This is a genomic window from Pseudarthrobacter arbutini, from assembly GCF_054510915.1.
In genome coordinates this window covers 284,425-399,767 of sequence record NZ_JBTNDQ010000002.1, presented here as the reverse complement: position 1 = coordinate 399,767, position 115,343 = coordinate 284,425, and the positions used below count along the sequence as shown (strand labels likewise).

Annotated in this window: 100 protein-coding genes and 6 pseudogenes (1 of these 106 running past the window's edge); 45 read left to right on the top strand and 61 right to left on the bottom strand. The window is 63.2% G+C overall.

Annotated features, from left to right (window positions below):
- The 3 genes in view from ACX80V_RS03925 to ACX80V_RS03915 are tightly spaced (at most 12 nt apart) and all read left to right on the top strand, a layout consistent with a single transcriptional unit that may run on beyond the window.
- Positions 1-1,389, top strand: partial view of a tetratricopeptide repeat protein gene (locus tag ACX80V_RS03925; protein WP_485842039.1) — the end only. 1,566 nt of this gene lie to the left of the window's left edge; the window shows 1,389 of its 2,955 coding nt (coding positions 1,567-2,955); its start codon lies beyond the left edge, outside the window; the stop codon is at positions 1,387-1,389.
- Between the two features lie 12 nt (positions 1,390-1,401).
- A complete protein-coding gene (locus ACX80V_RS03920) occupies positions 1,402-2,724 on the top strand; it encodes a hypothetical protein (protein ID WP_485842038.1) in 1,323 nt (440 codons plus the stop codon).
- A gap of 5 nt (positions 2,725-2,729) precedes the next feature.
- On the top strand, positions 2,730-4,622 hold the full coding sequence (locus ACX80V_RS03915) for a caspase family protein (RefSeq protein ID WP_485842037.1): 1,893 nt from the start codon (positions 2,730-2,732) through the stop codon (positions 4,620-4,622).
- Positions 4,623-6,097: 1,475 nt separating this feature from the next.
- On the opposite strand, the gene ACX80V_RS03910 is transcribed toward ACX80V_RS03915, so the two are convergent.
- Positions 6,098-6,475 (bottom strand): cytotoxic translational repressor of toxin-antitoxin stability system, encoded by a 378-nt coding sequence (locus tag ACX80V_RS03910; protein ID WP_485842036.1) that lies wholly within the window; start codon positions 6,473-6,475, stop codon positions 6,098-6,100.
- A 68-nt stretch (positions 6,476-6,543) separates the two neighbouring features.
- A complete protein-coding gene (locus ACX80V_RS03905) occupies positions 6,544-6,972 on the bottom strand; it encodes a RelB antitoxin-like protein (RefSeq protein ID WP_485842035.1) in 429 nt (142 codons plus the stop codon).
- 2,063 nt (positions 6,973-9,035) lie between these two features.
- Here ACX80V_RS03905 and ACX80V_RS03900 point away from each other — a divergent pair.
- From ACX80V_RS03900 to ACX80V_RS03890, 3 genes are all read left to right on the top strand, one after another.
- The gene (locus tag ACX80V_RS03900; RefSeq protein WP_485842034.1) at positions 9,036-11,453 is read left to right on the top strand and encodes a TOTE conflict system archaeo-eukaryotic primase domain-containing protein; all 2,418 of its coding nucleotides are present in this window, start codon (positions 9,036-9,038) and stop codon (positions 11,451-11,453) included.
- A 138-nt stretch (positions 11,454-11,591) separates the two neighbouring features.
- Complete coding sequence (locus ACX80V_RS03895; RefSeq protein ID WP_485842033.1) at positions 11,592-11,798, top strand: hypothetical protein; 207 nt, start codon at positions 11,592-11,594, stop codon at positions 11,796-11,798.
- 406 nt (positions 11,799-12,204) lie between these two features.
- Positions 12,205-12,510: a helix-turn-helix domain-containing protein gene (locus tag ACX80V_RS03890; RefSeq protein ID WP_485842032.1), complete on the top strand. Its 306-nt coding sequence runs from the start codon at positions 12,205-12,207 to the stop codon at positions 12,508-12,510.
- Between the two features lie 1,588 nt (positions 12,511-14,098).
- On the opposite strand, the gene ACX80V_RS03885 is transcribed toward ACX80V_RS03890, so the two are convergent.
- The 4 genes from ACX80V_RS03885 to catA form a co-directional block, all read right to left on the bottom strand.
- Complete coding sequence (locus tag ACX80V_RS03885) at positions 14,099-15,382, bottom strand: benzoate/H(+) symporter BenE family transporter (protein WP_485842031.1); 1,284 nt, start codon at positions 15,380-15,382, stop codon at positions 14,099-14,101.
- Between the two features lie 71 nt (positions 15,383-15,453).
- Positions 15,454-15,732, bottom strand: a complete 279-nt coding sequence (gene catC / locus ACX80V_RS03880; RefSeq protein WP_485842030.1) for a muconolactone Delta-isomerase — start codon at positions 15,730-15,732, stop codon at positions 15,454-15,456.
- Positions 15,733-15,755: 23 nt separating this feature from the next.
- Positions 15,756-16,856: an enolase C-terminal domain-like protein gene (locus tag ACX80V_RS03875; RefSeq protein WP_058932640.1), complete on the bottom strand. Its 1,101-nt coding sequence runs from the start codon at positions 16,854-16,856 to the stop codon at positions 15,756-15,758.
- 126 nt (positions 16,857-16,982) lie between these two features.
- Positions 16,983-17,867, bottom strand: coding sequence for a catechol 1,2-dioxygenase (gene catA / locus ACX80V_RS03870; RefSeq protein WP_485842029.1), 885 nt, complete (start codon positions 17,865-17,867; stop codon positions 16,983-16,985).
- Positions 17,868-18,206: 339 nt separating this feature from the next.
- On the opposite strand from catA, the gene benA reads away from it, so the two are divergent.
- The 5 genes from benA to ACX80V_RS03845 all read left to right on the top strand — a co-directional run bounded on the left by benA (position 18,207) and on the right by ACX80V_RS03845 (position 25,596).
- Positions 18,207-19,589, top strand: a complete 1,383-nt coding sequence (gene benA / locus ACX80V_RS03865) for a benzoate 1,2-dioxygenase large subunit (RefSeq protein ID WP_485842028.1) — start codon at positions 18,207-18,209, stop codon at positions 19,587-19,589.
- Between the two features lie 40 nt (positions 19,590-19,629).
- Positions 19,630-20,166, top strand: coding sequence for a benzoate 1,2-dioxygenase small subunit (benB, locus tag ACX80V_RS03860; protein WP_485842027.1), 537 nt, complete (start codon positions 19,630-19,632; stop codon positions 20,164-20,166).
- 135 nt (positions 20,167-20,301) lie between these two features.
- Positions 20,302-21,876, top strand: coding sequence for a benzoate 1,2-dioxygenase electron transfer component BenC (gene benC, locus ACX80V_RS03855; protein ID WP_485842026.1), 1,575 nt, complete (start codon positions 20,302-20,304; stop codon positions 21,874-21,876).
- Positions 21,877-21,878: 2 nt separating this feature from the next.
- On the top strand, positions 21,879-22,703 hold the full coding sequence (gene benD / locus ACX80V_RS03850; RefSeq protein ID WP_485842025.1) for a benzoate diol dehydrogenase BenD: 825 nt from the start codon (positions 21,879-21,881) through the stop codon (positions 22,701-22,703).
- The gene (locus ACX80V_RS03845) at positions 22,657-25,596 is read left to right on the top strand and encodes an AAA family ATPase (RefSeq protein WP_485842024.1); all 2,940 of its coding nucleotides are present in this window, start codon (positions 22,657-22,659) and stop codon (positions 25,594-25,596) included. The genes benD and ACX80V_RS03845 overlap by 47 nt, the downstream gene beginning before the upstream one ends.
- A gap of 39 nt (positions 25,597-25,635) precedes the next feature.
- On the opposite strand, the gene ACX80V_RS03840 is transcribed toward ACX80V_RS03845, so the two are convergent.
- Entirely contained in the window at positions 25,636-26,547 is a 912-nt protein-coding gene (locus ACX80V_RS03840) for a LysR substrate-binding domain-containing protein (RefSeq protein WP_485842023.1), read from the bottom strand.
- 220 nt (positions 26,548-26,767) lie between these two features.
- Entirely contained in the window at positions 26,768-28,162 is a 1,395-nt protein-coding gene (locus ACX80V_RS03835) for an MFS transporter (RefSeq protein ID WP_485842022.1), read from the bottom strand.
- 288 nt (positions 28,163-28,450) lie between these two features.
- On the opposite strand from ACX80V_RS03835, the gene ACX80V_RS03830 reads away from it, so the two are divergent.
- Positions 28,451-28,690, top strand: a complete 240-nt coding sequence (locus ACX80V_RS03830) for an aldehyde dehydrogenase family protein (RefSeq protein WP_485842021.1) — start codon at positions 28,451-28,453, stop codon at positions 28,688-28,690.
- Between the two features lie 173 nt (positions 28,691-28,863).
- A complete protein-coding gene (locus tag ACX80V_RS03825; RefSeq protein WP_485842020.1) occupies positions 28,864-29,562 on the top strand; it encodes a maleylpyruvate isomerase family mycothiol-dependent enzyme in 699 nt (232 codons plus the stop codon).
- A gap of 24 nt (positions 29,563-29,586) precedes the next feature.
- Here ACX80V_RS03825 and ACX80V_RS03820 read toward each other — a convergent pair whose 3' ends face one another.
- The 8 genes from ACX80V_RS03820 to ACX80V_RS03785 all read right to left on the bottom strand — a co-directional run bounded on the left by ACX80V_RS03820 (position 29,587) and on the right by ACX80V_RS03785 (position 39,080).
- A complete protein-coding gene (locus tag ACX80V_RS03820; protein ID WP_485842019.1) occupies positions 29,587-30,417 on the bottom strand; it encodes a ketopantoate reductase family protein in 831 nt (276 codons plus the stop codon).
- Positions 30,418-30,644: 227 nt separating this feature from the next.
- On the bottom strand, positions 30,645-32,000 hold the full coding sequence (locus ACX80V_RS03815; RefSeq protein ID WP_485842018.1) for an MFS transporter: 1,356 nt from the start codon (positions 31,998-32,000) through the stop codon (positions 30,645-30,647).
- Between the two features lie 118 nt (positions 32,001-32,118).
- Positions 32,119-32,976 carry a helix-turn-helix transcriptional regulator gene (locus ACX80V_RS03810; protein WP_485842017.1) on the bottom strand — a complete coding sequence of 286 codons (858 nt, stop codon included), beginning with the start codon at positions 32,974-32,976 and terminating at the stop codon, positions 32,119-32,121.
- A gap of 69 nt (positions 32,977-33,045) precedes the next feature.
- Positions 33,046-33,729, bottom strand: coding sequence for a TetR/AcrR family transcriptional regulator (locus ACX80V_RS03805; RefSeq protein ID WP_485842016.1), 684 nt, complete (start codon positions 33,727-33,729; stop codon positions 33,046-33,048).
- Entirely contained in the window at positions 33,713-34,912 is a 1,200-nt protein-coding gene (locus tag ACX80V_RS03800) for an acetyl-CoA C-acetyltransferase (protein ID WP_485842015.1), read from the bottom strand. The genes ACX80V_RS03805 and ACX80V_RS03800 overlap by 17 nt, the downstream gene beginning before the upstream one ends.
- The gene (locus ACX80V_RS03795) at positions 34,909-36,543 is read right to left on the bottom strand and encodes an AMP-binding protein (protein ID WP_485842014.1); all 1,635 of its coding nucleotides are present in this window, start codon (positions 36,541-36,543) and stop codon (positions 34,909-34,911) included. The genes ACX80V_RS03800 and ACX80V_RS03795 overlap by 4 nt, the downstream gene beginning before the upstream one ends.
- A 9-nt stretch (positions 36,544-36,552) precedes the next feature.
- Entirely contained in the window at positions 36,553-37,734 is a 1,182-nt protein-coding gene (locus ACX80V_RS03790) for an acyl-CoA dehydrogenase family protein (protein WP_485842013.1), read from the bottom strand.
- A gap of 83 nt (positions 37,735-37,817) precedes the next feature.
- Entirely contained in the window at positions 37,818-39,080 is a 1,263-nt protein-coding gene (locus ACX80V_RS03785) for a 3-hydroxyacyl-CoA dehydrogenase family protein (RefSeq protein ID WP_485842012.1), read from the bottom strand.
- A 277-nt stretch (positions 39,081-39,357) separates the two neighbouring features.
- On the opposite strand from ACX80V_RS03785, the gene ACX80V_RS03780 reads away from it, so the two are divergent.
- Positions 39,358-39,738: a DUF485 domain-containing protein gene (locus ACX80V_RS03780; protein WP_485842011.1), complete on the top strand. Its 381-nt coding sequence runs from the start codon at positions 39,358-39,360 to the stop codon at positions 39,736-39,738.
- 31 nt (positions 39,739-39,769) lie between these two features.
- On the opposite strand, the gene ACX80V_RS03775 is transcribed toward ACX80V_RS03780, so the two are convergent.
- The 14 genes and pseudogenes from ACX80V_RS03775 to ACX80V_RS03710 all read right to left on the bottom strand — a co-directional run bounded on the left by ACX80V_RS03775 (position 39,770) and on the right by ACX80V_RS03710 (position 56,802).
- A complete protein-coding gene (locus tag ACX80V_RS03775; RefSeq protein WP_485842010.1) occupies positions 39,770-40,282 on the bottom strand; it encodes a universal stress protein in 513 nt (170 codons plus the stop codon).
- A gap of 534 nt (positions 40,283-40,816) precedes the next feature.
- Positions 40,817-42,805 carry an acetate--CoA ligase gene (gene acs, locus ACX80V_RS03770; protein ID WP_485842009.1) on the bottom strand — a complete coding sequence of 663 codons (1,989 nt, stop codon included), beginning with the start codon at positions 42,803-42,805 and terminating at the stop codon, positions 40,817-40,819.
- 208 nt (positions 42,806-43,013) lie between these two features.
- On the bottom strand, positions 43,014-44,654 hold the full coding sequence (gene aceB / locus ACX80V_RS03765; protein ID WP_485842008.1) for a malate synthase A: 1,641 nt from the start codon (positions 44,652-44,654) through the stop codon (positions 43,014-43,016).
- A gap of 230 nt (positions 44,655-44,884) precedes the next feature.
- Positions 44,885-46,201, bottom strand: a complete 1,317-nt coding sequence (gene aceA / locus ACX80V_RS03760; protein WP_485842007.1) for an isocitrate lyase — start codon at positions 46,199-46,201, stop codon at positions 44,885-44,887.
- 197 nt (positions 46,202-46,398) lie between these two features.
- Positions 46,399-47,409, bottom strand: a complete 1,011-nt coding sequence (gene adhP, locus ACX80V_RS03755) for an alcohol dehydrogenase AdhP (protein WP_485842060.1) — start codon at positions 47,407-47,409, stop codon at positions 46,399-46,401.
- Positions 47,410-47,829: 420 nt separating this feature from the next.
- Positions 47,830-48,367 (bottom strand): annotated as a pseudogene (locus ACX80V_RS03750) (transcriptional regulator); the annotation flags it as partial.
- 688 nt (positions 48,368-49,055) lie between these two features.
- On the bottom strand, positions 49,056-49,238 hold the full coding sequence (locus ACX80V_RS03745; protein WP_485842006.1) for a hypothetical protein: 183 nt from the start codon (positions 49,236-49,238) through the stop codon (positions 49,056-49,058).
- A 69-nt stretch (positions 49,239-49,307) separates the two neighbouring features.
- Complete coding sequence (locus ACX80V_RS03740) at positions 49,308-50,546, bottom strand: cytochrome P450 family protein (protein WP_485842005.1); 1,239 nt, start codon at positions 50,544-50,546, stop codon at positions 49,308-49,310.
- Between the two features lie 74 nt (positions 50,547-50,620).
- Positions 50,621-51,298 (bottom strand): dethiobiotin synthase, encoded by a 678-nt coding sequence (gene bioD / locus ACX80V_RS03735; protein ID WP_485842004.1) that lies wholly within the window; start codon positions 51,296-51,298, stop codon positions 50,621-50,623.
- A complete protein-coding gene (locus ACX80V_RS03730; protein WP_485842059.1) occupies positions 51,295-52,452 on the bottom strand; it encodes an 8-amino-7-oxononanoate synthase in 1,158 nt (385 codons plus the stop codon). Before ACX80V_RS03730 ends, bioD begins: the two co-directional genes overlap by 4 nt.
- 8 nt (positions 52,453-52,460) lie before the next feature.
- On the bottom strand, positions 52,461-53,819 hold the full coding sequence (locus tag ACX80V_RS03725; RefSeq protein ID WP_485842003.1) for an adenosylmethionine--8-amino-7-oxononanoate transaminase: 1,359 nt from the start codon (positions 53,817-53,819) through the stop codon (positions 52,461-52,463).
- A complete protein-coding gene (bsaP, locus tag ACX80V_RS03720) occupies positions 53,816-54,121 on the bottom strand; it encodes a biotin synthase auxiliary protein BsaP (RefSeq protein WP_485842002.1) in 306 nt (101 codons plus the stop codon). Before bsaP ends, ACX80V_RS03725 begins: the two co-directional genes overlap by 4 nt.
- Positions 54,118-55,143 (bottom strand): biotin synthase BioB, encoded by a 1,026-nt coding sequence (gene bioB, locus ACX80V_RS03715; protein ID WP_485842001.1) that lies wholly within the window; start codon positions 55,141-55,143, stop codon positions 54,118-54,120. The genes bsaP and bioB overlap by 4 nt, the downstream gene beginning before the upstream one ends.
- Before the next feature lie 1,338 nt (positions 55,144-56,481).
- Positions 56,482-56,802 (bottom strand): thiolase family protein, encoded by a 321-nt coding sequence (locus ACX80V_RS03710; protein WP_485842000.1) that lies wholly within the window; start codon positions 56,800-56,802, stop codon positions 56,482-56,484.
- Here ACX80V_RS03710 and ACX80V_RS03705 point away from each other — a divergent pair.
- From ACX80V_RS03705 to ACX80V_RS03690, 4 genes and pseudogenes are all read left to right on the top strand, one after another.
- Positions 56,795-57,199: a substrate-binding domain-containing protein gene (locus ACX80V_RS03705; RefSeq protein WP_485841999.1), complete on the top strand. Its 405-nt coding sequence runs from the start codon at positions 56,795-56,797 to the stop codon at positions 57,197-57,199. The two genes, ACX80V_RS03710 and ACX80V_RS03705, sit on opposite strands and share 8 nt — an antisense overlap.
- A gap of 8 nt (positions 57,200-57,207) precedes the next feature.
- A complete protein-coding gene (locus ACX80V_RS03700) occupies positions 57,208-58,266 on the top strand; it encodes a phosphotransferase family protein (protein WP_485841998.1) in 1,059 nt (352 codons plus the stop codon).
- 14 nt (positions 58,267-58,280) lie between these two features.
- Entirely contained in the window at positions 58,281-59,048 is a 768-nt protein-coding gene (locus ACX80V_RS03695) for an acyl-CoA dehydrogenase family protein (protein WP_485841997.1), read from the top strand.
- Between the two features lie 33 nt (positions 59,049-59,081).
- Positions 59,082-59,201, top strand: a pseudogene (locus ACX80V_RS03690) (hypothetical protein); the annotation flags it as partial.
- Here ACX80V_RS03690 and ACX80V_RS03685 read toward each other — a convergent pair.
- A pseudogene (locus ACX80V_RS03685) lies at positions 59,179-59,346 on the bottom strand (glycogen debranching N-terminal domain-containing protein); the annotation flags it as partial. The pseudogenes ACX80V_RS03690 and ACX80V_RS03685 overlap by 23 nt on opposite strands.
- A 275-nt stretch (positions 59,347-59,621) precedes the next feature.
- Between ACX80V_RS03685 and ACX80V_RS03680 the strand changes: the two are divergent.
- Complete coding sequence (locus ACX80V_RS03680) at positions 59,622-59,861, top strand: hypothetical protein (protein ID WP_485841996.1); 240 nt, start codon at positions 59,622-59,624, stop codon at positions 59,859-59,861.
- A 122-nt stretch (positions 59,862-59,983) separates the two neighbouring features.
- Entirely contained in the window at positions 59,984-60,268 is a 285-nt protein-coding gene (locus ACX80V_RS03675) for a hypothetical protein (protein WP_485841995.1), read from the top strand.
- Positions 60,269-60,779: 511 nt separating this feature from the next.
- Here the strand turns inward: ACX80V_RS03675 and ACX80V_RS03670 are convergent.
- Together ACX80V_RS03670 and ACX80V_RS03665 are read right to left on the bottom strand one after the other, a co-directional pair.
- Positions 60,780-60,953, bottom strand: a complete 174-nt coding sequence (locus ACX80V_RS03670; protein ID WP_485841994.1) for a hypothetical protein — start codon at positions 60,951-60,953, stop codon at positions 60,780-60,782.
- A gap of 138 nt (positions 60,954-61,091) precedes the next feature.
- A complete protein-coding gene (locus tag ACX80V_RS03665) occupies positions 61,092-61,796 on the bottom strand; it encodes an SOS response-associated peptidase (RefSeq protein ID WP_485841993.1) in 705 nt (234 codons plus the stop codon).
- Between the two features lie 403 nt (positions 61,797-62,199).
- Here ACX80V_RS03665 and ACX80V_RS03660 point away from each other — a divergent pair, with 403 nt between their 5' ends.
- Positions 62,200-62,493 (top strand): hypothetical protein, encoded by a 294-nt coding sequence (locus tag ACX80V_RS03660; RefSeq protein ID WP_485841992.1) that lies wholly within the window; start codon positions 62,200-62,202, stop codon positions 62,491-62,493.
- 78 nt (positions 62,494-62,571) lie between these two features.
- Here ACX80V_RS03660 and ACX80V_RS03655 read toward each other — a convergent pair whose 3' ends face one another.
- Positions 62,572-62,745 carry a hypothetical protein gene (locus ACX80V_RS03655; RefSeq protein WP_485841991.1) on the bottom strand — a complete coding sequence of 58 codons (174 nt, stop codon included), beginning with the start codon at positions 62,743-62,745 and terminating at the stop codon, positions 62,572-62,574.
- 367 nt (positions 62,746-63,112) lie between these two features.
- Between ACX80V_RS03655 and ppk2 the strand changes: the two genes are divergently transcribed.
- Complete coding sequence (gene ppk2, locus ACX80V_RS03650) at positions 63,113-64,048, top strand: polyphosphate kinase 2 (protein WP_485841990.1); 936 nt, start codon at positions 63,113-63,115, stop codon at positions 64,046-64,048.
- Positions 64,049-65,105: 1,057 nt separating this feature from the next.
- On the opposite strand, the pseudogene ACX80V_RS03645 reads toward ppk2, so the two are convergent.
- Positions 65,106-65,201: pseudogene (locus ACX80V_RS03645) on the bottom strand (ATP-binding cassette domain-containing protein); the annotation flags it as partial.
- A gap of 88 nt (positions 65,202-65,289) precedes the next feature.
- On the opposite strand from ACX80V_RS03645, the gene ACX80V_RS21820 reads away from it, so the two are divergent.
- The gene (locus ACX80V_RS21820) at positions 65,290-65,457 is read left to right on the top strand and encodes a DUF8462 domain-containing protein (protein ID WP_498049669.1); all 168 of its coding nucleotides are present in this window, start codon (positions 65,290-65,292) and stop codon (positions 65,455-65,457) included.
- A 1,973-nt stretch (positions 65,458-67,430) separates the two neighbouring features.
- Entirely contained in the window at positions 67,431-67,772 is a 342-nt protein-coding gene (locus ACX80V_RS03640) for a hypothetical protein (RefSeq protein WP_485841989.1), read from the top strand.
- A gap of 471 nt (positions 67,773-68,243) precedes the next feature.
- Here ACX80V_RS03640 and ACX80V_RS03635 read toward each other — a convergent pair.
- From ACX80V_RS03635 to ACX80V_RS03625, 3 genes and pseudogenes are all read right to left on the bottom strand, one after another.
- Positions 68,244-68,384: pseudogene (locus ACX80V_RS03635) on the bottom strand (CsbD family protein); the annotation flags it as partial.
- 42 nt (positions 68,385-68,426) lie between these two features.
- The gene (locus tag ACX80V_RS03630) at positions 68,427-68,642 is read right to left on the bottom strand and encodes a hypothetical protein (protein ID WP_485841988.1); all 216 of its coding nucleotides are present in this window, start codon (positions 68,640-68,642) and stop codon (positions 68,427-68,429) included.
- Between the two features lie 233 nt (positions 68,643-68,875).
- Positions 68,876-69,049 carry a CsbD family protein gene (locus ACX80V_RS03625; protein WP_485841987.1) on the bottom strand — a complete coding sequence of 58 codons (174 nt, stop codon included), beginning with the start codon at positions 69,047-69,049 and terminating at the stop codon, positions 68,876-68,878.
- 112 nt (positions 69,050-69,161) lie between these two features.
- Here ACX80V_RS03625 and ACX80V_RS03620 point away from each other — a divergent pair, with 112 nt between their 5' ends.
- Positions 69,162-69,461 carry a MerR family transcriptional regulator gene (locus ACX80V_RS03620; RefSeq protein WP_485841986.1) on the top strand — a complete coding sequence of 100 codons (300 nt, stop codon included), beginning with the start codon at positions 69,162-69,164 and terminating at the stop codon, positions 69,459-69,461.
- A 777-nt stretch (positions 69,462-70,238) separates the two neighbouring features.
- Here the strand turns inward: ACX80V_RS03620 and ACX80V_RS03615 are convergent.
- From ACX80V_RS03615 to ACX80V_RS03575, 9 genes are all read right to left on the bottom strand, one after another.
- Positions 70,239-70,448 carry a hypothetical protein gene (locus ACX80V_RS03615; protein WP_485841985.1) on the bottom strand — a complete coding sequence of 70 codons (210 nt, stop codon included), beginning with the start codon at positions 70,446-70,448 and terminating at the stop codon, positions 70,239-70,241.
- 229 nt (positions 70,449-70,677) lie between these two features.
- Complete coding sequence (locus tag ACX80V_RS03610) at positions 70,678-71,298, bottom strand: helix-turn-helix domain-containing protein (RefSeq protein WP_485841984.1); 621 nt, start codon at positions 71,296-71,298, stop codon at positions 70,678-70,680.
- Positions 71,299-72,326: 1,028 nt separating this feature from the next.
- The gene (locus ACX80V_RS03605; protein ID WP_485842058.1) at positions 72,327-73,001 is read right to left on the bottom strand and encodes a GntR family transcriptional regulator; all 675 of its coding nucleotides are present in this window, start codon (positions 72,999-73,001) and stop codon (positions 72,327-72,329) included.
- Between the two features lie 57 nt (positions 73,002-73,058).
- The gene (locus tag ACX80V_RS03600; protein ID WP_485841983.1) at positions 73,059-74,513 is read right to left on the bottom strand and encodes an NAD-dependent succinate-semialdehyde dehydrogenase; all 1,455 of its coding nucleotides are present in this window, start codon (positions 74,511-74,513) and stop codon (positions 73,059-73,061) included.
- A 32-nt stretch (positions 74,514-74,545) separates the two neighbouring features.
- Positions 74,546-75,799: an aspartate aminotransferase family protein gene (locus ACX80V_RS03595; RefSeq protein WP_485841982.1), complete on the bottom strand. Its 1,254-nt coding sequence runs from the start codon at positions 75,797-75,799 to the stop codon at positions 74,546-74,548.
- Between the two features lie 78 nt (positions 75,800-75,877).
- The gene (locus ACX80V_RS03590; RefSeq protein WP_485841981.1) at positions 75,878-77,011 is read right to left on the bottom strand and encodes an FAD-dependent oxidoreductase; all 1,134 of its coding nucleotides are present in this window, start codon (positions 77,009-77,011) and stop codon (positions 75,878-75,880) included.
- A gap of 1 nt (position 77,012) precedes the next feature.
- A complete protein-coding gene (locus ACX80V_RS03585; protein ID WP_485841980.1) occupies positions 77,013-77,780 on the bottom strand; it encodes an amino acid ABC transporter ATP-binding protein in 768 nt (255 codons plus the stop codon).
- The gene (locus ACX80V_RS03580; protein WP_485841979.1) at positions 77,777-78,670 is read right to left on the bottom strand and encodes an amino acid ABC transporter permease; all 894 of its coding nucleotides are present in this window, start codon (positions 78,668-78,670) and stop codon (positions 77,777-77,779) included. Before ACX80V_RS03580 ends, ACX80V_RS03585 begins: the two co-directional genes overlap by 4 nt.
- A gap of 48 nt (positions 78,671-78,718) precedes the next feature.
- Positions 78,719-79,639, bottom strand: coding sequence for an ABC transporter substrate-binding protein (locus ACX80V_RS03575; RefSeq protein ID WP_485841978.1), 921 nt, complete (start codon positions 79,637-79,639; stop codon positions 78,719-78,721).
- Positions 79,640-80,066: 427 nt separating this feature from the next.
- On the opposite strand from ACX80V_RS03575, the gene ACX80V_RS03570 reads away from it, so the two are divergent.
- The 6 genes from ACX80V_RS03570 to ACX80V_RS03545 all read left to right on the top strand — a co-directional run bounded on the left by ACX80V_RS03570 (position 80,067) and on the right by ACX80V_RS03545 (position 87,234).
- Complete coding sequence (locus tag ACX80V_RS03570) at positions 80,067-80,741, top strand: haloacid dehalogenase type II (protein WP_485841977.1); 675 nt, start codon at positions 80,067-80,069, stop codon at positions 80,739-80,741.
- 27 nt (positions 80,742-80,768) lie between these two features.
- Positions 80,769-82,046, top strand: a complete 1,278-nt coding sequence (locus ACX80V_RS03565; protein WP_485841976.1) for an NAD(P)/FAD-dependent oxidoreductase — start codon at positions 80,769-80,771, stop codon at positions 82,044-82,046.
- Positions 82,047-82,189: 143 nt separating this feature from the next.
- A complete protein-coding gene (locus tag ACX80V_RS03560) occupies positions 82,190-83,614 on the top strand; it encodes an aldehyde dehydrogenase family protein (RefSeq protein WP_485841975.1) in 1,425 nt (474 codons plus the stop codon).
- Positions 83,611-84,720 (top strand): tartrate dehydrogenase, encoded by a 1,110-nt coding sequence (locus tag ACX80V_RS03555; protein ID WP_485841974.1) that lies wholly within the window; start codon positions 83,611-83,613, stop codon positions 84,718-84,720. Before ACX80V_RS03560 ends, ACX80V_RS03555 begins: the two co-directional genes overlap by 4 nt.
- Positions 84,717-85,697, top strand: coding sequence for a D-2-hydroxyacid dehydrogenase (locus ACX80V_RS03550; RefSeq protein WP_485841973.1), 981 nt, complete (start codon positions 84,717-84,719; stop codon positions 85,695-85,697). The genes ACX80V_RS03555 and ACX80V_RS03550 overlap by 4 nt, the downstream gene beginning before the upstream one ends.
- 31 nt (positions 85,698-85,728) lie before the next feature.
- Positions 85,729-87,234 (top strand): CoA-acylating methylmalonate-semialdehyde dehydrogenase, encoded by a 1,506-nt coding sequence (locus tag ACX80V_RS03545; RefSeq protein ID WP_485841972.1) that lies wholly within the window; start codon positions 85,729-85,731, stop codon positions 87,232-87,234.
- 44 nt (positions 87,235-87,278) lie between these two features.
- On the opposite strand, the gene ACX80V_RS03540 is transcribed toward ACX80V_RS03545, so the two are convergent.
- On the bottom strand, positions 87,279-89,438 hold the full coding sequence (locus ACX80V_RS03540; RefSeq protein ID WP_485841971.1) for an amylo-alpha-1,6-glucosidase: 2,160 nt from the start codon (positions 89,436-89,438) through the stop codon (positions 87,279-87,281).
- A 722-nt stretch (positions 89,439-90,160) separates the two neighbouring features.
- Here ACX80V_RS03540 and ACX80V_RS03535 point away from each other — a divergent pair.
- Positions 90,161-90,505 (top strand): cupin domain-containing protein, encoded by a 345-nt coding sequence (locus tag ACX80V_RS03535; RefSeq protein ID WP_485841970.1) that lies wholly within the window; start codon positions 90,161-90,163, stop codon positions 90,503-90,505.
- A gap of 394 nt (positions 90,506-90,899) precedes the next feature.
- Here ACX80V_RS03535 and ACX80V_RS03530 read toward each other — a convergent pair whose 3' ends face one another.
- From ACX80V_RS03530 to ACX80V_RS03515, 4 genes are read right to left on the bottom strand one after another with little or no spacing between them, the layout of a single operon-like run.
- Positions 90,900-92,564 (bottom strand): ATP-binding cassette domain-containing protein, encoded by a 1,665-nt coding sequence (locus ACX80V_RS03530; protein WP_485841969.1) that lies wholly within the window; start codon positions 92,562-92,564, stop codon positions 90,900-90,902.
- Positions 92,561-93,391 (bottom strand): ABC transporter permease, encoded by an 831-nt coding sequence (locus tag ACX80V_RS03525; protein WP_485841968.1) that lies wholly within the window; start codon positions 93,389-93,391, stop codon positions 92,561-92,563. Before ACX80V_RS03525 ends, ACX80V_RS03530 begins: the two co-directional genes overlap by 4 nt.
- Positions 93,384-94,325, bottom strand: a complete 942-nt coding sequence (locus tag ACX80V_RS03520) for an ABC transporter permease (RefSeq protein WP_485841967.1) — start codon at positions 94,323-94,325, stop codon at positions 93,384-93,386. The genes ACX80V_RS03525 and ACX80V_RS03520 overlap by 8 nt, the downstream gene beginning before the upstream one ends.
- Before the next feature lie 25 nt (positions 94,326-94,350).
- Positions 94,351-95,907, bottom strand: coding sequence for an ABC transporter substrate-binding protein (locus ACX80V_RS03515; RefSeq protein WP_485841966.1), 1,557 nt, complete (start codon positions 95,905-95,907; stop codon positions 94,351-94,353).
- Between the two features lie 266 nt (positions 95,908-96,173).
- Between ACX80V_RS03515 and ACX80V_RS03510 the strand changes: the two genes are divergently transcribed.
- Positions 96,174-96,476, top strand: coding sequence for a helix-turn-helix domain-containing protein (locus ACX80V_RS03510; RefSeq protein ID WP_485841965.1), 303 nt, complete (start codon positions 96,174-96,176; stop codon positions 96,474-96,476).
- A gap of 166 nt (positions 96,477-96,642) precedes the next feature.
- Here the strand turns inward: ACX80V_RS03510 and ACX80V_RS03505 are convergent, their stop codons facing one another.
- From ACX80V_RS03505 to ACX80V_RS03480, 6 genes are all read right to left on the bottom strand, one after another.
- Entirely contained in the window at positions 96,643-97,113 is a 471-nt protein-coding gene (locus tag ACX80V_RS03505; RefSeq protein ID WP_485841964.1) for a carboxymuconolactone decarboxylase family protein, read from the bottom strand.
- Positions 97,114-97,347: 234 nt separating this feature from the next.
- Positions 97,348-97,902 (bottom strand): TetR/AcrR family transcriptional regulator, encoded by a 555-nt coding sequence (locus tag ACX80V_RS03500; protein WP_485841963.1) that lies wholly within the window; start codon positions 97,900-97,902, stop codon positions 97,348-97,350.
- 144 nt (positions 97,903-98,046) lie between these two features.
- Positions 98,047-98,457: a DUF3040 domain-containing protein gene (locus tag ACX80V_RS03495; RefSeq protein WP_485841962.1), complete on the bottom strand. Its 411-nt coding sequence runs from the start codon at positions 98,455-98,457 to the stop codon at positions 98,047-98,049.
- Between the two features lie 229 nt (positions 98,458-98,686).
- The gene (locus ACX80V_RS03490) at positions 98,687-100,108 is read right to left on the bottom strand and encodes a dihydrolipoyl dehydrogenase family protein (protein ID WP_485842057.1); all 1,422 of its coding nucleotides are present in this window, start codon (positions 100,106-100,108) and stop codon (positions 98,687-98,689) included.
- An 8-nt stretch (positions 100,109-100,116) separates the two neighbouring features.
- Positions 100,117-100,560, bottom strand: coding sequence for a VOC family protein (locus ACX80V_RS03485; RefSeq protein WP_254748801.1), 444 nt, complete (start codon positions 100,558-100,560; stop codon positions 100,117-100,119).
- 73 nt (positions 100,561-100,633) lie between these two features.
- The gene (locus tag ACX80V_RS03480; protein ID WP_254748799.1) at positions 100,634-100,810 is read right to left on the bottom strand and encodes a hypothetical protein; all 177 of its coding nucleotides are present in this window, start codon (positions 100,808-100,810) and stop codon (positions 100,634-100,636) included.
- 259 nt (positions 100,811-101,069) lie between these two features.
- Here ACX80V_RS03480 and ACX80V_RS03475 point away from each other — a divergent pair, with 259 nt between their 5' ends.
- On the top strand, positions 101,070-101,567 hold the full coding sequence (locus ACX80V_RS03475; RefSeq protein ID WP_485841961.1) for a winged helix-turn-helix transcriptional regulator: 498 nt from the start codon (positions 101,070-101,072) through the stop codon (positions 101,565-101,567).
- Positions 101,568-101,662: 95 nt separating this feature from the next.
- The gene (locus ACX80V_RS03470; RefSeq protein WP_485841960.1) at positions 101,663-102,898 is read left to right on the top strand and encodes an MFS transporter; all 1,236 of its coding nucleotides are present in this window, start codon (positions 101,663-101,665) and stop codon (positions 102,896-102,898) included.
- A 90-nt stretch (positions 102,899-102,988) separates the two neighbouring features.
- Here the strand turns inward: ACX80V_RS03470 and ACX80V_RS03465 are convergent, their stop codons facing one another.
- A complete protein-coding gene (locus ACX80V_RS03465) occupies positions 102,989-103,552 on the bottom strand; it encodes a CGNR zinc finger domain-containing protein (RefSeq protein WP_485841959.1) in 564 nt (187 codons plus the stop codon).
- Positions 103,553-104,528: 976 nt separating this feature from the next.
- Here ACX80V_RS03465 and ACX80V_RS03460 point away from each other — a divergent pair.
- The 3 genes from ACX80V_RS03460 (at position 104,529) to ACX80V_RS03450 (ending at position 106,107) form a co-directional block, all read left to right on the top strand.
- Positions 104,529-104,732: a hypothetical protein gene (locus tag ACX80V_RS03460; protein ID WP_056343633.1), complete on the top strand. Its 204-nt coding sequence runs from the start codon at positions 104,529-104,531 to the stop codon at positions 104,730-104,732.
- A 312-nt stretch (positions 104,733-105,044) separates the two neighbouring features.
- Positions 105,045-105,509: a DUF8821 family protein gene (locus ACX80V_RS03455; protein ID WP_485841958.1), complete on the top strand. Its 465-nt coding sequence runs from the start codon at positions 105,045-105,047 to the stop codon at positions 105,507-105,509.
- Between the two features lie 229 nt (positions 105,510-105,738).
- On the top strand, positions 105,739-106,107 hold the full coding sequence (locus ACX80V_RS03450) for a type II toxin-antitoxin system death-on-curing family toxin (RefSeq protein WP_485841957.1): 369 nt from the start codon (positions 105,739-105,741) through the stop codon (positions 106,105-106,107).
- A gap of 864 nt (positions 106,108-106,971) precedes the next feature.
- Here ACX80V_RS03450 and ACX80V_RS03445 read toward each other — a convergent pair.
- Entirely contained in the window at positions 106,972-107,670 is a 699-nt protein-coding gene (locus ACX80V_RS03445; protein WP_485841956.1) for a TetR/AcrR family transcriptional regulator, read from the bottom strand.
- A gap of 134 nt (positions 107,671-107,804) precedes the next feature.
- Between ACX80V_RS03445 and ACX80V_RS03440 the strand changes: the two genes are divergently transcribed.
- Genes ACX80V_RS03440 through ACX80V_RS03415 form a run of 6 tightly spaced genes read left to right on the top strand, consistent with a single transcriptional unit; the run spans position 107,805 to position 114,207 of the window.
- On the top strand, positions 107,805-108,947 hold the full coding sequence (locus ACX80V_RS03440; RefSeq protein WP_485841955.1) for a VOC family protein: 1,143 nt from the start codon (positions 107,805-107,807) through the stop codon (positions 108,945-108,947).
- Positions 108,944-109,882, top strand: coding sequence for a fumarylacetoacetate hydrolase family protein (locus tag ACX80V_RS03435; protein ID WP_485841954.1), 939 nt, complete (start codon positions 108,944-108,946; stop codon positions 109,880-109,882). The genes ACX80V_RS03440 and ACX80V_RS03435 overlap by 4 nt, the downstream gene beginning before the upstream one ends.
- A 5-nt stretch (positions 109,883-109,887) precedes the next feature.
- Positions 109,888-111,777 carry an acyl-CoA synthetase gene (locus ACX80V_RS03430; RefSeq protein WP_485842056.1) on the top strand — a complete coding sequence of 630 codons (1,890 nt, stop codon included), beginning with the start codon at positions 109,888-109,890 and terminating at the stop codon, positions 111,775-111,777.
- On the top strand, positions 111,774-112,121 hold the full coding sequence (locus ACX80V_RS03425) for a DoxX family protein (RefSeq protein ID WP_485841953.1): 348 nt from the start codon (positions 111,774-111,776) through the stop codon (positions 112,119-112,121). The genes ACX80V_RS03430 and ACX80V_RS03425 overlap by 4 nt, the downstream gene beginning before the upstream one ends.
- The gene (mhpA, locus tag ACX80V_RS03420; RefSeq protein WP_485841952.1) at positions 112,118-113,665 is read left to right on the top strand and encodes a bifunctional 3-(3-hydroxy-phenyl)propionate/3-hydroxycinnamic acid hydroxylase MhpA; all 1,548 of its coding nucleotides are present in this window, start codon (positions 112,118-112,120) and stop codon (positions 113,663-113,665) included. Before ACX80V_RS03425 ends, mhpA begins: the two co-directional genes overlap by 4 nt.
- On the top strand, positions 113,662-114,207 hold the full coding sequence (locus ACX80V_RS03415; RefSeq protein ID WP_485841951.1) for a hypothetical protein: 546 nt from the start codon (positions 113,662-113,664) through the stop codon (positions 114,205-114,207). The genes mhpA and ACX80V_RS03415 overlap by 4 nt, the downstream gene beginning before the upstream one ends.
- A gap of 78 nt (positions 114,208-114,285) precedes the next feature.
- Here the strand turns inward: ACX80V_RS03415 and ACX80V_RS03410 are convergent.
- Positions 114,286-114,500, bottom strand: a pseudogene (locus tag ACX80V_RS03410) (AMP-binding protein); the annotation flags it as partial.
- Between the two features lie 513 nt (positions 114,501-115,013).
- On the opposite strand from ACX80V_RS03410, the gene ACX80V_RS03405 reads away from it, so the two are divergent.
- Positions 115,014-115,325, top strand: coding sequence for a hypothetical protein (locus ACX80V_RS03405; protein ID WP_485841950.1), 312 nt, complete (start codon positions 115,014-115,016; stop codon positions 115,323-115,325).
- Positions 115,326-115,343 lie beyond the last annotated feature (18 nt).

The window sequence follows — 115,343 nt, the reverse complement described above, 5'->3', positions numbered from 1 at the left end:
GCGTGGGCGATGGTGGCACGGGCCGCTGCCCTTCGGCAGGCAGGGGAGTTGGATGCAGCGCTGGCCGAGTTGCGCGGGGACTTGGAAGCCCATCCCGGCATTCCAGACCTACACTGGGAGCTCGCACGAACGCTGGCCGCGCAAGGGTCGGGGGAGGACGCGCTGGAAGCGTATAGCGCCGCGCTTCAACTCGACGGCGGCGCCATTGCACTCCGTAGGGAGCTGGCCGATCTTGAGTTCCGTCTCGGTCGTTACGATGAGGCCGCTCGTACGTTGGATTTCGCTGACATAGAACCCGTCGGGGCAGGGACCGTCGACGATCTCATCCGGCGCGGCGAGTCACTGCGACTGGCAGGCAATCCGACGGAGGCGCGGGACTGTCTGCTGCGCGCGCTCGAACTGGACACACGCGAGGTCCGAGCGATGACCGGCCTGCTGTACGTCTACCTTGATCTGGGCAAGCCAGCGCGAGCGAGAATTTATGCAGATCGTGTGCTTACGTCGGGGGAGCGCGAACCCGCTCTGCTGGCCGACGTCGCGCTAGTCGACGCCGCCGAGAAGAAATACGACGCAGCACTGGACCGGACGGCCCTGGCCATGGACCTGGCCCTCGACCTCGGGTTGGAGGACGGGTGGGTGCGGTTCGTCCGCGGCCAGACCCTCAACAAAGTCGGGCAGTGGGCCGACGCAGCGGAGGTCCTCCGACCGCTCCAGGACTCGAATCCGTCCGCCGACACGCTGTTCGAATTCGGCTGGGCACTGGAGAACGCCGTCCTCGTCGACATCGCCGAACGGATTCCGGGTGAGCCGCCCCGTCTCGACGAAAGTGCCCGGACGCGCCTCAGGGAGGCACAGAAAGCTTACGACGGGGCGTGGCGCCAGGAGCCGAAGAACGCGTGGCATCGGCGTGGTTTGGCGGATGCCCTCCGGCTCCAAGGCGAGGACCTATTAGCTCGCGAACATTTCGAAGCCATTATCAGGCAGTTGAGCTCCGAGTCGGTCTACGGTGCGGATGACCTTGGTCTTCTGGCGTGGTGTCACTACTCGCTGGGGAATCCTTCCGCCGCCGTCCCGCTCTACATTAACGCGGTCTCCACAGACACCGCCGATACCGAGTATCTGCACTTCGACCTCGGGTTGGCCCTGCTGGCTTCGAACCAGCCCGATCTGGCGGAGTCAACCTACCGGCGGGGCCTTGGCGCGTTGCACGGTTCCGAACGCCACCTGAGCCTGGCTGCGGTCCTTGTGGCCCGGAACGACCTCGCGGCTGCACAACTCCTCGAACAGATCGACGACGAGGTGAGCAGTACGGCGTTCAGGCATCTCAGCGACCGGATCCGCGAGCTTTCGAGCCCGGGTGTTCCACCAGGGTCCGCCACACGACGATGAGTAGGAGTGAAAATGCCGATCGTCTACGTTCACGGTGTCGCCACGCGCGATAACAGCTCCGGCTATCGGGAGTCCTGGGAAGCGATCGAGACGTTGCTTCGCGAATACATCGCGCCCGTCATCACCGATCGGCCGGATGACGTCGCGGTGGAGATCGCCTACTGGGGCGACCTCGCTGCATCCACGCCACTCGGCGGGCTTGCAAGACCGCGCGGACGGCTCTTCGGTTTGGGGGCGGGCGACGGTGATCGTGTCTCCGCAGCGTTGATGGCCGAGTTCGCCGGCTCCTTCGATCCACTCGGGCTTCCGTCGGGGCACCTCGCGCAACCGGACCGACTGGCACCCTCCGGGCCCGCGCAGGCCGTCGACGCTTCGACGTTGAGGGACCTCGGGTCTGATGAACTCAGCGATCTGCTCATCGCGGCAATGCCGGAGGATCCCGCTTCGTTCGCTGGAACGCAAGTCGGCGATGCCGATGCGAGTGCGGCTGCACAGAGGAGAATGGCGGCCTGGGCCATTGCCGCCGACGAGGTTGCGCGTGACCCCTCAACGCGCGCGGGCGTCGAGGAGTGCGAGGACCTCGACGCTGAAGTCGACTACTTCTTCGGGCTCGTCGAGGCCCGGTATCAGGGGCCAACCGATTCTCTGATCGGATTGGGGGCAGGTCAAGGCTGGCCATCGGCGTGGCGGCAACGCGTCTCAGAGTCCGTGAGCCGCCTCACACATGTGCCCGGCTTCGTGCTGTCACGCGCGATGGCCGAGGTCCGAGGGCCCTTGAACGATGCCGTCACCACCTTCCTCGGAGATGTGTTCGTGTACTTGGCCGGGCGCGGAACGCCGGGAGATCCCGGTCCCATCCCCGCTGCCGTGCTTGAGACGATGAGGCGTGCTGCATCCCATCGGCTGGTCCCCGACGAGCCAATGATCGTCGTCACGCACAGCATGGGTGGCCAGATCATCTACGACCTAGCCACCAGCTTCCTCGAGCGCGAGCCCGACGCAGCACAGCTTCGCATCGACTTCTGGTGCGCGGCCGCATCTCAGGTGGGACTCTTCCAGGAACTCGACCTGTTCGTGTCGCACCCACCACGCAATCAAGCAGCCCCGGCTCCGTCGCGCGATCGATTGGGCCATTGGTGGAACGTGTGGGATTACAACGACTTCCTCAGCTACAGCGCCGCTGGCATCGTGGAAGGCGTCAACGACGAGTCCTACTCCAGTGGTCTGTCCCTCTTGAGCGCCCACGGCGGCTACTTGAAGCGCCCGAGCTTCTATCGGCGTTTCGCCGAGAAGCTCCGCGCGGTGGATTGGCTCGACGGTGGTGGTCCAGAATGACGGGGATGACCGACGCGGCGGCAGAAAAGCATGGCGAAGGTCCTCAGACGCTCGCGCTGGTCATCGGCGCCAGCCGCTACTCGCACCTCGGGGGCAAGTCTGGGATTGGCCGGACGACGGACACGTATGGATTGTCCGAGCTCAGCGTTTCGGCACTGACTGCCTACCGTTTTGCGGAGTGGCTGAGGGAGGCGTACCGAGTGTCCGGCAAACCGCTCGCACGCTGCTGGCTCCTCGCGTCACCGACCGAGGACGAGCTGCGGGTGGAGCCAGGCCTCGCCGGAGTTTTGGAACCGACCTTCCGTAACATCGAGGATGCGATCTGGGAGTGGTACACCGCAGCCCGCGACCTTTCAGCCACGAATGCACAGCGCAGTCGACTGGTGTTCTTCTTCAGCGGTCACGGTTTGGAGCGGATGATGGATGAGCAGCTATTGCTACCGAGCGACTACCTCAAACGCGGCTTGGTGAACCGCGCGATCAATGTCAGAGATTTGCGTCAGGCTCTGGCTGCCTGCGGCGTCTCGCAGCAGCTCTACTTGATCGACGCCTGCCGGAACGATCATCCGGGTTTGCGCGACCTTGGTCTAAGCCTCACGGGGACGCAGGTGCTCAACCCACTGGACAACTCCCGCTCCAACCCGGATTTGGATGCGCCTGTGTTGTATGGAAGTTCCAGCGGGCAGCAGGCATTCGGACCACGCTCTGTCGATGACGGTCTCACCCTGTTTGGTCAAGCGCTGCTCTCAGGACTCACGGTTCCCCCCGCCGACTCGGTGGTGCATGACAGCGGTGACTGCGTCATGCTAATCGACCAGCTTCAGGAGTACATGACCGCCCGGATCGCCGAGTTAATGCGCACCTATGACAGCGCCGCAACGCAGCGGGTGATGAAGGGCGGTCAGTCGGCAGGGCGATTCGTGATGAGCGAGCTTGCTTGTGACGGGTTCGCTCCGACCAACCCGCCGAGCGTGCGCGAATCTGAGCGGCTGGGGCGAACAGCGACAGTCGAATTCGTGGACCCGACCTCTGGCCAGCTGATCGGAGCAAGCGAGGGGGAGGATCCGTTTGGTGACGCTGGCATGGCCGAGATCTGGTCCGGCAAGCGTCTCGCTCGTCTCGGTGCGCTAGACGAGGAGTCAGGTCCGGATCCTGAACTCACCCTTGTCCGGGTCGATCGTCGGGGAACGTCCTTATACGACATCGTGATCCGAGTGGACAGCGACCCAATTGCAACTGTGCTGACGCTCAGCGAGGGGCCTGACGGCACGGGTCGTCGATTCGACTGTCATCTTCCGTGGGTCGGTCATGGCGCGCTATTCGCCCTTCGTCTCGCCCGCAACGACAGCGGTCGGCTCGTCCACATCGAAACGGATCTCGACTTAGCGAACACGAGCTCCTTGGGTCGCACTGCGGAAGCGTGGCGAACCTACCACGAGCAGAGTGCGGTGGCGGCGTTGCCGATCCTCTCCGATGGCGAGCTGTCAGACGTCGTCACGGGAGCCTCGCCCTCTCCACTGCCTCTCGTCGTGGCGGGGCTCATTCGGTTGGCTGCTGGTCACCGCCTCGATCCGAAGATGGTGGTGGACGCAGCGGTCGTGTACTCAAGCTGGTCGGACCTTGAAATGTTTCTACTCGAGTCTCGGGGTCGCGAATATGCCACATCCGTCGATCCCACTCGGCTGTCCGCACTTGCGCTGCCTCGCACGGCGGACGCAATGGCTCTGGCCTGGCGGCAATTGCCCCATCTGCATAGCGCTACAGCCTCGGGCGACGGTGTGATCGAATTGAGAGAACGTCTGGCCGAAGTGTTGCCCAGGATGCAACCAGGAAGCCTCTTTCCGGTCATCCTGAGCACTATTGAGTCGGTCGACCTTCGTTCCGAGCAGCAACGTTGAGCGCCGCGGCCGGGTGAGCCTTAGGTCTTGACCGATATCGCAAAACTACGTCGGCCTGCGGCGTTTTTCTCGTTATCGGTCAGCACATACGTCCGGGAAAGTCCCACTCTTGCCAGCACAAAGAAGAACCGCGCTCCCTCACTGGGGAGCGCGGGTGGCCGTTCGGCGTGCTCAGTAGGACAAATTCGGGGGTGTGCACATTGTGCACACCTTGTGCACACCTTGTGCTTCGGATCGGGTCGTACTGGCTCCGGACTGGGCCGGATTGGCGATGTTTGCGGGGGAGTGGCGGATTTTCAGGGGCTGGAGTCCGGTTCGAGTCCCACCTCGTGCACGTTTTCCCACGTCAGAGGCGTTTTTTGCTTCTGATGTGTGTACATTTAGCCTCCGGCGGCCCTCTGAGGCCGGCTGCGGAGTGCACCTGGCGCCGCGCGCGCCTATGAAGTTTTGTGGGTGGCGGGCTCAGGACCCTGGCGAGTAGGCCCTCCGTTTGCTGGGATGTGGGGGCATCGTGTCTCCTTTCCGGTTGATGTGGCGGCCGTAGTTGGTCTGTCACCTATTCATGTACCGCGGTTGCGCTGATGACATGACCTGGATCAGATTTCTTGAGATCCTTTCGCTATTTTCGTTCCATCTTGGAGTTTGGGGGAGCGGGAATGTGGCCGTTTGTCCGGCCAAAGGTGTGTGGACAGTGTCCACACGGTGTCCGCGGGCGGTTGTTCGCCTTGCATTGCTGTCCGTTCCTGCAGGTTCTGCCGGCACCACTTCATGCATCCAGGCGTTCCATGCGACATGACCTGGAGGAAAAATCGGTGTCCCTCGCCTTGTGACGGTTTGATCGGCTGCCCAACTGGCGATCTCGTTAGTCCGTTCCGCTGCTCGTCCGGTTCTGATGACACGTATCCATGTTCTGCGTCGACGATTCTGATATGACCTGCGGGGGAGACGGGGCGTGGAAGCCTGTCGTGGCCGCGGCGAGGGGGCCGTCGAGGGCGGTAGCGCCGGCTGGAACGGGGCGCGTGCCATTGGCTGGGAGTTCGTAGCTGCCCTGCTCCTTTGGGATTGTGCTCTGCGACCTCGCGCTGTCACCTCTCCATGCCATCCGCCCGCGGTTCAGACATGACCCCGTGACGAGATGTTTGCGAATCTCTGCACTGAGCCCGCAGCCCCGCAGGGATTCCAGCGGAGTAACCGGCAAGGAGTGGTGGTGTGTGGGACGGCAGCCCGTCCACTGGTGCAGTGTTGTCGCAGCTCAGGGGCATTTCAGGCCCAGAGTGTGGACAAATTTCCGAAGGAGTGTGGACACGCGCACGCCGGTTCTTCAATTCGCGTCACAGCGTGAGCTGCAGCAGTAGTCTTTAGGCGGTGTCGATTCGATGCCAGTCCGGTGCGAATGGCCGGGGCGGGAGCACTAAGAGGATCCGTAAAAAACGGCGGAAGCCGCGGATTCCCGATCCGTGGCCTCCGCCTTGTGTCTAAGGTTGTTTCGGATCTGCGGTACTGGCAGTCCAGAAATCGTTCATGGCCTTCACAGCCTCCTCTTTCGTCATGGCGGCCACGGTTTCCTCCGGGATCTTTGCCGTTCTGGTCAGCAGGATGACCAGCTCCAACGGCAACGCATTCTGCGGCACCTCAGGTATGCCCCGGTCAGGCAGACTGCCATCGTTCACACATGCCCAGAATTCGTCCACGGTGACCTCTAGTTGGTCCTTGAGGATTGCACCCCAAAGAGAAGCACCATAGGTTGTCCTGTCCACGGGCCGTGAAATTCGTGTCCGCAGGATCCGCCCGTCATGCAACGCAAGTTCATAGGTGGCGTGGTGGCGGACTTTCTGGCCCAGCGCGTTTAGCACAGGCTGCCACTTTTCGATTTTGCAAAAGGACTCGTGGTCATCTCTGGTGGCGGGTGGGTACTTTTGGCTCACTGCTTGCTACCGGTTAGCCATTCCGCCAGCTGCTCATCAGTGGATGCATCGATGATCTGCACCAGCGCCCAGTTTCCGTCGTGGTTCGGTGCCGTGCGCAAATGATCTTCCCAGTCTTCGGCGTAGTCTCGGAGGGCATCGATCAGGTCATGGGTTGCCTCCTCGAGTGTGGTGCCCTCAGCTGCCAAGGGAAGGCCCGGGATAAACATTGCCCATGCCCCGTCCTCAGGCACGACGTGAACATTTGCCGGTGTAGTCCTCACCAGAAACGCACGGAGCCGGTCTGTGTTGACCACCGAAGCCGAACTTTCCCCACGCGTGACGACTGACAAGCCGCCGCGGTCGCTTGTATCAAGGATCGCCTTTAGGGACTTTCGGGCATCGGCAAAGCCAAAGGTGCGCCGCTCATGAGTTGGAGTTGTCATACATGCATCATGCATTACGTACATGATGTACGTCAAGCACAAGAAGTACATCAGCATGGGTCGACCGCGTCGACTGATTGACCTCCTTAGTGCTGCTTGAGTGACGGGAGTTTTCGCATCCACTTCCGCCCCCCGTTGGTTTGTCGCCGATATATGGCCTTGTGTCGTATGCAGCGGTTCGCCGCGAATGCGGTCCTTGACCCAAATTTTTCTGAGAGGTTCGGGTGCGGAGCCGGGCCGGGCTGCTCCGCAGCCGCAAAGTATGGTCATGCGGGCCTCTGTCCAATGGCTCATGAGATGTTTTAAGGGAGGCGCAGTCGCAGTGAATCTTCTAGTAGCCGGGTGTGGCTCCTGACCGTTGACAGCTCCGTCTCGGCAGCGGTATTGCCCAGAAACCTGGTCCCGGTGAACCTAAGCAAGCAGTTGTCCGACCGCTGTCACCACAAAGAAGAACCGCGTTCCCCATGCTGGGAACGCGGTTGTTTATGCGTGCGCAAAAGGCGAATTTTGGGGTGTGGACAATGTCCACACTTTGGGCTTCGGACTGGGATCGGGCCGGATTCCGGATGTTTCCGCGGGTGCCCAGTGTTTGCAGGGGTTGGAATGCAGTTCGAGTCCCACCTCGGGCACGTGTTTCCGCAGGTCAGAGGCCTTTTCCTGACTGCTGACAAAACTTGACCTTCATGCCGATCGGGTGAAATAAATTGCGCTGGTGCGCAGGCGGGCCTGATGCGGAACCCTGCCAAAGGCCTTTTCGCTGAGCTGCGACCAAATCATTCGGCAGCCGAGCCGTGTGATCGTGCGTGCGATAGCTGCGAGTCCTGTTTCAAAAGCCATCGAGATTGCTCTCTGAAGGGAATCTGTGCTGAGCCTGGAATCGTGGGTCAATTTTTTTCGCGCCGGACTCGGGCAAGGTCAGAGAGCCGTGAGCGGTCGTGAAGGTAATCGTCCCCACTTCGCGAAGCCTGTGAAGTAGGTCTGTGGTCTGATCCCTATCCCATTCCATTGCCTCGCGTATTTCAGACCAGAGCGGGCCCCGTCCCTGTCGAGACCATGAATAGCTGATGATGCGCCTCAACTCTTGTACCAAATCGTCAGTTATCCGAATTGGCTCGATTCGTGCCATACGCCTCGCTTGGTAGCGTACGCGGGCGGCCTTGCGAGCCTGGTGTCGTTCTCTGACTTTTTCGAGGGTAGGAGTTTGCCTGGCGCGAATGAGACCCTCGGCGATTTTGTGATACGCCGACCCAGGGACGTATTTGTCGACGTACCTGGCCGCCTCCATGGCGCGTTCGTCGGTCACAAGGTGTTGGGGAAGTAGGCGTTTGAGCCACATTTCTGCCTCTCCTTTGCGTCCTTCAAAACTCGCCGGGATTGTCCTGTTACGCCTGGATTGATCTCGGACTCTTTGAGCGCTGAGCCTGGCTTGAACAATGGCGTGCTTGGGACGGCGACCTTCCCGAACCAAAGCGTTGGCGGTCTTCTGCAAGTGTGAACCTGCCCTATACCTTCCGACGTGAGGAGCTAATTCGTTCGCTCTTTCGTCGGTCACGTCCAGTCCAAGATGCGTTAGCCAGTCCCGGGCCAGCTCGAGCCGTTCATCCCTATCGAGCGAATGGGCGGCTTTTGCAGACAGGATGTTGGGCATAGATTCATTCACTGGTGCCTCCAACGCATCGTAGGGAATCCGGATGCTGAGAACGCTGTGGTTATTGTCCGAAGCATCTGCATGATCTTGAGGCTAAGCGGAATCAATGAATTTGAAGTGAACCAATCGTTCGCCCCGCCCCGCCTCACTGCGCGGATGCGGGTGTCTTGCGAACGTAGGCGTATGTTTCATCGGATTCAGCGTGGAAGGCTGAGCGCGTGGATGCGTCAGGGCGAGAGACAGCCGTGATTTCGAGCCTGCAGTGGCTTGGTCGGCCTAAAACCGGGGAAACTGCTGTTGGCCGTGCACGCAGGGCTTCAGCCGCAGGGCACCTTCTGTAGGAGGGCGCGAAATCATGAGTCTCTCATTTAGGGCCGTTTTCGCGGGGAGTGTCCCTTCGACCACAATGGAATCTGTGACTGAAGCCATTTCTGACGTTGCTGGTCAAAGGGCGTTGCCGGGCCTCTGTAATCCTGCAGACAACGCACTGCGACGTGAGCTCCACGAACTGCGCCTCGATAATGCCAGGCTGCGTAAACTCTTGGAACTCACGGAATCTGAATCAATGGCACCATACCTGGCCCAGGCTGTAATTCCTGCGGTGTTGCACCACGGTCCGGTCACCATGGAGTCGTCTCCGGAAGCGAAAGTCCGTCTGTTCCAGGACCTGTTCAGGGCACGCAATGACGTGTACGCAGTCCGGTGGGAAAACTCGCGGGACGGTCGCTCGGGCTGGGTTCCTGCGGTCGCCGGTGGCTGGCGCAAGGGCGCGAACATTGCGGGTGCCAGTTTCTTGCCGCTTACTCCGTTAGTCGTTGCCGATCATTTGCGCGGGGCGCAGCATATTGGCCTCTATCCATTGACTGAACAGGACACGTGCTGGTGGGTCGCCGCGGACTTTGATGGGGGCGCCGCAATGCTCGATGCGCTTGCGTACGTCAAGGCGGCTCGCTTTCGGGGTATCCCCGCAGCGCTGGAAGTGTCCCAATCCGGACGTGGCGCCCATGTATGGATCTTCTTCAGCACAGCTCTGCCGGCATCCGCAGCACGCCAGCTTGGCACGGGTCTCATCCACGAAGCGATGGCATTGCGTGGCAGCATGAGCCTGGCCAGTTATGACAGGCTTTTCCCCGCCCAGGACTTTCACTCGGGCAAAGGTATGGGTAACCTGATCGCGGCGCCGCTAAACGGCAAGCGCCGCCAGCATGGCACAACGTTGTTCCTCGACACTACGACCCTCGAACCATACGCGGACCAATGGGCGTACCTTTCCAGCCTGGATCGGCTCTCGGACCGGGAGGTTCGTACGCATATCCGAAGGCTGCCTGCAGTTAGCCTGGGACAAGAGGTCCGCCGGCTAGAACTGCCGCAATCGTCGAAGATCGTTCCACGCCCGGCACTGATCGTCCATGCAACATTCTCATCGCGCCTGACTCTCAAGGCAGCAGATCTTGGACCAGCGATGATCTCGGCCGTCAAGCATGCGGCGTCCATGCCGAACCCTGAGTTCTATGAACGCCAACGCCAGAGGCGATCCACCTGGAATATTCCCCGGTACCTGCGCAACTACGACGAAACGCTTGAGGGCGACCTCATTTTGCCGCGTGGGTTGCTGCCCTTATTGCAGCAACTGGTCGAATCGAGTGGTAGCTCGTTGCGCATTGATGATCAACGGGTGGAAGGCGCGGCCCAAAGCTTCGAGTTCTCGGCCCGCCTGCGCGCGGAACAACAAGGCGCCGTCGACGCCGCCACTGCTGCCGAACACGGAGTCCTGGTGGCCCCGCCCGGCACAGGCAAGACCGTTATGGCGTGTGCTGCGATGGCACTGCGTGGCGTCTCAACGCTCATTCTGGTTGATCGCAAGGCCCTTGCGGAGCAATGGCGCAGCCGCATCCGTGAGTTCATGGACGAGCAATGCGGCCAAATCGGAGGTGGCCGCGCCAAGACGACGGGTCGGGTCGACGTCGCGCTTTTGCCTACGCTGGCACGGCGGGGTAATGTTGCCGAGCTGACCGCCGGCTACGGTTTCGTCATCGTGGACGAATGCCACCACGTCCCGGCGGCAGCATTCACCCACGTCATGAACCAGATTCAGGCCCGGTACTGGCTGGGGCTGACGGCCACACCGTACCGGCGGGACAAGTTGGACTCGCTGATCTACCACCAGCTCGGCCAAATCTCACACACGATTTCCCCGGCTGTTCCGCAGCAGCTGCCAACGCACGAACGCGAGATTGCCGAACCGATGCTGATTTTGGAACTGCACCGGACCTCTTATGCGTACGACGGTGCCGCAGACCCCAGCGAACCGGGCGGGATCTCTGCCATCTACAAGGACTTGATCGCCAATGAGGAACGCCTGCAGCAAATCTACGACGACGTCATTGACGCTTACGAACAGAACTCCCGCATCCTTGTACTGACTACGTGGAAAGCCCATCTTGAGTCCCTGAGGTCCCGGTTCGAGGCGGCTGGTCTGCAGCCGGTGGTTTTCACCGGAGCGATGAGAGCCAAGGAACAGGCCGCCGTCGACCTTCTTGCCCGCACTGATGATGCGCAGCCTCTGCTGGTCTTGGGCACCGGCTCGTACATTGGAGAAGGCTTTGACTGCCCCAAACTGGATACCCTGTTCCTTGCGGCACCTATTTCCTTTAAGGGCAGGTTGGTCCAATACGCCGGCCGGGTAATCCGGCCGTACCCAGGGAAAACTGTGGCGACCGTTCACGACTACTACGACGAATCAACACCCGTACTGGCCGCATCCCTGAACAAGCGGGCTCCGGGCTACGTCTCGCTCGGGTTCCCTGATCCGCGCAAGCTCAAAAGCAGATAACATCGTATCCAGGAACGGTTGGCACCCGTGTCCGCGCTGCCACAACTCCTCGGAACCGTATTCTCGAGAGGTCACCATCGGGCAGCCGGATACGCCTCACGCCAGTGAACAACCTGATACCGCTTGGTATCATCGAACATGGACATGAACCTGCGTGTTCCAGAAGACGGCGACCGCCGTCCGGATGAGCTTACCGCCAAGGCGCGCACCCCCAAGTCGGCGCTTCTTCGTCAAGTTGCCAAGTCGGACGCCCAGCGTCGCCGGCGCAGCCAAGACATCAGCGCGGGCCTGGAATTCGCTATGAGCCACGACGCCGGGCTGTTGAGGCGCCTGGAGGATGCCTGAGTTCCCGCCTCGAATACGCCGACATCGTCGCCTTGCCGGCAATTCTTCTCTGCGACGCACTGTCTGGCCTCAACCGTCATGAGTGTAACGGCTCGTCCCTCCTGCACGTCCAACAAGTGGTAGCCCGCAATATAACACTTGAGTTGTAGAACACCTGAGTTGTTTCATGGACTCGATGTGGAACGTTGACGCGGGATCAGTTGAGCCGTGGCTGTTAGGTCTTGACCAAGACTCGTATGAGCAGACCGTTGCTGCATTAGAGCTTCTCGCCGAGCGCGGACCTCAGCTTGTCGTCCATTGGTCGGCGGGACAAGGCGGGCAACTGGAGCAAGTGGTACAAGACGAACATTCCGGTTGCGGATGACCTGTTCGATGATCATCTGAGGATTCTGAAAGGAGGGGCGTAGTGGCGAAGTCCATTGAGGAACTGTTGGCCAAGCGTCCGGTTGACCGGGCAGCTGTGGATGCCCACAAGAAGCGCATGGTCGATGAGGTCCGGGCCTACCGGCTTCGAGAGCTCCGCGAGGCCTCTGAGCTGACGCAGGTCGAGCTGGCTGGGCGCCTGCACGTCAGTCAGAACCGGGTGTCCCGCATCGAGCACGGTGACATTGATCGTGCCCAGGTCGATACTTTGCGGAAACACGTCGAGGAGCTCGGCGGCCGGCTTCGTGTCGAGGTTGAGCTAGGCGATGAACGAATCCAGATCGCCTGACGAAGCGATCCCTGACGGCAGCCGTCTGCCCGGACAGCGAGGTCTAAAAGGTGGGAAAAAGGGGTGTGCACAATGTGCACACCCGAGGCTTCGGATCGGGTCGTATATCGGTCGGATCGGCCCGGATTCCGCATGTTTCCGGGACTTCCCAGTGTTGGCAAGGGGTGGAATGCAGTTCGAGTCCCACCTCGGGCACGTTTCCCCACGTCAGGGGCGTTTTTTGCTGCTGATGTATGTACATTTACCCTCCGTCGGCCCCTCTGAGACCGGCTGCGGAGTGTGCCTGGCGCCGCGCGCGCCTATGAACTTGTGTGGGTGGCGGGTTCAGGGCTCTGGCTAGTGGGCCCTCCGCCTGCTGGGATCTACCCAGTTGCTGGCTCCTTTCTGACTTCCCTGGTGACCGTAGTTGGTCTTTCACCTATTCATGGCCTGGGGGTGAGCTGATGACATGACCTGTGCGAGATTTCTTGAGGATTTTTCGCCAAATTTCGCTCCTTCTTATGGCTTGGGAGCGGGAATGCGGCCGTTTGTCCGACCAAAGGTGGTGTGCACATTGTGCACACCCAGTCCACGGGCGGTTGTTCAGCGTGCATCCTGTTTCCTTCCTGCAACTTTTGGCTGTTACCAGTTCATGCGTCCAGGCGTCCCAGGTGACATGACCTGCGGGGGAACTCGCAGGCTAACGCGCGGGCCGGTGCCTGGGAGTTTATGCCTGACGTGTTCCTTTGTGTCGGTCAGTCGGCGTTTTCGCGCCGCCACCTCTCCATTCCTGCCGCACGCGGTTCCGACATGACCCGCCCGTGGAACGTTCGCGAAGCTCCTTGGTGAGCCCACGCGTTTTGGGGCTGTCGATCGCTACACGCGTATCAATGCCCCACGAGGGTGGCTGCTGGCCGGCAAATGCCCGGGCATGCAGCCCCCAGGAATGTGCCGGACAAGCCCCGCAACCAAGCCCCGCAACCAAGCCCCGCAACCGCTAAGGAGGGATGGTGTGTGGAACCGGAGCCCACCAATAAACACGGTGTATGCGCAGGACAGTGTCATTTCAGCGTTTCTGCGTGCACAAATTTTGGCAGAAATGTGGACAGGCGCACGCCTCTAGTTCACGACTCGTCACGGATTCGCCGAAGAGGAGGAGTTCCATCGGAAGGTGCGGGCCGGGCATGTCGGTAATGGGGCTGTCCCTAAGTTGGGGAAGTTGTCGCTGGGCGAGCAATTCGGCGAGTTGCGCCGTCGTCGGCTCCTCCCCGTCGATGAGGCTGTTCCCGAGTCGGCGGGCAGCGGCTGTCCGCTCGGCGGAGCGTGGGGCTAGGACGGCCTTCAGGTGAGTGTCGACGTCGGCCGGGAACTAGGGAGTAACCGTTTCGGTGGGGGAGGCCGGGGGCAAGGCTGTCCTGGAATCGGCTGCCGCGGAAGATAAGTTCGGCGTTGCGCAGGCTCGACTGGATGTGCGCCCGGAGCGCCGTGGGCCAAAGGAGACCGTTCGTTCTCGATGGCGTCCAACGGTTCACCGACATGATGTTCAAGGTTTCTCGCGGGATTCCGCCAAAAACCATGCCCATGTTGACGCTTCACGCGATCCGCTCCGTCAGGCCTGCGCGTGGTCCCGTCGCTCGAGCAGGCGGGACACTGCGTAGCCGATAACGACGCCCCAGAATGCGGCATGGATGTTGAAGAGGTCCAGGCCGGAGATCGTGACGACGAAAGTAACCAAGGCTCCCAAGGTGAAGTTCGTGGCGAAAGCGGAAACGAAGGCCTGTTGGAGGGCACGCAGCATGGCGATTCCCCCCAGGGCCAGAACGAAAGCTTCGGGCGTGGCCAGCATGAGGCGGGTGAGCAGCGGAGCCAGCAAAGCGCACAGCAGGGACAGTAGTCCGTAGACCACCGCGGCCGTGTACTGGCGCTTTTTCTGCCCGGAGGCGGTCAGAAGGGCGTTGGTAGGTCCAGTGACACAGGCGGAGACCGCGCCGAGTGTGGCGTTGAGCAGTGAGAACACGCCGGCGGTCATCGCGGAGACATTGATCGGAGGGTTGTGTCCTGCGGCCCGGAGCACAGCAGCGCCTTGTCCGTTCTGCACCACGAGGACCGTGAGTGCCAGGGGGATCACTAATTCCAGTTGGGCAGCCCAAGTGAACGCGGGGGCTGTGAACACGGGCATGGCCAGGATCGGTCCGCCTTGGGACATCGCGAACCGGCCACTGATCACAACGGCGACGACGCCTGCCGCCAAACTACCGAGTACCGGAGGGAGGCGTCTGCCTAGGGAGGGCACGGCGGTGAGTACAAGGAACGCCAGCACCATGGGTGCCGCCACTGCGGGGTCGGCCCGTGTGGAGGAGACGATGTCCGTCCCGAACCGAAGGAACACGGCGGCGACCATGGCCATGACGATCGGAACGGGGATCGCGGCCATGATCGGACGCACTACTCCGGACGAACCAAGCGCGAGAATCAGCACACCGGCGGAGAAGAACGCCCCTACCACCTCAGGAAACGACAGATGCTGCAGCGACGGCCCCAACAGCACGGTCCCTGGGATGGACCAGGCGAAGCCCAACGGCTGGCGATAGATCAGTGACATCACCAGGGTCGCCGCGCCAGCGGAGAGGAACATGGCGAAGACCCACGACGCGAGCTGGGCCTCCGTCAGTCCGCCGAGCGACCCGACGGTAAGAGTGACCGCTACCGGCCCGGACGCGGAGAAAGCCAGTCCGACAAGCCCGTTCGAGGCGTAGTGTGGGCCGATGTCCCGCAGGATGTCGCGTACGCCAGCCGGACGGAACTGGGGCCGTTCTAAGCGTGGTTGGGCTCCATGGACCGGGCCAGGCCGTGATCCGGTGGTCACCGGCGCGGTGCTTTGGAAGCGGGGCATGATGTCTCCTGAGCGATGGCGGAGGTGGGGTCCTGATGACTACAAAGGCCGCCGCAGTGGATACAGATTCCTCAGCGGATGGAGTTGGGATGCTTGGCCAATAGGGTGACCTTGATTTTCATGAAGGGGTACATCGGGAAGCTGCTCAGGATCTGGTGCAGTTCGTCATTGGATTCGACGTCGAACACCGAATAGTTTGCGTACTCGCCGACCACTCGCCAGATGGAGGCAAGGCGGCCGTCCTGTTGCAGGGCCTGGGAATACTCTTTCTCCAACCCCTGCATGCGGGTGACGTCCTCAGCGGAGAGGTGCGCTGGGAATTGCACGTCCATGCGGGCTAAAAACAACATTCTTTTTCCTCCTTGATGGTCGGCTAGGACAGGCGGTAGGCCGCGAGTTTGTCCTCGTCGATCTCGGCTCCGACCCCCGGCAGATCGCGCACGGAGATCGTGCCGTCGATTATCCGGAGTGGATCCGCCAGCAGGTCGTCGGCCATATCGAGGAAGTTCGACAGTTCCCCTGCCCGGCGGCTGGTGGCCTCGTGTGCGGCGCCGAAGGTGACAGTCGCAAGCGAGCCGATCTGGGTGTCGATCTGGTTGCCCATGGTCACATCCACGCCGAGGCCGGTGCATAGCCCTAATATCTCGGTGGCCTCGGTGAAGCCGGAACGGGCGGTCTTGATGCAGATGGCGTTGCAGCCACCGGAAAGCAGTTCCCGGGACGCGTCCCCAGCCGTGGGGACGGATTCATCGCCTACCACCGGGATTGGCGATTTGTCGACCAGGCGGCGGCGGCTCAGTGCTTCCTTGGCGTCGCACGGTTCCTCGAGCATGGTCAGCCCGAGCCCCTCGGTCCTCCGGAGCACCTCGAGGGCTTCGTTCGCGGTCCAGCCGCGGTTCGCGTCAAGGTATAGCTCCACGTCCTCGCCCAGTCCCTCGCGCAGCACGTGGCAGGCCTCCACGTCCAGTGACAGCGGCCGACGGCCCACTTTCAGCTTGAAGGTGGTGATGCCGTATTGCTCGCCGAAACGCAGGGCCTCGTCGAGGAGTTCCTGCGCTGGCCGGAAGCCGAGCATGTGGCTGACCCGCATGCGGTCGGTGTACCCACCCAATAGCTTGTGCACTGGAGTGCGGAGCGTTTTGCCGATCGCGTCCCACACCGCGATGTCTACGGCGCCTTTCGCCACTTGGTTGTGAATGGTCCGGCGCATTACTGCATGAATCTGCTCCCGGTCCACGATCTCGAGGCCGGTCAGCTGTGGGGCGAAGGTTTTCTCGATGATCGTCCCGATGGACTCTTGTGTCTCGCCGTAGGTATATGGGCGGGGGGGTGCGTCCGCGACTCCTACGACGCCGTCGTCGGTGTGCACACGCACAAGAACATGGTCAGCGTTTGCCACCTCGCCGCTGGCGAACTTCAGGGGGTGCGTGTACGGGATGGAGTACGGGATCACTTCGATCCGCTCGATCTTCAACGGCTCGGTTCCTTTCGCTTGTGTCAGGCAGTCCAGTGGTGCTGGGAAGAACGGTGCCCCAGGGCTCATTGCCCTGGGGCACCTCATTGGACGGAAATTATGAACCCGACCATGTCACAGGAGTTCCTATTTGGACTGTCCCACTTTGGCGAGGACATAGTCATATGAGGCTTCTTCGCCGGCAGCGCCGTCTGTACGCGGTGTGGTGTTGAGCATCAGCTCCGGCTTGACAGCCGAAGCAATGTCGTCAGCGTTGTGCGGGTCACCGGGGAAGTAGAGCTGCTGGGTTACAGGCTGATAGCCGGGCGCTGAGACCTTGATGTGAATGTGGGCCGGGCGCCAGGCGTGCCAACCCGCAGCACTGATCAGCTGTCCACAGGCTCCATCAGTGGGGATCTGGTACGGAGCCGGGCGCATGGTGTGGAGGACGAATCGTCCCTCGCTGTCGGCCTGCACGTTGGCGCGGAACAGCCAGTCCGGCAGGCCCGGGGCGTACTGAGAGTAGAAGCCCGCCGAGTCCGCATGCCAAATTTCCAGCTGTGCACCTTGGATCGGGTTGCCGTCGGTGTCGGTGAACTGGCCGCTGAACTGCAACGGAACGCCATCTTCGTCATCGCGCATCTCTACCGTGGCGGGGGAATCCAGCACAGGCGAGTTCGGGACGTAATAGGGTCCCTCGATGGTGCCTTTCGTGCCGGGCCGGTCCTGGGAGTTGACATCCTCCACGGTGTGCTCAAGCCACACGTCGAGGAATAGTGGCCACTCGCCATCGTTGCCCACCTTGATCAGCCAGGCTTTCAGGGCGTTGTACTCCTCGTAGGTGACTTCGTGTTCCACGACGATGTCGTTAGCGGCTTTGATGAGGGCGCCGGCGAGCAAGCTCACGCGCTCCTTAGGTACTCCCGTTCCCGTGGGCTTGCCCGAAGCGGCGAAGCGCTCGGTCGCCTTCGAACCGGCCTCCACAGCGGTGCCCTCATTTTCTTGGCGGGTGTCCAACTGATTCTCAGTCATAGTGATCTCCACACTCCTCTGTGCACCGGGAACGGGAAATTTCCCGTTCCCTAAAACGCGCCGGCCGCGGGCTGTGCACCCGCAGGCTCACCGGCTTCACGTGACGTCCAACTCATGTTAGTCAGGTGATAAGGACGAAACAAGGACTTATATAACGCCGATTATGTAGGCTCACTTACATAAAGACACCCTTGGTTCGTACTAGGGTTTTGCCTGATGTGAGCGCTGTCACCTTGTAGCAGACTGGGTGGAACACATTCATTCCGCCCGAGGGGGTTCAGGTGCGGCCGCACAGTCGCTGCCCGCCTACCCGCACCCTCTCCAAAGAAGGAGCACACCATGACCGAGAATCTGACACGTGTCCGTGGAGTCCTGGCTGACGCCGTCGTCGACGATCGAGAGAACGGCGTTATCCGGGCGAAGCGTGAAATCTTCACCGACCAGGAAATCTTTGAATTGGAGATGAAGCACATCTTCGAGGGCAACTGGGTCTACCTTGCCCATGAATCCCAGATCCCCAACGTGGGGGACTACTTCACCACCTACATCGGCCGGACTCCCGTCGTGCTTACACGGGACAAGGACGAGAAGATCAACTGCATCGTCAACGCCTGCTCCCACCGTGGCGCCATGCTGTGCCGGCGCAAGACCGACAACAGGACCACCTTCACCTGTCCCTTCCACGGCTGGACATTCAAGAACTCCGGAGAGCTCCTTAAAGTCAAGGATTCCCGCAATGCCGGATACCCGGAAACCTTCAACAAGGAGGGCTCACACGACCTCACCAAGGTAGCCCGCTTCGACTCCTACCGGGGCTTCCTGTTCGGCTCATTGAATGCTGACGTCCTCCCGCTGGAGGAGCACCTGGGAGATGCCACCAAAGTCATCGATTCGATTGTGGACCAGTCCCCGGAGGGGCTCGAGGTCCTGCGCGGGTCGTCCACCTACACCTATGACGGCAACTGGAAGGTCCAGGCGGAAAACGGCGCCGACGGCTACCACGTCACCGCCGTGCACTGGAACTACGCCGCGACGACGGCCCGCCGCACCGCCGGTGATTCCGCCAACAAGACCAAGGCCATGGACGCCGGCAAATGGGGCAAGGTTAAAGGCGGCTTCTATTCCTACGATCACGGGCACCTGCTGCTGTGGCAGGAGTGGACCAACCCCGAGGACCGTCCGTTGTGGGACCGCCGCGACGAGCTCGTCGAAAAGTACGGCGAGGAGATGGCAAACTTCATGATCAACATTTCACGCAACCTCTGCCTGTACCCGAATGTGTACATCATGGACCAGTTCTCGTCGCAGATCCGTCACTTCCGTCCCATATCAGCGGACCAGACCGAGGTGACGATCTACTGCATCGCGCCGAAGGGTGAATCGCAGGAAAACCGCTCAAAGCGCATCCGCCAGTACGAGGACTTCTTCAATGCAACCGGCATGGCCACACCGGACGACCTCGAGGAGTTCCGATCCTGCAACAAGACCTACTGGGCCACATCCGCGCCGTGGAACGACATGACGCGAGGCTCCACCCACGAAATTGCGGGTCCTGACGAGCAAGCCACAGCGCTGGGCATGTCGCGGGTGATCGCCTCCGGTGTACGCACCGAAGACGAGGGACTCTACCCGATCCAGCACGGGTACTGGAAGGAAGTAATGGACAAGGCCCTCGCCGAGGCGGAATCCGTTGCCCAGGAATCCTTACCGGTCACGGCGTAATCAAGACTTTCCGAATCCTTACAGAGAGTGCTGAAAACCAATGGCCAACCTCATTAAGTCCTTAACCGCGCTCAAGAGCGGCGATGAAATCGCGACCCTCGAGACTGTTCGCGCCTTCCTTTACCGGGAAGCCCGGCTGCTGGACGACCGCCAGTTCGACGAGTGGCTCCAGTGCTACCACCCGGACTCCGAGTACTGGATGCCGGCGTGGGACGTCGATGACCGGCTCACGGTGGACCCCCAGAACGAGATCTCGCTCATCTATTACGACAACCGCGGCGGCATCGAGGACCGGGTCTTCCGGATCAAGACGGACCGCTCCTCCGCTACCTCCCTCCCTGAGCCGCGCACCGGGCACAACATCACGGACGTTGAAGTCCTGGAGCACGACGGCGACCAGGTCAAGGTCCGTTTCAACTGGTTCACCCTGTACTTCCGGTACAACACCACCGACACCTATTTCGGCACGAGCTTCTACACCATCGATCTCTCCGGCGAGCAGCCGGTGATCCTGAAAAAGAAGGTTGTACTGAAGAACGACTACATCCACCACGTGGTGGATGTCTACATGATCTGACGGCGTCCCGGCAACCGTACGGCGCGGCCGCAGCAGCGCCCGCAGGAGCATCCCGCCGTCGGGTCTGCTCGTAAGAGATAACCGCACTAACTTTACGGGGGTTGCGAGGATGCGACCCCCAACCAGGAGGAAATCATGGGCCATCAGGTAGCCCTCAGTTTCGAAGATGGCGTCACTAAAGTCATCAAAGTCGGCGACTACGAGACCGTCATGGACGCGGCGTACAAGGCCCGCATCAACATCCCCTCAGACTGTCGGGATGGCGCCTGCGGCACGTGCAAGGCGTTTTGCGACTCCGGCTCTTTCGACCCCGGCGACTATATCGACGACGCCATGACCGAGGAGGAGCTTGAGAAGGGCTACCTCCTCACTTGCCAGGCCGTTCCGGAATCGGACCTCGCCATCCAGATCCCGGCGACCTCCGAATCCGCGAAAACCTCAGCTGCCACTTTTGTTTCCACGCTGAAGGAACTCGACAAGCATTCGGAGTCCACCATCTCCTTCGCTCTGGAGGTGCAGAACCGGGAAGCACTGGCTTTCCTGCCCGGCCAGTACGTCAACATCAAGGTCCCGGGCACCGACGCGGAGCGCTCATACTCGTTCAGCAACGGCCCCGAAGGGATGGATGCGTCCTTCATGGTGCGCATCACGCCGCAAGGCGCGATGTCCGAGTACCTGCGTGACCGCGCGGCAGTAGGGGACACCATCGAGTTCACAGGCCCTTACGGCTCCTTCTTCCTTCGCGAGCCCAAGCGCCCCCTGCTCCTGCTGGCAGGCGGCACCGGCCTGGCCCCGCTCCTGTCCATTCTGGAGAAGTTGTCCGAGAACCCCCCGGCCACGCCGGTCCACCTAATTTATGGCGTCTCTCGTGAAGCCGACATCGTGGGCCTCGACTGGCTGCGCACCTACGAAGCGAAGTTGCCGACCTTCACCTGGGATTACATTGCCTCCGAGGCGGATACCTCCGCCCCGCACACGGGATACGTCACGCAGATCATCCAGCCGTCCCACCTCAACGATGGCGACGTCGATATCTACCTTTGCGGACCGCCACCCATGGTCAACGCCGTCTCCAAGTGGCTGGACACCGAGGGCATACAGCCAGCCAACTTCTACTTTGAACGTTTCGCTCCCAAGGAAACCACCGGCGGGGACGCCGAGACGGGCGCGCCCGCCCCCGCGGATAAGGTGGAGACCGCAGGCGACACCATCAGCCGTGTGGAAGCCATTTCATCTCTGGAGACCGGCCGGCTCGAGTTCCGTAAGGAAGACAGTTTCGCGCACCTGGACGCCCGCATGGGCCTTGAACTTGCCGTGACCGAGCTGATGTTGGACCGCCTGAGCAAAGAGCAGTTGCACCAGTTCCGTCGTCTTGCCGAAGCGACCACCCGGGCGGTGGACGCCGGAAGGGTTCTCGACCCGGAGGAGTATGTCAGGACCAATGAAGAGTTCCACGAGTACCTGTTCATGATCTCCAACAACCCCATGCTGCTGGAGTCCTACCGTCGGCTCGACGTCCACGCCCAAATGGCAGCCACTTTTGCTGAGGGGACGCATATCTTTGACCGGGTCGCCCAGGACCACCTAGATGTCGTGGACGCGTTTGAGCGCGGCGACAAGGAGCGGGCCCGGGAAGTGATCATGGCTCACGCCCACGATGCAAAAGGAACTATGGCCGAAGCGATCAACGCCACGGTCAAGGGCTTCTGACGGTGGCGGCGTACTCAGGACAGTTCATCACGCCCGGCCGCTTCGCCGGCAAAGTGGCCGTGGTCACCGGCGCGGCCCAGGGAATCGGGCAGAAGGTCGCGGAGCGGATCGGGGCTGAAGGAGGCTCGGTGGTCCTGGTTGACCGCGCCGACATTGTGCAGGACGTTGCCAAGGGAATCCAGGAAGCCGCCCAGGAGTCTGGATGCGGCGGTTCAGCCAGCTCCGTCACGGCGGACCTGGAAAGCTTCGCCGGAGCAGAACAGGCAGTGAACGCCGCCTTGGCCCTCCACGGAAGGGTTGACGTGCTCGTCAATAACGTGGGAGGAACCATTTGGGCCCGCCCTTTCGAAGAATACGACGAGGAGAAGATTGAGCGGGAGATCCGCCGTTCGCTGTTCCCCACCCTGTGGTCCTGCCGCGCCGTCCTCCCGGCGATGCTCGCCCAGGAATCGGGCACCATCGTGAACGTCTCCTCAGTGGCCACCCGCGGAATGCACCGCGTCCCCTACGCCGCAGCGAAGGGCGGTGTCAACGCCCTGACCCAGTCCCTGGCCATGGAGGTTGCCGGGCGCGGCATCCGCGTCGTTGCTACCGCCCCGGGCGGCACCGAAGCTCCGCCACGAAAGGTCAAGCGCGGACCGGAAGCCGAGTCAGCTACCGAAAAGGCGTGGCACCAGGCCATTGTGGACCAGACCGTTGAATCATCCTTTTTGAAGCGGTACGGCACACTGGACGAACAAGCTGCGCCCATCGTATTCCTGGCCTCCGACGAAGCATCGTATGTCACTGGCAGCATCCTTCCGGTGGCAGGCGGAGATCTGGGCTGAGCCCGCTGTGACTGAAACCCGCTGGTGTGGCCGCGACGCGCGGTCGAGTAAGGTTGCCAGCATGATTCCGGGCCACCACCACGGCAACCCCGAGGAGAACCTGGCGCTGCTCGGCCATGCCGAGGTCTTCGAGGAGTTACTGGAGACGCTGCGCACTGTGCGTAAAGGCAACGTGCGTACGGTGGTACTCAGCGGCCCCCGGGGATCCGGGAAGACGGCGGTGCTGGACCTATTCCTGGAGCACTGCCGGGGCGTCGCGCGTGGCGTGCGGGTGCTGTCCGCCACGGGCGATGAATGGGAAGCGCAGCTCCCGCTCGCCGGCTACTCCCAGCTCATGGTCACCCCGCCGCTGCGCTCGGCGAAGGACCCTGGCAGAGGAAACGGCCGTTCCGCGGACCTGGGCGGCATACTCAACCCCTCCCAGGCCGCCAACTATGCGTCCACTCTTGGTGCACACCTCGACGGGCTTCAATTGCACGGGAGCGTGGTGGTTGCCGTTGATGACGTTCAGCATCTGGACGCAGAAACTCTCCACGTCCTCGTCTTCGTCATGCGCCGGCTGCGCAGCAAAAGAGTCCTGTTCGTGGTCACCCTGGATCCCGCTCAGGCCCGGCTGGTGCCAGGCGGCGTGTTGGCCTTCCTCACCGGGCATCAGGTGTCCCGTCTTCCACTGGATCCGCTCTCACCGCAGCGGGTCCAGGAGCTCGCACGACGGTGGTTTCGCATCGACCTGAACGCGACGGCCGCCCACGAGATCGTGCGGCATACCGGGGGATGGCCGCAGCCGGTTGTCGAACTTCTGGGCGAGCTTCCACCGGAAACCTGGCAGACATGGTTCTCGTCCTTGCCTCCGAGTTCACGCGTGCGGGCCCAGGTGCGTAGCCTCCTCGCTGCCGCGTCCCCCGACCTGGTAGCTGTGGCTGAGGCCACTTCCGTGCTCGGCCGCAATGCCGGGGTGGCTGAGGTTGCCCGTGTCAGCGGGGTCGAATACGTGATGGATGCCCTCGACGAGGGCCACAGAGCCGGACTGCTGGGCTTGTCAGTGGACCAGGCCCACTCGCTGGTGAAATTCTTCGAAGCGGGAACGACCGAGTCCGTCTACGAGCAAATTGCACCCAGCCAGCGCATGCGCCTGCACCGCAGGGCTGCGGACTCGGTGCAGAATGAGGGCGACCGCCTGGGTCACCGGGTGTCGGCTACCCCGGGACCAGACGAGGCCTTGGCCTCGGCGCTTGAGGAGTACGCCCGGCAACAGGCCCTCGTAGGTGCCTGGCACGATGTCTCGACCGCGCTTTTTTCCGCGTCCAGGCTCTCCGGTGACATCCGGGTCGGCAACGATCGCCAGCTGAGAGCAGTAGATGCCCTCGTGGGGTCCGGCAACATTGCCCAGGCCCAAATGTGGGCCGCCGCAGTCGACGCCATGGCACCCTCGCCACTGCGTTCCTCCGTTCTTGGCTACCTCTCCACTGCGTCTGGACAGAACCACAGCGCCCAAACCCAATTGGAAATGGCCTGGCGGACAAGCAACCCGCAACAGGACCCCACCGCCGCCGCCCAAGTGGCCCAACGCCTGGTCCTGCACGGGGTGGCCTCCTGGGATGGCCCTGTCATCACCCGTTGGGCGGAGCAAGCCATGTCACTGACAACGGCGGGTACCCCCGCACACATCGAATCCGAAGCCATTTATGGGCTGGGACTTTACGCCCAAGGCAGGCTGGCTGAAGCCGAGGCCTCCTATCGGCAGGCTTTCGAACACGCTTCCGAAAACGCGCAAAAGCAACGCGTGCAGATGGGAGCCGGATGGCTGGCCCTGCGGCTGGATGACGCAGAGACAGCGCTTGTAAATTTCGAAGCCGCCGCCCCGACTGAGTTCCGCGGTGGCTCGTTGCGGATCTCGCTGTGGGCAGAGGCGTGGTTGGCCCGCACCCAACTTGTGCTCGGCAACTGGGACGCGGCCGCAGCCACGGTTGCACGCGCCTCGGTGCGGCTCGAGACCTCCCGGATGCCGCTGATCCGCCCCTTGCTGTATTGGACCGCCGCCGAACTGTGGTCCATGCGTGGGGATTGGGACCGTGCACGGTACTACGTCTCCCAAGCGGCGGTGCAGCCGGGCACCTATCGCGCCATGCAAGTTCCTGCCAGCCTGGCCCGGGCACGCTTCCATGAGGCACGGGCGGACTACGAAAGCGCATTGGCTGTGCTGCAGCCGCTGACGGAGTTGGACCCCTGGACAGAGAACAGGGTGTCGTTTTGGCCGTGGCAGGACTCTTACGTCAACGCCTTGGTCATGACCGACCAGTTGGATACGGCCGATGCTTTCCTTACCGCCTTCGAGCAGGTGCCGCGGGAGCGGGCCGTGCCGTCAGATCTGGCAAGAATGGCGTGGGCGCGGGGCCGGCTCGTTGCCGCGCAGGGGGATCCAGACATAGCCCGGGAGCATTTCGAGACGGCGCTGGGGCATCTGCGGGGGCTCAACCGGCCATATTTGCGGGCCCGGGTGAGCTTTGCCTTCGGGCAAAGCATGCGACGTGCCGGAAAGAGGCGCTTGGCGTCTTCCGTGCTGCGCGTAGCCAGGGACCTTTATGATTCCCTGGGTGCTGCGACGTACGTCGCCAGATGCGATCGGGAGCTGAAGGCGACCGGCCTTGACGTGGGCAACATGCCCGATCCATCTGACGCCGTGCTCGTTGCCGTGACTGGACCGCAGGTCCAGCTCACGGCCCAGGAGCAGTCAGTGGCGGAACTCGTGGCGGCAGGGGCTACCAACAAAGAGGCTGCCCGTGCACTGTTCCTGGCCGACAAGACTGTCCAGTACCACCTGACCCGCATCTATGGGAAGTTCGGGATTCGCTCCCGCAGCGAACTGGCCGCACGTTTCCGCCCCACGGACTGAAGCGCGGGCCATCTGGCATCGGACCGGTCCGTCCCCGTATCAGGATCCTGGAGGACTGGGAGTGCGGTTGGGCAGGTCTTTGGTCGCGGTGCCCACGACATCCAGGAAGCTTTGGAGCAGTGATGACCGGTCCTCACGCCGCCACGCCACGGCAAGCTCCACCTCGGGGGCCTGTTCGATATCGCGGTAGACGACGCCCTCAAGCTGCAGGGCACGGACGCTCGCAGGAAGGATGGCAACGCCACTACCGGCAGCCACGAATGAGAGCATCGTGGACGTCTCACTGATGATTTGGGAGATGCGTGGCTGGAAGCCTGCCTCGCGGCAAAGACCTGCGGTGGTCCGGTAAAGCACCGACTCCGGCGGGTAGGAGATAAATTCCTGGTCCTGGAGTTCGTGCACGGCCACCGGCCGGTCCATAGCCAGGGCGCTGAAGGACGGTAACGCCACGATGAGCGCCTCGCGCGTCACGATGCGGTAATCGATGTCCTGGGAGGCGATGGGCGGCCGCAACAGGGCCGCATCCAAGGTGCCATCCCGCAGGCCGGCCTCCATGGCCGGGGTGAGCATCTCGCCATGCAGATTCAGCAACAGCCCGGGGAGTACCTGCTTGGCAAGTCGAACGATCGGTGGCATCACACCGTAGGTTGCTGAGCCGGAGAAGCCCACGCGCAGAACACCGGATGCGCCTTGCCCGACCTGATACACGTCAGCCCGGAGTGTTCCGACCGCATTGACGATCTGCCGGCCCCGGTCCAGCAGCGCCTGCCCGGCGGCTGTGAGTTCCACCCTGCGCGTGGTGCGGTTCAGCAGGCGCACACCCAGTTGCTCTTCCAGCTGCCGGATTTGCTGGGACAAAGGTGGCTGGGCCATATGCAGGCGTTTGGCGGCACGGCCGAAATGGCGCTCCTCGGCAACGGCAATAAAGTAGTTCAGCTGCCTGATCTCCATTGGTTGTGCCGTCCCTCCGTGTGGCGCCTCCGGTCAGGCGCCAAAACCGCATTGATTCAGAAATCAAGTATAAAGCCCACCACTCTTGTCTGCGTCAGACATAATGGCTTGGCTTGGCTCGGCTTACTGGCCGACTGCGGCGGGCCGGGTGCCCAGGTCTGGCCTGGGCACCCTCTCACTAGATCCCGGCTCATTCAAGGCAGCGGCCGGATGCGCTGGGTCAAAGGCGCGCCGGGGGAGTGGCGATGCTGAGGTCCTCTTCCACGGAGTGTTCAACGATTTCCTCGGCCCTGTGCTCGGCTTCTTCCAGCTTGCGCTGACGGGGGACCAAGACCGTGACAATTGCACCCAGCAGGGCGACGCCGCCGTAGATGTAGAAAGCGGTGGCTCCGCCGATTCCCGCCGCTGCCAGCCAGCCGCCGATGATTGGTCCGAGAATGCCGCCCAGGCGGCCCACGCTGGCACACCAGGCCACACCGGCTGCCCGGGCGTTGGTGGTGAAGTAGTTGGACTGGAAACCGTAAACCAGCACCTGGGTGCCGAGGGTGCCCACTCCGGCGATGGCGATGCACAGGAACAACATCGGCAGGGGGAAGCCGAACGTCATCAGCACCAGGGTGATCGTGGCCAGCACGAAGGTGCTGGCTATGACCCGCTGGGGACCGGCCTTGTCGGCGTAGCGCGAGAGAAGCAAACCTCCCGCCACGGCGCCGAGGTTCAACGCCAGGGGGAAGAATAGGGCGTATGTCCGCCCGTAGCCGTATCCCTCCATGATTTTCGGCAGCCACGTGTTCAAGCCGTAGGTCAGCAGCAGGCCGGAGAAGGACATTAAGCCCAGAAGTACGGAAGCCACTGCGAATTGTTTGGAAAACACGGCCGCGAAGCCAGTCGTCTGTGGGGCTGCGCCAATCTGCCGAATGACCTGTTCTTCAATGAGCGGAACGCCGGTCCGCTGCGAAGCAGCCAGGGCCTCATCCTCGCGGCCGCGGGCCAGCAGCCATCGGGGGGACTCCGGCAGCTTGAACCAGGCGATGGGCAGGAGTAGGACGAGGGGAAGGGCGCCGATCATGAACAGTCCGCGCCATCCAATGTTATTGAGGAGCAGAATGCCCATGACGGAGGCGAACACGCCGCCAGCGGGGACACCAGAGTAGACGATCGCGTTGTAGAACTGTCGCCGGCCGGCTGGCGCGAACTCTGCCATGGTGGCGCCTGCGGTGGCGATGACGACGCCGAGACCCACCCCGGTGATGAAACGCATAGCCCCGAAGGACATCACGGTTGTGGTCAGCGCAGTGACGAACATCCCCACCGAGAACCAGGCGATACCCAGGAGCATGAGTCGGCGGCGGCCGAAGAAGTCGCCGACCGCGCCGCAGATCAATGATCCGACCAGCACACCAACCAGCGCCCACGAGCCCAAGAGGCCAGCAGCAGCGGCATCGAAGGCGCCAATCTGGCTTGGGTCGGCGAGCAGTCCCGGCAGGACGGTGCCGTATACGACAAGGTCGTAGCCATCGAATAAAAGTGCGGTGCAGATGACGAAGGCCACCCAGTTTGCGGTGCGCGCCTCTTTGCGCGGGTCTTCGGCGATGACGGTGTGGAGCGTAGCCATATGCCTGTCCTCTCTGACGGAGCATGGATGGAGTGCCGTGGGGGTGAACCTGTGTCCCTTGGCTTGGTCCAGTGTCGCAGAGGTGTGACGCCCGCCATATGAGGTAAATACCCGGGGTTGGGCCGGGGTGCGATCCATACTTTTCAGATATCAATCAGAAGCGGCTAGGCGTATCTTGGAAAAAGTAGCAGCTAGTGCCGGTAAAGGAATGCGCCTACAGTGCGGATGCGTGAGACCTTTGGTGGGCATCATCAACGCCAACGACGAAGCCCACGCACTGGAATTGGCTTGGCCAACGCCACCGACTTCGGACTTTCCAGTTCCGTGTTCACCCAGGACCTCGATCGCGGCGTGCAGTTCGGCCTCGGCATCAGGGCCGGCATGACGCATATCAATGAGATGCCGGTCCACGACGAATCGCACGTACCTTTCGGCGGCGAAGGTAACTCCGGACTGGGCCGGTTCTACGGCGACTGGGCCATTGCTGAATTCACCACCGACAACACGGTCGGAGTCAAGCGCCTCTAATGCCGGTTGCCCCGCCGATTTACGCTTATGCGTGCATCGGCGGGGCACTTCCGTTTCCATCGTGCCGCCATCAGCCACCAGCCATCACGAACCGTATGGATCGGTACGATTTCAGTATGAATTAGCGGCCCGGATTGCCAGCCGGCATCCAAGCCAATGGATAAGGTGAATTCATGATCAATCCCGCACACCTGCACTCGGACCTGTCTCGCCTCGGCCGGGAGACCGACATGTTCATGGCCACCGTAGAGTCTCTGTCCGACGACGAAATGGCCGCTCCGTCCTTGTGCAGGGATTGGACCCGGGCAGATGTCATCGCCCACATCGCCTCAAACGGCAAGGCCTTGGTCAAGCTCATTGACTGGGCAACCTCCGGCGAAGAGCAAGAACTTTATGCCTCGCAGGAGGCCCGCGCCCGGGAGATAGCCGAGCTGGCAAGTCTGCCCCGCCAGGAACTGCTGGGCAAAGTCCGCCAGTCCTCCACCTATTTCGCCGAACAGGCCCTTCGGCTGGGCGGGGAGATCGCCGTCGAGGAGGTGCATTTGCACGGCAAGCAGATTCCCGCAACGTCCATTGTGGCGTTGCGTATCGCCGAGGTCGTGGTGCACCATCACGACCTCGACACCGCCTGGACCATAGAGGAAGCCGACCCGGACTCGGTACTCAACGCCTTGGAAGCCGCCGTGCGCACCATGCGCGCCCAAGGGGCACCGGGGATGACGCTCGTGACGGAGGAACGCGACGAGTGGGTGATCGGCGACGGCGCCCTGCGCGTCTCGTCCGACCGCGAGGGATTGCTCGAATGGCTGGCCCGCGGTGTCACTGACAACGTAGAGGCTGACGGCCCTCTGCCCGTACTGCCGTCCTGGTAAGCGCCGTCTCCTGCGGGCCCATCTTCAGCTCGTTTCCGGTGGGGTCAACCGCCGGCAGCGGGCCGCGGATTGTGCTACCGGATCGGCGCGGCCGCGAGTGTGGTCAGTGCGTTGAGCACGGGAGCAGAAACGCCTGACTGCTCGCCGACGAACAATTGCCCCGCCAATGTAGTCAGCTTCCGTGCGGCGCCGCGCCTCCCGATCCTGGAGCATTGAGGTCTTGTGCTCACCGGCGTTCGTGTAGGCATTCTCAAGAGCCGCATCGATTCGGTCCGCAGACAGGTGGACACCTTGGGTTTTTGCCACGGAAGTTGTCTCATCGACGACGCGGGCCACGAGTTCGCGGGCCGGGGTGCTTGCTCCAATTTGGCCTACGGTTTGTCCTGTGACGGCGCCTAGGGTGTTCAGGGCGGCGTTGAAGGCAAGCTTTTCCCAGATGGGTTCCTGGATAGTTTCCTCGGCGGAGGCATTCAGTCCTGCCTTGTTCAGGATATCCACTAGCCTTTGGAGGAACGGCTCTTGGGCGCCGGTCCAGGTGCCTACCCGCACCTTGCCGCCGGGTCCAGTGATGATGCGGCCCGGCTGTTCAAGATCAGCGGGAAAGTCAGTAATTCCGGCCAAGGTGCGCTGAGGCGTGAAGGCCCGCGCCAGGATGTCGGCATTTCCAAGGCCCTTTTGGAGCGTCAGGCCGAACGTTGTCCCGGAAATCAGATGCCGAACGGAAGCGACAGCAGCCTCGGTGTGAAAGCTCTTGGTGAAGACGACGATGAGCTCGAGCGTTTCAGTGAAGTCCGCCGTTCCTGCCCTGGCAGGTCCTGGTACAACCGAAAACGGCCCAACGCCAGAGCAGGCCACCGACCCCCCGGGCGGCAGCCCTCACCGCCCACCAGACCCTCGATCAGGAATCCCTGGCGCGTAACCGAAATACAACGACGAAACTGTCTCAAGAACTTGACGTGCGCACAAGCGGGTCCGAATCGATTCGCGGGAGACGAAGCTGGCCGGCTACCGGGCCCTCGTAGATGCCAGCGCCGACGACGAGACCGCGACCGCCGACGTCGACCCGGTCGCCGGCTGTGCGGTCACCGTGCGGCTGTGTTCCCGGAGGTTGCGAGGTCGATGCCACGGGTCTCCGGGAGGCCGAAGGTGGCGAAGAGGCTCACCAGGCTCACTCCGGCCAGAAGCAGCCCGATGGCCGGACTCCCCAGGCTGGCGCCGAGCGACGCCGCCACCAGTGGCGTGACGCCACCGCCGACCAGCGCTCCGAGATTGTAGGCCATTCCGGCACCTGTGTAGCGGTAGCGGGTGGCGAAGAGCTCCGGCAGGAAGGCGCCCACCGGACCGTAGATTCCGGCGACGATGAGCAGCGTGCCGGACAGCCCGACTGCAAACGACCAGGTGGTGCCGATATCGAGGATCGGGAAGAGCAGGAGCGACCAGGGGATCGCCACGACGCACGAGCCGACGATCACGGCTCGGCGGCCGATCCGGTCGGAGAGCATTGCGCTGCCAATAGTTCCGGCTGCGAAGAACATCGCGCCGACGATTCCCAGCGAGAGGATGGTGGGCCGGCTGTGGCCAAGACCCTCGGCACTTGTGCCATAGCTGCTGAGAAAGGCTGTGCCGATGTAGAAGAAGGCGAAGAGCATCATGGTGGAGGCGCCGCCCAAGAGGATCTGGCGTGGCTGGTTTCGCACCGACTCCCACACGGGCAGCTTGCGATGCCCAACCGGGACGGCGCTCGAGTCGCTGGCCTCCTTGAAGACCGGAGTCTCTTCGATCTTGAGGCGGATGTAGAGACCGATCATGACGAGCACGGCACTTCCGATGAACGGAATGCGCCAGCCGAACGTGAGGAATGCCTCCGACTTGTCGCCGAGTGACAGATTGATGATGAGGAAGGTTGCACTCGCGAGGGCGAAGCCAATCGACGGGCCCAGCTGGGGGAAGGCTGCGAAGAGGCCCCGGTGTTTGGGCGGGGCGTACTCGGCGGCCATCAGTGCCGCGCCGGCCCATTCGCCGCCGACAGCGAATCCCTGAAGAAAGCGGAGAACAACGAGGATGATCGGCGCGGCGATCCCGATGACGCTGGCGTCGGGCAGCAGCCCGATGGTGACGGTCGCGATGCCCATGATGAGCAGTGTGCTGACGAGCGTTTTCTTGCGCCCCAGCCTGTCACCGAAGTGGCCGAACAGGACGGCACCAAGGGGGCGCGAGACGAAGGCCACGGCAAAGGTTCCGAATGAGGCGAGAGTGCCGGCGGCCGGGCCGAGCGCCGGGAAGAAGACCGGGGGGAAGACGAGGGCCGCAGCCGTACCGTAGATGAGGAAGTCATAGAACTCGATGATGCTGCCCATCGAGCTGGCGACGGCGACCCTGGCCATCGAGGTGGGGCGCGGACCGGACCGGTTCGCAACCGGTGCGAGGCTTTCGAGCATGCGATATCTCCTTTGACATCGGTCGTCGAAACGAGGTTCGTTTCGACGCGAAGATGTCATCGTGCCAGCGCCGTGCGTTCGCCACCACCTCCCGATGGAGGTGTTTTCGCGCCACAGGTCAGGGCAAAAGGCGGAGCCTGCGCGCGGCCACCACGGCCTCCGCGCGGCTGTGCACGTCCAGTTTCGCCATGATCGACTGCATGTAGCTCTTCACGGTGACTGCCTTGAGCGAGAGCCGGTTGCCGGTTTCGGCATAGGAACAGCCGAGCGCCACTTGGGCGAGCACATCCGTCTCCCGTCGGGTGAGGTGCGGGACGCCGGTCGGCGCCGCGTCGGAGCCCTCGAGCCGTGCGGTCACGGCGAGGATGCGCTTGGCGAGTTCGGGATCAGTCGTGGTGCTGGCCACCGAGAGGAGCTCGGCATGCGCAAGCCGGACGGTCTCGATGAGGTCCCGTTCCGGTGGCTCCGCGGCCAGGCTTTGGACGACCCGGAGAATCGCGACCCGGTGGTCCACCTCGTCCCGAATGGCCAGTTCCCGCGAGATCCTCGAGGCGCCGGCGCTGAGTTCGGTCACCACGCACTCGCCGATCGATGTGCGCTCCCGCGTTGCCGCGTAGAGCACACACCGGGCACGGCCGTCCACGAGGATGGGGAGCGCCACCATGGTCCGCAGCCCCTCGATGCGTACGGCGTCGTCATGATGATGGGTGATGCTGTCGGAGTCAAAGTAATCGGCCACCCCGACGGTGCGCGCCTGGGACAGGGCCCGCCCGCCCACCCCCTCTCCGGGCTGCACGCTGAGGTTCTTCAGACCGTGCGTCGTAGTCCCGAAGAACTCGGTGATGGTGAGCTCGGTGCGGTTCACGAGGCCGGCGAAAAACACGGCTGAGCCAGTCCGGGCTGCGGTTTCCCGGATTGCCCGCTTCAGCAGGTCCCGGTCGCTCGGACGGTAGACGTCGTTGTCATGCCCTGTCATAGGGCCCTTCCCCGGTTAGATGGAGCAGTTGGACTCCAGCAGCTTGGACGTGCAGCTGGACGCAGCGGGCTAGACGGAGCGGCCGTCGAGCTTGTCCTGGATGCGACGCGCCAGCTCAGCAGTGGGTGTCGAGCGGGGAAAAACGGCAACAACCAGGTCGTCCCCGGCCGGGACGGATGCGGGGTCGCCCTGCGGCAGTACCCCGAACATACGGCGCACCGCCAACAGCTCGTGTTCCAGGTTCTGGAGGGAACCGCGGGAGGAGTCCAGCATCATTTCGCGCAGCACATAGTTATGGGTTGAGGTGACAGCTGCGGCGAACCGGATTGCATCAAGCGTTGATATGCCCGGCAGTGCCTGGCGAAGGTAGTCCGAGAAAAGCCGTTCATAGCGGGAGACCATGATTGTTTCCCGGTCCCGCAGCGCGGGCACCGCCTGCACCACGTGGTAGCGCTTTTGGGACAGCTTCCGGCGTTCGGAAAATTTCACGAAGACCAGCTCTGCGGCCTGGCACACAGCCTCCCACGGATCGGGATGGCTGGCTGCCAAGTAGACCGTCAGCTCAGCGAGCAGGGCTTCGTGGTCCGCAAAGATCACGTCTTCCTTGGCGCGGAACTGACGGAAGAAGGTGCTGCGGGAGATTCCGGCAGCGAGGGCAATATCGTCCACGCTGGTCGGGTCGTAGCCATTGTCGGTGAACAGATCCAGCGCGGCCTCGGCCACGCTGGAACGGAAATTAGCCACTGATGCCATCCCGGTACAGTAGCAGCGCGTCACCCTGTCCGCCGCCGCCACAAAGCGCGACGGCGGATTTGCCGGTGCCGCGCCGCATCAGCTCATGGACGGCCGAGACCACCAGCCGCGCTCCGGAGGCGCCGATCGGATGTCCGATGGCGATGGCACCGCCGTTGACGTTCACCTTGTCCAAACCGAGGCCCAGGGCCGCTGCGGAGTGCGCCACTACCGAGGCGAAGGCCTCGTTGATCTCCACGAAGTCAAGGTCCCCGGCCGTCCAGCCGGCGCGGGCCAGGGCCGCGGTGATTGCCTGTGCCGGCTTGTCCGGCAGTGTGGTGTCCGGCCCGGCGATCTGCCCGGCGGGCCCGACGACGGCCAGCACCTCGAGCCCGTGGGCATCGGCGTAGGCGCGGGTCACCAGCACGACGGCGGCGGCGCCGTCGCTCAGCGGCGAAGCATTTCCGGCGGTGACTGTTCCCTCCGCGGTGAAGGCCGGCTTCAGCCCGGCCAGCACCTCCTGCGTGGATTGCGGGCGTACGCCCTCGTCATCGCTTACCAGCACGGGCGCGCCGCGCTTCTGCGGCACCGAGACAGGGGTGATTTCGGCGCTGAATCTTCCCCCGTCCCGGGCCGAGGCCGCCCGCTGGTGGGACAGCGCCGCGATAGTGTCCTGCACCTCGCGGGAGAGCTGAAGGTCCGCGTTGGCGCGGTCCGTGCCAATGCCCATGAGCTCGTGGTCAAAGGCATCCGTGAGCCCATCGTGGCCGGCCGAGTCCACGGCCGTGATGCCGCCGTAGAGGTAGCCGGCGCGCGAGCCGGTGAGCAGGTGCGGCGCCTGGCTCATGGATTCCTGGCCGCCCGCGACCACCACATCCGCCTCGCCCAGTTTGAGCATCCTGACGCCCTGGATGATGGCACTCAGCCCGGAGAGGCAGACCTTGTTGACGGTGACGGCGGGGGCGCTGAGCGGTATTCCTGCCGCGACGGCGCTTTGGCGCGCGGGGTTCTGGCCGGCGCCGGCCGTCAGGACCTGGCCCACGATGACCGCATCGACAGCGGCCGGCCCAACCCCGGAGCGTTCCAGAGCCGCGACGATGGCCGCGGCGCCAAGCTGTACAGCGCTCCGTGAAGCCAGGTGGCCCATCAGTTTTCCCTGAGGGGTGCGGGCCGCGCCCACAACAACTATGTCCTGGCTGCTCATTTGGTGGGTTCCTTGCTGAGGGCTGGGGCGCTGAGGTCCAGGGCGCGTAGCCGCGACTTTAGGACCTTGCCGGTGGAGTTGTGGGGGAGCTCTTCGGGGAAAAGGATCCTGTCCGGAACCTTGAATCCTGAGAGCAGGCCCTTGACGTGCGAGCGGATTTCCTCGGCCGTGACCGAGCTGGAGCTGTTGCGGATGACAAAGGCCACCGGGCGTTCGCCCCATTTCTCGTGCGCGACGCCGATCACGGCCACGTTCAGCACCGCCGGGTGGCTCATAATGGCTTGCTCCACCTCGATAGTGGAGATGTTTTCTCCGCCGGAGATGATGATGTCCTTGGCCCGGTCCTTGAGCTGGATGTAGCCGTCGGGATGCATCACGCCGAGGTCGCCGGTATGGAACCAGCCGCCGCGGAAGGCATCGGCCGTGGCCTCGGGATCCTTGAAGTAACCGAGCATCACGTTGTTGCCACGCAGCACGATTTCGCCCAGCGTTGCGCCGTCGGCCGGGACATCGAGCATGTCCAGGTCCACGATGCGCGCCGTCTCGGCCTGCAGCATCCCCACCCCTTGGCGGGAGATCTTGACGGCCCTGTCCTGGGCGGAAAGATCATCCCACTCGGTTTGATGCTCACAGATCGTGTACGGGCCGTACACCTCGGTCAACCCATAAACGTGGACCACGCTGATCCCGATTGACTCCAGTGACGTGATGATCGCGGGCGACGGCGGCGCGCCCGCCGTCGTGATACGCAGCGGCACCTTCAGCTCGTGAGCCTGGGGTGCGCCGGCAATAATGCTGCACACCGTGGGGGCGCCGCAGAGGTTGGTGACTCCGAGAGTGTCGATGGCGTCCCAGACGGCGTCGGCGCGTACTGCCCGCAGGCAGATGTGGACGCCTGCGGCCGCCGTCACGGCCCAAGTGGTGCACCAACCGTTGCAGTGGAACATCGGAAGGGTCCAGAGGTAGCGCGTGTCGCCGGTGAAGTGATTGTGGAAGGTTTCCCCGAGCGAGTTCAGGTAGGCACCGCGATGCGAATACAGCACGCCCTTGGGCTTGCCCGTGGTGCCGGAGGTGTAGTTCAGCGTGATCGGGGCGCGTTCGTCCTCTACGCTCCACGGAAGATCTGCGTCCTGGTGTCTGGACGCGGCGAGGAAGTCCGGGTACTGCGTCGTACCCATGCCTGCCGGGACCTCCGGATACGGGATGGTGCTGTCAGGCACTTCGATCACCTCAGCCAGCTGTGTCAGGCCCAGATCCATTCCCGCCACTGTGGCCAGCAGTTCCGAATCGGCAAACAGCAGCCTGGCTTCGGAATGCTCCAGGATGTATTGGAGTTCCCGGGCGGACATCCGCGAGTTCAGGGCCACCAGAACGCCCCCGGCCAGGGGGACGGCGTAATGGGCAATCAGGAGTTCCGGCACATTAGGACACAGGAAGGCCACCCGGTCGCCGGGCTGGATCCTGCTCTTGATCGCTTTGGCCAGCCCCTGGGCTTCGGCGGCGAAGTCCCGATATGTATAGGAGCGGTCACCGTGGATGATCGCCGTCTTCTGTCCGAACACCTCGGCGGAGCGCTGCAGGAACCGCAGGGGGCTCAGCGGGGTTTCATTGGGAAGCTCAATTGTGGTCATGGCGAATCCTTAGGCGAAGGCGCTTTGTCCGGTGACATCGCGGCCGATCAATAGGGTCTGAATGCTTTGCGTGCCTTCGTAGGTATGGATGGATTCGATGTCGAGAAGGTGCCGGATCACGTGGTTTTCCAGCAGGATGCCATTGCCGCCCAACATGTCGCGGGCAATGGATGCCAGCTCGCGGGCCTTGCGGGTGTTGTGGTACTTCGCCATCGAGGCCTGGGTGGGGCGCATCTCGCCGGCCGCATCAAGCCCCGCCAGGTGGAAACAGTGCAGCTGCATGCTGGTCAGCTCCGAGAGCATGTACGCCAGTCGCTCCTGGACAAGTTGGAACTTTGCCAGCGGCTTGCCGAACTGTGTCCGCTGCGTGGCGTAGTTCAATGCGGCTTCGTAGACGGCGGTGGCGTGGCCGAGGGCGGACCAAGCCACCCCCAGGCGCGTGGCAACAAGGATTTCGGACGTGTCTTTGAATGTGCGGGCACCGGGGAGAAGATTGGCCTTTGGAATGCGGACGTTGTTGAGCTGGATCCGGGCCTGGTGGATTGCGCGTAGCGAGGCCTTTCCGGTGATGGTTTCGGCCTCGTAACCTTCCCGGTTCTGTTCCACCAGGAAACCGCGGACATCGCCGTCGTCATCGCGTGCCCAGACCACCGTGACATCGCCTACGGAGCCGTTGCCGATCCACTTCTTCTCGCCATTGAGGACGTAGTCCTCCCCGTCGAGCGAGGCGGTGGTTTCCAATGCCACGGAATCGGAGCCGTGGTCCGGTTCCGTCAGGGCGAAGGCGCCGAGCTTTTCGCCGCGGGCCAGCGGACCGAGCCAGTTCCTGCGCTGGGTGTCGGAGCCAAAAAGGGCAATCGTCCGCAGTACCAGGCCGCCCTGGACTGCGATGACCGTGCCCAGCGAACCGTCCCCGCGGGAGACCTCCATGTTGACCAGGCCGGCGGCCAGTGCGGACATGGGCTCCAGGCCCTGTACGTCAATGCCATCGGCCAGGAGGTTCATGGTGCCCATCCGCTTGGCCAGGTGGGCGGGGAACTCGGCCCGTTCCCAGTAGTCGTTCATCTGCGGCAGGGCCTCCGCGGTGAAATCCCGGGCACGCCTCCATGCTTCGCGGTCGGGTGCGGAAATGTTGGCGAAGACGGAGTAGTAGTCCGTGTCCAGCGGTTCAGCGACGTCATAGTCGGGCATGGGTTTGCATCCTTTTTTGGAGAGGAATTGAAGAATGACGCGGAGGTGGCGGCGCTTGTTTGAGGCGGGCCGTGCGGCCCTGGCTATCCGGCGAAGCCGGACCCGGGGTGGAAATCCCTACCCCACACACGCCGGGAGGCGCCGCTTTGGTCTAGCAGCGGGGTGAGGCCTCCCTGATGCTGGGGGAAGTTGGCGCCGAGCAGCATGCACAAATCCACTTCCGCCGGACCGGCCACCACCTTTTCGGCGAGCATCAGGCCCACCTCCTCGGCCAGGGCGTCAAGTATCCCTGCCCTGATGGCCGCCGCGTCCGGTGAACCTCCGGCTTCGGCAGCCGGCAGCAGGACGGCCGCCTCGGGAAGCACCGTGCCGGACTTAGTGAGGTAGCCGCGCAGCCTAGCATCCGCAATGGCTGCGAGGCTGGTGCTGACATAAAACCGGTCAGGGTAGGCGGCGTGCATGGTCTCGCAGATGTGCAACTGGACCGCGGGTCCGATGAAACCCAGCAGCGTCAGCGGGGTCATGGGTAGCCCGTGCGGGTCCAGGGCATGGTCCGCCAGTTCGATATCCGTCCCGTCATCAATGACCTGCAGCAGTTCGCAGAACAGCCGGGTCAGGATCCGGTTCACGACAAAGCCCGGCGTGTCCGTTACCAGGACCGCAGTCTTGCCCAGAAGCCGGGCAAGCGAACAAGCGGTGGCGACGCTGACGTCGTCGTTGCTTTCAGTGCTGATGATTTCCACGAGCGGCAGCATAGCCACCGGATTGAAGAAATGCAGTCCCACCAGGCGTTCCGGATGGGCCAGGCCGTGACCCATCGCCGTCACGGAAAGGGACGACGTATTCGTCAGGAGCAGCGCATCAGTGCGCAGCAGGGGCTCGATCTCCGCGAAGACGGCGCGTTTGACGGCCAACTCCTCGAACACCGCCTCGATGACCACATCGCAGTCCCGGTACTCGCGCTTATCCACGGTGCCGCGGACAAGACTTCCCAGGTCGCGGGCCGCCGTTTCGCTGAGTTGCCCCCGGCTTACCAGCTTCTCCAAGTGCCCGGCGATCCAGCCAAGCGCGCCATCCACCTTTGCCTGGGAAAGATCCGTGATCAGGACCGGAACGCCGAGCTGTTTGGCAAGAACAAGGGCAAGCTGGCTCGCCATGAGCCCGGCCCCGATTACGCCAACGCTTCGGACTGGGCGCGGATCGGCGCTGGGTGCGCCCGCCGGCCGCTGCCGTTGAGTGTCCAGTAGGGCCGCGGCATACGTCTGCGCCGATTTTCCGGGTGACTTGCAGGCGTCGACGGCAGCGCCCGTGAGTGAGCCAGTTTCTACGACATTGTCAGGAACCATGTCACCGTTCTACAGTGAAACTGAGTGTCAAGTCAACTGATACTCAGTATCAAAGAAGGTGATTGTGGCTTTGGAACGGCTGGGTTGGCGCGATGATCTCCGAGATAATTCCTTTTCTGTGCGCCTCAATTCGGCTGATGTCGCAGTAGGGCGAGACTAAATCGGGGCTATGCGAGACAATGGGAACGGCGGCCGCCACGCGCCACAGTGAGAGCAGTCACATTGGCCGGACGTCTGTTCAGCCGGTGTGGACTGTAAGTCTCAATGAGGAGGAACGATGGGTAACGAAGCCGAAACTCCGGAAGCAGCGGACCCCGTGGACTTTAAGAAAGTCCAGTCGACCAAGCGGTTCCAGGAACTTCGCAAACGCCACCGTAGCTTTGTCTTTCCCATGGCCATTGCATTCCTGCTCTGGTATTTCGCATACGTCCTGCTGGCTGATTATGCCGCCGGATTCATGTCCATCAAGGTCTGGGGAAACATCAACATCGGGCTCATCATGGGCCTTCTTCAGTTTGTTTCCACCTTCGCCATTACGGGCTGGTATGTCAGCTACTCCAACCGGAAACTGGACCCCATCGCCGCCGAAATCCGCCACGAAATCGAAGGCCACGAGTTCGACCAATCCGGCAACCGAGTGGACGGATCGGCGAAATGAGAGGGACCCGGTTCCTGTGAGAAGCCGTGTCTTACGGCTTGAGAGGCGGAATCCCGGCTTTTCCGGGGGTCTGCCCTTTCGCCTTGGAGCCCTTCCATAGATGATGGGAGCGGTGGCTGCTTTCGGCATGCAGCACCAAGACGGGGCAGTCCGCGTGGGCAACACACGCAGAGCTCACGGAGCCGAGGTGCATGCCAAGGAAACCCCCATGGCCCCGGCGTCCAACCACCAGCAATGAAGTGCCGGCCGCCGCTTCCACGAGCTTCGCCGCAGCCGGTCCCCGGACCAGTTGCGAGGTCAGTCTTTCCGGAGTCTCCTCACCGAACGCCTTTTCCAAGGCGTCCGCAAGAGTCTTCGCCGCAGCCGCTTCAAACCGGGCGAAATCGGGCGGAACATATCCGGCGTAAATCTCCGGAAAATCCCAACAGGCAATAGCGACAATGGTGGCGTTCAGGGCCGGCGCCAGCTGTGCCCCCAGACGGAGCGCCTGGATGGACGATTCCGAACCGTCCACACCGACAAGAACCTTGGCTTCCGCATCCATGATCATTCTCCTTCGAAGGTGAATCCCTTGGTTGTTCCTAGTCTGCAGCTCCCATTAGCGGTGGCTGTGTGCCGAGCATATGCGCACCCGCAGGCGAACGGAACTGCCTACGGATGATTCTCGGGTCTGTCCGGGAATCTGATGCTATTTAGGTCCAATCACCGAAGTAGCCGCATGGGCTAAAGCAGTGTCCACGGGTCCGTCCAAACCGTGTAACCACTCGCCTTATCGACAAATTCGCGGGAGCAAGAGCCTTGAGCTGCTATCCAGAGACCGGATGAGTCGGGCATGACATCTTCGACCATGCCCCGTCGGTGAAGGTCATTGTCGAGATGAACGTCCACCACCCTTCCGGCCAGGGATTCCCATTCATCCGTGCGGCGCATCCCTGGGATTGCAACGCGCCTGTTAATCATTCTGTGTACGTCCTAAGTAGGGCCGGGTTCAATTCCTGCTGGCGTTGTGCGTGGGTGAGGAGTCCGTCCGTGCCCGGGCGGCTGGCTTCAGCTACGCGTTTTTGAGGGTTGGGTGGGGCTATTTTTTCAGTGATTGGGCGATCTGGGTCATGACGGTGGTGTCGGCCAGGGTGGTGGCGTCCCCCGTGTCGCGGCCTTCGGCGATGTCCTTGAGGAGGCGGCGGACGATCTTGCCGGAGCGGGTTTTGGGCAGTTCCGGGACCACTAGGATGGTTTTTGGCTTGGCGATGGGCCCGATTTCCTTGCCGACGTGGTTGCGGAGTTCGGCGATGGTGGCGTCTCCATTGTTGACGGCGTCGCCGCGGAGGATCACGAACGCGACGACGGCCTGGCCGGTGGTCTCGTCGGCGGCGCCTACAACGGCGGCTTCGGCCACGGAGGGGTGGCTGACCAGGGCGGATTCGATTTCGGTGGTGGAGAGCCGGTGCCCGGAGATGTTCATAACGTCGTCCACGCGGCCCAGGAGCCAGATGTCGCCGTCTTCGTCCTTCTTGGCGCCGTCGCCGGCGAAGTACATGCCTTCGAAGCGGGACCAGTAGGTTTCCTTGAACCGCTCGGGGTCGCCCCAGATGCCGCGGAGCATGGCGGGCCAGGGTTCACGGATCACCAGGAAGCCGCCGTGGCCGTTGGGCACGGATTCGCCCTGTTCATCGACGACGTCCACCGCGATGCCGGGCAGCGGGACCTGCGCCGAGCCGGGTTTCGTGGCGGTGACGCCGGGCAGCGGGGCGATCATCTGGGCACCGGTCTCGGTCTGCCACCAGGTGTCCACGATCGGTGCCTTGTTGCCGCCGATGACGTCCCGGTACCACATCCACGCCTCGGGGTTGATGGATTCGCCCACGGAACCCAGAACCCGGAGGGAGGACAGATCGTACTTGTCGGAGATGTCCCGGCCCCACTTCATAAACGTCCGGATGGCCGTGGGCGCGGTGTACAGGATGGAGACCTTGTACTTCTCGATGATCTCCCACCAGCGGCCCTGGTGCGGCGAATCAGGGGTTCCTTCGTACATGACCTGGGTGGCGCCGTTGATGAGCGGGGCGTAGGCGACGTACGTGTGGCCGGTGACCCAGCCGACGTCGGCCGTGCACCAGTACACATCCGTCTCAGGGTGCAGGTCGAAGACGGCCTTGTGGGTGTAGGCGCCCTGGGTGAGGTAGCCGCCGGTGGTGTGCAGGATGCCCTTGGGCTTGCCCGTGGTGCCGGAGGTGTACAGGATGAACAGCGGGTGCTCGGAGTCGTGGCCCACCGCCTTGTGCTTCGGGGAAGCGGCTTCGACGGTATCGGCCCACCAGTGGTCCCGGCCTTCGTGCCAGTCCACGTTCTGGCCGTTGCGCTTGACCACCACAACGTTCTGAACCGTGTGCCCGTTGACGGAGAGAGCGTCGTCCACGGCAGACTTCAGCGCGCTGGGCTTGCCGCGGCGGTAGGTGCCGTCCGCGGTGACCACGAGCTTGGCTTCGGCGTCCTCGATCCGGGAGCGCAGGGCGTCCGCGGAGAAGCCACCGAACACTACCGAGTGCACGGCACCGATACGGGCGCAGGCCAACAGCGTGATGACGGCTTCGGGGATCATGGGCAGATAGACGGCCACACGGTCACCTTTGCCAACGCCGAGGGACTCAGAGGCGTTCGCGGCCTTCTTGACCTCTTCGGTGAGCTGGGCGTAGGTGTAGGTGCGGGTGTCGCCGGGTTCGCCCTCGAAGTAGATGGCCACCCGGTCCCCGAGGCCGTTCTCCACGTGCCGGTCCAAGGCGTTGTACGCGGCGTTGACTTCGCCGCCCACAAACCACTTGGCGAACGGCGGGTTGGACCAGTCCAGCGCCTGGCCGAAGTCTTTGGACCAGGTGAGCAGTTCACGGGCCTTCTTCGCCCAGAACGCCGGGCGGCCGGCGTCGGCCTCGGCATAATCAGCGGCGGTGACAACGGCGTCGGCAGCGAACTCCGCCGACGGCGCGAACTGGCGGTTCTCATGGAGCAGGTTTTCAAACGCATCGCCCTGCTGTGCCTGGTCGGAGGATGTCGCGGTGGGGGCGTTGGACATAAGTAAACCTCTTTGCTTTCTCTGCTATGTGCTGCGTTGGAAATGTGCTCTTTACCCACAAAAGAAGGGTGGTCCGGACCCTGCGGACCCGCCCCACACAAATCCATGCGGGAACGTGGGCGATGGAGCTGAGTTTCCGCCCGCCGGGCCGCGGCCCGTCTCTCGGGGTGCCTGTTGCGAAGGCGTCGCCGACCGGCGGACGGAAGTTTCAGACGGCCAGGGTCTCCGGTTCCTGGGATCCGTCGAGGTACCGGGCGTACGCCGGAACTGTGAGGAAGGCAGGGAACCCTGGGCCGAGGGTGACTTCGTCGAAGATGTCGCGGGCGTCGGCGAAGCGGTCGCCTTCGAAGCGTTCGAGTTTCGTGTATTCCTCGTCGAGCATGTTTTCCACCCAGTCGTGGGTGATGATTTCGTCGTGGTCGGTGATGGCGTGGGAGTAGATCCACTGCCACAGTTGCGAGCGGGAGATCTCCGCGGTGGCGGCGTCCTCCATCAGGTTGTGGATGGCGACGGCGCCGTTGCCGCGGAGCCAGGATTCGATGTAGCGGATGCCCACTTCGATGTTGTTCCGGATGCCCTGTTCGGTGATGGTCCCGGTGGTGGCGGCGATGTCCAACAATGCCCGGTCGTCGGGGGTGACGTCCTCGCGGAGGCGGTCCAGCTGATTCGGGCGGTCGCCGAGGACGCCGTCGAACACTTCGCGGCAGACCGGAACCAGGTCCGGGTGCGCCACCCAGGAACCGTCAAAGCCGTCGCCGGCCTCCCGGGTTTTGTCTGCGCGGACTTTCTCGAACGCGGTCGCGTTGGCTTGTTCGTCCTTGCGGTTGGGGACGGCTGCGGCCATGCCGCCGATGGCCATGGCGCCGCGTTTGTGGCAGGCGCGCACGAGCTGTTCGGTGTAGGCGCGCATGAACGGTTGGGTCATGGTGACCTGGCTGCGGTCCGGCAGGACGAAGCGGGGGCCGCGGGTGCGGAAGTTCTTGATGAGGGAGAAGATGTAGTCCCAGCGGCCGGCGTTAAGGCCCGAGGCGTGGTCGCGGAGTTCGAAGAGGATTTCTTCCATCTCGAAGGAGGCGGTGATGGTCTCGATCAGCACGGTGGCGCGGATGGTGCCCTGCGGGATGCCCAGCAGGTCCTGGGCAAGGATGAAGATGTCGTTCCAGAGCCGTGCTTCGAGCCGGTTTTCGATCTTGGGCAGGTAGAAGTACGGGCCTTTGCCCTGGGCCAGGAGGCGGCGGGCGTTGTGGAAGAAGTACAGCCCGAAGTCCACGATGCCGCCGGCAACGGGTGTCGCGTTGATGAGCATGTGCTTTTCGGGCAGGTGCCAGCCGCGGGGGCGGACCACGATGGTGGGCAGGTCCTCGGCGGGACGGAGTTTGTAGTCCTTGCCTTCGGGGGAGGTGAAGTCGATCCGGCGTTCGAGGGCGTCGGTGAGGTTCAGCTGGCCCTGGATGACGTTGCGCCAGGACGGGGTGGAGGAGTCTTCCATGTCCGCGAGCCAGACCTTGGCGCCGGAGTTCAGGGCATTGATGGTCATCTTCTTGTCCACGGGGCCGGTGATTTCGACGCGGCGGTCTTCCAAGCCGGGGGCCGGGGGTGCGACGCGCCACTCGGGATCGTTGCGGATCCACGCGGTTTCGGGGAGGAAACGCGGGTCCTGGCCCTGGCGGATCTCGGTGCGCCGGTCACGGCGGGCCTGCATCAGCTCCTGAAGACGGGGCGCCGCTGCCTCGTGCAGCCGGGCCACGAAGGCCAGCGCATCCGGAGTGAGGACCTCGCCCTGGCGCTGGATGGGCCGGGCAGTCAACGTAACGCCGTTGATCGTGAAGTTGTCAGTGAAGCTGTTCATCTCAATCTCTCCTCGGATAAGCAAGTGTTCGATGGCGGGCGCGGTTTGGGGCCGAAAAAGGCAATCCTCCGCGTGCTATTCCCCATCCCCGCCTTGGGCCTCGCAGAGCTCGGCCGGGCGGGGACAGGGCCCCTTTTACGCACGCTTCCGGATCACCTTTCCCAGCCCCCGGGGGCCTTGGCACCATGGGTGCCAGCCGCCGTCGGGCCTTCCGGCGACCGGCCTGGGGATTAGTGGAACTGATCTGCTTCGGTGGAACCGTTCAGGGCCAGTGTGGATGCGTTCGGGTTGAGCGCGGTTGCAATGTCGTCGAAGTAGCCGGTGCCGACTTCGCGCTGGTGCTTGGTCGCGGTGTAGCCGCGGGATTCGGAGGCGAATTCCTTTTCCTGAAGTTTGACGTAGGCGCTCATGCCGTCGCGGGCGTAACCGTGGGCGAGATCGAACATCGAGTAGTTCAGGGCGTGGAAGCCGGCCAGGGTGATGAACTGGAACGTGAAGCCCATGGCGCCGAGTTCACGCTGGAACTTCGCGATGGTGGCGTCGTCCAGGTGCTTGCGCCAGTTGAACGACGGCGAGCAGTTGTAGGAGAGCATCTGGTCCGGGAAGTCGGCCTTGACGGCTTCGGCGAACTTGCGGGCCAGCTCCAGGTCCGGGGTGCCCGTTTCCATCCAGATGAGGTCGGAGTACGGGGCGTAGGCCTTGGCGCGGGCGATGCAGGGTTCGATGCCGTTGCGGACCTTGTAGAAGCCTTCCGGGGTGCGTTCGCCGGTGACGAATTCCTGGTCGCGGGGATCGACGTCGGAGGTGATCAGGGTGGCTGCCTCGGCGTCGGTGCGGGCGATGACCACCGAGGGGGTGCCGGCGACGTCGGCGGCCAGGCGTGCGGCGTTCAGCGTGCGGACGTGCTGCTGGGTGGGGATGAGGACCTTGCCGCCGAGGTGGCCGCACTTCTTCTCCGAGGCGAGCTGGTCTTCCCAGTGCACACCTGACGCGCCGGCCTGGATCATGGATTTCATGAGCTCGTAGGCGTTCAGCGGGCCGCCGAAGCCAGCCTCGGCGTCGGCAACGATCGGCACCATCCAGTCCTCAACCGTCTGGATCCCTTCGGAGAATTCGATCTGGTCCGCACGCAGGAGGGCGTTGTTGATGCGGCGGACCACTGTCGGAACCGAGTTGGCCGGGTAGAGCGACTGGTCCGGGTAGGTGTGGCCGGAGTTGTTGGCGTCCGCGGCGACCTGCCAGCCCGAGAGGTAGATGGCGCGAAGGCCAGCCTTGACCTGCTGCACGGCCTGGTTGCCGGTCAGGGCGCCCAGGGCGTTGGTGTACCCACCGGTCTTGTGCTCTTCGGTCAGCTGCTTCCACAGCTTTTCGGATCCGCGGCGGGCCAGCGTGTGCTCTTCGGAGACACGGCCGCGGAGCTTGACGACGTCCGAGGCCTTGTAGTCACGGGTCACACCTTCCCAGCGGGGGCTGGCGGCCCACTCAAGCTCCAGGGCGGCGGCCTGCTCTTCGGGCGTCTGATGGGTGGGCTCAAATGCTGCAGTCATCTTTGTCTCCTTGGTTGTGCCCGGGCCCGCCCTTTCCTGCGGCGTGCAGGTTGGGTTGGCTGATCCGGTACGGTGTTGCACGGCTTTTCAGCCGTAGGACGTCCGTGGCAAATGAATTGCTCCGGACGCATTCCCTGCTGGCGGCGGGGGCCCGAAGGTAACTCCGTGACCCCGCCGGCGCCGGCGCCTGAGATTGGTCAGTACTTGATAACGACGCGGCCGTCGATCTTGGCGTGCTTCATCTCGTCAAGAACGACGTTGACTTCGGAGAGCTCCCGGGTGGACACCGTGGGGTGGATCTTGCCCTCCGCGTAGAATTCGAGGGCTTCCTCCAGGTCCTGCCGGGTCCCCACGATCGAGCCGCGGACGGTCAGGCCCTTGAGCACAATCTCGAAGATCGGTGCCGGGAAGTCGCCCGGCGGCAGGCCGTTGAACACAATCGTCCCGCCCCGGCGGGCCATGCCGATCGCCTGGCCAAAAGCAGACGGGTGTACTGCGGTGACCAGGACTCCATGGCAACCTCCGGTTTCACGTTGGATGACTTCGACGGGATCTTCGTGCAGCGCGTTGACGGTAAGCTCGGCGCCGTGCTTCTTGGCCAGGGCGAGTTTGTCGTCCGCGATGTCCACAGCGGCGACGCGCAGTCCCATGGCAACCGCGTACTGGACGGCAATGTGCCCCAGTCCGCCGATACCGGAGATGGTGACCCACTGTCCGGGCCTGGCCTCGGTCATTTTCAGGCCCTTGTAGACCGTGACGCCGGCGCAAAGCACCGGGGCCACTTCAACGGGGTCCGAGCCCGCCGGGATACGGGCGGCAAAGCGCGTGTCCACGAGCATGTACTCCCCGAAGGAACCGTCCACACTGTAGCCGGCGTTCTTCTGTACCTCGCAGAGTGTCTCCCAGCCGGTGCGGCAGTACTGGCAGTCGCCGCAGGCGGACCAGAGCCAGGCGTTGCCGACGAGGTCGCCGACAGCAAGGTCGGTGACACCCTCGCCCAGGGCAACCACTTCGCCCACGCCTTCGTGGCCGGGGATGAACGGCGGTGACGGCTTGACCGGCCAGTCGCCCTCAGCCGCGTGGAGGTCTGTGTGGCAGACGCCGGTGGTGATGACCTTGACCAGCGCCTCACCCCGGCCCGGCGTGGGAATGGGGAGGGTCTGGATCTGGAGATCCTTGCCGAATTCGGTTACTACTGCTGCTTGCATCGTCGTCATTGTCGATATTCCTTGCGTCGTTTGTGCGTGGAGCAAATAGTGCGGGGAATGAAATTTTGGAGACGGGCCGGAAGAAGCCGGCTTGTCTTCCGAGTGGCTGCTGGCCACAAGGTATTCCCTGGCCTCCTGATGGTGGCCCGGCATCAGGAGTGGATTTCACATCCGATGCCGGAGGACTTGTAGCCGCCGAACGCCGCACCGGCCGGGTAAGCATGGTGGGACTGGCAGATGTGTCGGGCGTGGATAGCCCGCCGCCGTTCCGTTCCGCGGGCTTGGAACGTGAGCGGGGCCGTGTCGTGGTTTGCCGTGCGAAGAAAATCGTCGCTGGCTCCCGCGATGAGCGGGACGATGGCCGTGCCTTCAGAATAGGCGCGGCAGGGTTGCAGTCAGGTTGCAGCCCTGTGAGTCAACTCACTTGCGCCGGCGTGTTCCAAGTTCGGATTCCAGACGCTCGATATCAGCGACCACCGCAGCCCCCTTGGGCGAACGCGGCGGCAGCAGCCTCGACGCCGCTCTGCGAACACCAAGGTCATCTTTCGCCTCCGGGCAGGTCGGCGTACTGCAGCAGGGCTTCCGAGCTGCCGTCCGCGAGGAGTGCCTCCCGCAGGAGTGTGGAAACACGATCCCCAAGCTCCACAGCGCCCGGAACCTCGGAGTGAGGAAGCACTGGACCGCGATAGATTTCCAAAGCGACCCGGTGCGCCCCGCGCTGGAGGCAGCCGAGAACCTGGCCCGCGTCCGGCAGCACGTCTATGGTCAGTCTGTAGGGCCGGGATTCCGGTACAGCGGCAGGGTTGAAGAGCTGAAGGACTTTCCTCAACCGGACCATCTCCGACCGAAGGGTCATGGCTGAAACCTCCCCGAACAGCAGGCTGCACAATTTCTCAGCGCTCAGCCCGTCCGGATGGATGCTCAGCAGGGCCAGCATCTCACTGTACGGGGCCCTCAGTCGTTAACGGCGACTGGAAGGATTTCGGGCGCCGGATACTTGCCGCGAGTCGGTCGAACGGCCCGTCAGCGACCGTGTTCCTGCAGGTCTTTTGCCTCCTACGAGTGGGAGCACTCACTCCGGTCATTCGGCTGTCGGCGGATCGGACCATGGAATGGCTGAAGGGAGGTGGAATTGCTGTGACGACACCAGAGACCAAGAGTGGCGCGCGGCCTACACAGGAATCCGCAGCGAGCTCGGGCATGACCCGTTTGCCGTCACGCGTGGACCCTTCCAGCCGGAATGTCTTTGTCAGGACAAAGAACAACCGCACCCCCTCGATGCGGGGTGCGGTAGTCGGCGTAAGGCCTTTGATCCGGAGAATTGGGGGTGTGGACAGTGTCCACACTTTGCTGCTCGGACTGGGCCGTACATCGGTCGGATCGGGCCGAATTGCGCATGTTTCCAGGAGTTCTCAGTGTTTGCAAGGGCTGGAGTCCGGTTCGAGTCCCACCTCGGGCACGTGTTTTCCCCGTTAAGGGGCTTGTGGGCCTCTGAATGTGGACAAATGTTCACATATGGGCCCCTTTGAACTGGGCCCCTTCGGGGGCCTTTCTTGTTGGTGGCCGTTCCTGTGGCCGGGTGCTTCCTTCCTACATGCGGACGATGATTTGCTTCTAACTACCTCATTTGCAGAGCGTTGCTGGAGCTACATGACGTGGTCGGAGTCGGAGAGCGTGCCAGAGTCTTCCGTCGGCGCAGAGTCCGGTGATGCAGAGCTCGGGACCGGTGTCCTGGCGCCGTGGATGACAATCACCGGGGTGCCTTCGCCGACCACCGTGGCGTGGATCTGGATGTCCTGGACTGGGAGGGCCGTGGTTGTTGCCTTCATGGCAGCCTCCTTCATAGGTGTATAGGAAGAGAATGCACCTGTGGCGGTCAGGACGGATCGGGGAAATCCCTATTCCGTGCCCCTGATCTGGGCTGTAGCAGGGATTGTCAGAGTGCCACCTTGAAGAGTCGCATCCATTGACGAATGATGCGCACAGTCACGTGGACTGTTCGCCACCGTGACGGTCCGGGGTGCTTGGAAAGACAGGAGCCTGATCCAATCGGGCTGGTACTCCTGCAGATGTACTTCCGGCAGTGCAGTGGCGGTCTCCTGGACAACTATGGCGGCCTCCAGTTCGGCGAGCTTGGCGCCGAGGCAGCGGTGGATGCCGGAGCCAAAAACAAGGCCATAGCCGGTGGATTGACCGCGCCGGACCGCCTCCGAAGGCATGGACTGGCTCACGAGTGCGGCCGGTGACGTGATGTGGTTTCCGCTCAGTTCGAGGAGAATTTCGGTGCCGGCAGGGATCAGGCCGCCGTCGAGGTTCGTGTCGTGGGCTGCCACGCGGCGCCAGGTGGGGACGGATGATTCGGTGGCGAGCACGTGCCGGACCATGGTCCTGGAGCCTGTTGCGGTGGCCGCGTGGTTCCAGCCCACGGGCGCGGACCCCTCCAGGAGGCGGAACAGGGTGGTGCTGATCAGCTGAGTGGTTGTTTCCTGTCCGGCGATCAGCAGGAAGTAGCCGAGCGAGCAGATTTCAGGCGTGGACAGGCCGTGCTCGGCCAAGGATTTGAACAGGTTGCGTCCTGGAGCCTTTCTGGATTCCGCCACGAGCTTGCGCAGCCAGACGTAGAAATCGGCGGCGCTGTGGGCCAGTTCGAGTTGCCGTTGCTCGTCGGGCCAGCCCCAGAACAGCTCCATGGAGTCAAGGCCCCAGCGCTTGAGGGCCGCAAGATCCCGAACGGGCAGCCCGAGGAGTTCGAGCATGACGACTGCCGGGGGAAACGCCGCCACCGTCTGCACGAGGTCCAGGTCGCCGGAAGACTCGAGATGCTCCGCGGCGTTCCTCGCCGCTTCCTGGGCCAGTTCCCGAATCCGCGGCTCCATGGCGGCGACCGTGGCCGGCGTGAAGAAGCCCGCTACGACCTTGCGGATTCTGGAATGTGTGTCCGTGTCGTTGCTGGCCAGCACGGCTGGCAAGGCAAAGCGCACGCGCTGCAGCACACGCAGGGCGGGCCCTTCCAGAGGCGTGACCGCGACCAGAGCATTCGCGGGGCTGAAGTCGACAGGCCGGTGCAGCACGTCACGGACCATTTCCGGGTCACGCACCACGAGGTACGGGCAGCGGGCGTGACCGGAGCTTTCCATCTGTCCTCTGGTTTCCGTCCGTCCCGGGCTTTCCACCCGCGGCTCCGCGGCTCCGGCGGTCGACAACCCCGGGTTCATGCGGGCAGGCCTTTTAGCCAGGCAGCTGCTCCGGCACGGAAATCCGCAGGGGACACTTCCGAGGCCTGCTCGGGGAGGGCGCCGAGAAAGGGCACCCGCAGCGTTCCGAGTACCTGCCTGTTGCTGTGATGTACGAAGTCAGGGTTGTGTGGCCAGCTGCCGAGCACGACGCCGATAACTTGCAGGTCCCGCGCGTCCAGCGCTTCGAGCGTCAGGGCGGTGTGGTTCAGGGTCCCGAGTGCAGGCCGGGCGACGAGCACAAATGGCGCCGCCAGGAGCGATCCGAGGTCTGCCAGGGTGCCGCCGTCGGAATCCAGCTCCACCAGCAGGCCGCCTGCGCCTTCCACCAGGACGTGATCATGGGACGCGGCGAGCTCGCGGACCCTCTCGGCGTGCGCAGCAACCGGGGGGAGCGGTGTGCCGTCGAGGGCGGCAGCGGCGACGGGAGCCAGCGGCTGCTGCAGGACGACTCCGGGTTCAGCTGTCACGGCGCCGGCGAGCCGGACAATTTCGGCCGCGTCGGAATCGCCGTCGGCGGCGCCTGACTGGCACGGTTTGTACACCGCGACGCTGCGCCCCTTTCCGTGGAGGACGGCGGCGAGGGCCGCCGTCGTGATGGTCTTTCCGACGCCGGTGTCCGTACCGGTGATCAGGATGATGCCGGGCAGGTTCATGGAAGTTCCTCCAAAATGCCGCGCAACTCTGCGCAGCTGTCTTCGATTTCCTTGGGGGTGAGGGTGGCGCGGGCGGTGAGCCGCAGTCGTGAAATTCCGTCCGGAACGGACGGTGGGCGGAAGCAGCCGATCCGGACGCCAGCGGTGCGCGCGGCCTGGGCAGCTGCCAGGGCTGATGCGGCGGACGGCATGGCGATGGACTGGACGGCCCCCGCTGACTGCCCGACGGCGGCGCCGCGGGATGCGAGGGCTGGGGCGAGCCCGGCGGCCAGCGCCGCAGCGTTGCTTCGCACGGATCTGGCCCGCCATGGCTCGTCCTGGATGATCCGCACCGCGGCGAGGGCCGCGGCGGCGGAGGCCGGTGCCAGGCCGGTGTCGAAGATGAAGCTCCGGGCCCGGTTGACGAGGTGCTCCCGCAGCAGGGCGGATCCCAGGACGGCGCCGCCCTGGCTGCCCAGGGCCTTGGACAACGTCGCGGTCACGATCACGTTCGGATGCCCGGCCAGGGCTGTACCGGCCACCGCGCCGCGGCCCTGAAAGTTGCCGGTGCCGGTGACTCCGAGGCTGTGGGCCTCATCGATGAGCAGCACGGCGTCATGTTCCTCGGCCAATGCCAGCAGAACAGCGAGCGGGGCTTCATCGCCCAGGACGCTGTAGAGGGATTCGACGGCGATCAGCGCGCGCGGCTCCTGCCGGTCAGCGAGCAGCCGGCCGGCGTCCTCCACGCTGTTGTGGGTGAACGATTCGGTACGGGAGCGGCTGAGCCGGAAACCGTCGATCATCGAGGCGTGACAGTGCTCATCCGCGACGATCAGGGTCCCCGGGCCGCCGAGCGCCGTGATCACGCCGATGTTTGCCAGATAGCCGGAGGAGAACACCAGTGCCGTTTCCGTCCCGGCCAGCATGGCCAGTTCCTGCTCGAGATCCAGATGCAGCTGTGTGGTTCCGGCGACCAAGCGCGAGGACGTGGCACCCGCGCCCCACAGCGACGCGGCCGCCGCAGCTGCCCCGGCAACCCGCGGGTCCGCCGCGAGGCCCAGATAGTCGTTGCTGGCAAGGTCGATGAACTGTTCATCCGCGGCGCGGGGGAGCGGGCGGCGGATCAGGCCCCGGCGGTCCCGGACTGCGGCCTGCCGCTCAAGCCACTGGATCATCGAGGTGCTCATGACGAGCCTCCGGCCCGTGCAGGGACGCGTTCGTGGACCTCGGCGACGGCCGCCGTCACGCCTGAGGTGATCTGCTCAACGTCGGCCGAGGTGCTGATGTACGGGGGCATGGTGTAGACGAGGTTCCGGAACGGCCGGACCCAGACCCCGTGCCGGATCGCCGCAGCCGTGACCGCCGTGACGTCGACGGCGTCGTGCAGTTCGATGACCCCGACGGCACCGATGGTGCGGACATCCCGGACGGACTCAAGGTCCACGGCGGGGGCGAGACCCGATTCGAGGCCGGCGCCGATCCGCGCGACGTCGGCCCGCCAGCCGCCGTCGCCGATGATGCCGAGACTGGCGTTCGCCACCGCACATGCCAGCGGGTTGGCCATAAACGTGGGGCCGTGCAGCAGCGCACCGGCCTGGCCGCGGGACACCGTCGACGCGATCTCCGCCGTGCAGAGCATGGCGGCGAGGGTCAGGTACCCGCCGGTCAGGGCCTTGCCCACGCACATGATGTCCGGCACGACGCCGGCATGACCGGCCGCGAACAGCTCGCCGGTCCGCCCAAAACCGGTGGCGATCTCATCGAAGATGAGCAGCAGGCCGTGCCGGTCCGCCACCTGCCGCAGCACTGTGAGGCATTCGGCCGGGTAGGCGTGCATGCCGCCGGCACCCTGCAGGACCGGTTCGACGATGATCGCGGCCAGCTCCCCGGAATGCGCAGCCGCGATGTCCCCGACCTCGGATGCCCACGCCCGCACGGTTTCCGGGGTCGCGGAGGCGGCTGCCGGGGGACGGGGCGCAAACACGTTGCTGGCCAGCAGGCCCGGGAAAGCGGAGTGCATCCCGTCCACGGGATCACAGACCCCCATCGCCGCGAACGTATCGCCGTGGTACCCGCCGCGGATGCTCAGGAACCGCTGCCTCAGCGGGTGCCCGGACGCGGTCTGGAACTGCACCGCCAGCTTCAGCGCAACCTCCACGGCAACCGAGCCCGAGTCCGCAAGGAATACCCGCTTCAAACCCGGCCGTCCGGGGGCGGACGGGGCCATGTCCACCAGCCGCTCGGCAAGTTCCACCGCGGGGGCGTGTGTGAGACCGCCGAACATCACGTGGCTAAAACTCTCCAGCTGCCGATGCGCGGCGGCGTCCAACACCGGGTTGCGGTAGCCGTGGATTACCGACCACCACGAAGACATCGCATCCACCACCTCATGGCGGGTGCCGTCCTCGCCACGAAGCCGCAGCCGCACGCCGTCGGCCGCCTCGACCTCCCACAGCGGAAGGTCCGGGGATGCCGGTGCGTAGGGGTGCCACAGCCGTGCGCGGTCCCGCTGGATCAGGCTCGGCGGTGTCTCGCCACTCATGGTGCGAGCACTCCGTGGCGGGAGCATTTGGCGGTCCAGCCCAGCGGCGTCACCTGGACTTTCATGCGCCGCCGGCAGGCGGCGCAGTACCGCGGCGGCTCCATCGCGAGGCGCTCACGGCAATTGTGGTGAACGTCCGACGCCGGGCTGGCGCCGACGTCGGACGGTTCACCGCAGTGCCCGCAGAACTCAGCCGTGGTTGCGGTTGCTGCATCGCCGGTGGTTAAGCTCGTCGAGCCTGGGGCCACGACCGCCGGGTTCCCTGGCCGAGCTTGCGAGGTTAGGGAGCGGTTGGGGATCATAGTGTCTTCTGGAGTTCCTTGATGGGCATGTTCAGCTCGACGAGAAGGTTCAGGTCGGCGTCTGCCGGGCGGCCCAGGGTGGTCAGGTAGTTGCCGACGATGACGGCGTTGATGCCGCCCATGAGGCCTGCCTTGGTTCCGAGGTCGCCGAGGGTCAGCTCCCGTCCGCCGGCGTAGCGCAGCACGGTGCGGGGCATCGCCAGCCGGAACGCGGCGATCGCGCGGAGGGCGTCCTTGCCGTCCATAATGCCCTGGTTTTCCAGCGGGGTTCCAGGGCGGGGGTTGAGGAAGTTCAGCGGGACTTCGTGGGGTTCGAGGGCCGCGAGCTGGGCGGCGAGTTCGGCCCGCTGTTCCAGGCTTTCGCCCATGCCGATGAGGGCGCCGCAGCACAGTTCCATGCCGGCGTCTTTGACCATGTTGCAGGTGTCGAGGCGCTCCTCGTAGCTGTGGGTGGTGACAACCTCCGGGAAGTAGCTGCGCGCGGTTTCGAGGTTGTGGTTGTAGCGGTGGACGCCCCAGCTGGCGAGCTGGTCCACCTGGCGCTGGGTGAGCATACCCAGGGAGCAGGCAATGTTGATGTCCACGGCTTCGTTGATCCGGTCGATCGCGAACTTGATCTGGTTCATCAGCTTGATGTCGGGGCCGCGGACGGCGGCGACGATGCAGAACTCGGTGGCTCCCGTTGCAGCGGTTTCCTTCGCGGCCTTGACGAGTTCGGGAATGTCGAGCCAGACGCCACGGACGGGGGAGTCGAAGAGGCCGGACTGGCTGCAGAAGTGGCAGTCCTCGGGGCAACCGCCCGTCTTGATCGAGATGATGCCTTCCACCTCCACGTCCTCACCGCAGTGCCGCAGCCGGACCTCGTGGGCCAGCTGCAGGGCGGAGGGCAGATCCCGGTCCGGTAGCCTGAGGATTTCCAGAAGCTGGCTTTCGGAGAGGCCGGTGCCCTGCTCCAGGACCTGCGTCCGGGCGGTTTCGAGGATGGTGCCGGTTTTGGCCTGGAGGTCTGGCTGCATCGTCATTGATCGTCCTTTAGGGGTGCTTAGCTGGGGATATTCCTCCGAACAAACGCTAGGTCTCAGTCAAAAGCGAGATTTTGTTGGGTTCCGACAAAGTGATGAAGCTGATATTGGACGGAGCAGTTGACCCGGGTAACGGACCCACTATCGGCTCGGCGTCCGGCAGACACCTACCAACTTCAGGACGCACTAAATGCCGCAGCTGCGGCATTCCCGGATTGGAGCATGGCTCTGGCGAGTAGGCGAAGAGGGTCCTGAAGGACGCGGCCCGGGTCATGTGGCTGTCGGCCGATCGGACCATGGAAGGGCTGAAGGGAGGTGAAATCGCTGTGAAGACACAACAGACCAAGAGCGCGGCGCGGCCTGCACAGGCATCCCGCAACGAGCGCGGGCATGACCAATTGTCGCCTCTCAGGGACCCCTCCGGCAGGATCAATTTTCTCAGGACAAAGAAGCGCCGCACCCCCTCGATGCGGGGTGCGGCAGTTGGCGTGAGGCCTTGACGAGGAGAATTGGGGGTGTGCACATTGTGCACACCCTGGGCTTCGGATCGGGCCGTACACCGGCCGGATTGGCTCGGATTGCCTATGTTTTCGGGAGTTCCCAGTGGTTGCAAGGGCTGGAGTCCGGTTCGAGTCCCACCTCGGGCACGTGTTTTCCCTGTTCAGGGGCTTGTAGGCCTCTGAGTGTGCACAAATGTTCACATGTGGGCCCCTTCGGGGGCTTTTTGTTGGCCGTTGCGTGGCTGGGCGACTCCTTCACTGGTTTGGGCAGCGGTGTCGCTGTTACTCATCCATGACAGGAAGCACCTGGGACTACATGACCCGCGTGACGACGGCGCTTGGCAGGAGGTTATCTCGTTCGGTGGCGGTGAGAATGACTACGAGCGGGTGGTGTCGGCCCCCGTCTGCATCCCTGCGTCGGGGCCGCCTGGCGTGGCGTTTCCACGAGCCGTGCGGATTGAGTGGGGGAGGCGGAACGCCGTGGTGAGCCGGTCGTCGTCGACTTGTGATCACGGGACTAGCCCATTTGCCGACGGGTCTGTTCTGCGCTTCTTGGCGCCGTCCAGATTAGTGCTTTGACCAAGCTGCTTCGCCCTTGCCGCATAATGAGCGCATGGGCCGCTGTGTATGCCGGTGCTGCTGTGTCAGAACGTTCATCCAGCACTATGACCATGCCTGGTGCGTCGCTCTTTGCTGGACAAACGTGGCCCGATCCGTGCCTTCAACATGGCCGTCGGCATGGAACTCAATTTCCTCGGCGAGACGACCTTTGCAGGGTGGATCGTGATGGCGCGTAATCATTTTCCGGCGAGAACGCGCCGTATTTAGTGGGTCCTGTCTAGCGTGCGACTTCGAAGGTGCCCGCGGCCCCCATGCCGCCGCCGACACACATTGAAACCACGACGAATTGTTGGTCGCGGCGCCGCGCCTCGAGCAGGGCGCTGCCAACCGCCCGTGAACCGGTCATTCCGTACGGGTGGCCCAGGGCGATCGCGCCACCGTTGACGTTCATCTTTTCCGGGTCGATTCCCAGGAAGTCACAGCAGTAAACCGCCTGGGAGGTGAAGGCTTCATTCAGTTCCCAGATCCCGATGTCATCAACGGTGAGCCCGTGGTTCTTCAAGAGCCGTGGAATGGCTGTGACCGGACCAATGCCCATTTCATCGGGTTCGCACCCGGTCACGGCAATGCCACCCGAGCTGATGCGCAACCAGGCCGTGGTCGCGAAGGGCGTCCGCGAGGAAATGGTGCAGCAGCATCCGGAAGTCGTCCAGAACCGGTTGGCTGCACAGGACGATGCCAGCAAGTGGATCATCGGGAACCAGGCGGCCGCGGCCGATCTGCTCAACACCTCCGGGCTCGGCGGCAAGGCGCCCGACATCGCTGCGGCCTACGTCGAGCACTATGCGAGCGAGGTGGCACCCAAGCTCCAGCCGACGTTCAAGGCAACGAAGGAGACCGTGGACCGCATGGCCGAACTTGCCCTGCGCTTTGGCAGCGTCAAGGAGGGCGACATCACCTATGAGGCGCTCGTCCCGGAGTTCGCCCGGGCATGAGTGACGTGATGAAGACAGCAAACGACGGCGGCGTGGCGACGCGCCACGAATCGCCCACCGGGCTCGACCTTGACCGTCTGGGGGATTGGCTGGCCGGGGAGTGCCCCGGACTCGTTGACGGGGAGCTCTCAGCCAGCCTGATCCAGGGCGGAAAATCGAACCTGACGTATGAGCTCACCGACGGCGTCCGCCAATGGATTGTGCGCCGCCCACCGCTGGGCACAATTATGGCCACCGCCCACGACATGCGCCGCGAGTACACCATGGCCGATGCGCTTCGAAACACGGATGTCCCGGTGGCCACGATGATTGCCTACTGCGGCGACAAGGACGTCCTGGGTGCCGACTTCTACATTATGGAGCGGATTGAAGGCGTGCCGTACCGGTATGCCGACGAGATCAAACCGCTCGGCGAGGCACGCACGCGGGCCATCGGGACCGAGCTGGTGCGTACCTTGGCGAAGCTGCACCGCGTGGATCCCGCCGAAGTTGGCCTGCATGACTTCGGCAGGCCCGAGGGCTTCCTCGGTCGCCAGGTGAAGCGCTGGAAGCAGCAGCTCGATGCATCCTTCACCCGCGAACTTTCCGGCGCGGACAAGCTTTACGAAAAGCTCGTTGCCGCAGTGCCCTCCGAGTCTGCCTCGGGCATCGTCCATGGCGATTTTCGCCTGGACAACGTGTTGATGGGGGCCGACGACCTGCCGGCCGCAGTCATCGACTGGGAGATGGCCACGCTGGGGGACCCGCTGCTGGACTTGGCGCTGATGCTGCTCTACCAGCGGCGCGCACGGATCGTGGCAGCTCGGCCGTCGACGGACCCAGCCACATACGACGTGACCATGGCGCCGGGCTACCCCTCTGAGGAGGAGTTCATGGCGCTGTTCGAGACAGAGAGCGGCCGCTCTCTTGACGGATTCGGCTTCTACATGGGATTGGCTTGCTTCATGCTGGCCGGCATTTCCGGAGGCGTCCGCTACAGACACATCAACCGCCAACTGTTGGCGAGGGCTTCGAAGACAGCGGCAGCACTGTGCCTTTGCTGCTGGGACTCGGGCTCGAATCACTGAAGGAGTATAAGTAGATGGATTTCTCAACGGACGAGCGGACCGAACTCCTGAAGAAGGAGCTTGTCGACTTCATGTATGGGTATGTGTACCCGAACGAAGCCGCATACCAGGAGGAACTGGACAACCTTGAGAACCCGTACGCGTTCTCGGAATCCCCGATCCTGCAGAAATTGCGTGCCGAAGCGCGCCGCCGTGGCCTGTGGAACCTGTTCCTGCCCGGCGAAGAGGGGGCCGGGCTGACCAACGTGCAGTACGCCCCGCTTGCCGAAATCACCGGACGCAGCCGCACCCTTGCCCCGGCGGCACTGAACTGCGCAGCCCCGGACACCGGCAACATGGAGTTGCTTGCCGAGTTCGGCACCGAAGAGCAGAAGGAAAAGTGGCTCAAGCCGCTGCTCAACGGCGAAATCCGTTCCGCCTCTGCCATGACGGAACCCGCCGTCGCCTCCTCGGATGCGACAAACATTGAGACCTCCATCGTGCGTGACGGCGATGACTACGTGATCAACGGCCGCAAATGGTTCATCACCGGTGCGATGAACCCGAACGCCAAAATCCTGATCGTCATGGGCAAGACCGACCCGACGGCCGATCGCCATCGTCAGCAGAGCCAGATCCTGGTTCCGCGCGACACCCCGGGCGTGAACATCAAGCGCGGCATGAAGATCCTCGGCTTCGAGGACACCTACAACGGCGGCCACGCCGAAATCGTGTTCGAGAACGTGCGGGTCCCAGTGACAAACCTGATCGGCGGGGAAGGCGACGGATTCGCCATCGCCTAGGCCCGTCTGGGCCCCGGCCGCATCCACCACTGCATGCGTGCCATCGGCATGGCCGAGCGTGCCATCTCCATGATGTGCGAGCGTGCCGACAGCCGTGTTGCCTTCGGCAAGCCGCTGAGCGACCAGGCCTCCAGCCAGACAGGATGCGCGTGTCTTGGACAAAGAGACCGTGAGGATGTTCGGAGTGCATATCCCCGTTCGGCAAGGAGATGCAGAACGATGATCCCTCCACCAAAGTGACCGCCCCGGCCCCCCCCCCCAACGGCCCGGCCGCCGTATCAGCATTCCACCCAGCCATCCCGGCCCCCTAAACAAACCGACGCCGCGTAACCTGACCCTGTGGGGCGCTGACGTCGCTGCCAATTCTGCAATCGACGCTACTCTTGCTTTCTCCCCGGAGCCAGAGCATGGACACTTGATGCCCGCGCGCAATGGAAGCACATTCGAGCAAAAAGACCCTGGAACTTCGCCCGGCACTACCCCCATCGTCACGATCATCGCAATGGCGCCTGCGGCGTTCAGGTCACAGCCGGCACGCAGGCCGCCTTCTTCGCAGACTCGCTCCCCACGAGCATGCGCTACACCGTGTCAGCTCTCGGCATGACGCTGGCGGGCCTGTTCTTCGGCGCCCCCATCGCGTTCATCGCCGCATGGATCTTCCAGAACACCGCAAACGGCACCGTGGCACGGACGGCCATCGCTCATCGTCTCGTGGGTGATCTCCATCATTGCCACGCTGACGCTGCCGGAGCGGTACAAGCAGTCGCTCCACGAGGAGCACTGACCGCAGCCCGCCATCCGTGGTGGGGGTAAGCAGTCTTGCACTTCCACCAGCCTGAGTCCTTACTTGTGGGAGGAGGCGAAGCCTCCCGAGCTTGCCACCAACAGCTCGTGTGGCGTGCAGGCTGAACCAACGGCTATCGGAGGACGCAGCAATGTTCGCTCGCGTCAGCACGTACCGGCCTGCTCCTGACAGCACGGGAGCCCCTTCAGAAGAAACCGTTAGTCAGGTGCTTGGGCTGCCAGGATGCCGGGGGATCTATTACCTGCTGGGAAAAGAAAACACGTCGCTCTCGATAACTCTTTGGGATGACGAGGACGCGCTTGCAGGCAGCCGTCAGGTTGCGGACCGTATCCGTTCCGAGACCAGCGCCGAGCAACACATGGAGGTCCTTGGGGTGGATGAATTTGATGTGCTCACCCAGCACCTAACGGATTGAGCGTCCAGACCCTATCCGTGCCATAAAGGGGGATTGGGCGCACAGCCACCGTAGCGGAGCTGAGGGCGCAAACGGTATCCAAACGTATCGGTGTCAGTACTTTGCGATGGCGATGGCACGATATCGCCCCAGGATCATAAATTTCACAGGGTACAGGTCTTGATGGCTGGACCATTCAAGAAATCCTTCAGGTCCATCGGAGCTTCGTGCCCGTGGAGGGGAGGACTCGGCGGGCGTCCGCCGGTGATGACGGCGGCGAAAGTTGAGGCAGTCAAGGACCTTCGTCGTCGGGGAAGAAATGAAGGAGATCGCGGAGACCCTCAGCGTGAGCATTTCCACCCTGACTGTGGGCCCGCGAACGGGCAAGCCATGGCGGGAGCCTCAGGCCATCCTGCAGAACGTTGCCTAACTCAGTTCCGTACGGGTCAAAGAGACGCCGAAGGCACCGGCCTCCACCAAGGCGCGGGGTACTACGGTTACAGGCCCTTGATTTTATCGGCCGGAACGAGCCCTAGCTGCCTGTTTCTTCGGGATCCCTGCGTGCCCGTTTCTCCTCCGGGCTGGCGTGTGCGGCATCGGGCACCAGGTCCGGGTCGACAACGGGGGAGAAGGCATCAGCGGGAACTTCGTTCCCCTGAGGGCCGTCGTCGGGGTCAGGGGAGCCGTTGTTCGGAATCTCACTCATTTGCACACCGTAGGCCCGCAGGTCCACCCTGTCCATGGATCTGGCGTACGACGTTCCATCACGGCACCTGCCAGGCAGCTTCGGCGAGGATGAACATCGGAGCCAACGCCGAAGTGGTGGTCATATCGACGAGATGGCTCAGGATGCCGGTTCGATGAGTTCCGGGCCGTTGTTCCGGACGCTGTTTTCTCGGTCGCTGACGATCCGAGGGGTCAGAACTGGCTCCGGGATGCCGTCCAGCAGCTGCTGCACGCCGTCCTTGTCGGTCGTTCCGGGGTCCAGCCAGTCCGCGTACATTTCAGTCGGTACGATAACGGGGGCCCGATCGTGGACATGGCCGAGGGTGTCGTGGGCCGTTGTGGTGAGGACTGTGCAGCTGAGGAGCCAGCGGCCAGGATCATCTTCGGGCAGCGACGGGTCCGGCCAGAACTCGTAGAGGCCGGCGAACGCGAGCAGGCCGCCCTTCTCGGAGTAGAGGTAGTTCGGGATCTTCTTCCCGTCCTCGGACTTCTGCCATTCGTAGTAGCCCTCTGCGGAGATCAGGGCGCGGCGTTTCACGGCTGCTTTGCGGAACGAGGGCTTCTCCAGGATGGATTCGCTGCGGGCATTGATCAGCCTGGAGCCGATTTTGAGGTCTTTGGCCCAAGACGGGACCAGGCCCCAGCGGGCGATGAGCAGGCGCCGGTCAATGACGCCCTCGTCCAGCCTCTCCGCGATGATCGGAACGTCCTGCGTCGGGGCCACGTTCCAGCTCGGGGGAGGCGGGCTCCCTTCGATATCCCTGGCATCGAAAGCGGAAAGAAGATCCCCCGTGGCCTTGGACATCACATATCTGCCGCACATGGGCCCATTCTGCCCCATGGGCCGGGAACACACTGCGGATTCGGTGGCTGGCTGGAGGGTTCAAAGCGTCCCTGCGTCAACGGATAAGGCTTTGAGCAGTCCTGACAAGCGAGGGCCGGGGGGGACCCCCTTACCCCGGCCTCCGTGTGACGGGTCGTTTATCCGGTTAACAACGGTGTCGTCGATGCCTCCGTTTCTTAGCGTTCCTGGCGTGGATGACCGGCGCTTGGGAGGTCCTGGGGACCTACTCCTAGGCGATGCCGATACATAAGATTGCTACATGGAACAGATGCAGGAAACGAGCTCTGAACAACCGGAGTTGTCTGCCACGACAGTTTTCGCAAGTCTCGCGGAGTTGAGGGACGCTCCCGGCTATAGCCCAAAGGCAATAGCCGAACGACTAGTGAACTCGCTGGGCGCGGAGGCCACCGCACCTCTGCTGGGCATCAGCGTCGATCTTCTGGATCGCTGGAAAACGGGCCAGGACGCGCCGGATGCGGAAGGCCGACTCAAGCTTGCAGACCTGGATGCCCTTGTTGGGAACCTCCACGGTGCCTTCACCCCGGGCCAGGCCATGTTCTGGATGTGCAGCCCCAACGTGCGGCTGGGCTCCAGACCAATCGATGTCTACCGCACGCAGGGATCGGCCCCGGTGATCGGCGCCATCCGGGCCCACCTGCAGGAGGATTTCGACTGATTGGATTCTCCGGGGAACGGCCCCCGGTTCCTCCCACGTCAACTGCCAACGGGCGCCGGCATTGAAATCTCTGCGCTGTCACGGACTGCTGAGCCGCACACCGAGCTGCTGCTCCCCGGCATCGTCGCCAATCATGGCGCCGGCAAGGTACGCGGTGAGCTCGGCAATCCGGGTGTGCCAACGGGCTTGGTCATCGTCCTTTTGGGTGGTCTGTTGTTTCCCAGCCTGGGATGGCCGTTGCCCGAACGCCATGACGGCGACTAGAGGGAGCGGGCACTTTTCCGGCGATCGGGTTCGTGAGACCATCCCGATATGAGCCAACAAGCCAACGACACTGCAGAGGCGGTTCTTCCCGGTCAGGGGGCAATGACCTCGCCGGGGAGCGTGAGCAGCGCAATCCCACGGCGGGGCAGCCGCGGGCGGTCGGTTCCCGCGGGAGGGATGCGGAAATGAAGTTGGAGCACAATCAAAAGGAAACGCGACTTCGAGATCGCTGAAATTACTCGGACCGGGACGATTGAGGTCCGTTCGCCTGGGTCGATGCTGGTGAGCTGGCACGCCCTCCGGTTGGGTCAGTCATACCGCTGGGGCCGGGCGGGGCGGCACGGGAGGAGGGCTTGTGGTGCTGGAAGGCGAGACGTGGAGGCCGGTGGATCCGTGGTGGGTCAGGGATAACCTGCGTGAGGCCATTGATCGTCTCGTGGCGTTGGGGTACACGGTGCGCGGTGGGCAGGGCGAGGACCCCGAGCTGATCGATCCTGGTGGTTCGGCCGTGCAGACTTGGCGCGAGGACTACCCCTATGAGGAGCGGATGTCCCGGGAGGAATACGAGCTGGAGAAATACCGGCTGCAGGTCGAGTTGTTGAAGTTCCAGTACTGGGGCCAGGACCACGGCCGCAGACACGTGGTCGTCTTCGAGGGCCGCGACGCCGCCGGGAAGGGCGGAACCATCAAGCGCTTCACCGAGCATCTGGATCCGCGCTCGGCGCGTACCGTGGCGCTGAGCAAACCGTCAGACCGCGAACAAGGCCAGTGGTACTTCCAGCGCTACATCCAACACCTGCCCACGGCAGGGGAGGTCGTGCTGTTCGACCGCTCCTGGTACAACCGGGCGAACGTGGAACGGGTCATGGGTTTCTGCACCAACGAGGAGTATGCCGTGTTCATGGATCAGGCCCCGGTGTTCGAAAGGATGCTGGTGGACTCCGGAATCCATTTGACCAAGTTCTGGTTTTCCGTGACCAGGCACGAGCAGAGGACCCGGTTCGCGATCCGCCAGATTGACCCAGTCAGGCGCTGGAAACTCTCGCCCGTGGATTTGGCATCCCTGGACCGGTGGGAGGAGTATACGCAGGCCAAGGAAGAGACGTTCCTGCGCACTGACACCGAGCACGCACCCTGGATGACGATCAAGTCCAATGACAAGAAGAGAGGCCGAATCAATGCCATGCGCTTCTTCCTGAACCAGTTCGATTACGACGACAAGGACGCTTCGGTGGTTCAAACCCCCGATCCTCTTATCGTGCGCCGCGGCCGAGACGCTGTCGGGGACTGACACGGACCGGATCCGTCATGGTTGTCGTCCCTGGTCCGTGACCTTCGGAAAGTCTCCCTGTTTCCGTGCATCAGTCTTCAAGCAGTCTCGTGACCGGTCGTTTTGTGAATCATAGGATTCGTTGCCCAGATTCTCTTTCCGGAAGACGTGCACGTGCGGATAGTTTCGGGGGTGGTGAGGGCGGAGCTTTTCGTGCACTGCCCCGTCGTTGCTGTCAGGGATTAGTTTCGGTGGGAGTCCTATGCCTGCGGTTCAGGTCCATCCGGATGTCGCCATGGTGATGAGGGTTCTCGGCGGTCGGCGAAGTTCAGCTATGGATCACCCACGGTCCCGCTGCATCCTCCTCGCCATCCTCGGCACCCCGGCCTGCTTCAGATCCGACGACGGCGTGGAGCACATGCGGCATCTCACCTGTCACAGGGGACAATGCTCACCAGAATTGGCAGACGACCATCCGCGCCGTCGCGGCATTCGTGCCAGAGTCGCGCCAGTCCACTGAGGCTGTTCTCTTCTTAGATGCGGCCCGCTGTAAGGTCGGGGTCAGCATCAGGATCCGCACCGCTGGCATCCTGCAGAGGTGCCGACGACACCGGCTTTTCACCAGGCGCCTCCAATGAACGCCACTCACTCACCCCAGCCGCGATCATGGCCAACATCCCGCCAATCCACAACCACTTCCGGGACGCCGGTCGTCCAGCCTCAACTGGAACGACATCCACGACCTCGGCCGCGCCCTTCGGCGCAAGACGCTTCAGACGTTCTTGAACCCGCGGAGTCAGTGTTTCCACACCGCCTGCCAACTCGTCAGCGAGCCCGCGCAAAACCGCTTGGAGGGGAGGGGATGCAGTTTCGATGTCTATGAGCCCGCCCACCGCTCTTTGCAGTGCAGCCTGAACTCCAGGCGTGGCCCATTCCTTGCCCCGTCATGAGGACAACCTACCTGTAGGTGCCGCCCGAGGGTCAGCAATAAGACGGAAGTAGCAGGGCTACCGGAAGGGGTGTCTTGAAAAGCACAGCTTTCCAAGACACGATCCACGGCCCGGATGCAGTCACAGCGATCAGGGGCTGAGGTGATTTCGTCGCAAACCAATAGCGAGGGTCCGTTGACGAGTGCTAGGGCAATTGCCACGCGCTGGCGTTGGCCTCCGCTTAGTCGCGGCTGCCCGCCGCAGAAACGAACGCGTGGTCATCGTAGCTGCGCTGTCCATAACGTCGGGAGGGATCGCGGCTTCCTGCAGGACATGGCGGAGGACTTCGGGCCTTCCTCCACCACCGACATCGGCAAACGAACGGGTGTGCGGCCCAACGCCGTGGGCAACTACCGAACCCGACTGGTGGACGCACGGCTCATAGAGCCTGCAGGACACGGGCTTGTCGACTTCGCCATCCCAGACTGCGCGAATACCTGACACCGCGTTAGCAGCATTCCCGCACCGGGGCGTCTTAGGGGGCGGGGTGCTTTCGGATTCTGGGGTTTCAAGAGGGCCCCGGGGTGGTCAAAGTGAGCTCAACGTTCGTGCGCGGCCTGCGGGTGATGCCGGCGGCGCGGCCCACGTCGCCCGGTGGCGTTCGCGCCCGCCCTTCACAGGGAATTCCAAGGTTCAGGTACGCATAATGAACCGAAGCTTCGGTCACCCGCTATTTGACCGGAGCTTCGCCAATTGAGCGCTTCTCGGTCGCACATGTTGGGTCATGACCGTGGCCCCCTTTGGTGGGCGGCGGGACTGCAGGTATCCTCCGCAAAGGAGTAGATGGTCACGGACTGGTCTGTGAGTTTCCAGCGTGATACTGAGGACCGTCGAAAGGTTTTGAGTAGTTGCACCAGCTCTAGTTCCGGCCAGGTGATCTCAGCAATGAACGACCGGAAAGCTCTGCCACTTGCCCGGGTTGCCGGAATGCCGGGAGAGTGGGCGCAACAGGATGTTCGTTCCGGGCTCTCGACGCCGTGCCCGAGAATCCGGTAACCACAGTGCGCGCAGAGCGGCGCCATGGCGTGGATGGCGCACTCAAACTGTCGACGTTGCGGATCCATCTCCCCGGGTGATAGTAAACGTCTTGTGATGGTCGTTGCCTCAGGTGAGACGTTCATAGTGAACTCCTTTCAATGGGTTCTAAGATCCTCTGATCGTGAAGGTGGCGCCGTAGGCCCGTTTCGTTGTTCGACGGCAGCAAGGGAAAGCCCGGATATGCCCCGACTGCGCGAGACCTCGCCGATGGCATCCCGAAACCCATTTTTCTTCCTGTGACCTGCAGGTGGTCAGCGCGCCAGCATGCGGCCGTTGATAACGACCCTGCAGGAGGCATTCCCGGCCCGGGCACTGAGGTGTAAAGTGATCCGCACCCCTCGTGTCACAGAAGACGAGGATGCCATATCTGAAGTCCGGTCCGCCGCGGCGGACCGACCGTACACCTGATGGTTGTACCTGCAGAATCAAAAAAGAGCCGGGGGCAGACCGGCATCTAAGTGGATGCGTGAATACGTGATGATCAAAGCCCCAGGACGGCATGACAGCAGCTGGAACTCTGCTCCGGCCCCACAGCCATCACTGCCACACTGCCGTCAGTGCAACACTGACGCTTACGTGGAAGTTACTGGATATGTGCCGGCCTCGTACGGTTTGGAAGGGGAAGGCCTCCTGCCACCCGTCGTGAGCTATAACTGCAGACATTGCGGCAGCCACTACGCCCACCGGACCCGGGAAGAGTGGGCCCCACAGGGCTGGCAGTGGTACGCCTGAGTTGCAGGCTCCTTAGATCCAGCTGGAGGATCTACCCTGGCTTCATTGTCACACCGGGACCGAGCCCTTCCCAGGTGCTCTGGCTTAGCCGTTCGCGCAGCCCTTGGTCCAGTCCGGCGGTTACGGATGCCCGCAGCCAAGGAGGGATGCCGCTCCGAGTTCCGGTATGGCCCGTTGCCCGGACCGTGATCTTTGTCGCAGACGTTGATGAGAAGGACATGCGGGCGGCCCATAAAGACGGCGTCCTTGCAGGCAATGGCCAGTCTCGGCTTCCCGCCTGCGAAACCGCCGGCAGGTCCGCGGCATTCCGAAACGTCAACACGCCTCCACCTTGACGCCAGCGACCTCTGTGCCGCCGGTTAAAGGGGTGTGTTAACCACAGCGTTCGTCTCGCCAGCTCTCGACCACCAGACTCGGCTTGCTGGACCGAAAACCACCGGGGAACCTGGCTCAGCAGATGCAGGCAACGAGCAGTTGTTCGCCTTCGCGGAGCTGACCAAGCAGCCTGCCCCTCACGGTGCCCCCTGACCCGGTCAGTGGCGCTGCGGTCGCCGTGAGCCGACGGCCACCCCCTATTACTGGCTGCCCGATCAGGCCTACACTGGTTCATCCATTCAGCAGGCGCATGGACGAAGGAGAACGTCATGGCGGTCATTGAGCAGGTCCGCGAAGGAATGCACGTCGTGGCGCCTGATGGGAAGAAGATCGGCAAGGTTCAGGACCTGAAGATGGGTGATCCGGAGGCAGTGACCGCGGATGGCCAGACAGACCCTGAAACAGGGGGCATCGTGGGCGCCACGATCGATGACTTCGCGGCTTCCTCCAAACTGCCCCGCCACACTGCGGAGAGGCTGCTGAGGATTGGCTATGTGAAAGTCAGCAGGTCCGGTCTGTTCGCAGGCCATGCGTTCCTCGCCTCCGATGAGCTCGACCGGGTTGAGGGCGGCACACTTTGGCTCAAAGAGGACCTGCACACCGATCACTGAGGTGTACGCGCAGGCTGTTGGGAGCCAGCGGCGGAGAGCATGTTGTTGATCATGTCCTGCTGCTACTCGAAGTATTTCAGCAGGTCCGGAAAGTTATCCTCTTCCCGAGCCTGATCGAGTAGCGAGCGGAAGGCCCCAATAAAGCGAACGTCCAATCCCGACTCAATCCACTTTATCGATGCGGGGCGACCAGACTTTATCCAGGCGTCAATACCGCCACCCAGAGATGAGCCGCGAGATGAGTCCCGCGATGACGCCGAGCGCAAGGAAGAGGAACAAGATCGTCCGATCCACGAGCGTATGGGCGAGGCTGCCTGGACCACGCACGTCAGGCTAGCCCATATTCCTCCGGGGGAGGAGGCAAAGTGTTCAGGCATGCGCGGGCAGGAGCCGAGGTGAGCCGTAAGGGTCCGGACGTGCAGGAAGGGTGCCGCCCGTGTTGGCGTCGCACCCTTCCCGGTTTGAGGCGGATTACTCCTTGAAGGCGTCTTTGACCTTCTCGCCGGCCTGTTTCAGCTCTGCTTTGGTCTGGTCGCTTTTGCCTTCGGCTTTAAGGCCCGGATCGCCTTTGGCTTCATCGGCGACTTTCCTGCCTTTGCCTCCAAGCTTCTCGCAGGGCGGTGCTGCATGCGGGTTGTCTGGAGCCCGGTGCGGTTATGGGGCCTGTTCTCCCCTGGTGGGGAACTCGCGGAGCGTGGCTGCGACGGCTCTGATCGCGGCGGGGTCTTCCGTCCAGGGCCGGCCTGTCCGGGTGAATGCTTGGAAGTTGGTCACGGCGGAACGGGTTGCGGCTTCCGTGAGCTCAGCCCAGGCAGCGTCCAGGTCCGGCTGTTCCGGCAGTGGGTGCGGGGCCGCGTTGTCACCGGTCACGTGCGGTTTTACCGGGTTTGCCTTACTGGTCCGCCAATGTTGAACTCGACTGTAGAACCCCATGATGCCTGCTTTCTGATGAGTGCCCAAGTGCCGTTGCCCGATCGCCTTTTGGTTAGACGGGGCTCAAGTTCTTGCGCAGCCGGAAGCCTGTTTCTCCGCCGCGGCGCCGGAAGCGATCGATCAGCCGCAGGGAGGGCACGCTCCCGTCAGGCTGCGCCTGGTTCGGCGGACTAGTCTTTGATGGCGTCTTTGACTTTCTCGCCGGCCTGCTTGATGTCGGCTGCGGGCTGGTCGGTCTTGCCTTCGGCTTTCAGGTTCTCATCTCCGGTGGCTTCACCGGCGGCTTCCTTGCCTTTGCCGCCAAGTTTTTCGGCGGCGTTGCCGATTTTGTCATCCAAACCCATAGCGTTTTCTCCCTATAGTTGGCCCCGCCAGCGGGGCGGCTAACGTGCCAATTGTAGTCGGAAAATGCGATAGTACTAAGTAGGCTGAGTAAATGGGGTTCGAGGAGGTCTGATGGTGCCGCACACCAGTAGTGAAGCGGGGCTTTACGCCATCTCCGTGGCGGCGGAGCTAGTGGGAATGGGACAACAGAACCTGCGACTGTATGAGCGCTGGGGCCTGCTGGAACCGGTCAGGACGGTTCGCGGGACCCGTCGGTACAGCGAAATGGACCTGGCAACCCTGCGCCGGATCAGCACCCTCCTTCAGAACGGCCTGAACCTGGCCGGCATCCGCACAGTTCTGGAACTGGAGGCCGCCAACCGGCGCTTGGAACGCGAACTCGCCGAAGCCAAAGCCCGCCTCAATTCCTGACCTCGCCGGCCAGCAAACCGGTGGCGAGGGTGATCGCGGCGTAGACCACGAGCCACCAGTTGCCGAACAGCAACGCCTTGCCGAGGATGCTCACGGAGGTCACGGGAAAAGGTCCTTCCGCACCTGTTGGGCGGGCTGCCGTTATCCCGTCAGCATCCGCCGTGGTTGGATCCGGGCCATTCCCCAGTAGGGAGCACCCGGCCAGCGAGAAGGCCCAGAGGGCAGCCGTCGTCGTGGTGCGCCAAGCTGCCCAATCTGGGGTGGTCATTGGATCGGGCTTTCAGTCGCAGCAGTCGGGCCAGATTTGATCTCCGTCTTGAAGGCCGTTGCCGGGGGTCCATGTCTGCGGAACAGCGGAGGGAGTCCATCGCCCCGTAATGGGGTAACTCATTCGGCTCGACGCTTTGACTTCCGTGCCGGTGCGGGAGGGGCCGCCCAGGGCCCGGGGCGGTGCTATTCGTTTCATGTCAGGCTCCTGCGGTGAAAGGAGACGCAGCCGCCGACGTCGGAGGCAACTTCGTGGGCTGGTGCTTGATTCATGGCTCTTCCTGCTCCGCGTATATAGCCTGGTGCCTACTGCTCCAGCGGTTCGGTACGGCTGGTGTGCTGCTGGGTTAACCATCCCGCCGCTGGATCAAGACTTCCCATGGTTTTCCCTAGTTCAGGTGAAATTCTTGGGCAGGGAAAACATCCTGGAAACGGCGGGCGGAGCCTGATAACAGAGCCCACGAGCAAGTTGTCTGGTCTGTGACACCTGCTGCTCGGTAAAGGGGCGGACTAGTCTTCAGGCTTGAGAGTGGCAGCCGCGTCAAGGGCATCGTCCACGACGATGAGGTAGTTGTTGCGTCCTGCGGCGAGGGGGATGGAGTGGTCGCCGTATTTGTCGTAGGCGAGGTCGACGGCGTCGGCGGCGTTGGTGATGTTGAGTCGGCGCAGGAGGCGGGCGATGTCGAGGGTGTCTTTGTAGCGTTCGGCGGCGATTTTCATGGCCAGGAGCGTTTCGGTGTCTGCGGCAATTTGGGCGACGACGGCGTGGATAGTGTGTGGGTGGGCGTAGCTGGCGTCGATGTCGGCGGTGGGCGGTTGCCGATGCCTTGGAGGATGAGGGCGGCCCCGCGGACGAGTTTGACGTCGCCGTGGGCGCCGGCGGCTTGCAGGCGTCGGCCGAGTTCATGGAGGAGGGCCCGGATTTGTGCGGCGGTGAGTTCTCCGCCGGTTATGCGGTGGCCAGGCTACGTTCGCGGATGAAGACGTTCAAAGCGGCGAGTTCCGTTGGGGTTTCCGCGATGGTGAGTTTTTTCATGGGTTCCCGGATGGTGCGGTAGGACTCTGCCGCGATCCATGCCTTGTCGAGGGGCTTGATGCGTCGCGTCCATGGTGGTGCGGCTTGGCCGAGGCGGTGTGCGGTGTAGTTGGTGATTCCGGCGAGGGCCGCTAACCAGTGCGGGTCTTTGAGGCGGGGGCTGCGCTGGAGCAGCGGTCTGCCGGCGGTGAGGGATGCGGTGGCGTAGTCGGCGAGCATTTTGATCGCGAACTCAAAGTCCCGTTCGGCGATGAGGCGTGTGAAGGTTGCCGCATAGTCGCGTCGTGCCGGGTCGTGGTCGTTGCCGCGGGGGATGGGATCCGTGGCGGCCAGGGCCAGGCCGAGGGCGGCTAGGACGGCTAGGGTTTTGCCGAGTTCGGCGCGGTCGTGGCCGGCTTCCAGATCGATGAGGAACTTCCGTGACACTCCGGCCATGTCGGCAAGGGTTTGCTGGGTCAGCCCGCGGGCTGTGCGGCGGGCGCGGATGATGGCGCCGGCTGCTGCCGGGGTCTCGATGGTGCTTTCCAGTGTCATGTCATCCCTTCACTCGCCATTATGTCACCGAATGGTGACATAATGGCGTTCTTCGGGCGGATGTCCGGCGGCTAGCTGCCTTCATTAGTGCGGGGCACTAGAACATTGGACGCTTTCGACCGATCATGTGCCTCCTTGCCGAGCGGATATGAGATTGCCGAAGGAGTTCTGTCGCCATAGAGAGATTGGATGCCAGCCAGGTTTTGTGCGCATGAGCATGCCTGTGGGCGTACCCTCCGGCCAATGGATCAGGAGCCTCGGATATTTGTCAGCACAAGGAAGAAACCGCACCCCTTCCAGATGGGGTGTGGTTGGCGTTGCGGCGTGCGCGGAAGGGCCAATTTGGGGGTGTGGACAATGTCCACACTTCGGACCTCGGAGTGGGCCGAATATGGGTCGGATCGGGCCGGATTCCGCATGTTTCCGGGGGAGCCCAGTGTTTGCAAAGGCTGGAATGCAGTTCGAGTCCCACTTCGGACACGTTTTCCCACGTCAGAGGCGTTTTTGCTTCTGATGTGTGTACATTTACCCTCCGCGGACCCCTCTGGCACCGGCCGCGGGCTGTGCCTGGCGCCGCGCGCTTATGAATATTGTATGAGTCGGGTTCAGGGCTCTGGCTAGTGAGCCTTCCGCCTGCTGGGATGTGTCGTCATCCTGGCCTCCTTTCTGGGTTGTTCTGGTGGGCTTTGTACTAATTCATGTCGTGGCGTTGTGGTGTTGACATGACCTAGGCCGGGATTTTTTGAAGATTTTCGTACCTTTCGCTCTTTTTTGGGCCTAGGGGAGCGGTAACGCGTCTTGTTGTCCTGCCCAAAGGGTGTGGACTGGGCGTTCATACCTGCCGTGCCCCGTTCGGATTGTGCTCCGCGACCTCGCGCTGTCACCGCTCCATGCCATCCGCATGCGGTTAAGACATGACCCGGCACTCGCGCCTTCGGGTAGCGGCGGCCATCCCAAGCCAGCATCAGCACGAAGGGCCCAGTTCCGTTGGAACTGGGCCCTTCCCCTATTATGGTGCTCGATATCTCTTATGCAGTAACGCCGCTTGGTTCCCGAGTTGAAGTGAGGTCCTGGACGGCCTTCTGCATATGGCCCTTAATGGCCTGCTGAAGTCCGCGCCGGTCCCGCGCTTCAAGCAGATCCAGGAGTTTCTGGTGTTCCTGCACCAGCTCATCGATGCGGGGATATGCGACTTCCAGGCTGAGGATACACATTCTGGATTCCGCGGCGAGTGTCTCGTAAATCCGGATCAAGCGCGTGTTTCCGGTGCCTGAAACAAAGGCGGTATGGAACTGCATATCCAGCCTGGCGATCGCCTGCCAGTCCGAAACCGCAACCTGCTTTGCCATGTCCCGGATGATTCCCTTGAGCTCCCGACACGTATCCGTGACCTGCTCTTGACCGTAGTCGAGAAGAATGTGGGCAGCAGCCAGTTCCACTGCTTCCCGTACGGCGTAGATCTCTTTGATGTCTTCCGTTGAAAGCTCCAGCACGAACACGCCACGATTACGCTTGCTGACCAAGATTCCCTCCTGGCACAGGCGCTGCAGAGCTTCCCGGAGGGGACCCCTTGACGTCTTCAGCTGGCTTGCCAGCGCGGATTCGTTCACCTGCTGCCCAGGGCTGAAAGCCCCTTGGACGATGAGCTCCCGGAGTTGGTCAGCGATAAGCTGCGCCGTGGGCCGGCCCTCCAATACGAACATTCCCTCCGGTGCCGCCATTGACATCCCCTCATTTCATGCTTCAGCACGTTGAATCTATTAGACCGCTATAGCGGTGTACTTGTACTCCAGGAATTCTTCGATCCCGATCTTTCCGCCTTCGCGGCCCAGACCCGACTGCTTGACGCCTCCGAACGGTGCCGCAGGATTGGACACAAGGCCGGTGTTCAGTCCGACCATGCCTACTTCCAGTTCTGCGGAGAAGCGAAGGGCCTTGTCCATGTTCTCAGTAAACACGTAGCCAACGAGACCCCACTCGGTGTCGTTGGCGAGGCGGAGCACTTCGTCCTCACTGTCGAATGGCGTGATGGCTGCTACCGGACCGAAAATCTCGGTGTTCATCAATTCGGAGTCGACGGAGACGTCCGTCAGGACCGTGGGCGTGTAGAAGTATCCCGGACCCTCCGGACGGCTTCCTCCCGTCAGGATGCGCGCGCCCTTGGAAACCGCATCGGCGACCAGGCTTTCGACCTTGTCCAGACCCTTCTGCTCGATCAGCGGACCCACCTCGGTTCCCTCCAGGGCCCCGTTGCCTACCCGCAGTTCGGAGATCTTCTTAGCGAACTTGCCGCCGAATTCTTCTATGACCGAACGGTGCACGAAGAAACGGTTCGCCGCGGTGCAAGCCTCACCCATGTTCCGCATTTTGGCTTTCATAGCGCCGTCGACTGCCTTCTCAATGCCCGCGTCTGCCAGGACTATGAACGGGGCATTTCCACCCAGTTCCATCGAGGAACGCATAACATTGTCGGCCGCCTGGCGCAGCAGGATCTTGCCCACCTGGGTGGAGCCGGTGAAGCTGATCTTCCGGGCAATGCCACTGCTGGTCCAGGTTTCCACGACGGCGGAGGCACTGGAGGTGGTGACGACGTTCAGGACGCCGTCAGGAAGGCCAGCCTCCCTGAAGATCTGTACCAAAGCGAGGGAGGTCAGCGGTGCCAGCTCGGCAGGCTTGAAGACCATGGTGCAGCCCGCGGCGACGGCGGGTGCTATCTTCCGGGCACCCATGGCCAGCGGAAAGTTCCAGGGCGTGACCAGCACGCAGGGGCCGACCGGTTCCTTGGTGATCATGATGCGCGTATTGCCGTCAGTGGAGGTGGAGTGGTCTCCACCGATGCGGACGGCTTCTTCGGAGAACCAGCGAAGCATTTCGGCGCCGTAGGCCACTTCACCCTTTGCCTCGGCTAAGGGTTTGCCCATCTCCGCGGTCATGATTGCCGCCAGGCGATCGGTGTTTGCAATCACCAGCTCAAAGGCGCGGCGCAGAATGTCAGCCCGTTCGCGGGGTGTGGACTTGCCCCACGCTCCCTGGGCCCGGCCGGCAGCCTCGATCGCTGCGCGGGCTTCTTCGGGGCCGCCGTCCGCTACGTGGGCGATGATCCCGTGGGTGGCCGGATTTTCCACCGGGAAAGTGGCACCGCTGGCGGCCTTCTGCCAGACGCCATCGATGAACAGTTCCGTGTGAAGACCTGAGGGGTCGAATGAGGAGCTCATGTCACGCTTTCAAAAAAATGGTAGGAGAGATATTAGGAGGTGGCTGTCTTCAGCGCCTGGGTGAACCTGGTCAGGCCAGCGTGGATCTCGTCGCTGCTGACGTTAAGCGCCGGGATGATGCGGACGACGTTTCCGTGCGGACCGCAGGTGAGGAGGAGCAGTTCTTCCTTGATTGCTGCTTGCTGGACAGCCAAGGCTGTAGCGGCATCAGGCGTGCTGTCCGAAGACGTGAATTCGATGCCTTGCATGAGGCCGAGGCCCCGTACATTCCCGATTCCAGCAAATTCTGTCTTGAGCTGGTCAAGCCCTGTGCGCAGCTCATCGCCCCGAAGCAGGGCGTTCTCTACGAGGTTCTCGCGCTCAATGACGCCCAGAGTAGCGACTCCGGCTGCGGCCGCTACGGCGTTTCCACCGTAGGTGCCGCCCTGTGAACCCGGCCAGGCCTTGCCCATCAGCTCAGTAGAGGCGGCGATGGCCGAGATGGGGAAACCGCTGGCGAGTCCCTTCGCGGTGATAACGACGTCGGGGGTGATTCCTGCCCAGTCGTGCCCCCAGAACTTTCCGGTCCGTCCTACGCCGGCCTGGACCTCGTCGAGGATGAGGACGATGCCGTGCCGGTTAGCGCGTTCCCGCAATCCCTGCAGGAACGCAGGGGGAGTGGGAATGTAGCCGCCGTCGCCCAGGACCGGTTCGATGATGAAACCGGCCGTGTCTGCCGGGCTGCTAATGCTCAGGAGGAGGTGGTCCAGTTCCTTCAGGGCGAAGTTGACGGCGGTTTCCTCGTCCCAGCCGTACCGGTAGGAGTGCGGGAAGGGTGCGATGTGCACTCCACCCATGAGGGGAGAGAAGCCTGAACGGAACTTCGGGCCGGCTGTGGTGAGCGAAGCGGCACCCACTGTCCGGCCGTGGAAGCCACCGTGGAAGGAGATGATGTTGGGCCGCCCCGTGGCCATCCGGGCGAGGCGGACGGAGGCCTCCACTGCCTCGGAACCGGACGTAGCGTAGAAAACGCTGTCCAGCCCCGGGGGCAGGAATTCTCCCAGTTTTTCGGTGAGCTCAAGCAAGGGCTTGTGCATCACCGTTGTGTACTGGGCATGGACAATCTTGCCCACCTGCTCGCGGGCTGCCGCTACGACGTCGGGGTGGCAGTGACCTGTGCTGGTGACACCGATTCCAGTGGTGAAATCGAGGTACTTTTTGCCGTCGGTCGCGTGGATCCAGCTGCCGAGAGCATGGTCTACGACGACTGGAGTGGCCTGCTTGAGGAGGGGACTGAGAGTTGCCATGGGCTTCATACTTTCTGAGGAACTGTAGATTGTCCACAATAGCCTGTGTTGAGGGGATTAGGACTTTGGGTGCTCGTGTTAAATCGACTTGAACCGTTGAGGACGCGCAAAATCGAGGCCGTCGAAGGTGCGCTTGCCCAGGGCTTCGCATGCGGCGATTTCGCCGAAGCCGGTGGCCATTTTGAAGCCTTGGCCGGAGAAGCCGGTGGCGAAGTAGACTTTGCTCTCTTCGTTCACGTGGCCGATGAGAGGCTTCCCATCCGAGGTGAAGAGGTCCGGGAAGGCGTCTGACCGGACAATGTTGGGGAACAGTCCTGGGAAGAACTCGGTGACCGTCTCCGTGGTTTCCGAGATTTCCGCGGATGTTAGGTCGCGGGGGACCGAATCCGCACGCGGTGTTGGTGCTCCCCGGCCATCGAGGGTTGCCTTGACCGTGACGCCGTCGATGGTGGGAGCCCCATACATGGAGCGGTCCCCGGAGATTCGGATGAAGACGGGGAACTTCTCGGGTGAGAACTCCAATGCGTCCCGGGCGACGAACCAGGTCAGGAAGCACCGTTTGGTCTCCGTTGCCGCCTTCAGGTAGTCGGGCATAAGCCGCTGGGACCAGCCGCCGGAGGAAACGATGACGTTCTCGAAAGCCCAGGATTTGTCGCCGAAGGTGATGAGGACGCCGTCCGCGGTTTCGGTGATGCTGTCGATCGGGGTGTTGGTGTGGACTGTTGCGCCGTTGGCTTGGGCGGCCGCAACCGCCGCCGTGACTGCACGGTCGGTGCGCAGGGAGCCGGCGTGGGGGTCGTAGACGGCGATGTCGTCCGGGCGGAGGTTGTGCTGCGGGTAGCGTTCGGCCATGGCTTCGCGGCTGAGGATTTCGTGGTCCGCGCCGTTGGCCCTGGTGGTTTCCAGCAGGGCCGTGAGGTAGGGGCCGTCTTTGGTTCCGATGGAGAGTCCGCCGCAGCGGGCCAGGATGTTTTGGCCTGTTTCGGCTTCGAGTTCGGCCCAGAGCGTGCGGGAGCGTTCCAGGATGGGGTAGAGGTCTGGGATCCCGCGGTAGATCATGCGGAAGAGCCGGGTGTCACCGCCGACAGCGCTGCGGGCGTGGGCGGGTGCGTGGGCCTCGAATCCGGTGACGGAATCGGACAGGCGGGAGGCCTGCCAGAGTGCCATGCTGCCGATGCTGCCCAGGCCGATGACTGCGAGTTTTCCGTCCATCTCAGAGCACCTGGTCCAGGAAGGCCTGCGTCCGGGCTTCTTTGGGGTTGGAAAGAACCTCCCGGGCGTCGCCGCGTTCGACGATGTAGCCGTCGTCCATGAAGATCAGGGAGTTTGCTACTTCGCGGGCGAAGCCCATTTCGTGGGTGACGACCACCATGGTCATGCCCTTCTTGGCGAGTTCCTTCATGACGGCGAGGACTTCGCCGACTTTTTCGGGGTCCAGGGCGGAGGTGGGTTCGTCGAAAAGCATGATCTCGGGGTCCATGGCCAGGGACCGGGCGATCGCGACGCGCTGCTGCTGCCCGCCGGAGAGCTGGGCGGGGTAGTAGTCCCCGAACCCGGCCAGGCCGACACTGGCGAGCAGTTCGTGGGCACGCTTGGCTGACTGTTTCTTGTCCGCGCGCTTGACCAGGACCGGTCCGGACATGATGTTTTCGTGCGCGGTCATGTTGGGGAACAGGTTGAAGGACTGGAAGACCATGCCGACCCTGGTGCGCTGCTCAGCCAGTTTTTTGGGCGGCAGTGCATGGTAGGCGGTGTCGGTTTCGTAGTAGCCGAAGTCTTCGCCGTTGACTTTCAGGACTCCCGAGTCGACCGTCTCCAGGCCGTTGATGCAGCGCAGGACAGTGGATTTACCGGAGCCGCTGGGTCCGATGATGCAGCAGATCTCGCCGCTGGCGATGTCAAGGTTGATGTCTTTGAGGACTGTTTTGGGTCCGAAGGACTTTCGGATTCTGCGGGCGTGAATGGTGCCGTCGGTACTCATCGGGCGATACCTTCCGGGTCGGTCAGGACAACTTTTGTCTTCCGGGGAAGCCTTGAGGAAGAACGCGAGTATTTTTGCTCGAGCTTGGATTGCGGGTAGCTCAGCAGGAGGGTCATCACGAGGTACCAGAGGCTGGCGACGATCAGCAGTGGGATGGTCTCGTAGGTGCGGGCGTAGATGAGCTGGGCGCTTTGGAGCAGTTCGGCGACGCCGAGCACGCTGACGAGGGAGGTCTCCTTGAACATGCCGATGAACTGGTTTCCGGTCGCGGGGATGATCGAGGGCATCGCCTGGGGGATGATGACCTTGCGCATCTTCATCGCCCCGCTCATGCCCAGCGAATCTGCCGCCTCGATCTGGCCTTTGCCGACCGCGGAGAACCCGCCCCGGATAATCTCTGCCATGTAGGCGGCCTCGTTGAGTGTCAGGCCAATGAGGGCAGCCGTGATGGGCCCCATCAGGGCGTTCATGTCGATTGCGGTGCTGATGTCGGTGAACGGGATTCCGATGGACAGGTTCGGGTAGAGGGCGGAGATGTTGAACCAGAAGATCAGCTGCACCAGGACCGGGGTGCCCCGGAACAAGGTGATGTAGAGCCCCGCCGCGATGGAGACCGGCTTCACGTGAGAGGAGCGCATGATCGCCAGGCCCAGCCCCAGCAGCGTTCCCAGAGCCATGCTCGCCAGCGTGAGGAAGATCGTCAGCATCAGGCCACGGAGGATGGACTCATGGGTGAAGTACCTGGCAACCACACCCCACTTGAAGTTCGGGTTGGTCAGGACGGAGATGAGGATCCCGATGCCGGCGAGAATGCTGAGGACCCATCCCGCGTACTCGGAGGGAGTCCGAAGCCGAAGCCGTGGCTTGAGGGCTGCATCAATGCTACCCATCGTTGTTCTACTTTCTTTGTTAGTAGCTGTGACCATAGTGGCGCCCCGCTAGTTCAGCTTGGCGTCGGTGATGGCCCCGGAGTCCAGACCCCAGGTCTCGAGGGACTCCTTGTACTCCGGGGTCTCAAGGACGGACTGGAGCGCTTTCTGGAAGGCCGGAGTCAGCGGCGAGCCCTTCTTCAGGCCGACGGCGGTCAGGTCGCTTGAGCCGACGTCGACCCGGCCGAGGATGGTGAAGGAGCCCGGCTGCTGTTTCTCTGCCCACCCGAGCGAGGTCGTGTCGTAGAGGATGCCGTCGATCCGCTTGGAGTGCAGCTGGGTCAGGGCGTCCTGGATGTTGGGCAGCGTCACGGCGTTGATCGCCGGCTGTCCCTTGGAGGTGCAGGTCTGCTCGTTAAGGGCCGGGAGGCGCTTGAGCTGGCCGGTCGAGCCCTGGGTGACGGCGATGTTCTTCCCGCACAGGGTCTCGACGGTGAGGTTCATCGGGTTCCCGGCGGCCGCGGCCACGGAGTTGCCGGCCCTGAAGTAGTCGATCATGTCCAGGACGTTGAGCCGCTCTTCGGTCTTGGACATGGTCGTGGCGGTGAAGTCGAACCGGCCACCGTCGAGGCCGGGGACGATCGTGTCGAACTTCGTGTCCACGAACTTCAGCCTCAGGTCAAGCTTCTTCGCAATGAGCCGAGCGACGTCCGGGTTGAGCCCGATCGGGGTCTGGTTGTCCTCCGCGAGGAAAGTCGTCGGCGGGTAGTGCAGGTCCATCGCGACCGTGAGCTCGCCCTTGTCCTTGAAGGACTGCGGCAGCAACGCCACGGCAGCCGCGTCAGGCTGGATGCCTTCTGAGATGTCGGTGGTGTTGTTGGTCTTTGCCTCAGATCCCGAAGTGCTGGTGGCCGCGCCGCCACAGGCACTCAGGGTCAACAGAACAGCAAGGCCTGCGGCCGCCGTCTGGACTTTGTTGATGGTCTTCATGGTGCTTCCCTTCGAATGGTTTCAGCCTGTTTGCGTTGGCTGAAACGTGGCAAGATTTATGAGGAACTTCCGCTGGGCATCCCCGGAGCCTGACTGCGAAGATCAGTCCCCGGTGATATCTGAGGACGTCGGTGTGATCCGGATCTCTCCTTTTCTAAATGCAATGCAACCCCCTCAAGTGCAGATTGTCAACAATTGACAGCAACTATTTTCTCCGTCCAGGTACACATGCTGCTGTTGGGAATGGTTCGCAAATTGCCTGCGATCAACTGTTGACAATCGACAATTTGCGGGCATACAGTCGGTGATAACGGGAACCCCGGTCCCATGCTGGACGCAGGAACTTCCTGGCGCCGGGCACGCATCCTGACACAACACAAGGGCCACGAAGAGGCCCAACCAAATCCTTAGAAGAAACGGACGAATCATGGCAGAAACGAACTTGCGGCCGAAGTACATCTCTTTTGATGTCTACGGCACGCTGATCAACTTCGACATTGATCCCACCACGCGTCGCCTGCTTGATGGCCGCGTCTCTGAAGGGCAGTGGCCGACCTTCAAGAAGCAGTTCCGCGGGTACCGGTTCGACGAGGTCCTTGGCGACTACAAGCCTTACGAGCAGATCCTTCAGGATTCCTTTGACCGCGTGTGCAAGCGGTGGGGCATTGGGCCGACCGAGGGTGCCGGCGCGCAGTTTGCTGAGGCTGTACGCGGCTGGGTTGCCCACGAGGACGTCCCGGCTCCGCTGAAGCTCATGGGCGATAACTACCAGCTGGTGGCTCTGTCCAACGCGGACACCAGCTTCCTGGACATCAGCATTCCGAAGCTCGGCGCAGACTTCCACGCCGTCTACACCGCTGAGCAGGCCCAGGCCTACAAGCCGCGCTACCAGGCGTTTGAGTACATGCTGGACACGCTGAACGCCAAGCCGGAGGACTTCCTGCACGTCTCCTCGCACACACGGTACGACATGCATCCGATGCACGACATGGGCTTCCGGAACCTCTGGATGCTGGACCGTGGCTATGACCCCATTACCGAGGGCTACGACTACAACACCGTTAAGTCCCTGGACGAGATCAACAAGCACCTCGGTCTCTAAACCGATCCCGAGGCGAAAGGTCAAACCGTGAAACTCATTCCTTACTGGCTGGACACGGCCGAAGCTTCCGCAGACTACCGGCAGAATCCGGTACCGGAAAATGTCGATGTGGCAATCATCGGCGCCGGATTTACCGGGCTGTCCGCGGCCCTGGAATTTGCCAAGCAAGGCGCGAGCGTTGCAGTTTTCGAACGCCACACCGTGGGGTGGGGCGCGTCCGGCCGTAACGGGGGAATGGCGACGACCGGGTTGGCCATCAGCTTCAGCACCGCGGTCAAGCGGTACGGGGCCAACCGTGCCGTGGAGATGTTCCGCGAATACAACGACGCCATCGACACCATCGAAAAGCTCGTGCATGACAATGGCATCGACTGCGACTACAAGCGGTTCGGAAAGCTTTCGCTGGCCTTCCACAAGTCCCACTATGAGGGGTTCCTGAAGTCGCAGGAGAAGCTGGCCACCCTGGCCGACCACCATGTCACCGTGATCCCGAAGTCCGAGATCCACAGCGAAATCGGCACGGACTTCTACCAGGGAGCGATGGTTGACCCTCTCGGGGCTGGTCTGCACGTGGGAAAGTTTGTGCATGGCCTGGCCGGGGTGGCTGCTGCCGCCGGAGCGGATATCTGCGAGAACGCGGCAGTGACCGAGCTGAAGAAGGTTTCCGGCACCGTGCACGACGTGCACACCACCCGGGGCATCACCCGGGCCAAGCAGGTCCTGGTTGCCACCAGCGGTTACACCGGCAATATCACGCCGTGGCTGCAGCGCAGGGTCATTCCGGTGGGCAGCTTCATCATTGTCACTGACCCGCTGCCCGAAGACGTGGTCAACCGGATCCTGCCCAACCGGCGCCAGGCGTCCGACAGCAAGATGCTGACCTACTACTTCCGGATCACGCCGGACAACAGGCTCCTCTTCGGCGGCCGGGCCCGTTTTGCGCTGTCCAGCCCGGACTCGGACGTTAAGAGCGCCGAGATCCTGCGCAAGGCCATGCTCGAACTCTTCCCCTACCTCTCCAACGCCAAGGTGGACTACATCTGGGGCGGCCTGGTGGACCTCTCCATGGACCAGATGGTCCACGCCGGCGTCCACGACGGACTCTTCTACTCCCTCTGCTACAGCGGACACGGCGTGCAGATGGCCGCGCACATGGGCAAGAGGATGGCCCACTACATGGCCGGAGACAAGTCAGCGAACGTCTGGGGAGACCTGAAAAACCCGCCCGTCCCGGGCCACTTCGGTCCGCCCTGGTTCCTGCCCTTCATCGGCGCAGCGGCCAAAATCATCGACCGGGTCAAATAGGCAGGATAAGGGTTCATATGCTTTCATCAACGACCGCGGCTCAGGCGCGCCCGAAAACAGCTGTGGAAACGGGTTATGGCCGGGCAAACGTGGCCAACCTTCCCGGCGGTGCCTTTTTTGAAGGTCAGTGGCAAACCACTGACATGACCCTGGAAATACGGGATCCTGAAGATGGCATCCTGCTTGGCCGGGTCTGCACCTCAACCCCGCAGGACGTGCGGCGCGCGATCGCGCACATTCATCGCCACCTCCAGAGTGACAAATGGCCGCTCCGTTCGCGTCGCGTGGCGCTGGAGAATGCTGTACAGCTTCTGGGCGAACAGTCTGAGCGGTTCTCGAAGATCATTGCCGCGGAAAGCAGCAAGACGATCGTCGAGGCCGAGCGTGAGGTGCGGCGTTGCATGGAAACCCTGAGGCTTTCTGCCGCTGCTTCGTCCGAGCTCACGGGGGAGACGCTGGGCTTTGATGACAGCATGGCCGGTGGAAACACGATCGGCTGGTACAGCCGTAAGCCGGTAGGGATCGTCGCGGCGATCACACCGTTCAATGATCCGCTGAACCTCGTGGCGCACAAGCTGGGTCCGGCCATCATCGGAGGCAACGGCGTCGTGCTTAAGCCTTCCGGCCGCACCCCGCTGTCCGGGCTGGCACTGGTCCAACTGCTGATCGAAGCGGGTGTTCCGTCGGGACGTATTGCCGCTATCGTGTCCGGGCCGGGCGTTTCCGAAGCACTGGTGACGGATCCGCAGGTGGATCTGATCTCCTTCACCGGCGGTCCCCAGACCGCGGACCGCATTGCCGCCGCCGCAGGCGCCAAGAAGATCATCTCCGAACTCGGCGGCAACAACGCCACGATTGTCTGCCCGGACGCTGACGCCGTCCAGGCAGCCAAGGCGATTGTGGCCGGAGCGTTCGGTGTTGCGGGCCAGAACTGCCTGTCCGTGCAGCGCGTGTACGTACACATCTCGCTCTTCGAGCAGGTCCTCGAACATGTCACCGCGGGCACCAAGGCACTCAGGACCGGGTCGAAGCTCGACCGGACCACCGACGTCGGGCCTCTTATTTCGGAGGAAGAGGCCCGGCGGGTCGAGGAATGGGTGGAGGAGGCGAAAGCTGCCGGCGCCACCGTACACGCCGGAGGCAAACGCCGTAACGCCTACTACGAACCCACGGTCCTGACCGATGTGGCCTCGGAATGCCGGGTGATCCGGGAGGAAGTGTTCGGGCCGGTAGTCAGCATCCTGCCGTTCATTGAAGCCCAGGACGCCATTTTTGCGGCGAACAGCTCCGATTACGGTCTTCAGGCAGGTGTCTTCACACAATCCATCGACCTTGCCTTGGCCATCGCCGACCGGTTGCACGTAGGCGCCGTTGTCATCAATGAAACCAGCGACGTGCGGATCGATTCCATGCCATTTGGTGGTTTCAAGAAATCCGGTGTCGGCAGGGAAGGCGTCAAGCACGCCGTCCGTGAGATGACCGAACCCAAGAGCACCATCATCAAACTGGTGGAGCCAGCTACCCGGTGGCACCAGCTGACGGGCACCATAGAAGGGAGTGCATCATGAGCACCCACAAAATCGCGGTCATCGCAGGTGACGGGATCGGGAAGGAAGTAGTCCCGGCAGCGATCGAATGCCTTGAGCGGATTGGGCTGATCCATTCCCTGAACCTGGAGTTCACCTATTTCGACTGGGGATCCGACTACTATGGCCGCCACGGACGGATGATGCCAGTTGACGGCCTTGAGCAGCTCGCCAAGCACGACGCCATCTTCCTGGGCGCCGTCGGCTCACCGGAAGTTCCGGACACGGAATCGCTTTGGGGGTTGCTGATCCCTATCCGCCGGGAGTTTCAGCAGTACATTAACCTCCGGCCCGTCAAGACGCTCGGCGGCGTGACCTCGCCCCTTGCGGCCGGGCACCCGGTCGATCTGCTCATCGTCCGGGAAAACAATGAAGGGGAGTATTCCGAAATCGGCGGCCGGATGTACCGTGGCCTGCCCGAGGAAAGTGCCATGCAAACCACGGTCTTTACCCGTTTGGGCGTCCTGCGGGCAGCCCACTATGCGGCGCGACTGGCCGCGACGAGGCGCGGGCGGCTCACCTCGGCCACCAAGAGCAACGGCATCGTACACACCATGCCATTCTGGGACGAGGTCGTTGCCGAGACGGTGCGGGAATATCCGGGCGTCACCCTGACGAGCGAACTGGTGGATGCGCTCGCCGCGCACCTTGTCCTGAAGCCCTGGACCTTGGACGTTATTGTCGCCTCCAACCTGTTCGGCGACATCCTCTCGGACCTCGGCAGTGCTGTGACAGGCTCCATCGGCCTGGCTCCCAGCGCAAACCTGAACCCGGAGGGCGACTACCCGTCCCTCTTCGAGCCCGTTCACGGCTCAGCGCCGGACATCGCCGGAAAGGGCCTGGCAAACCCGGTAGGGCAGATCTGGTCTGGCGCGATGATGCTGGAGCACCTCGGACACCCCGAGGCTGCTGAGCACCTCCAGTTGGCCTTCGAGTCGGCCCTCCGGGAGGGCCTCGGCACCCGCGACGTCGGTGGCACTTCATCGACGTCCGAATTCACTGCCGCAGTCCTGGCCGCGATCGACGTCATCGACGAGATTGGCGCAAGCAGGGGAAGCAGGCCGGCGGCAGCACCGGCGTCGTCATGACTGTCCCGGAACGCAAGCGGCCCGTCGTCGCAGTCCTCTACCGGGAGGCTTTGCCGCCCCGGCTGGAAGAGATCGAACAGCTGGCCGAAGTACGCCTGGCCAAAGCCGATGGACTGGCTGAGGCCATGGACGGCGCGGACGTTCTGTACCAGTGGCATTCGTTTTCCCCTGCCTTGAAGGAGAACTGGGATGCAGCCTCGTCGCTGCAGTGGGTTCATGTCTCGGCGGCGGGCGTGAGCCAGTTGCTTTTCGATGAGCTGATCCGCAGCAACATCATCTACACGAACTCCCGCGGGGTGCTCAGCCGTGCCATTGCCGAGTTTGCACTTGGCTTTGTCCTGGACATGGCCAAGGACGCCCACGGGTCGTTCCGGCTGCAGCAGCAACAGCGCTGGCAACACCGGGTGACCCGGAAGATCCAGGGCCAACGGGCACTCGTGGTGGGTACAGGTTCCATCGGACGGGAGACCGCGCGTTTGTTCCGAGCCGTGGGTATGGAGGTGAGCGGGGCCGGGCGCACAGGTCGATCGCGTGACGACGACTTTGATGTGGTCTATTCCTCCGCCGATCTGGCCAAAGTGGTGCAGGACTTCGACTATGTTGTGCTCGCGGCTCCATTGACGGCAGCTACGAAGGGCATGGTGAACGCGGACGTCCTTTCGGCGATGAAGCCGACAGCGCGCCTGATCAATGTGGGGCGGGGGGAACTCGTACAGACAGATGCGCTGGCCGAAGCGTTGGCCTCCGGCTCCATCGCCGGCGCTGCCCTTGATGTTGTGCACCCGGAGCCACTGCCTGAAGGGCACGCGCTCTGGAAGATGGAGAACGTGATAATCACTCCTCACATGAGCGGCGACACCGAAGACTATCTTGACGATCTGGGCAAGTTGTTCGTCGACAACCTCCGTCTGTTCATCGAGGGCCAGTCACTTCAAAACGTCGTGGACAAGTCCCTCGGATTCGTCTCAGTTTCCTGATTTTCCATCTTTAGAGGACCCCGTTATGCCCATGTCAACGAAGACAACTACGATCAGTCACTTCATCAACGGCGTTGAAACCATGGGTGAGGGCAACAGCACCCTGCCCGTTCTCAATCCGGCAACGGGCCAGGTGACCGGTGAATTGCGCCTGGCAAACGAAGCAGACCTAAACGCCGCAGTCGCTGCTGCCAAAAAGGCGGCCGAGTCTTGGGGCGACATTTCTCTGGCCAAGCGAACCGCTGTGCTCTTCAAGTTCCGTGAACTCGTTGCTTCCCACGTGGATCAGCTCGCGGAGCTGATCACGGCCGAGCACGGCAAGGTCCTCTCCGACGCGAAGGGCGAGATCGGCCGCGGCCTGGAGGTCATCGAGTTCGCCTGCGGCATCCCGACCCTGCTCAAGGGCGACTACTCGGACCAGGTCTCCACCGGCATCGATGTCTTCTCGTTCCGCGAACCCCTGGGTGTGGTGGCCGGCATTACGCCGTTCAACTTCCCCGTCATGGTGCCGCTGTGGATGGCGCCGATGGCCATCGCCACCGGCAACGCCTTCATCCTCAAGCCCTCGCACCGGGTTCCCTCGGCCGCCATGTTGCTGGCGAGGCTGTGGAAGGAAGCAGGACTGCCGGACGGTGTCTTCCAGGTCCTCCATGGCGACCGCGAGGTTGTGTCCGGCCTGCTCACGCACCCCGATGTGGACGGCATTTCCTTTGTGGGATCCACGCCGGTGGCCTGCCACATCACCGAAGTCGCTACCAAACACGGCAAGCGCGTCCAGGCGTTGGGCGGGGCGAAGAATCACGCCATCGTGATGCCCGACGCGGATCTGGACAACGCCGCCGATCACCTGGCCGCAGCCGCGTTCGGCTCCGCCGGACAGCGCTGCATGGCCATTTCGGTTGCCGTCGCGGTCGGCGACGCCGCAGACCTTTTGGTCAAGAAGGTCGAAGAGCGAGCCTTAGTTGTCAGGGTGAGGAACGGCACCGAGCCCGACGCCGATATGGGCCCGGTGATTAGCCCCGAATCCCGCGAATTCATCGTCAAGACCGTCACCGAAGCGGAACGGGCAGGCGCTGCCCTGGTGGTGGACGGCCGCGACCTCGTGGTCCCGGGCCACGAGGACGGCTTCTGGGTTGGCCCTACTGTGATCGACCACGTCAAGGCCGAAATGACCGCTTACACCGAAGAGATATTCGGGCCTGTCCTGGTTGTCGTCCGGGTCGATGACCTAGATGCCGGCATCAAGTTGATCAACTCCAACCCGTACGGCAACGGAACAGCGATTTTCACTTCCTCCGGCGCAGCAGCCCGCAAGTTCCAGCGTTCCGTGGACGTCGGCATGATCGGCATCAACGTCCCACTGCCAGTGCCGGTGGCCTACCACTCATTCGGCGGCTGGAAGGCTTCCTTGTTCGGCGATAAGCACATCTACGGACCTGACGGCGTGTCCTTCTACACCCGAGGCAAGGTGGTGACCTCCCGCTGGCCGGAGGCGAACCATGCCTCGGGGGCCTCTTACAACTTCCCGTCGAGCTAACGGCCAAGATCAAGGCAGAACGACCGCGACGCTCCCCGATTGGACTACGGTTTCCGACGAAATCCCGCCTGCTCCACAAGCTCGGTCAGCCATGGGCGATGGCCCTGATGGAAGACCATTCCGTCAGGCAGACCCTTGACTGTAGGCGTGGAATTGACGATGTCGATTGTTATTCGGCCACCGGCCATTGGCGCATTGCTGATGTGAAGATCGCCGTAGGACTCCGGCAGCACCGGATCCATCCAGAATCCGCCGCGCGAAACATGGGTGTCATACCTCATCATGCTGGCCACCAACTGGATCGGTGTGGTGGCTGCCCAGGCCTGAGGGGAGCAGGCGGTCGGATAGGGCACGGGTGCCGGAAGCTGCCGACGGTCAAAACCGCAGAACAGTTCCGGCAGCCGTCCATCGGAGAACTCTGCCGCTTCCAGGAGAGCGGTAGCGATCCGTTGCGCCTCGTCGACAAACCCGTATCGCATGAGTCCTGCTGCGATGACCGCATTGTCATGCGGCCAAACCGAGCCGTTGTGGTAGCTGGCCGGGTTGTAGGCTCCCATGTCACTGGCCAGCGTCCTGACTCCCCAGCCGCTGAACATTTCCGGCGACATCAGCCGCTCTGCCACCAGCGGGGCTTTGTCCTCATCAATCAAGCCGACCCACAAACAATGCCCCATATTGGAGGCACATGAGTCAACCTGACGCTTCTTACCGTCGAGGGCGACGGCGTAGTAGCCGCGATCAGGCATCCAGAATTGTTCGTTGAACTGTTCTTTCAACCGTGCCGCTCGATCGGCCAGTTCTGTGCCTAAAGCCTGGTCACCGGCGTCGTACGCCATCCACGCGCGGGCCATGTAAGCGTCGTAAACATAGGCTTGAACCTCGCACAAGGCAATGGGAGGTTCAGCCAGACGGCCGTTGGCGAAGTTGATGCCGTCCCAGGAGTCCTTCCAGCCCTGATTGATCAGGCCCCGTGGGTTGAGGCGCTCGTATTCCACGAAGCCGTCACCATCTTTGTCGCCGTAGTCGCTGATCCACTCCAAGGCACGGTCGGCATGGGGGAGCAGCCTGGCGATGGTGTCCTTGGCGAAGCCCCAGCGGCTCACGGACCCCAGGACAATGACAAACAATGGAGTGGCGTCAACGCTGCCGTAATAGATGGATTTTCCGCCAAGTGCGAGTTCGCTGGAAACATCGAGACGGACCTCGTGCAGAATTTTTCCGGGCTCCTCCTCGCTCAAGGGATCCACTACCCGGCCTTGGCGGTCGGCCAGGGTCTGCAGCGTGCCCAAGGCCAGTGATGGATCCACCGGCATGGCCATCTCCGATGCCCATAGTGAGTCACGGCCGAACAATGTCATGAACCACGGGGCTCCGGCCGCAACGACAACGCGATCAGGATGTACGGGGTCCTCGATGCGCAGGGCGCCCAAATCGTCGTAGCTTCTGCGAAGAGTTCGTTCAACGGACTTGTTGCCGATCTGGACAACGGGAATCTTTGCTACCCATTCCTGTCGACGCCGGTCCCGGGGCGACAAGTCATCACCGTCCGTGTGGACGAACGACGGCGGGGCAGAACTTTCGGCCTCGTTGCTCGGAACGGCGGTGAGAACCGTACTCCACTGGCTGTGTGGCGCGATCGATGCGCGATATTTGAGGGTGCCTTCCGTGGCGTCGGCTCCAGGCGCCTGGACCAGGATGCCCTTTCGGACGTCATGCCAGACCGCCCGGATGGTTAGCGAATCTCCCGCCGCATGGAGCGTCTGGTCCCAGCGCCGCCGGATCCTGGCTTCCTTCACTTCAAAGAGGTCGGCGAAGTCCGCTTCAAGGATCACGGCAATGTCACATCGGACCGGCTCCGGCGAATAGTTGCGAATGGTGATCTGTTCCTGGATGCCGGCACCGACTTCCCGGAGCCGCTCCACGATAACCGGGCTGTCGGCATACCCGTCCGTGCGAGGAACGCGCCCCACAAAGAGTGCCCGGTAGGGTTCCTTGGTTTGCGCTGTCAGCGGCTCGAGCGCCTGCCCATTAATGGTCAGATTCCAGCGGGAGAGGATTCGAGTGTCCTGGAAGAATGCCCCGTGCGGATGCTCAGGGTGAATGTCTCCATTCGGCAGCGAAATGCAGAAATTGGATCCCTCGACCAGCGTCACCGTTCCGGCCCCAAGAGGACCGGCCGCCGTGTCCGCGTTCCACCCAGCCAATTCAGTCTCCCTTGACCCATTGGTCCGAAACGTCGTTGACAGGGTTCAGCATTGTCGCAGGTCTCGGATTCCATCTTTATTTTCGAAGCTACGCCGCCCGCGTGAAAGGCGCCAGAGTAAAGGGCGCCATCGACGCAGGGCGCCGGGCCAAGCGCTCAACGAGTCTTTCGGGAGGATCGACAAATGCAATTACCGGGATGCGGGATCTCGTGACGTCATCCAAACGCTGCCAGTTGCAGATGGACGGACAAGAGGATGACACCCAGGCAAGGACCCCGGAGCATGCCGTTGGTCCCCAGGACCTCTCAGGAGGCGTAGGCATCGTCAGTGATGAGTAACTCGTAGTCGTCTTCGATGTGGAACAGACGGCGATCACCGAGACCGTCAATCACCCAGATCATTTGGCCATCATCTGTTCGTTCATCGATGGTGCCTTTGTGGCACCGCGCGCCGTGACGGTGAAGGGTGACGATGTCACCGCGCTGGAGTGAGGTCCACATGGATACTTGCTTGGCTGCACGACCACTCTGTCGCATTTTTTGCCTTTCTTATCGCACGGGGCCATGAGATGGCCTTGTGGGGGCGAAGAGGTAAAAACTCTGCTTCCACCCTATCGTCGATTGTTGACAATTGCTAGACTGCCTTTGTGCCGTTTCAACGGGACCGGCATTCACAGCAGGGCTTAAGCCCGAGAAGGAGAAACCATGGTCAAGGCGACTGTCATGAGTAATGCAACTACCGAGAACCCGGGTGAACACATCCTGAAGGAGACCTCCACTACGCCCGGACAAACTGAGGTATCACTGCGCCTTTGGGCCAGGGAGGGATTGAAGACGGGTATCTGGGAGGTAACCCCGGGGACTTTCAAGAGCACCAGGCCCGGCTATGACGAGATCTGCCAGATTCTTAGTGGAACGGCGACCCTCACTGAGGCAGACGGAAGTAGCTTTGAAGTCGGTCCGGGCTCCTTGTTCGTGACGCCCGCTGGGTGGGAGGGTACCTGGCTAATCCACGACACGCTTCGCAAGATGTGGGTGGTGGCGGACCTTCCTGCCGCTGCCAGCTGACACGGGACAACCCCTGACGCTCTTGCTGGAGGAATGTCATGAAGAAAAGACACGTGGCTGCGCCGCCCACTCCGGACCTGGCCGAAAGCTCGCGCACTGGTCACCATTGCCCGAAATCCGGGTGGTGGCTATCCCTTGAACACCCTGGCGACGCAAGGTTCATCACCAAAGGTGACGTGATGCCTGCCTCTGGCGGCGGACCGGCGCTCTGGATAATGAAGGCGACGGCGGACATGCAGTACCCCGGACCGGCAACAGCGTTGCAAGCCAGCTCCTTGGCTTAGCGGCCCGCGATCCTGTCGACCTTCGGTGGCACGCTCCTGGGCCGGCCGACAGTCAGAGCTGGAATTGGCATCTTCGCTGTGGCCCCTGGTTGCCGCAGCGAAGATGCCGATCAACTTCGTCGCATCGGTGCTGGCGTCCGGCCGGCCGTAGGTTTCGGCAGGTCTCCTGCGTCCAGCACGGTCCACAGACCCTCTGCCCGGCAGGGGATCGAGGCCTCAACCAGCGCCTGGCTGTGTTGGTGCCGGGGCGCCGCGAAGAAGTCCTTGGTTTCCGCAACCTCGATCACGCGCCCCTCCAGCAGGACGGCAACACGGTCGCACATGTACCGCACCACATCCATATCGTGCGAGATGACGATCAGGGACAGGTTGCGTTCACGCTGCAGCCGCAGCAGCAGGTTCAGAATGGTTCGCTGGGTGAGGGCGTCGAGTGCCGAGGTGGCTTCGTCGCAGATCAGGACCTGGGGTTCGAGCAGCAGGGCGCGGGCGATGGTGGCGCGCTGCAGCTGGCCGCCGGAGCACTGGCCCGGTCGCTTGTCCAGCAAGGCTGCATCCAGCTCCACCTCCTCCATCACAGCGGCGATCCGCTCGTCGCGCTGTTCCGGTGGAAGGGCATGGTGTGAGCGCAGCGGGGCCTGCAGGCTGGCGCGGAGGGTCATCCGCGGGTCAAAGGCGCCATGCGGTTCCTGGAACACCAGCTGGACCGCGGTGTCCTGACGCGGACCAGCGGCGTCCAGGTGCCGGGTGACGGATCCTGTGCTGGCTGTTTCCAGGCCCACGATGGCTTTGGCCAGGGTGCTCTTGCCGGATCCAGATTGGCCCAGGACACCCAGGATCTCCCCGAGCTTAAGGGTCAGCGAGACGTCCTGCAGCGCGGCATGGCCCAGTTTCCGCCGTGATCCGAAGTGTTTGCCCACGCCATCCAGCACCAGGATTTCGCGTTCCGTGGAGGGCGGACGCCGGCGGGACTCCGGCGCCAGTCGCGCGGCGGCCAGCAGCTCCCGGGCGTAGGTCGTCTTGGGCCGGGTCAGGAGCTCGGTGGCCGGACCGGACTCCACGATACTGCCGGAGGTCATAACCAGGACCCGGTCCGCGAAGGCGGCAACGGAAACGATATTGTGGGTGATGTAGAGAATGCCCAGGCCGCGTTCGCGGCGTTCCCGGTCCAGCAGTTGCAGGATCTGGCGTTCCAGCATTTTGTCCAGCGCCGACGTCGGCTCGTCTGCCAGCAGCATCCCGGGCTGCCCGGCCAGCGCCAGGGCTGTCATGGCGCGCTGTGCCATGCCGCCGGAGAGCTGGTGCGGATAAGCCCGGATCCCCCTGGCGGGATCGGCAAAGCCCACTTCCTCGAGTAGGTTCAGCGCTTTGCTGCGCGCCTTTGAGCCCCGAAGGCCGGCATGGAGGCGCAGCGGCTCCTTGAGGTGCTGCCCAATGGTCCGGTTCGGGTTAAACATGCGTTTGGGCTGCTGGAACAGCATCCCCAGCCGGCCCCCGCGCACGGAGTTGAGCTCGTTTTCGGACGCGCGGGTCAGGTCCAGGTCCCCGAGCCGGATGGAACCACCGGTGATGCCCAGGCTGGGCGGCAGCAGCCGGAGGCAGGACATCGCGGTCAGCGTCTTGCCGGAACCGGAGCTGCCCACCAGCGCAACGAACTCACCAGGATCCACGGACAGGGAGACACCTGCGACCAGGGGCTTGCCGCAACCGCCGCCGTCGGGTTCCTTGTGGCTCACCTCCAGGCCGTCCAGGACCAGGCCGTTATTCACAGAGCTCATTTTTCCGCCGCCTGCGGCATCAGCAGCGGCGCCGCTGCCATGTGGGCTGCCCGCTGGCCGATAAGGGTCACGCAGAGGGCAACCGTGAAAATGACCAGGCCCGGGGCGAGGATTCCCAGCGGGGCGCGGTCCGCGAAGGGTTGTGCAGCTGCCAGCATCGAACCCCAGTCCGATTGCGGCGGTTGGACGCCGAGGCCCAGGTAGGAGAGGGCGCCCACACTGATGAGCAGGTGCCCGAACCGCAGCGTCGCCTGACCCAGGATCGGGGCCGCGAGGTGGGGCAGGATGTGCCGGAAAATAATGAACGACGGCGGGCAGCCCACCACACGGGCTGCGTCCACGAAGCCCCGGGCCGAGACGTCGTATGCCAGGGTGCGCGCCAGCCTGGCAAAGGGCGTCCACCCGGTGACCGTGAGCGCGAGCAGCAGCGGCCCGAAGCCTGTGCCCAGTGCCGCCACGATGAACAGCGCCACCACCATTTCCGGCAGCGCGAGCAGGACGTCGTTGGTGCGGGTCAGGAATTCGTCCACCCAGCCGCGGCGCCGCGCGCTGAGGATGCCGATGGCCACGCCCAGAAGACAGGTCAACAGCGTGGCCAGCGCGGCCACGGACATGGAGAATTGGCCACCTTCGAGGATCCGGCTCAGGGTGTCCCGGCCCAGGTTGTCCGTGCCCAGCCAGTGTGCGGGCGAGGGCGGGGCCAGGCGCTCTGCCAGGTTCTGCACCGCAGGCGGGTAGGGCGAGATCCACGGGGCCAGAAGCACTGCCAGCACAATAAGGGCAAGCACGGCCGCGGCCAGGGTGGTGACAGTCAGGCGGCTACGCAAGGGATCCTCTTACCGTGGGGGTGAGGAAGCGGTGGACGAAGTCCGCCAGGGTGGTCACGCCGACGGCGAGTGCCACCACTACCACCACTCCACCCTGGGCCAGCGGGATATCGCTGTTTACTACGGCGTCGAAAAGCAGCCTGCCCATGCCGGGCACGGCGAAGATGACCTCCACAATGACCGATCCGCCCAGCAGGCCCGCGAACCATACGGCGAACAGGGTGGACAGCGGCACCAGTCCGTTCGGCACCACGTGGCGGAGTACGGCCTGGCCCTGGCTCAGCCCCCTGGCGCGGGCTGCCGTCACGTGCTCCGCGGCTGCGGCGTCGATGATGCCGGCCCGTACGGCCGAGGTGAAGAAGCTGATGGGCCGCAGGGCAAGGGTCAGAGCGGGCAGTACGGCAGATGACATGTCGTTCCAGCCTGCGGTGGGCAGCACGGACAGCTTCAGGGCAAAGACCAGCACCAAGACGGGAGCAACCCAGTATTCCGGCATGGCGATAAGGGCCTGGGTGACGGCGGTGATGGCCTTGTCCGCGGTGCTTCCCGGCCGCAGTCCGGCGATGATTCCCAGGGGGAGCGATACCGCCGCGGCCAGGACCAGCGCCATCGTGACCAAGCTGAGCGTGACGGAGAGCGCCGGGAGCACCTGCTCCGCCACCGGTGTGCGGCTCACGAAGGACAGTCCCATATCGCCGCTAAAGAAGTCCCCGAGCCAACGGAAGTACTGGACGGCCAGGGGGTCGTTCAGGCCAAGGCTGTCGCTGAGCCCCTGCACCGCGGACTCATCCACGGCGTCTCCTGCCACTCGCGACCGGATGATTTTCCGCACCGGATCCCCTGGCGTGAAGTACGGGATCAGGAAGACCGCGAAAGAGGACACCACAACGGCGGCCACCAGGGTGGCCGTTCGTTTGGTGATGAACTGCAGCATATGTGGCGGGTTTCGGGGAGCTGGACTAGGACGCGGCCTTGCCTGTCTTGGCCGTCAGGACGTAGCGGGACAGCGGGTCCTGGACGTAGGAGAGGACGCTGGTGCCGATCGCGTCGGTTGCCTGTTCGTTCACGAGCCAGGCGTTGACGGCTTTGTCCTGGAGGATCTGGCCCGCCTCGGCGTACAGCTTGTAGCGCTCGTTCGTATCAACGGTTTTGGTGGCTTCGGCGATGATCCGGTCGTACTCCGGGTCGCAGAAGTGGCTCAGGTTGTAGGTGCCTTTGCAGGTGTAATCGGCGGTGAGGAACCCGATAGGGTCGGCGATGTCAATCAGCCGGTTGCGCTGGCTGAGCAGCATGTCGTAGTTCCCTGCCAGGACGTCCGGCTCTGCCGAAGCATATTCCTTGGATTGGATGGTGACGGGGATGCCGATGTTCTTGAGATTTTCCTGGACGACGGCGGCAACGTCGGCGAATTCGGCGCGCTCCACGATGGCGATGATTTCCAAGGGGCGGTCGGCGGTGTAGCCGGCGCTGGCGAGCAGCTCGCGGGCTTCCTCAAGGTTCTGCTGCTGCTCCTGCTTTTTTTCACCCGCCCAGGGCTCGGAGGGCGCGAACGGTCCGGTGGCCGGGATGGCGGCACCTTCGTAGACGCTGGCAGCCAAAGCGTCGAGGTCCAGCGCGTCCCGGACCGCCTTGCGGACGTCAACGTTGTCCAGCGGTGCGCGGCCGTTGTTCATGTAGAGCGTGGCAGTGCGGGGCGAATCGGCACCCAGCACGGTGACGCCGTCGTCCGCTTTCAGCGCGGCGATACTGGCGACGGGGATGGACAGTGAGATGTCCGCTTCACCGGTCCGCACTTGCGCGGCGCGGGTGGCGCCGTTGGTGATGAAGCGGATCTCGGCGCCGGCGAGCTGTACGTCACCGCCCCAGTAGTTCTCGTTGCGGTCCAGGGTCAGGGACTGCTTTGCCTTCTCCGAGACGGGAGTGAACGGCCCTGTGCAGTGCCCGAACGGGTCCACGCCTTCGTCCTTGTAGGCAGCTGGTGCCAGGATGCCGGTGTTGACGCTGGCCAGCCGGTACGGCACCAGCGGGTTCTCGGCCGGCGTGCTCACGCGGACGGTCTGGGCGTCCACGGCAGTGATACTGCTGATCATAGTGCGGTTGAAGGCCCGGGCAGGGACCTTTGCGTCCAGGACGTGGTTAAGCGCCGCCACCACGGACTTGGCGGTGAGCTCTGTACCGTCCTGGAATTTGACGCCCTGGCGGAGGCTGAAGTCCCATTCCAGGGGTGAGGTCTGCTTCCACTCGGTGGCCAGCGAGGGCAGGACCTTGCCTTCGGCCTGGTCGTAGGTGGTCAAGGTCTCCAGGCAGCCGGACAGGGACAGGATGTAGGCGGCATCGGACTCAATGGCCCAGTTGGCTACTGGAGCACGGAAGTTGTCCACCACAATCCGCTGGCTCGTGTCAGCCGCGGCGGTGGTCCCGGCGGACTGGGTCTGGGTGCCGCTGAACCCGCAGCCGGTGAGGGTCAGGGCAGCCGCCGCAGCCAGGATGGCGCGGGGACGGAGGAACGAACGCACAGGAAACCGCCTTGCAAGGCTGCCGTGGGGATCGGCAGGAATAAAAGAAGGGACTACTTAGGTAGCCTTCCCTTCCGGTAAAGCAGCAATTAGATGACGTGCGCGCTCAGCACGGAGAATGAGGAGCGGCGCGCACTCCTGACGGGCGCCGCCGTCGTACTTTCCTGCCCAGTTGTCGCCGCGGGACTTTCCCGGGCGAACCGGGGAGGAGCGTACGCTCGCAGCTCTCTAGGGCATACTTCAGGCCGAGCTGCTTGGTAGCGACCTTGAGCGTTTCCTTGGCGATCAGTGCGGAAATGGCAGCCACTGCGCAGATGACGGCGGTGAAAGCGAAGCGCATGGTCGATGAGGTCCGGGCCTACCGGCTTCAGGAGCTCCGCGAGGCCTCTGAGCTGACGCAGGTCGAGCTGGCTGGGCGCCTGCATGTCAGCCAAAACAGGGTGTCCCGCATCGAGCACGGTGACATTGATCGTGCCCAGGTCGATACTTTGCGGAAATACGTCGAGGCGCTCGGCGGCCGGCTTCGTGTCGAGGTTGAGCTAGGCGACGAACGCATCCAGATCGCCTGACGAATCGACTCGGAGCGATCCTCGACGGCAGCCGTCCGCCCCGACCGCGAGGTCTAAAAGGTGGAAATAGGGGTGTGCACAATGTGCACTTCGGATCGTCGTATATCGGTCGGATCGGCCCGGATGCCGACTGCCTGAACTGGGGGAGAGGATCACTCAGCGTCGGTCATCCCTTGGGTGCTACTGGGTAGGAACTGGTGAGGGCGATTCGGTTGAAGGTGTTGATGCCGACCGTCATCCAGGTGACCGCTGAGACCTGCTGAGGGGTGAGGAAGTCGGCGGCTTCCTCGTAGAGGGGCCGGTTCGCATGCGAATCGGCTATGCCGGTGACGTACTCGCTGAGGCTCAGCGCGGCCTGTTCCTGTTCCGTGAAGTAGGACGTCTCCCGCCATGCCGACAGGACCGCGAGGCGTTCACTGGTCTCGCCCTTCTTGATGGCGTCTCCCGTGTGGAGGCGCAGGCAGAAGGCGCAGCCGTTGATCTGCGAGGTCCTGATTTTTATTAGTTCGATTAGCAATGCCGGCAGGCCGGCGTCGTTGGCGGCAGCATCGGCCTGTGCGGATAGCGCAATTGCCATCTTATACAACTCGGCGTGTTCCTTGGCTACGTTGATGTTGATAGGGGTCATGACAGACATAGACATTTCAATCCTGTTCTTGTGTAAGTCCGGTGAGGGGGCTTCCTCAGCTGTTCTTCCAGTCTGCGAAGTCTTGTGACCAGAGCCAAAGAAGTGGGACGAAGTTGCCGGTAGCGTTCCACCTGCATTCATGCCCAGGGGCATGACCAGAGCAAGTCGCAAGGGGTTTTACGAGTTGCGGTGTGGAACTCCTTTCGATCGGGCGTTTGGCCGAAAGAGAGGAAAACTCGCAGGCTATTTCGCCCGGCTCTGAGCGTGTGCGGTGGAGATTCCGCGTAGTGCAAGGTCGGTCAGCGCAGCAACGAAGGGCTCATCAATGCGCTGCCCGCTGACGAGCAGGCGGTGATGGACTGCGCCGTAGATCGCGTCAATCGCGGTTCCGAGGTCCGCTTCCTTCCTGATCTGTCCGCGGCGCTGGCCTTTGAGGAGGATTACCAACAACGATTTCCGGCGTTCCTGCAACAGGGTTCCCCGATACAACTGGGCAAATTCGTCGTCGTTGATCGCGTCGACGATCAACCCCGAGACGGTGGAGGCAGCGCCGGCGAAGTTCAGGCAGTGGGCCAGCTTCATCAGGTACGTCCGAAGGTCCTCGATCGCGTTCCCCGTGTCCGGCACAATGGTGAGCTTGTTGGTCTTATAGGTGTACGCCTCGAGGATGAGGGCCTGTCGGGAGGGCCAATACCGATAGATCGTTGACTTGCTGACGCCGGATGCGCGCGCGACCGCATCGATGGTCACCGACGGATAGCTGAGGCGGTCTATGAGATCCACGGTGGCCAGAAGCACCGAACGCCGAGTTTCCGTCGTGGGCCCACCGACCTTCCTTGTCTTGCGGCTCGATCGGGAAGTCAACGTGACCCCGTCACCTTGGACGTGCAACCGGTCCTCCTCATCCCCGCAATGGCATCGCGTAGTGTCGCCTCTTCAGCTTTACACCCACCAAAACAGGCTCCACAAGGCCATATCGCCGACGCCGTCCCGGAAGGAACGTCGTTCCTTCTTCTCTTCTTTGCTTCCGACCGGACCCGCGTGCTGAGCGGCGGGCGCAGGTCCTTCTCCCCTGGTTCCTGGAGTGCCCTTCACGGCGGAATGCCCGCCGGCGATCATGGTGGCAAAACCGAGGACACCGACGACGATGTTCGGAACGAGGCCCGGCAGTGCTGCACCCAGCAGCACGAGCAGAAATCCAGCTACGGCAGTGGCTGCCCCGATGACGACATGGAGGGCGGAGCGGCTACGGGCTCTTTCCGGTTCCATCGCCGTGGCAAATTGCGGGTCTTCGTCTCTGAACTGTTTCTCGAGTTGCTCCAGCGAATTCCTTTCGTGCTCCGTGAGGGCCATCAACGCCTCCCGGCTAAGCGGGTTTTGCGAGTCTCGCCGGATTTGATGCGGACTCTATGCGGACTTTGAGCCATTGGAAATTGCCTATCGCTGTGGTCGGGAAGTAGTGGGGTAGAGGCGCAACGCGGAGATCCTCCAGCTGCCAAAGGTTTGGGGCGTCGAATTGCGGGGACGGTGCCCGGTCCGCCTTCCGGCGGAGTAGGCACCGTCCCTGGCCGGGATAAACCCCTTACTGGGGGCGCCCGTATGTTTCGAGGAGGCGCAGCCAGACCTCGTTAACGGTGGGGTAGGCCGGGACGGCATGCCACAATCGGTCGAGCGGTACTTCTGAGACGACCGCGATGGTCGCGGCCTGCAGCAGTTCGCTCACGTCCGGACCGACGAAGGTCACGCCAAGTACTACTTGTCGCTCTTCGTCAACGACCATCCGGGCAGTGCCGGTGTAGCCGTCGGCCCGCACACTGGCGCCAGCGACGTGCCCAATCTCGTAGTCGACAACCCGGATGTCATAGCCGCTCCGACGCGCGGCCGCGGCGGTGAGCCCCACGGACGCGATCTCGGGGTCGGTGAACGTGACCTGCGGCACCGCCTCATGGTCGGCCGTGGCCACATGCGTTCCCCACGGCGCGTCCGATACTGCTGTTCCGGCCGCGCGGGCTGCGATGACGTCGCCGGCGGCCCGGGCCTGGTACTTCCCCTGGTGGGTAAGCAATGCCCGGTTCGTCACGTCCCCGGCAGCATAGAGCCAGTCGAACCCAGGAACCAGCATGGTGTCGTCGGTCTCGATCCACGCCCCGGGCTTGAGCCCGATCGAATCGAGGCCTATGTCTCCCGTGCGGGGTGTACGACCGGTCGCGACGAGCACCTCCTGGGCGGAGATGGTCCTGCCGTCCCCGGTCTCGACGATCACGCCGCTTTCGTCCCGGGTGACGCGCGTGGTTTTCGTCTCGAGGATCACGGTGACACCTTGGGCACGGAGGGCTTCCGCTACGAGCTCACCGGCGAACGGCTCCATGCCTGAGAGCAGCCCGCTGCGGGAGATCAGGGTTACCGCCGTGCCAAAGGCTGCAAAAGCTGTCGCCATCTCGGTGGCAACAACGCCGCCGCCGATGATCGCAAGGCTTTCAGGAACAGTCTTGATGCTGGTTGCCTCCCGGCTCGTCCATGGCCGGGCATCAGTGAGTCCGTCAATGTCGGGCAGGAGCGCATCTGATCCCGTGGCAACCGAGACGGCATGACGTGCGGTGAGGACCGTCTTCGAACCGTCCGTTCCCGTGACGGTGACCTCCTTGGATCCTGTCAGCCGGCCCTGACCGCGCAATAGGGCTATGCCGGCGCTTTCGAGCCACTTAACCTGCCCGCTGTCGGACCAGTTGCTGGCGAATGAGTCCCGGCGTGCCAGAACGGCGTGCACGTCGAGTTCACCGGTCACGGCCTGCGCGGCCCCGGGAACCTGCCGGGCTGCCCGCAGCACCTGGACGGAGCGCAGCAGCGCCTTTGAGGGCATGCATGCCCAGTAGGAGCACTCGCCACCGACGAGCTCATTTTCGACAATCACGGCGGTCAGGCCGCCTTGGACGGCACGATCGGCGATGTTCTCTCCGACGGCGCCGCCGCCGAGCACGATCAGGTCATATTCTGCTGATCCGATGTGGGTGCTCAACGTCCGGGCGCCCGGACGTTGATTTCCTGAAGGAGCCAGCTGTTGCCGTCCGGATCGCTGAACGAGGCAAAGGACTGGTAGTCGGCGCGCTCCGGATGCGGGCCCGCAACGCGGTACTGGTTGTCCAGGTGGAAGATGAATCCGTCCGCGTAGTGGAATACCTCGGAGACGTCGACACCCTTTTCAGCAAGATCGGCGCGGGTCGCGAGGACGTCCGTCACGGCGAACAGCTGATTCTGGAGTGACCCTGGTGCAGCGCCGGTGATGCTCTTGCCGATCATGATGGATGCTTCCGAACCGGGAGGGGTCAGCTGCGCCACCCGGAAGTCTTCGCTGGCGATGTAGTCGATATCGACGCGGAATCCGAGCGATTCGTAGAAGGCCTTGGCCCGGTCGACGTCGGAGACTGGAACGAACAGTACTTCAAGCTTCAAATCCATGGTGATAGTCCTTCTTCTTTTTTGGGGGGTCTTTTCTAGGCGCCTGGCCGTGCCAGAGCAAGTGTTGGCGGTCTTAGCCAGCGGTGAGCCGGTGCCCCGCCGCGGCCAGAGTCCGCGTCATGTGCTCCGCGTACCACTGCGGCCATTCGGTGTCGTGTACGCCGCCCAGGACTTCGGCTTCGTGAATGCCGTGAGCAGCCGCGGCCTGCTTAAGTGCGTCTGTCAGTATCTCGGTGGTGGAGTGCGCCATTGTGGTTCCTTCTCAGTGGGTATTGACGATCTGTGGGATCCTGCCGCCGGGGGAGGGGCGGGATCTTGGGGGAAGTGCTGAAGAATGCGGCAACCACTTCTGCGTCACCGGTTCAACTGGTAACGATACTGACATGACACATCGTCACCTGTCAAAGCGGTGACTTTGCAGAGAGAGTCACCAGGGACCTAGCTTGACGTTTTAGTAGTCAGCTTCTACGCTCTAACTACTACAAGTGGAATTCAGGTAGGTGGGGTCGGTGTCAGTCAAGCTCAATGGCGCACTAGAGGATCGGGGCGCCTGGCGCGTGGAGAATTGCTCCATCGCCATGACGATGGACATCATCGGGACCCGGTCATCGATGCTCATCCTGCGGGAGGCCCTCTACGGCACCACCCGTTTTGACGACTTCGTGCGACGGACAAGAGGGACCGATGCCATAGTTTCGGCCCGGCTCAAGCAGCTGACGGAGATCGGCCTCTTCGAAAAGCGTCCGTACCAGGAAGAGGGCAAGCGGAAGCGCTATGAATACGTGCTGACGCCGAAAGGTGCAGATCTCATGCCGGCGGTATTCGCACTGATGCAGTGGGGCGACCGGCACTTGCAGCCCGACGACGGCGGCCCGTTGCGGCTCGTGAAGCGCGGCACGGACATTCCGGTCGTGATCGGACCGCACGCCCGATCCGAGGCGCAGCTCGAGATCGATGATCTCGAAATTGCCGCAAACGGCAACTGGATCGAGCAGGGGCACGCCTGATCAATCAGCGGCGCAGTGCCTACGGGCTTCGGACCACAACGAACAAACCAACTACGTTGCCGGAGGATCGTTGGCCGGCAGGACAGAAGCCTTCAATGTCATCTGATACATCCCTCGAAACTCATACACCGGCCGCTGGCGGTCGTTCCAGGATCCCTGCCGGGTTGGCTTTCGCGGGGAGCGCGGTCACCTTCATCAGCCTTTACCTGGCGGCGGGTGCGCCGACGCCACTGCTCGCTTTCTACCAACAGCAGTGGCATTTTCCGGCAGCGGTCCTGACCCTGGCGTTCGCCGTGTACGCGATCGGCTTCCTTGCTGCCATGCTGACGGTCGGTTCGCTCTCCGACCATGTGGGCCGGCGGCCCGTGCTGATCGGAGCGCTCCTCGTTCAGCTCGTAGCGACTCTGACGTTCCTCGTAGCACCCGACATCGGGTGGGTGATCGCCGCCCGCGTCGTGCAGGGCCTCGCCACCGGCGCTGCCACCAGTGCATTCACGGCTGCTCTTGCCGAACTCGCCCCGCCGAACCGAAAGAAATTGGGCAGCATTCTTGGCAGCGTCGGCATGACCGCGGGGCTCGCCGTCGGCGCATTGCTTGCGGGGTTCGCCATCCAGTTCACGGCCGAGGCGAACACGGTCATCTTCGCCGTCCTCACGATCGTGACCGTCCTGGGAATCGTCGTCGTCGCGCTCTCGCCCGAGAGTGTGACCCGCGCCCCCGGAGCCATACGTTCCCTGATCCCGCGCGTCTCTGTTCCGCCAGCCGCCAGAAAGGAATTCGTGGCGGCCGCCCCCGTGATAGCCGCAATCTGGATGCTTGCGGGTCTTTCCCTCGGACTCGCGCCAACGATCGTGCGCAGTGCCTTCCACCTAAACAGCGGCCTGGTCAACGGCCTCAGCGGTTTCATTTCGCCGGCAACTGCTGCTGTCGTGGCTGTCGCCTTCGGACGGCTTAGCCCCCGGCGCGGAATGACTGTTGGCATCTACGCGTCCATGGCTGGGACGATTGGCGTCGTGACCGGCGTGCTCGCCGGAAGCCTCGCACTCATGATCGCCGGCCTGGTCATCACGGGCATCGGCTTCGGCGCAGCCTTTTCCGGATCACTGCGCCTGATCATGCCGCTGGCCGGGCCCCAGCAGAGAGCGGGAATCGTCGCCGCAATATACGTTGTTGCCTATATCGCCTTCGGCCTGCCAGTGATCATCGCTGGCCAGCTCGCCGGTCCGCTTGGTCTCATACCGACGGTTGTCGGGTATGGAGCCGCGACCGTCGTCCTCGCACTGATCAGCCTTGTCGCGCAGTTCCGGATCAGCCGCCGCGCCCAAGCGTGAAAAGTTCCGGGGATCCTGGACACGATGTCGCCGACGGGGAAATCACCCTCGACGTCATTACGCGGATAGGGGAGCGCTGAAGCGGGGCGGCTATTTGCCGGCTGCAGAGACCAGCTTCTCTTCTCTTTTGCGGGCACGGTAGGCGGCCGCTTTCATCTTGTTGCCGCAGGGGTCCATGGCGCACCATTCCCGACGCGCTCCCCGGGACCGATCGATGTAGACCCGTGTGCACTCGTGGTTCGCGCACTCCTTGAGCAGCGGCACCTCGGATCCGCTGAGGACCTCGATGGCATGTCGTGCCACAGTTGACAGCGCCTCTATCGGGGTTGCTTCGGTCACTCGCCCGTTTGGCGTGAGCTGCGGGATGGCAGACGGTGTGCGGGCGGCGGCGTTCACGATGGATAGGGCGTCGCCGTCGTAGACATTCCCGTCTACTTTGGCGTGAACGAGGGAGTAGATAGCTTCTCGGATCACGAGGGCCTGCTCAAGGTCGGCCGGTTGAAATTTGGTGTCCCCGTCGACGATCCCTGATTCACGGAACCACGAATCCAGGCTCTCAGGAGTGTTGAACATCTCCAGCGGCACTTCGAGCCGTGAGCGCACCGTAGCGGCGAAGTCGAGGGCCGGATTGCCGCACACAAACGAATGTTTCATATCACCAGTTTGGCAGGTGACGATTCTGAATGCAAAGATCGTCACCTGCTTAACTAGTAACGGATCAAGGAATTCGCGGCCATTGCAGCCCATCCCCTTAACAAGGACACGCCGCCTTCCGCTACTTCGTTCATCCCGGATCATCGCGGAAGCCTCCAGCCATCCGGCATGGAGAAGAAAATGTTTCGCGAAACCCGATGCCGCCCCACCGAACGGGGCCGTGATGTCCCTCCCGGACCACGAGCACAACAAGATTGAACAGCCAGCGACGCAGCCGCCAGAGAAAGGTCACATGCCTGCCAGCAGCTTGGAACCACGCACTGCCCGCTTCTGCCTGCGCGTAGTCGATTTGAGTGCACGACGCTTGGCGTCGGGATGTCGCGGCCGGCGATGCGGAGCAGGAGAGCACTGGGTTCGATGAGCCAGTCCGATGAATGAAAGCGGTCGGTAGACGGATCCGGCTGGGAGGCGTTCCAGATGCAAGGCTGCTGGTCCAAGGCGTTGTGCAGAACGACTTCGAAAACGTGCAGGGTTTCATGGACGGCGCCGGACAGATCGATGTTCCACCTGTAGAGCCGGATCGCCTCATGCAGGCTGGGTGTCTCGCGGATCTAGGGTGCCAGGCGCTCGGGGCTGATCCTGTGCTGAAGGACCAGTTCGATCGGTGTTTGGTGCGCTGCTGCCATAGGAATAACCTGTGGAGGAAGACAGGGGCAGGTTCCCTGTTATGGATTTCTGAGGGTCCCGCGGCCAGGCGCTGCGGGGCCTTCAGCCGTTATCCGCGACGTATCAAGCCCCTTCTGCGGGGGTCCGGCCGGCCACGAACTCGGCTAGGTATTCCCGCCATCCAGCGTGTTTCCGGAGGTGCCCGCTGAGCGTTGAGTATATGGTGCGCGCCGAATGCCCCGGACGCTCCGCGGGGTTCTGGACATTCGTCTCAGGGGTAGGGTTTGCCATAGTCGACGAAGGGGTCAACATGAGCTACAAATATCGAACCGTCCGGGTTCGCGGTACCGAGATTGTTGGAACGGTTGCCCGGAAGCACGGAAGCGGGCCCGAAATCTACGAGACGGCCAAGGACCCGAGCACATCAGTGGTACCGGTGTTCTTCGAAGCGACGGGCGAGGTCCGTTTTTTCGACAGGTCGGTGCTGGAGGACGTCGTGGCACCTGCGGGTTAGCCGCTGAAGTACACCGGCGCCAGCCGCGTCGGCCTGACAGTGGAAGTGATCACGGGCGACCGTGGACTCATGGGATGCGCGAACGCCTGTCTTGACCTTGAGAATCCGCTTGTACGGTTGTTGACCGGTAGCGGTTCGATGACTATGTCCTCGGCATGCTCGTTTCGGTCGTGGCACAACGAGAATTTCTTATCAAGACCATGAAACTCCGTGCCCCTACGGGTCCCGGTTTGGGCACGCATCGTTCAAATTAGGCCTGGACGAGCGTTGTCGCCGTTATCGTTTGTTCAACACATCCAATCAGGAGGACGCATGCCGTACGTTGTTGACTTCAAGAACGTTTCTACTGTCGGCCTGGAATCGTCCCCGGTCGTCGAGGCGCTTGCTGGGCTGCGCGCCAACGAGGGGCGCTACTACCGCAACAAGTACGACCACGACTTCACCCTTAGCCCTGCAAGCGAGGTTCCGGAGGTGGTCGAGCGGGTGTGCCGCATCTTGAAGGATGAGCGCGACATCGTCATCGGTTCCCGCCCGCTCGAAGCAACCGCATTCGAAGTCGACGGCCTGCGCATGGATTACGTGTTCTACGAGTCGGAGCTGTCGATCAACATCATGTACAGCATCGAGGTCGGTGGGAAGCGAGCCGTCGGATTCAAGTTGGCCGAAGGTATGGAGATTCCAGAAGAACTGGCGTCTCGTTTCAAGTTTGCCCGCCAGAAATCGAAGCTGGCAGGCGTTATCCGCGGCTCTTACTTCGTGATCAAGGGTGAGTACTGATGAGCTGACTTCCGCGCCCGCTGCCACCCCGGGTGCAGTTTTCACCGTCCCGAGGATCTGGATCGGCGTTTGGACCAGTTCGCGGCCGAGGAGCACACCTCGAAGTCTGCGTTGCTGCTCCAGGGTGCGGAGCTTGTGCTGCAGCGCCACCGGCGCAGCCGCGAGATCGGCGAGGTCTGGATTCTGTGATGAGCCATGACGCTGAGGTGTTGACGCGCCTTGAGGATGCGTGACCGCGTACCTCGAGATTGAGGACGCGCTGCAGGTCGTTGACCGGTACGGGTTCCATATCCGTGACATCGGGCTCCTGGCCTCTGCGCTGGCCCGGCCAGCAACAACGGTCATGGGCGTGGAAGCCTATCCGCAGTTGGCGATGAAGGCGGCGGCTTTCATGGAGTCGGTGGCGCGGTTCCACCCGTTGCTCGACGGGATCAAGCCGACTGCGTGGACGCTCATGGTTTCGATGCTCTGGATCAACGGCTGCCGGCATGACTTCAGCACTGATGAGGCATTCGATCTCGTCGTGGGAGTGGCCGCCGGCGACGTCTCGTTGAAGGACAGTGCGGGGATGATTGCTGCGCATCTTGTGAAACGATAACCATGGACTTCTGTCGCCGAGTCGTTGGTGATCCTGGGATCAAGTACGGGAATGCCGCGGGCCTCCGCTACAACAGCGGCCGGTTCTGGCACGGCTCATGATGTACGCGTAACGGTTTTTGGCCGGGTCATGTGCGTGTCTGCCGAACAGCTCCTGAGATGGATGAAGGAGGTGTCGCCGCAATGAAGTTCTTCGTTGTTTGGGTGGGCCTCCCGGCCAGTGCATGCTCCGCCCTTGCAGGCGGCGTCACCCACAACTTAGGACTGGGCGAACCCGACCGTAGTCCACTCTCTCCACCGCAAAGAAGATCGCGTTCCCTCAGTGGGGGAACACGGTTGTCGTTTGGAGTGCGTAGAAGGGCGGATGCAGGGTGTGGACAACGTCCACACCCTGGGCCTCGGACTGGGCCATATAGGGGTCGGATCGGGCAAGCGATGAGTTGCGAGTTGGAAAGCAGTTCAGCTCAGAAGCAGTTCGAGGCAGTAATATCTGGCCGGGGCGGTGGCTTGTCGTTGTTGGGCGACCCTTCGTCCGGGTGCCTGGTGGGCCGAAAAGCCGACTGGCACGGCCTGCGTGCCGCTCAACAGAGTCCCAGAACCGCGCCGGAGTGATGGTGTGTGGGACTGCAGCCCTCCTCCTTACGTGAGGGTGCTCTCCGACCGGCGTAGTCCACGATTCGGCCGAAGCGGGACAACATCTGAACATACCGTCCATTGGGGTCGATCATGCGCTCCCGTCGCGCCGTCTACCGCACTCCCGCGACTTCCGCCATGGCGTCAATGGCCATGAGGAACGCGAGCCGTCCAGCATCGCGGAGTTGCCCTCCTGACCGAGTAGCCAACAAACGGCCCCAGGGCGCGCAATTCAGCGGGTCGCGACTCCGTTCGTTGTCACCTCGTCGACAGCGCCGCGCAGCCCTGCAGTATGGAGCTCGGGGAGTGGGCTGCTACATATTGCGAGCGCTTCGTCGGCAGAAATACCCAGCATTCGCAGGAGTGCCTCGGTCGCCCGATCCGTCGTCCCGGCGTCGTCGCGGTCCGGTTCGGCATGGAGGAGCTGTCCGAGGAAGGTTGCAGCGCCGACGGCGCACACCACTGCGACGTCTACGTCTGTCATTGTGAACCGACCGGACTCGACGCCGGCCTGGATGTCACGCCGGACACGCGGCGCCAGTCCCGTCTGCGCGCCGAGGACGTCGAGGGCACTGTGCAGGATCACCTTGCTGAGCTGAGGTTCCCGGCGGTGGAAGCGACCCATCAATCGAAAGCTGGTTGCAAACGTGACGGCGGGATCGCCGGCGTCCGTGGTGAGCTCGTCGAGGACCGCGCCGAGGAGGTCCATGACGTGCTCCACCGCCGCCTCGAACAGCTGGTCTTTTGACTCAAAGTGGTTGTAGAAGGAGCCGATCCCAACGTCCGCGGCCTGAGTGATCTCCAGCACCGGGGTGTTCGTCTGACCTTCGGCCAGGAAGGACTGCGCTGCGCGGACCAACGCGGCGCGAGTCTGCGCCTTCCGCCGAAACGACCGGGTGGATTCCGGGGATGAGGCTGGGGCTGGGGTCATCGCGGGCTCCTTGAAGTCATCCGGTCGTAGGGTTCCTCCCAGCCTACCGTCACAGGTGAAGAAATCTTCAATTACCCTTGACTGACGATATCTTCATAATCGAAGATATAGTCAGAAAGGAAGGCGATCCATCCATGAATGACCACCACGACCACACCGGGACCCACAGCGACCTGCACAGTGAGCAAGGGGCGCTGCGAGGCGAGCACCGCGGGCGGGCGGCGAACCCGATCATCAAAGTGCACGACATCGCCTGGCTCGAGTTCCAGAAGCCAGACCTGTCCGCTGCTGAGACCTTCGCGCATGCTTTCGGCTTCGCCACGAGCCTGCGCACCCCCGACGAGCTGCACCTCCGCGGGACCGACACCGGAGCGCCGTGCGTGATCGTACGGCGCGGACCAAGATCGCAGTACGTGGGAGCCGCATTCACTGCGGCCGAGGCCTCGGACGTCCTACGCCTGGCTGACGCGACAGGCGCGACCTCGAAAAAGCTGCCGGAAACGATCGGCGGCATAGGCGTTGACCTCGTGGATCCGAGCGGCGCCGCGGTCCGCGTCGTTGCAGACACACACAAACTCCCTTCCCTGCCCGCCCAGATGCCCCTCACGTTCAACGCCGGCCACGACGTGGTGCGGACCAACCGGACCCAGCGGCCACTGCGCCAGCCAGCGACGGTCCAGCGCCTCGGCCACGTCGTGCTGCAGAGCACGAAATACCGTGAGGCGCTCGACTGGTACCTGCAGCACCTCGGCCTGATCGTCAGTGACTTCCTCTACTACCCGGGCCAGCGCGAGCGGGGCCCGACCATGAGCTTCATTCGCTGCGACCGGGGTTCGACGCCCACCGACCATCACACCCTCGCGATGACGCTGGGCCCGACGAATCGGTACGTGCACTCGGCATACCAGGTCGCCGACGTCGATGCCCTGGCCGCCGGCGGTGAGCTTCTGGGAGACCTTGGATACCACCGTTCGTGGGGGATCGGCCGCCACATCCAGGGCAGCCAAATCTTCGACTACTGGCGCGACCCCAACGGCTTCCTGGTGGAGCACTTCACCGATGGGGACATGTTCGACAGCACCCTCGAGCCCGGATGGGCACAAATGACCGCATCCGGTCTCGCCCAGTGGGGCCCTCCGGCCAGCAAGGACTTCCTCGGCATCGCCCCCGGACGGGAGTCGCTGCGCGAGCTGGCCTCGATGGTCTCCGCGCTCCGCGACGACAACGAATTCGATTTCAGCCGCCTGCGCGGCCTGATGAAAGTAGCCACCTCATGACCGTCTCCATCCTGCGTACCGCCGACGACTGGTGGGTCCACACGCCCACCGGTGCCGCCCACATCGCCACCCCCGCGACCACCACGGGCGAGCTGCTCGCCGATCGCCCGGCCATCCACGCCGCCATCGGCGCCAGCGAAATTGTGCCGGTGGAAAACCTCGACCTCATCTCGCCGATCACAGTGCCGTGCCGCGTGGTAGCCCAGATGACGAACTACGCCTCGCACGTGAGGGACGCCGGCATGGATCCCAAGAAAATCCCGCTGACATTCTTCCGCAAGTCCTCGGGCTCGATCAGCGGGCCCAATGACGACGTCGTCCGGCCCGGTCACGTGCGGTTCCTCGACTACGAGGCTGAGATCGGCCTCGTGATGGGCCAGGAGACCCCGGTCGGCTCTGTCATCACACCCGAGACGATCGCCGACCACATCGCTGGGCTCGTGATCACCAACGACATCTCGGCCCGCGACCTGCAACTCCCGAAAACCCAGTTCTACGAGTCCAAGTCCTACGCGAGCTTCACCCCCGCCGGACCGACACTCGTGCTCTTTGACGCCGAGGACTGGAACCGCTTTGATGAGCTGCGGTTGCGGCTGTGGGTAAACGGCGAGATCCGTCAGGACATGACGGTGGCCGACATGGTTTACCGCCCCGTCGAGGCGTTGCGGGCACTCACCCGCTTCCAGCACCTCTCCCCGGGCGACCTGGTCCTGACAGGCACCCCTGTCGGCACCGCACTGAGCGCACCACCGAAGCCAGTCGAGATCATTAGCAACCTGCTGCCCCCGGCCACTAAGTGGCGCCTGTTCTTCAAGGCGCAGGGCCGCAACCCGAAGTACCTCAAAAGCGGTGACGTTATCGAGATCGCCATCAGTACCGACGACGGGAAGGTCGACCTGGGGCGCCAGCGCACGACGGTGAGGGACGCCCGGTGAACGGCATGCCTCTCTGGCCGCGGTACTCAAGCCCTGACGACGTCGTCGAAATCGAGAGGACCCCCCTCTCCGAACGCGGACTCCCGGCATCGACGTACGAGCTGCTCTGCCGAGCCGCCCAGCTGTGGCCGGATCGCACGGCGGCGGCAATACTTCCGAACACGGAGCGCTGGCAGGAACCCGTCAAGCTGACCTTCGCTGAGCTTCTCGCCGACGTGAACCGGATAGCGAACCTGCTGGCAGACATCGGGGTCGGCCGCCAGGACACCGTGGCCCTACTCTCGCCCAACTGCCAGGAGCTCATTTCCGCGACCCTGGCCGCCCAAGCTGCCGGGATCGCCGTCCCGATCAACCCCGGCTTGTCCGAGGATCACATCGCCGAGCTGCTCCAGCGCTCGAGTACGCGGGTGCTGGTAGCCGCCGGGCCCGATCTCGATCCCGTCGTCACAGAGGCAGCTTTCAGCCTCGCGAAGAAGGGCCTGGTTGACTGTGTCCTCCTCCTGTCACCGACCGGGCAGGCGCCAGCCGGACCGGCCACGACCGTCGGATACGCCAACGTCGACTACCTGACACGCCGGGCAGCAGACGCGTCGTCCGAGCAGTTCCACGGTGATCAGCCCGGACCAGGCGATCTGGCTGCACTCTTCCACACCGGCGGCACGACCGGCACCCCGAAGCTGGCGGCGCACACCCAAGCCAACGAGATCGCAGACGCTTGGATGCTCGCAGCCAACGACCTCCTCGACGAGGACGCAGTGTTCTTCGCCGCCCTGCCGCTGTTCCACGTCAATGCCCTCATGGTGACCGTCCTCGCGCCCCTTTTCAAGGGCCTGTCCGTCGTATGGTCCGGACCGCTTGGCTACCGCGAGCCCGCACTCTACAGCGTGTTCTGGAAGGTCGTCGAGCACCACCAGCTTACCGCGATGAGCGCCGTCCCCACCGTCTACGCCGCGCTCGCCGCGTCTCCCGTGAACGCCGACATCAGCAGCCTTCGCCACGCCATTGTCGGAGCCAGTCCCTTGCCCGCGGCCGTGCGTGCCGGCTTCGAGGCAGCCACCGGCGTCGGCCTCGTCGAAGGGTACGGCCTGACGGAGGCGACGTGCGTCAGCGTGCTGAACTTCCCGGGCGCCACCAAGGGCTCGCTCGGCTGCCGGCTGCCCTACCAAGAGATCAAGGCGGTGCACGTTGACGACGACGGACAGTGGCACGAGGCCGGACCGGGCACAAGGGGCCTGCTGGTGATCAAGGGACCGACGGTCTTCCCCGGCTACGTCATCGGCAACGGCCCCGACGGCCTCCTGCTGGACGGACTCGGCAAAGTGCGGGACGGCTGGCTCGACACCGGCGACCTCGGACAAGTCGATGAGGACGGCTTCGTCCAGCTCACCGGTCGCGCCAAAGACCTGATCATCCGAGGGGGCCACAACATCGACCCCGCAATTGTCGAGGACGCCCTCCTCTCCCACCCGGACGTGACCGGCGCAGCGGCGGTCGGCAGACCCGACCGGCATGCGGGAGAGGTGCCGGTCGCCTACGTCACATTGGCCGCGGGTGCTACCACCAGGACCGAGGACCTGGTCCGATGGGCGGACGACCGGGTTGGGGAAAGGGCGTCCTCGCCGAAGTCCGTCACCGTCGTCGACCAGCTTCCGGTCACTGCCGTCGGCAAACCATACAAGCTCGCGCTCCGTGCAGACGCCACCAGGGCAGCGCTGAGCGAGGCCCTGCGGGAGCTGGCTGACGTGCACTCCGTGGAAGCCGATATCGAGGACGGCGCGATAGTCGTCACCGTGAGCGCTGACGAGGCATCGCATGCAACCGTCAGGCGTGCCCTCGACGAGTACGGGGTCCGATGGCGGATCACGAATAGGACCGCACGAAAGGCGGATCGATGATCATCGTCCTCACGATAGCGCTGGTTGGATGCTTCACCATGCTGGGCCTGGCAAAGGTGGCTGGCACAGAAGCGATGCTCGCCCGCGCCGCACATGTGGGCTTGAACAGCACCGCCTACAAACGTATCGGCGCCCTGGAGCTGCTTGCCGCCCTCGGCCTCCTGCTTGGGCTGGTCGAGCCCTGGATCGGCCTCGCGGCAGCCGTCGGCCTCGTGCTTCTGATGGCCGGAGCCTTCGTCACCCATCTCAGGAACGGCGATGGTCCGCGTGAGATCGCCCCGGCGGCGGTCATGACGGCGGTACTCGTCGGCTATCTTGTTCTCATTCCGGCGGCAACAGGATGAGCGCCCAGAACGAGAGCGCGGTTCCGGTGGTGGTGGTCGGCGCTGGACCTTCCGGGCTGGCTGTCGCCACCCTACTCGGCCAGTACGGCGTCGAGTGCCTCATTTTGGACCGCTGGGAGGGTGTCTTCCCGCTACCACGAGCGGTACATCTCGACGACGAGGTCTATCGCATCCTCAACCGCCTGGGCGTGGCGACGCAATTCGCTGGGCTCAGCCGCCCTGCACGCGGGTTACGTCTGCTCACACCCGGCCACAGGCTGATCGCGGAGTTCCAGCGATCGGCTGACGGCGGCGCCCACGGCTACCCCCAGGCGAACATGTTCGACCAGCCGGAACTCGAGCAGCTCATGCGCAACAACCTCCGGATCATGCCTACGGTGACCCTGCGCGGCAATGTCGACGTCCTCGGTGTGACCCAAGACGACGCGGCAGCCCGGGTGGAGTTCACGGATCGTGTCACGGGGGCACGCGAGTCGGTCCGTACCAGCTACGTCCTCGGCTGCGACGGCGCCAACAGCGTTGTGAGGGGGGCCATCGGCGCGGAGATGGAGGACCTGGGCTTCGAACAGCGTTGGCTGGTTATCGACATCGACACCTCGGCGCCGCTGAACCAGTGGGAAGGCGTCCACCAGCTGTGCGACTCCCGCCGGGCCGGTACTTACATGCGCGTCGGAGAGGTCCGCTACCGCTGGGAGTTCCGGCTGCTGCCCGGCGAGACTGCCGCCGACTTCGCGACGATGGATACACTCCATACGCTGATCCGGCCGTGGACCGGTGACGTCCCGGTGGACGATCTGCGCGTGATCCGGGTGGCCGACTACACCTTCCGCGCCCAGGTCGCCAACAAGTGGCGCGACCGCCGCGTCTTGCTCCTCGGCGACGCCGCTCACCTGAGCCCTCCCTTCATCGGTCAGGGCATGGGGGCAGGACTCCGAGATGCGATGAACCTGGCCTGGAAGCTCGCCGGTGTTCTTGCCGGGGACCTCCCTGCAACCGTGCTGGCAAGCTACCAGACGGAGCGCAAGCGGCACGCGAAAAGAACCATCACCTTCGCAAAGCTGGTCGGCCTCACCATGACGGCGGGTGGTCGCGTCGGCAATGCCCTGCGGAGTGTCCTCGCACGGCGCCCGCACCGCGTGGCGGGCCTGCCCGCCCGGTCCGGGACAGCGATACCCCCGTGTTACGGCACCCGACTCCCGGCACTCACCCGCACCTCCGCCGTCGGACGTCCCTGCCCCAACGCCCCGACCTCGAGAACCCCGGACGCCGACCGATTCGACGACATCGCCGGAAACGGTTTCGCGCTGGTAGCTCTCACGATCACTCCCGAGGAGCGCAAACGGATCCTTCACAAGGGCGCGGCGCCCGCCGTCCCCGGCCCCGGATCTGAGCTCCACCAGTGGCTCGTCCGACATCGAGTCGCTGCTGCGGTGGTCCGCCCGGATCGCACCGTGATGTTCACCTCCGACTCCGTCTCCGGGAGCCTCACCCGCCTGCCGTCGTTCCACGCCGCAACCGCGAACGCCGGGGGAACGGAGCCATGAAAGCAGACGTCCTGAGGAAGACGCCCCCAGGCCGTCCGCCGGGCCGTTCGGCGGGCCCGGACGCGCAGCAGCGCTCGGAGGCGCTCAAGGAGCGCGTCTACGTCACCTTCACCGCGCTGGCCGTGACAATCGCTTTCGAACGCGATGCCGCGCACGCGACAGTGGACGGCGCTGCCCTCACGCTTCTGCTTACCGTCGTCGGCACGCTGCTGGCAGTCTTTGTTGCGGATGTGATCGCGTATATGGTCCGGGACAGCTCCCTGCCGTCCCGGGCCGAACTCGCCCACCTCATGGACGTGGGCTTCGGTTCTTTGGGCGTCGTCGTCGCGCCGATGGCGATCCTCGGCCTCAGCGCGCTTGGCGTGATCGGCGTGGCGCCGGCGCTCCGGGTGGTCGCAGTGACGCTCGCCGCCACCCTGGTCATCGTCGCGCTCTTCGCCGTCCGCCGACTCCGCGTCAAGCCATGGCTCAAAATCCTCGTACTCGCCATCATGGCGGCGCTAGGCCTCGCCGTGCTTGCCATCGAGCTCGCCATCCACTGAACAGTTTCACGTGCAGTTTCAACCGGGCCGAATTCCGCATGTTTCCACGGGAGCACAGCGGACCGGGTTCGGGGAGGTGACGATCTCACCTGCACGCAGGATCCCGGCGACTCCGGCCTCTTCAAAGACCAGCCGTGCCCGCTCGTCCAGGTCATCGGCGTCGACCGGAACATAGGCTGCCCCGACGTGCAGGATGGCAAGGATCGCGAGGTACAGCTCGTTCGTCCCCGACGGGATACGCACGCCCCCACCTTGTCTCCGGCTCCGATTCCGGCCTGATGCAAGCGGTGGGCATAGGCCTTGCTGGGGGCGGTGAGCTGTCACCATCCCAGTGTGTCCGAAAACGGGCCCTGACAGAACGCTCCGACGCTAATCAGCCGCCGCGTGAGCGAATATTTCCCAGTTCCTTCAGATCCACAATCAGCTGAAAACCGAAGACAGACCACAGAAACTGGGCTACTACGCGGTAAACCGAAGGACGCGGCGAAGAACCTCGGCGCCCGGATACTGTCGCGGAGCAGCCACTGTCCACCAACGTCAGGGGGCACACGGAGGGCTTCCTGATGGGATGTTGGTACCAAGTCGAAACATCGGGGTTAGTATCGGCCATGCATGACCCGGAGCGTGGGGAGTTAAGGCGTCGGCTGGAGTTGCTCGTGCCGTTCCTTCGGGCCCTCGGATACCGGACGATTGCAACGTACACCGCGGCTTGAGTACTCACTGCCCTGCCCGACCCTTCCTTCCCTGTCTCGTACGCCCGTTTCCACCGCACGACCCAGGGCCTGACTTACCATCCGCATGGCCCGGTGTACTTCACGATTACCCGATCAGGGGAGCTGGAGCTCGGCACTGGCATCGGAATCCCTCTCCCGGACGCCATGCTCAAGTACGTGCAGCTCGCGCGGGAACAGGACCTGGAGGACGCCGGCCCGGAAGAAGGAGCGACAGAAGAATTCCCGCCGGCGCGTCTCGTTCTCGACACGGACGCGTCCAGGCTATACATCGCAGCCGTTAGCCCGATGCGCCAGACCAACTCGCGTCCGAGCTTCCTCCCAGTAGAGCAATACATCGAAGATCGGGCGCAGCTGTTTATTGAAGCCTTCCGGGCCGCGCGCTGAAACACCAGCGCCGGCATC

Coding starts and splice junctions, on each gene's coding strand:
- bsaP (WP_485842002.1), bottom strand. CDS start 54,121: ATGATCCCCAACCGCTCCCTAACCTCGCAAGCTCGGCCAGGGAACCCG.
- ACX80V_RS03520 (WP_485841967.1), bottom strand. CDS start 94,325: ATGCTGCAGTTCATCACCAAACGAACGGCCACCCTGGTGGCCGCCGTT.
- ACX80V_RS03670 (WP_485841994.1), bottom strand. CDS start 60,953: ATGAGTGAGATTCCGAACAACGGCTCCCCTGACCCCGACGACGGCCCT.
- benA (WP_485842028.1), top strand. CDS start 18,207: ATGACCGAGAATCTGACACGTGTCCGTGGAGTCCTGGCTGACGCCGTC.
- ACX80V_RS03745 (WP_485842006.1), bottom strand. CDS start 49,238: ATGAAGGCAACAACCACGGCCCTCCCAGTCCAGGACATCCAGATCCAC.
- ACX80V_RS03700 (WP_485841998.1), top strand. CDS start 57,208: ATGAAGACAGCAAACGACGGCGGCGTGGCGACGCGCCACGAATCGCCC.
- bioD (WP_485842004.1), bottom strand. CDS start 51,298: ATGAACCTGCCCGGCATCATCCTGATCACCGGTACGGACACCGGCGTC.
- ACX80V_RS03905 (WP_485842035.1), bottom strand. CDS start 6,972: ATGACAACTCCAACTCATGAGCGGCGCACCTTTGGCTTTGCCGATGCC.
- ACX80V_RS03455 (WP_485841958.1), top strand. CDS start 105,045: ATGCCGTACGTTGTTGACTTCAAGAACGTTTCTACTGTCGGCCTGGAA.
- ACX80V_RS03610 (WP_485841984.1), bottom strand. CDS start 71,298: ATGACACTGGAAAGCACCATCGAGACCCCGGCAGCAGCCGGCGCCATC.
- ACX80V_RS03570 (WP_485841977.1), top strand. CDS start 80,067: ATGGCAGAAACGAACTTGCGGCCGAAGTACATCTCTTTTGATGTCTAC.
- ACX80V_RS03560 (WP_485841975.1), top strand. CDS start 82,190: ATGACCCTGGAAATACGGGATCCTGAAGATGGCATCCTGCTTGGCCGG.
- ACX80V_RS03790 (WP_485842013.1), bottom strand. CDS start 37,734: ATGCCCGACTATGACGTCGCTGAACCGCTGGACACGGACTACTACTCC.
- ACX80V_RS03920 (WP_485842038.1), top strand. CDS start 1,402: ATGCCGATCGTCTACGTTCACGGTGTCGCCACGCGCGATAACAGCTCC.
- ACX80V_RS03655 (WP_485841991.1), bottom strand. CDS start 62,745: ATGGCGTTCGGGCAACGGCCATCCCAGGCTGGGAAACAACAGACCACC.
- ACX80V_RS03435 (WP_485841954.1), top strand. CDS start 108,944: ATGACCGTCTCCATCCTGCGTACCGCCGACGACTGGTGGGTCCACACG.
- ACX80V_RS03795 (WP_485842014.1), bottom strand. CDS start 36,543: ATGACCACAATTGAGCTTCCCAATGAAACCCCGCTGAGCCCCCTGCGG.
- ACX80V_RS21820 (WP_498049669.1), top strand. CDS start 65,290: ATGGCGGAGGACTTCGGGCCTTCCTCCACCACCGACATCGGCAAACGA.
- ACX80V_RS03800 (WP_485842015.1), bottom strand. CDS start 34,912: ATGAGCAGCCAGGACATAGTTGTTGTGGGCGCGGCCCGCACCCCTCAG.
- ACX80V_RS03640 (WP_485841989.1), top strand. CDS start 67,431: ATGGCGGTCATTGAGCAGGTCCGCGAAGGAATGCACGTCGTGGCGCCT.
- ACX80V_RS03740 (WP_485842005.1), bottom strand. CDS start 50,546: ATGGAAAGCTCCGGTCACGCCCGCTGCCCGTACCTCGTGGTGCGTGAC.
- ACX80V_RS03580 (WP_485841979.1), bottom strand. CDS start 78,670: ATGGGTAGCATTGATGCAGCCCTCAAGCCACGGCTTCGGCTTCGGACT.
- ACX80V_RS03695 (WP_485841997.1), top strand. CDS start 58,281: ATGGATTTCTCAACGGACGAGCGGACCGAACTCCTGAAGAAGGAGCTT.
- ACX80V_RS03575 (WP_485841978.1), bottom strand. CDS start 79,639: ATGAAGACCATCAACAAAGTCCAGACGGCGGCCGCAGGCCTTGCTGTT.
- ACX80V_RS03600 (WP_485841983.1), bottom strand. CDS start 74,513: ATGAGCTCCTCATTCGACCCCTCAGGTCTTCACACGGAACTGTTCATC.
- ACX80V_RS03495 (WP_485841962.1), bottom strand. CDS start 98,457: ATGGCCCTCACGGAGCACGAAAGGAATTCGCTGGAGCAACTCGAGAAA.
- ACX80V_RS03530 (WP_485841969.1), bottom strand. CDS start 92,564: ATGAGCTCTGTGAATAACGGCCTGGTCCTGGACGGCCTGGAGGTGAGC.
- ACX80V_RS03445 (WP_485841956.1), bottom strand. CDS start 107,670: ATGACCCCAGCCCCAGCCTCATCCCCGGAATCCACCCGGTCGTTTCGG.
- ACX80V_RS03550 (WP_485841973.1), top strand. CDS start 84,717: ATGACTGTCCCGGAACGCAAGCGGCCCGTCGTCGCAGTCCTCTACCGG.
- ACX80V_RS03845 (WP_485842024.1), top strand. CDS start 22,657: ATGTCACTGGCAGCATCCTTCCGGTGGCAGGCGGAGATCTGGGCTGAG.
- ACX80V_RS03680 (WP_485841996.1), top strand. CDS start 59,622: ATGCGCTACACCGTGTCAGCTCTCGGCATGACGCTGGCGGGCCTGTTC.
- ACX80V_RS03675 (WP_485841995.1), top strand. CDS start 59,984: ATGTTCGCTCGCGTCAGCACGTACCGGCCTGCTCCTGACAGCACGGGA.
- bioB (WP_485842001.1), bottom strand. CDS start 55,143: ATGACGATGCAGCCAGACCTCCAGGCCAAAACCGGCACCATCCTCGAA.
- mhpA (WP_485841952.1), top strand. CDS start 112,118: ATGAGCGCCCAGAACGAGAGCGCGGTTCCGGTGGTGGTGGTCGGCGCT.
- ACX80V_RS03590 (WP_485841981.1), bottom strand. CDS start 77,011: ATGGACGGAAAACTCGCAGTCATCGGCCTGGGCAGCATCGGCAGCATG.
- benB (WP_485842027.1), top strand. CDS start 19,630: ATGGCCAACCTCATTAAGTCCTTAACCGCGCTCAAGAGCGGCGATGAA.
- ACX80V_RS03725 (WP_485842003.1), bottom strand. CDS start 53,819: ATGAGTGGCGAGACACCGCCGAGCCTGATCCAGCGGGACCGCGCACGG.
- catA (WP_485842029.1), bottom strand. CDS start 17,867: ATGACTGAGAATCAGTTGGACACCCGCCAAGAAAATGAGGGCACCGCT.
- adhP (WP_485842060.1), bottom strand. CDS start 47,409: ATGCAAGCAGCAGTAGTAACCGAATTCGGCAAGGATCTCCAGATCCAG.
- ACX80V_RS03485 (WP_254748801.1), bottom strand. CDS start 100,560: ATGGATTTGAAGCTTGAAGTACTGTTCGTTCCAGTCTCCGACGTCGAC.
- ACX80V_RS03555 (WP_485841974.1), top strand. CDS start 83,611: ATGAGCACCCACAAAATCGCGGTCATCGCAGGTGACGGGATCGGGAAG.
- ACX80V_RS03415 (WP_485841951.1), top strand. CDS start 113,662: ATGAAAGCAGACGTCCTGAGGAAGACGCCCCCAGGCCGTCCGCCGGGC.
- aceA (WP_485842007.1), bottom strand. CDS start 46,201: ATGACTGCAGCATTTGAGCCCACCCATCAGACGCCCGAAGAGCAGGCC.
- ACX80V_RS03605 (WP_485842058.1), bottom strand. CDS start 73,001: ATGTTCGTATTGGAGGGCCGGCCCACGGCGCAGCTTATCGCTGACCAA.
- ACX80V_RS03885 (WP_485842031.1), bottom strand. CDS start 15,382: ATGCCCCGCTTCCAAAGCACCGCGCCGGTGACCACCGGATCACGGCCT.
- ACX80V_RS03460 (WP_056343633.1), top strand. CDS start 104,529: ATGAGCTACAAATATCGAACCGTCCGGGTTCGCGGTACCGAGATTGTT.
- ACX80V_RS03425 (WP_485841953.1), top strand. CDS start 111,774: ATGATCATCGTCCTCACGATAGCGCTGGTTGGATGCTTCACCATGCTG.
- ACX80V_RS03545 (WP_485841972.1), top strand. CDS start 85,729: ATGTCAACGAAGACAACTACGATCAGTCACTTCATCAACGGCGTTGAA.
- ACX80V_RS03835 (WP_485842022.1), bottom strand. CDS start 28,162: ATGGCTACGCTCCACACCGTCATCGCCGAAGACCCGCGCAAAGAGGCG.
- ACX80V_RS03665 (WP_485841993.1), bottom strand. CDS start 61,796: ATGTGCGGCAGATATGTGATGTCCAAGGCCACGGGGGATCTTCTTTCC.
- ACX80V_RS03465 (WP_485841959.1), bottom strand. CDS start 103,552: ATGAAACATTCGTTTGTGTGCGGCAATCCGGCCCTCGACTTCGCCGCT.
- ACX80V_RS03585 (WP_485841980.1), bottom strand. CDS start 77,780: ATGAGTACCGACGGCACCATTCACGCCCGCAGAATCCGAAAGTCCTTC.
- ACX80V_RS03480 (WP_254748799.1), bottom strand. CDS start 100,810: ATGGCGCACTCCACCACCGAGATACTGACAGACGCACTTAAGCAGGCC.
- ACX80V_RS03620 (WP_485841986.1), top strand. CDS start 69,162: ATGGTGCCGCACACCAGTAGTGAAGCGGGGCTTTACGCCATCTCCGTG.
- ACX80V_RS03625 (WP_485841987.1), bottom strand. CDS start 69,049: ATGGGTTTGGATGACAAAATCGGCAACGCCGCCGAAAAACTTGGCGGC.
- benC (WP_485842026.1), top strand. CDS start 20,302: ATGGGCCATCAGGTAGCCCTCAGTTTCGAAGATGGCGTCACTAAAGTC.
- acs (WP_485842009.1), bottom strand. CDS start 42,805: ATGTCCAACGCCCCCACCGCGACATCCTCCGACCAGGCACAGCAGGGC.
- ACX80V_RS03615 (WP_485841985.1), bottom strand. CDS start 70,448: ATGAAAATCGCCGCCGAACGCTACAAAGACACCCTCGACATCGCCCGC.
- ACX80V_RS03805 (WP_485842016.1), bottom strand. CDS start 33,729: ATGGCATCAGTGGCTAATTTCCGTTCCAGCGTGGCCGAGGCCGCGCTG.
- ACX80V_RS03785 (WP_485842012.1), bottom strand. CDS start 39,080: ATGGTTCCTGACAATGTCGTAGAAACTGGCTCACTCACGGGCGCTGCC.
- ACX80V_RS03730 (WP_485842059.1), bottom strand. CDS start 52,452: ATGATCCAGTGGCTTGAGCGGCAGGCCGCAGTCCGGGACCGCCGGGGC.
- ACX80V_RS03815 (WP_485842018.1), bottom strand. CDS start 32,000: ATGCTCGAAAGCCTCGCACCGGTTGCGAACCGGTCCGGTCCGCGCCCC.
- ACX80V_RS03825 (WP_485842020.1), top strand. CDS start 28,864: ATGATCAATCCCGCACACCTGCACTCGGACCTGTCTCGCCTCGGCCGG.
- aceB (WP_485842008.1), bottom strand. CDS start 44,654: ATGAACAGCTTCACTGACAACTTCACGATCAACGGCGTTACGTTGACT.
- ACX80V_RS03470 (WP_485841960.1), top strand. CDS start 101,663: ATGTCATCTGATACATCCCTCGAAACTCATACACCGGCCGCTGGCGGT.
- ACX80V_RS03595 (WP_485841982.1), bottom strand. CDS start 75,799: ATGGCAACTCTCAGTCCCCTCCTCAAGCAGGCCACTCCAGTCGTCGTA.
- ACX80V_RS03430 (WP_485842056.1), top strand. CDS start 109,888: ATGCCTCTCTGGCCGCGGTACTCAAGCCCTGACGACGTCGTCGAAATC.
- ACX80V_RS03705 (WP_485841999.1), top strand. CDS start 56,795: ATGCCCATTTCATCGGGTTCGCACCCGGTCACGGCAATGCCACCCGAG.
- ACX80V_RS03780 (WP_485842011.1), top strand. CDS start 39,358: ATGGGTAACGAAGCCGAAACTCCGGAAGCAGCGGACCCCGTGGACTTT.
- ACX80V_RS03810 (WP_485842017.1), bottom strand. CDS start 32,976: ATGACAGGGCATGACAACGACGTCTACCGTCCGAGCGACCGGGACCTG.
- ACX80V_RS03505 (WP_485841964.1), bottom strand. CDS start 97,113: ATGTCTGTCATGACCCCTATCAACATCAACGTAGCCAAGGAACACGCC.
- ACX80V_RS03775 (WP_485842010.1), bottom strand. CDS start 40,282: ATGGATGCGGAAGCCAAGGTTCTTGTCGGTGTGGACGGTTCGGAATCG.
- ACX80V_RS03915 (WP_485842037.1), top strand. CDS start 2,730: ATGACCGACGCGGCGGCAGAAAAGCATGGCGAAGGTCCTCAGACGCTC.
- ACX80V_RS03535 (WP_485841970.1), top strand. CDS start 90,161: ATGAGTAATGCAACTACCGAGAACCCGGGTGAACACATCCTGAAGGAG.
- ACX80V_RS03710 (WP_485842000.1), bottom strand. CDS start 56,802: ATGGGCATTGGTCCGGTCACAGCCATTCCACGGCTCTTGAAGAACCAC.
- ACX80V_RS03440 (WP_485841955.1), top strand. CDS start 107,805: ATGAATGACCACCACGACCACACCGGGACCCACAGCGACCTGCACAGT.
- ACX80V_RS03840 (WP_485842023.1), bottom strand. CDS start 26,547: ATGGAGATCAGGCAGCTGAACTACTTTATTGCCGTTGCCGAGGAGCGC.
- catC (WP_485842030.1), bottom strand. CDS start 15,732: ATGTTGTTTTTAGCCCGCATGGACGTGCAATTCCCAGCGCACCTCTCC.
- ACX80V_RS03895 (WP_485842033.1), top strand. CDS start 11,592: ATGGACATGAACCTGCGTGTTCCAGAAGACGGCGACCGCCGTCCGGAT.